A 114,837-nucleotide genomic window follows, 5' to 3' on the forward strand; every position below is an offset into this window, starting at 1 on the left:
CGCTTTTATGGTTATTCATGAACGCGCTTCCCACAGCGCGGGCATTACGCTATTGCAAATGCAAATAGTTATCAATAATATTATCAATAAAATTTGTCCTGAAACAAAAAAGACTGTTAAACATGAGGTTATAAGGGTGACGGCGTTAACAACGGGCAGTGAAGCGTGGTGGCAGTCGAAAAGCGGGCCTGACTTGAAACCTGAAAACGGTAAATTTCGCGTCACGTTCTGGTGGCGCGATCCGAACGGAACGCAGACGTCGTCACCGATTAAACACGTCTGGCTCAATATCACCGGCGTGACCGATCACCATCAAAATGCCCGCCCGCAGTCCCTCAAACGCATCCCGGATACCGACGTCTGGCAGTGGGAGGGAGAGTTCAGTCCCGCGTGGCGGGGGAGCTACTGTTTTATCCCTTCCGTGAATGAAAACGATTTTGCCGACGCGGTGTTTGAAGGCGAGAGTCCGGACCGTATGGCGCTGCGCGAAGGCTGGGGTAAACTGCTGCCGCATGCGGTTTCCGACCCGCTTAACCCGCAGAGCTGGCGCGGTGGCCGCGGTCATGCCGTTTCGGCGCTGGAAATGCCGGGCGCACCCGTTCAGCCAGGCTGGGATCGTCCTGATACGCCCCACCACGCGCCGGTCTGCATTGATTGGGAAAGCGCACGCCTGAAAAACCGCCGCCGAGTCTGGATTTTTACCACCGGGGAGGAAAACCCCGAGCGCCCGCTGGCGGTGCTGCTTGATGGCCAGTTCTGGGCCGAAAGCATGCCCGTCTGGCCCGCGCTGGCCGCGCTTACCCGTGAAGGCAAACTGCCCCCGGCGGTCTATGTCTTAATTGATGTGATTGATACCGCACACCGCAGCCGCGAGCTGCCCTGCAACCCCGATTTCTGGCTGGCGGTGCAGGAAGAACTTCTCCCACACATACAATGCATTGCCCCCTTCAGCGACCGCGCCGACCGTACCGTGGCGGCGGGTCAGAGCTTCGGCGGGCTTTCCTCCCTTTATGCGGGCCTCAACTGGCCGCAGCGCTTTGGCTGCGTGCTCAGTCAGTCCGGTTCCTACTGGTGGCCGCACCGCGGCGCACAGCAGGAGGGGCTACTCATCGGGCAGCTTAAAGCGGGTGAAAAAACCGCACGCGGACTGCGCATCGTCCTTGAGGCCGGGCGCAACGAACCGCTTATCTTCCGCGTAAATCAGGCGATTTACGCCGAATTGCACGAGCAGCAGGTTTACTGGCGTCAGGTTGACGGCGGACACGACGCGCTTTGCTGGCGCGGTGGGCTGACGCAGGGGCTGATGACCCTCTGGCAGCCGCTTATTCAATAACGGAGTCTGTATGGAATTCAGCAATCCTTTCGATAATCCGCAGGGACAGTTTGTCATTTTGCAAAACGACCAGGGGCAGTACAGCCTGTGGCCGCAGCAGTGCGAATTGCCCGCGGGCTGGCGCGTGGTATGCGAAGCGCAGTCTCAGGACGTGTGCCAGCAGTGGCTGGCGGAACACTGGCAGACGCTTGAGCCGTCGTATTTTGCGGGGGAAAACGCATGAGCCGTCTTCCGCTTGTCGCCGCCCAGCCGGGTATCTGGATGGCGGAGCAGTTGTCCGCGCTGCCAAATGCCTGGAGCGTGGCGCACTACACTGAGCTAAAGGGCGATATCGACGCGCCGTTGCTGGCAAAAGCCATTGCTGAAGGCATGATGCAGGCCGATACCCTGCGGATGCGTTTTGCCGAAGATAACGGTGAGGTGTGGCAGTGGGTGGATGAAACCGTCATGCTGCCGGAACCGTCCATCGTTCGCGTGGACTCTCATGATGCCGCCGTGGCGCTGATGGAAGCCGATCTCAACCAGAACCTGCGCGTCGACAGCGGTCAACCGCTGGCGTTTCATCTGCTGATTCAGGTGGGGGAAGAACGCTGGTACTGGTATCAGCGTTATCATCACTTAGTGGTAGATGGCTTCAGTTTCCCGGCGATTACCCGCCAGATTGCCGCCATTTATGCCGCATGGAAAAAGGGCGACCCCACGTCGCCATCTCCTTTTTCACCCTTCGCTGAGGTGGTGGAAGAGTATCAGCGCTATCGTGAAAGCGAGGCGTATGCACGCGACGGTGACTTCTGGGCAGCGCAGCGCAGACAGCTTCCTCCTCCGGTCTCTCTTTCTTCCGCGCCGCTGCCGGGGCGCGCCGCGACAACTGACATCCTGCGCCTGAAAATCGTCGCCGACAGCAGCGCGTTTAGCCAGCTTGCGCAGGCTGCAGGGCAGGCTCAGCGTACCGATCTGGCGCTTGCGCTGGTCGCGCTGTGGCTGGGCCGCCTGACCGGGCGTCTGGACTACGCCGCCGGGTTTATCTTTATGCGCCGCATGGGCTCCGTCGCGCTGACCGCAACTGGACCGGTGCTCAACGTCCTGCCGCTTGCGGTGAATATCGATCCGCAGGAGAGCCTGCCTGGGCTGGCGCTGCGTCTGGCGAGCCAGCTGAAAAAAATGCGCCGCCATCAGCGCTACGACGCGGAGCAAATTCTCCGCGACAGCGGTAAGGCGGCGGGTGATGAAGCCCTGTTTGGCCCGGTGCTGAACGTTAAGGTGTTCGATTATCAACTGGAACTCGACGGCGTAGAGGCCATCACCCACACGCTGGCGACCGGACCGGTGAACGATCTCGAGCTGGCCTTGTTCCCGGACGAGCAGGGCGGATTAAGTATTGAAATTCTCGCCAGCAAACAGCGTTACGATGAAACAACGCTGAAGGGCCACGTCGCGCGCCTGAACGCGATGCTGGTGCAGTTTGCCGCTAACCCGGACCTGCGATGTGGGGAAGTGGAAACCGTGTCAGAGCAAGAGTACGCGCAGCTTGCGCGCATCAATGACACCGGGCTGGCGCTACCCTCCACCACGCTCGCGGAGCTGGTGGCGGAACAGGCGAGCAGGACGCCGGACGCCCCCGCGCTGGCGGATGCGCACATCGAGCTGAACTACCGCCAGATGCGCGAGCAGGTGGTCGCGCTGGCAAACCTGCTGCGTGCGCGCGGCGTGAAGCCGGGCGACAGCGTGGCGGTGGCCCTCCCGCGTTCGGTATTCCTGACGCTGGCCCTGCACGGCATTGTGGAAGCCGGCGCCGCGTGGTTACCGCTGGACACCGGTTACCCGGACGACCGCCTGCGGATGATGCTGGAGGACGCAAAGCCGTCCCTGCTGATTACCACCGATGAGCAGCTTCCGCGCTTTAGCGAACTGCCCATAGCTTCGTTTAGTTACAACATGCTTTTGCCTGCTGCGGGTACTCAGCCTCTGCGCGCGGCGAAACCGGAGCAGACGGCGTACATCATTTTTACCTCGGGTTCAACCGGGCGTCCGAAAGGGGTGATGGTTGGGCATACCGCCATCGTTAACCGCCTGAAGTGGATGCAGAACCACTACCCGCTGACAGCGAATGACGTGGTGGCGCAGAAAACGCCGTGCAGCTTTGACGTCTCGGTCTGGGAGTTCTGGTGGCCGTTTATCGCCGGGGCGAAGCTGGTGATGGCCGAGCCGGACGCGCACCGGGACCCGCAGGCGATGCAGAGCTTCTTCGCCCGGTATGGCGTCACGACGACCCACTTTGTGCCGTCGATGCTGGCGGCGTTTGTCGCCTCGCTGACGCCGGAAAACGTCGACTGCTGCAGGACGCTTAAGCAGGTGTTCTGCAGCGGCGAAGCGCTGCCGACCGGGCTGTGCCGCGAGTGGCAACAGCTCACCCATGCGCCGCTGCACAACCTCTACGGCCCGACCGAAGCGGCGGTGGACGTGAGCTGGTATCCGGCGTTTGGCCCTGAGCTGGCGGCCGTTGAAGGCAATAGCGTGCCGATTGGTTTCCCGGTGTGGAACACGGGGCTGCGCATTCTGGATGCAATGATGCGCCCGGTGCCGTTCGGCGTGGCGGGGGATCTGTATCTCACCGGCATTCAGCTGGCGCAGGGATATCTGGGGCGTCCGGATCTCACCGCTAGCCGCTTTATCGCCGACCCGTTCGCGCCGGGCGAGCGGATGTATCGCACCGGTGACGTCGCCCGCTGGCTGGATAACGGGGCGGTAGAATATCTGGGCCGCAGCGATGATCAGCTAAAAATTCGCGGCCAGCGTATTGAGCTGGGCGAAATCGACCGGGCGATACTGTCGCTGCCGGACGTGGCGCAGGCCGTGGCGCATGCCTGCGTGTTCAACCAGGCGGCGGCAACGGGGGGCGATGCCCGCCAGCTGGTGGGATACGTTGTCTCCGAATCCGGTTTACCGCTGGATCGCGATGCGCTGCTGGAATCGCTGAAGGCGCAGCTTCCGCCGCATATGGTGCCGGTGGTGCTGCTGCAACTCAGCGCGCTGCCGCTCAGCGCGAACGGCAAACTCGACCGCAAGGCGCTGCCGCTGCCGGAGTTGACCAGCAAAACCACCGGACGCGCGCCGGAAACGGACACCGAAATCGGCGTGGCGCATGCGTTTGCCGCGCTGCTGGGTTGCGAGGTGAACGATATCGAAGCCGACTTCTTTGCCCTCGGCGGCCACTCGCTGCTGGCGATGCGGCTGGCGGCGCAGCTCAGCCGCACGTTCGCCCGCAAGGTCACGCCGGGGCAGATTATGGTCGCCTCGACGGTGAGCAAGCTCAGTGCGCTGCTGGACTTAAAAATGAACGACGAGCAGGCGCAGCGTCTGGGGCATGAAGCCGTTCTGCCGCTGCGTGAAAGCCATGGCCCGACGCTGTTCTGCTTCCATCCGGCGTCCGGTTTTGCCTGGCAGTTCAGCGTGCTGGCGCGCCACCTCAGCCCGCGCTGGTCTATCACCGGTATTCAGTCTCCCCGACCGGAAGGGCCGATGCAGCAGTGTGCGGATCTGGATGGGGTGATTGATCATCACCTGAATACGCTGCGTAAGCAGCAGCCGCAGGGGCCGTATTATTTGTTCGGTTATTCCCTCGGCGGCACGCTGGCGCAGGCTATTGCCGCTCGTTTGCGCGCGCAGGGTGAAGAGGTGGCGTTCCTTGGCCTGCTGGATACCTGGCCACCGGAAACCCAGAACTGGGCGGAGAAAGAGGCCAACGGCCTCGACCCGGCAGTGCTGGCGGAAATTGAGCGCGAGCGGCAGGCGTTTATCGCCGCGCAGCAGGGGCAGGGCAGCAGTGAGCTGTTTGGCGCCATCGAGGGCAACTACGCCGATGCGGTGCGCCTGCTCACCACGGCGCACAGCGCGCGGTTTGAAGGCAAAGCGACGCTGTTTGTCGCCGAGCGCACGCGCACGATGGATCCGCAGGTCGCCTGAGCGCCGTGGGTGGCGGAGCTTGAGGTGCATAGCCAGGATTGCGCCCACGTGGATATCATTTCGCCGCAGGCGTTTGAGAAGATTGGGCCGGTGTTGAGGGAAATGTTGGGATAGTGCAAATGCCCGGTGGCGCTGTTGTATGACCGGATACATAGGTGACAGATCAGACCGGGAACATAGGTAACACTTTTAGTCTATCCGGAGCACACTCTGGGTTTTTCGGTCGTAGTACGCAAGCGTTATCCCATTAAAGATGATGGCCTCAAGGCCATCATCTTGTTCTTCCAGCATGATGTACTCCCCAGTCAGTGCTTCACTCAGGAACACCGTACCCTTTTTTCCCATATAGAGGGTCCCCCTCGATTTCACCCTGTAGACTGTACCTCCTTCCGGATAAGCATATTCAGGAACACGGCCATCCCAGTGTCGGTTTGAGGGTTGCCATACCGTTCCGGGCGTTGCTCCCGCCAGTGCTTCATGCGGCCTTTCGTAGTTAAATTCTTTCCGGTAGTCACTGAACCACCGCTGTTGTTCTTCCATCGTCATGAAGGTGTTGCCCTGTTTCACCGCACTTTTCAGGGAGCGGTGCATTCGCTCATGGCGGCCATTTTCTTCCGGATGCCCCTTTCTGATACGCTCCGGCCTGATGCCCAGCTTGATTAGCCAGACGGCAAGACGACTTAATCCGGCTATTCCTGTTCCCGCGAAGGGCTGGCCGTTATCGGTTCTAAGCACTTCCGGCAGACCATATTCCAGGAACGCATCCGTCAGGCACTCTCTGACAAAGGGTTCACTCTCACGGTGTGTTCCCCGGCAGCTGAGCAGATACCGGCTGTGATTATCGGTCAGGGTGAAAGGATGGCAGTACTCTCTGCTGAGCAGCCTGAACTTGCCTTTAAAATCAGCGCTCCAGACCTGATTGTTCTCACTGATGATGGTCAGGGGCTGGCGATTGCCTGGTGTTCTGCGTTTTCGTTTTTTATCCGGAACCAGGCCTTCGCGCTTGAGGATATCGCCGATAGTGCTGGCGGCAGGTACGGTAAAATCGACGTGATGATTGAGCAACCACATCCGCAGTTTTTTTGGCCCCCAGTCAGGGTGTTTTTGACGCAGGGCAGTCAGGTGTCCGGCGATATCATCAGGAACCGTCCGGGAGTGGGAGCGTGGCGCACGCGACCGGTCCGAGAGAGATGACAGGTCAGAAGGGTCAAAACGCTGAAGCCATTTATAGCCGGTTTTACGGCTGATGCCAAAAAGACGGCAAAGCGCGGAGAAGGAGTCCGTACCTGCATGGCAGGCACGGATAAAATCAAGGCGTTGCATAGGTCGGGTCTCAGTCCAGGGCATAGCGAGTCTCCTCTTCTATGCCAGTTATAACTGTTACCCATGTATCCGGTCTAAAGTGTTACCCATGTTTCCGGTTCATACCCTGTGCTTACCGGGCCTACGGGAGCTGAATGTAGGCCGGGTAAGGCGTAGCCGCCACCCGGCAATTACCGCCGACCCAATGGCACCACCAGCGGCGTTCCCGCCACCGGATCGTCAATAATCATGCAGCGCATACCGTAGATCTGCGCGATCAGATCCGGCGTCACAATCTCCTTCGGCGCGCCCTGCGCCACAATCTCACCGTCGCGCAAGGCAATGAGATGCGTCGCGTAGCGGCACGCCTGGTTCAAATCATGGAGCACCGCCGCCAGCGTATACCCTTGGGTGCGGTTCAGCTCGCTCAGCAGCTCCAGCAGGTCAATTTGATGGCTGATATCCAGCCACGTTGTTGGCTCGTCCAGCAGCATGATGGAGGTTTCCTGCGCTAACACCATCGCAATCCACGCGCGCTGGCGCTGGCCCCCGGAAAGGGTATCGACGCTTTGTTGGGCGAGAGCGGTAATCCCCGTCGCCTGCATCGCGCGGTTTACCGCTTCATCGTCCTCTTTACGCCAGCGGGTAAATAGCGGCTGGTGCGGATAGCGCCCGCGCGAGACCAGTTCCTGCACCGTGATGTCCCCCGGCGTGGTGGCGTTTTGCGCCAGCAGCCCGATGCGCCTGGCCACCTCTTTGCTGGCGAAGCGCTGGATCTGCTCTCCGTCCAGAAACACGCTGCCCTCAACCGGGGTCATCAGGCGGCTCAGCGTGCGCAGCAAGGTTGATTTGCCGCAGCCGTTCGGGCCGATAATCGCCGTGAAGTGGCCCTCCGGAATAGCGACGGTTAAATCACGGGCAATGATTTTTTTGCCGTAGCCAAGGGTAAGGTTTTCGCCGCGCAAGCGGGTTGTTGTGTCTGTCATTTCTTGCGTGACTCCTGAACGAGCAAGACGATGAGGTAAATCCCGCCGAGGCTGACGGTTACCACGCCCACCGGCAGTTGATAAGGCATAAACAGCCGCTGGGCGCAGAGATCGGCGGCCAGCAGTAACAGCGATCCGCACAGCGCCGCCTGGGTTAATCCCCAGCGCGCGGTGCCGCTAAGACGCCGGGCGATGTGCGGGGCGACAAGCGCAATAAAGGATATCGGCCCGGCGATGGCGGTGGAGGCGGCGGTCAGTAATACGGCCACCAGCATCAGCATCAGGCGCGAGCGCTCAACGCTCACGCCCAGCGCGCAGGCGCTGTCGTCGCCCATCTCCAGCAGCCGCATGCGGCGCACCAGCAGCAGCGCGCCGATAAACATCAGCAAAATCAACGGCGCGGCGGGCCAGGTTTTGCCCCACGTCAGGCCGTTGAGTGAACCGGCATACCACAGCCCGGCGGAGATCGCGGTGTCCAGCGTGGCCTGCAGTAACAGCCAGGTGTTAAAGGCCATCAGCATGGCGCGCACGCCAATACCGATGATGATCAGGCGGAAGGTATCGATGCCGTTGCGCCAGGCAAGGAGCCAGATAACCAGCGACGTCAGAATACCGCCCGCCATCGCCGTAAAGGTGATGGCCGTCAGGTGCTGGCCGAACAGCACCATCGCCACCAGTACGCCACTCCAGGCTCCGGTATTCAGGCCCATTACGTCCGGGCTGCCGAGCGGGTTGCGCATCAGCGACTGGAAAATCGCGCCGCTGACCCCGAGCGCTGCGCCCACCAGAATCGCCATCGCCACCCGCGGCAGTCGCCATTCGGTGACCACCAGGGTGATATTGCGCGGGGCGCTGCCCGTGAGGGCGTGGAAGACCTGCACGAAATCGAGCGTGACCGCACCGCTTTGCAGGCTCCAGACCGCCAGCATAACCGTGGCGATAACCAGCAGAGATACGCTGGTTATTAAACGACGGGTCAGAACCCTCATGCGCCACCTCCGCGTCTGCGTCGTACCAGGACGATCAGCACCGGCGCGCCGATAAAGGCGCTGACCACCGAAACGCGCAGTTCGCCTGGCACCAGTAGACGGCCGAGCACATCGGCAAACAGCAGCAGGGCCGGGGTGGCAAGCAAGGTGACCGGCAATGACCAGCGGTGATCGGCCCCCACCAGCCAGCGCGCCATGTGCGGCATCATCAGGCCGATAAAGGCAATCGGGCCGACCACGGCGGTCGCGCAGCCACACAGGACGGTGATGGCGAGCAGGCCAACCAGCTGCGTACGCGCCACGCGGTTGCCGAGTGCGGTCGCGGTGTCGCTGCCAAGACTGAGGCTGTTGAGCGCCCGGCTTAACAACAGCGCCACGGCGGCGGCGATAATGACCGGGAGCGCCACCACTTTCAGCGTGTCGAGAGTACGGATATCCAGCGAGCCGGCCTGCCAGAAGCGCAACTGGTCGTAGACGTCCGGGTTGAGCAGGGCGATGCCGTTGGATAAGCCTTCCAGCACCGCTGCGAGCGCTACGCCAGCCAGCGTCAGGCGTACCGGGCTTAGCTGTCCACCGCCCTGGCTGCCGGTAAACGCGACCACCAGCGAGGCGGCCAGCGCGCCGCAAAAGGCCATCACCAGTTGCTCAGAAGGTGACGTCAATCCGAACAGCGCCGCGCCGAGCACGATGGCAAAGCTGGCGCCAGAGTTCACGCCGAGAATACCGGGGTCCGCCAGCGGGTTACGGGTGAGGGTTTGCATCAGGGCCCCGGCAAGACCGAGGGCACCACCGGCCAGCAGTCCGGCGAGGGTTCGGGGCAGACGAGCGTCGAGCACGATAACGCAGTCGGCGCTCTGGCAGCTTCCGGAGAGCGCATCGACAATAACGGATGCGGGCAGGGACTTCGCGCCAACCAGCAGACTGAGTGCAATCGCAAGGATCAACAGCAGCAATAATACGGGCACGGCAATGGCGCGCACCGCAGAAGAGGAAAACGACATAGCAACATCCATGATTTGATAATGATAGTGATTATCGTTATCTATCTTATTTGGCTATGTTAGCATGTGCGCCCATGGAATGGGTAGAAATAGACTCAAGGCTTTGTCATGAATCAAAAATCCTGGCTGCTCAACCTCAGCCTGCTCAAAACGCACCCGGCGTATCGCGCCGTTTTTATCGCGCGCTTTATCTCCATTTTGTCCCTCGGGCTGCTCGGCGTGGCGGTGCCGGTCCAGATCCAGGCCATGACGCACTCCAGCTGGCTGGTGGGGTTATCGGTTACGTTAACCGGCAGCGCAATGTTTATCGGCCTGATGGTCGGCGGCGTGCTGGCGGACCGCTACGAGCGTAAAAAACTGATCCTGCTGGCGCGCGGCACCTGTGGCGTGGGCTTTATCGGGCTGTGTATTAACGCTTTGCTGCCGGAGCCGTCGCTGATGGCAATTTACGCCCTGGGGCTGTGGGACGGTTTTTTTGCCTCGCTAGGCGTGACGGCGCTGCTGGCGGCGACGCCTGCGCTGGTGGGGCGTGAGAATCTGATGCAGGCGGGGGCGATCACCATGCTCACCGTGCGCCTCGGCTCGGTGATTTCGCCGATGGTGGGTGGCCTGCTGCTGGCCACCGGCAACGTGGCGTGGAACTACGGGCTGGCAGCGGCGGGAACCTTCATTACCACGTTGACGCTGCTGCGCCTGCCGTTGCTGCCACCTCCGCCGCAGCCGCGTGAGCATCCGCTGAAGTCCCTGATGGCGGCCATTCGTTTTCTGTTCAGCAACCCGCTGATTGGCGGCATTGCGCTGCTCGGTGGCCTGCTGACCATGGCGAGCGCGGTGCGCGTGATGTACCCGGCGCTGGCGGGCGAGTGGCAGATGAGCGCCTCGGAAATCGGTATTCTCTACGCCGCCATTCCGCTCGGCGCGGCGTGTGGCGCGTTGACCAGCGGTCATCTGGCGCAGAGCGCGCGTCCGGGGCTGATTATGCTGCTTGCTACGCTGGCCTCGTTTGTTGCCATTGGCTTCTTCAGCCTGATGCCGGTGTGGGCGCTCGGGGTGATGTGTCTGACGATCTTTGGCTGGCTGAGCGCCATCAGCTCGCTTTTACAGTACACCCTGATCCAGACCCAGACGCCGGAGGGGATGCTCGGGCGCATTAACGGTTTGTGGACCGCGCAGAACGTGACGGGGGATGCGATCGGTGCGGCGATCCTTGGCGGACTGGGAGCCGTCATGAGCCCGGTGGCCTCGGCGAGCAGCAGCGGGTTAGTGTTAGCCGTTGTTGGCGTGATTTTATTGGCGGCTTTGGTGGAGTTGCGTCGGTTCAGGCAGGAGAGTGCTCCGGTGTGATTTGCCGGGTGGCGGCTGCGCCTTACCCGGCCTACATTTTGCACCCGTAGGCCCGGTAAGCGAAGCGCCACCGGGCGCAGTTATTACCTGAAAATTGCCTCTAAACGCTGTAACACCAACATCGCGCTGTAATAATCCAGGCGGAACGTCTCCGTTCCCAGCGCCCAGACGCGCTTGTTCTGCACAGCTGGCAGATGCGCCAGCAGCGGGTTGGCGTAGATCGCATCCACGTCTTTCTGGTCGCCGGCAAAGACAAACAGCCCTTCGCCGTTTAGCCCCGTCGCCAGGTTTTCCCCGCCCAGCTGAATAATGTCGTGGCGTTTCCCCTGGCTTTTCGAGGTATGCAACCCGGCAGGCAGGTCCGCCAGCGTAAAGCCCAGCTGGTGCAGAAGCTTGCCCTGGGCCGATTCCGTGGTCCACAGGTTCGCCGTGTGTGCGGCGGCGGTATAGACGATGGCGTTTACTGGCTGCGGCGGCAGCGTCATCTGCTGCTTCACCTGGGCGAGCTGTTCATCAAATGCGGCAATGCGCTCGGCGGCCTGCTTTTCGTGTCCGGTCATCGTGCCCAGCTGCGTCAGCAGTTCCTGCCAGCTTTTGTCGTCGTAGTTGATGATAAGCGTGGGCGCGATGGCCGAGAGCTGATCGTACAGCGCCAGCGCCGAATCCCCGCCGGTGGCGCTGATCAAAATCAGATCCGGCATTTGGGCGGCCACCGCCTCTGCGCTGGGTTCACCAATATACAGCCGCGCAACCTTACGCTGTTTCGCAATGTCTCCCCACTGGCGCAGGAAACCCTGCGCATCCGCGACGCGGTTATTCGGCGTGGTCGCACCGCTGGCGATAACCGGCGCATCAATTGCCAGCAGGGAGCCGGTCAGGGTCACGCTGGTGGAGACAATGCGCGTCGGTTTGTGCTCAAGGGTATGAACGCCACGGCTGTCGGTGACCTGACGCGGCCAGTCGGCGGCAATCGATGAGGTAACGCCTAAAACAAATACGCCTGTTAAAAAAAGGGCATTACGGAAAAGGGCGGGAAGATTCACAGCTCGGCATCCTGTTTTTGTTGAAGATAATGCTTCTCATTTTCATGGTAGCAGGGAAGGGATGCAAGCGTTTGTCGCATAAGTTATTTGTCCGACGGTTGACAGCGGGGCGCTGTGGGATTAGGTTAGCCGACGAAAATATAAATGATAATCATTATTGCTTCTTTTATCGTTTGTGGAGGATGATATGGACACGTCCCTGGCTGAGGAAGTTCAGTACACCGCGACCACGCTGCCATCAGACAGCTTTTTCTTTATGTCGCCTTACCGCAGTTTTACCACCTCCGGCTGTTTTGCCCGCTTCAGTGAACCCGCCGTCGGCGGCGACGATCCGGCAGGTCACTTTCAGCAAAAATTAGCCCAGGCTTTCCGGAATGCGAAAGCCAGCGGCATTGCCCATCCGGTGATGGTGGGTGCCATTCCCTTTGATACCCGCAAGCCGTCGTCGCTGTTTATTCCGCAACGCTGGCAGACCTTTTCCCGTCCTGCGCGTCAGCAATCCGCACGTTATTTCTCCGATTCACAGGCGCTGAAGGTGCAGCAACGCACCGAGATCCCTGCGCAGCCCGTGTTTGAAGAGATGGTCGCGCGTGCAGCGTCGCTCACCGCCACCCCGCGGGTGAACAAGGTGGTGTTGTCGCGCCTGATTGATATCGCGGCTGACAAAAAGCTGGACAGCGGTGCCCTGATGGAGCGCCTTATCGCCCAGAATCCGGCCAGTTTTAACTTCCACGTACCGCTGGAGGACGGGGGCGTGCTGCTCGGCGCCAGCCCGGAACTGCTGCTGCGCAAAGAGGGCGCGCACTTTAGCTCGCTGCCGCTGGCAGGCTCCGCGCGTCGTCAGCCGGACGATGTACTGGATCGCGAGGCGGGTAATAAGCTGCTGGCGTCCGAAAAAGATCGCCACGAGCACGACCTGGTCACCCAGGCGATGAAAGCGATTCTGGAACCGCGCAGCCATCACCTGACCATGCCGTCTTCTCCGCAGCTCATTACCACGCCAACGCTGTGGCACCTGGCAACGCCGGTGGAGGGCGAGGCGCGTGAAAACGAGAACGCCCTGACGCTGGCCTGCCTGCTGCACCCGACCCCGGCCCTGAGCGGCTTCCCGCATCAGGCGGCGAAAGCGCTGATTGCCGAGCTGGAACCGTTTGATCGCGAGCTGTTCGGCGGCATCGTCGGCTGGTGCGACAGCGAAGGGAACGGCGAGTGGGTGGTGACCATCCGCTGCGCGCGGCTGCATAACAATACCGTTCGCCTGTTTGCCGGCGCGGGCATTGTGCCTGCCTCCTCTCCGGTGGGCGAATGGCGTGAAACCGGTGTGAAGCTTTCCACCATGCTCAACGTGTTTGGTTTGCACTAAGGAAGACTGATGACCATTCCCTTTACCCGCTGGCCGGAGGATTTTGCCCGTCGCTACCGAGAAAAAGGCTACTGGCAGGATCTGCCGCTGACCCACATCCTGACGGACCATGCGGACAGCGATGCCGTGGCGATTATCGACGGCGATCGGCGTATCACCTATCGTAACTTTAATCAGGCGGTGAACAACCTCGCGTCCGCACTTCAGGCGCAGGGGCTGCACCGTGGCGAGACCGCACTGGTACAGCTCGGCAACGTGGCTGAGTTCTACATGACCTTCTTTGCGCTGCTGCACATTGGCGTCGCGCCGGTCAACGCGCTCTTTAGCCATCAGCGCAGCGAACTGAACGCCTACGCCATGCAGATCAAACCCGCCGTGCTGATTGCCGATCGCGATCACGCGCTGTTCGCGGGCGATGATTTCCTCAACACCTTCGTGGATGCGCATCGGTCGGTACGCGTTGTGCTGCTGCGCGGCGATAAGGGCGAACACGCCCTGGACGCGGCGATTGCGCGTCCGGCGGACCATTTCATCCCGAACCCGACGCCCGCCGATGAAGTGGCCTTCTTTCAGCTTTCCGGGGGGAGCACCGGCACGCCGAAACTGATCCCGCGCACGCACAACGATTACGACTACAGCATCCGCCGCAGCAACGAGATTTGCGGCATTAACGCGAAGACCCGTTATCTGAACGCGCTGCCCGCGGCGCACAACTACGCCATGAGTTCGCCGGGATCGTTAGGCGTTTTCACGGCGGGTGGCTGCGTGGTGTTAGCGAGCGACCCGAGCGCCACGCTCTGCTTCCCGTTAATTGAGCAACATCAGATCAACGTCACCTCGCTGGTGCCACCGGCGGTCAGCCTGTGGTTGCAGGCGATTGCCGACGGCGCGGGGAACGCACAGCTTAAATCTCTCAAGCTCCTGCAGGTGGGCGGTGCGCGCCTTTCCGCCACGCTTGCCGCGCGCATTCCGGCGGAAATCGGCTGTCAGCTTCAGCAGGTGTTTGGCATGGCGGAAGGGCTGGTGAACTACACCGCGCTCGACGACGCCCCGGAACGCATCATCAATACTCAGGGCCGCCCGATGTGTCCGGACGACGAAGTGTGGGTGGCAGATGAACACGGCAATCCGCTGCCGCGCGGGGAAGTCGGGCGTCTGATGACGCGCGGACCGTACACCTTCCGCGGCTATTTTAACAGCCCGGAACACAACGCCAGCGCCTTCGATGCAGAAGGTTTTTACTGCTCCGGGGATCTGATCGCCATCGACGAGCAGGGCTATATCACCGTGCAGGGGCGCGAGAAAGATCAGATCAACCGCGGCGGAGAGAAGATCGCCGCGGAAGAGATCGAAAACCTGCTGCTGCGCCATGAGTCGGTGATCCACGCCGCGCTGGTGAGCATGGAGGACAGCCTGCTGGGCGAAAAGAGCTGCGCGTATCTGGTGGTGAAAAAGCCCCTGCGCGCGGTCGAGGTGCGCCGCTTCCTTCGCGAGGAGGGCGTTGCCGAGTTTAAACTGCCGGACCGCGTGGAGAGCGTGGATGCGCTCCCGCTGACGCCGGTCGGCAAAGTCGATAAGAAACAGTTGCGCCTGTGGCTGGCTGAACGGGCGCAGGGCTGAGGAACAGAGTATGGCCATTCCAAAATTAACCGCTTACGCGCTGCCGACCGCTGCAGAACTGCCAGCCAATAAAGTGAACTGGGCGTTCGAGCCAGAACGTGCCGCGCTGCTGATCCACGACATGCAGGAGTATTTCCTGAATTTCTGGGGCGAAAACAGCGCCATGATGCAGCAGGTGGTCGCGAATATCGCCAGACTTCGCGCGTACTGCAAAGCGCACAATATTCCGGTGTACTACACCGCGCAGCCAAAAGAGCAGAGCGATGAGGACCGCGCCCTGCTGAACGACATGTGGGGGCCGGGCCTGACCCGCTCGCCGGAGCAGCAGCGTATTGTGGCCGAACTGACGCCGGACGAAGCGGACACCGTGCTGGTGAAGTGGCGCTATAGCGCGTTCCATCGTTCGCCGCTGGAGCAGATGCTGAAAGAGACCGGCCGCAACCAGCTGCTGATTACCGGCGTGTACGCCCACATCGGCTGTATGACCACCGCGACCGATGCCTTTATGCGCGACATCAAGCCGTTCTTTATCGCCGACGCGCTGGCGGATTTCACCCGCGACGAGCATCTGATGTCCCTCAACTACGTTGCCGGGCGTTCAGGCCGCGTGGTGATGACCGACGAGCTGCTGCCGTCCATTCCGGCAACGAAAACCGCGCTGCGCGCGCTGATCCTGCCGCTGCTGGACGAGTCCGATGAGCCGATGGATGACGAAAACCTGATCGACTATGGTCTGGACTCTGTGCGCATGATGGCGCTGGCCGCCCGCTGGCGCAAAGTGCATGGCGATATCGACTTCGTGATGCTGGCCAAAAATCCTACCCTCGACGCCTGGTGGGCGCTGCTCTCCCGCGAGGTGAAGTGATGGCGGGATTTGATTTCAGCGGCAAAACCGTCTGGGTGACGGGCGCGGGGAAGGGGATAGGCTACGCGACGGCGCTGGCGTTTGTTGACGCGGGCGCGCAGGTGACCGGGTTCGATCTGGCCTTCCCGCAGGACGACTACCCCTTCGCGACTGAAACGCTGGACGTAGCAAATGCCGCGCAGGTGAGTGACGTGTGTGGCCGCGTGCTGGCTTCGCTTGAACGCCTGGACGTGCTGGTCAACGCGGCGGGTATTCTGCGTATGGGGGCGACGGACCAGCTCTCGCAGGAGGACTGGCAGCAGACCTTCGCGGTCAACGTTGGCGGTGCGTTCAACCTTTTCCAGCAGACGATGGGCCAGTTTCGCCGTCAGCAGGGCGGGGCGATCGTCACCGTCGCCTCTGACGCGGCACATACGCCGCGTATCGGGATGAGCGCCTACGGCGCCTCGAAAGCGGCACTGAAAAGCCTCGCCCTGACCGTCGGCCTGGAGCTGGCGGGCAGCGGCGTACGCTGTAACCTGGTGTCGCCGGGGTCAACGGACACCGATATGCAGCGTACCCTTTGGACAAACGACGATGCGGAGCAGCAGCGCATTCGCGGTTTTGGCGAGCAGTTCAAGCTTGGTATTCCGCTTGGCAAAATCGCCCGTCCGCAGGAGATTGCCAGTACCGTGCTGTTCCTTGCCTCCGATGCCGCCAGCATATCACTCTGCAGGATATCGTGGTGGACGGCGGCTCCACGCTGGGGGCGTAAATGATCTGGAAACGTCATTTATCCCTCGACGAGCTGAACGCGACCAGCATGAACACCCTGGTGGCGCATGTGGGCATCGTCTATACCCGCCTCGGCGACGACACGCTCGAGGCCGAGATGCCGGTGGATGCGCGTACCCATCAGCCGTTTGGCCTGCTGCACGGCGGCGCCTCTGCCGCGCTGGCGGAAACGCTGGGGTCGATGGCCGGATTTCTGATGACCCGTGACGGGCAAAGCGTCGTGGGCACCGAACTGAACGCCACCCACCACCGTGCCGTGGCGCAGGGAAAGGTGCGTGGGGTGTGCCAGCCGCTGCATCTGGGGAGAACAAACCAGAGCTGGGAAATCGTGGTTTTCGACGAGCAGGGACGACGATGCTGTACCTGCAGGTTGAGTACGATGGTGTTGGGGTAAGTCATTTAGCTGAAAGTGATCGGCTTAACACTGTGGTGTAAATCTCTGGTTTGACCACACATTATTGCGTTTCAGAGTTGTTAAATATTTGCCGTTGTTCTAGAAACAAAATGTAACATCTCACTGTTTCACAACAACGGATAACCACAATGAACAACTCAGGGAAATACCTTACATGGGCAGGGCTCTCCGTTGTGGGAGCTTTTGCCCTGGGCTATATCGCCCTCAACCGGGGGGAACAGATCAATGCGCTCTGGATCGTTGTCGCCTCCGTCTGCATTTATCTGATCGCGTATCGTTTTTATGGCCGCTATATCGCGAAAACCGTCCTGGGCGTTGATGCGACGCGTATGACGCCTGCCGTACGTCATAATGACGGTCTGGACTACGTCCCGACCGACAAAAAAGTGCTGTTCGGTCACCATTTTGCGGCGATTGCCGGGGCGGGTCCACTGGTGGGGCCGGTGCTGGCGGCGCAGATGGGCTACCTGCCCGGGATGATCTGGATCCTCGCGGGCGTGGTGCTGGCGGGCGCGGTGCAGGACTTCATGGTGCTGTTCGTTTCCACTCGCCGCGACGGCCGTTCACTGGGTGAACTGGTGAAAGAGGAGATGGGGGCAACCGCCGGGGTGATTGCCCTGGTGGCGACCTTTATGATCATGGTGATCATCCTCGCGGTGCTGGCGATGATTGTGGTGAAAGCGCTGACCCACAGTCCGTGGGGGACGTACACCGTCGCGTTCACCATACCGCTGGCGCTGTTTATGGGGATCTACATTCGCTACCTGCGCCCGGGCCGCATTGGTGAAGTGTCGGTGATTGGCCTGGTGTTCCTGGTGTTCGCCATTATTTCCGGCGGCTGGGTGGCGGAAAGCCCGACCTGGGCACCGTTCTTCGACTTTACCGGTATACAGCTGACCTGGATGCTGGTGGGGTATGGCTTTGTGGCTGCGGTACTGCCGGTATGGCTGCTGTTGGCCCCGCGTGACTACCTCTCTACGTTCCTGAAAATCGGTACCATCGTCGGGCTGGCGATCGGCATTCTGATTATGCGTCCGACCCTGACCATGCCTGCGCTGACTAAGTTCATCGACGGTACCGGCCCGGTCTGGACGGGCAACCTGTTCCCGTTTCTGTTTATCACCATCGCCTGCGGTGCGGTGTCTGGTTTCCACGCGCTGATTGCCTCCGGGACCACGCCGAAGATGCTGGCGAATGAAAATCAGGCCTGCCTGATTGGCTACGGCGGTATGCTGATGGAATCCTTCGTCGCCATTATGGCGCTGGTTTCCGCCTGTATTATCGACCCGGGCGTCTACTTCGCGATGAACAGCCCGATGGCGGTACTGGCCCCGGCCGGGACCGCTGACGTCGTGGCGTCTGCTGCGCAGGTGGTCAGCGGCTGGGGCTTTGCGATTACCCCTGAAACGTTGACGCATATCGCTAATGAGGTGGGCGAGCAGTCAATTATCTCCCGTGCGGGTGGTGCGCCAACGCTGGCGGTGGGTATGGCCTACATTCTCCACGGTGCGCTGGGTGGGCTTATGGACGTGTCGTTCTGGTATCACTTCGCCATTCTGTTCGAGGCGCTGTTTATCCTGACGGCGGTGGATGCCGGTACGCGTGCGGCGCGTTTTATGCTGCAGGATCTGCTGGGGGTGATCTCCCCGAACCTGAAGCGTACCGATTCGCTCCCGGCTAACCTGCTGGCGACGGCACTGTGCGTGCTGGCATGGGGCTACTTCCTGCATCAGGGCGTGGTGGATCCGCTCGGCGGCATTAACACGCTCTGGCCGCTGTTCGGTATCGCTAACCAGATGCTGGCAGGCATGGCGCTGATGCTCTGCGCAGTGGTGCTGTTCAAAATGAAGCGCCAGCGCTATGCGTGGGTGGCGCTGGTGCCGACCGCGTGGCTGCTGATCTGCACCCTGACGGCAGGCTGGCAGAAAGCCTTCAGCCCGGATAACAAAGTGGGCTTCCTGGCGATTGCCAACAAGTTCCAGGCGATGATCGACAGCGGCAAGATCCCGGCGCAGTACACCGAGTCTCAGCTGTCGCAGCTGGTGTTTAATAACCGTCTGGATGCCGGGCTGACCATCTTCTTTATGGTGGTGGTCGTGGTGCTGGCGTTGTATTCTCTTAAAACCGCGCTGGCAGCATTGAAAGTGGATAAGCCAACGGCGAAAGAGACACCGTATGAGCCAATGCCTGAAAACCTGGAAGAGATTGTCACCCAGGCGAAAGGGGCGCATTAACCAGTGTGCCGGGTGGCGCTAGCGCTTACCCGGCCTACATTTTCTGTGAGACCAGAACGATGTTCGACACCCTCTCCAAAGCAGGTAAGTACCTGGGCCAGGCCGCCAAAATGATGATTGGTGTGCCGGACTACGACAACTACGTTGAACATATGCGCGTCAACCACCCGGACCAGACGCCCATGACCTACGAAGCCTTTTTCCGCGACCGCCAGGACGCCCGCTACGGCGGCAAGGGCGGGGCGAAGTGCTGTTAACCCTCTTTTGGTAAATAGAGGCTGATCTGCTCCTGCTTGCAGCCGTAAATTGCCGCCAGCTCCTGACGTGAACCGTCGAGAGCGCTCGAAAAGGCCTCTGCCGGACGACAGAGGCTTGCAGAAAATATGCGATCAGGCGTTCAAACCGCCGTCCACGTCCAGACCGGTACCGGAGATCTGCCCGGCGGCCGGGCTGGCGAGGAAAGTGACTGCCGCCGCGATGTCTTCCGGCTGACCGTAATGGCCGACCGCAATCATCTGGCGCTGGGCTTCCGCCTGTTCCCCGTCCTCCGGGTTCATATCGCTGTTGGTCGGACCGGGATGCACCAGGTTGACGGTGATGCCGCGCGGGCCGAGATCGCGCGCCAGGCCGCGGGTAAGAGAGTTGAGAGCCGACTTGGTCATGGAGTAAACGGCAATACCGGGCATGGCCACGCGGTTTGCCAGGCAGCTGCCGATGTTAATGATGCGCCCGCCGTCAGACATGTGCACCAGCGCTTCCTGAATGGCGATCACCACGCCGCGGATGTTGACGTTGATCAGGGCGTCAATGTCAGCCAGCGTCATGGACTCCAGCGGGCCACCGCGCGCGATCCCGGCGTTGTTGACCAGAATGTCCAGCCCGCCGAGCGCGCGCGCCGCATGGGTGACGGCATCCTGAATCGCCTGCGCGCTGGCGCTGTCAGCCTGTACGGCTTCACCGTATCGGCCAAGCGCTTTTATCTCATCGGCGACCGCCTGGGCTTTATCGGCTGATTTTTCATACGTTATAACCACATCGGCACCGGCGCGGGCCAGCGACAGGGCTATCGCACGGCCCAACCCACGGCTGGCACCGGTAACCAGCGCTTTCTTACCTGTTAAATCGATCTGCATGATGACCTCGTTGCGAGAGAGTGGTGAGAATCATCATTAGGTATAGACGGTCGGCGCATTTAACGGGGGAATGTTTCCACCTTCTCAAACGCGGCGCGCAGAACGTAAGGGGTTAACTCAACGGGCAGATAATGAATCGACTCCACCGGACGCAGAGTGTGGGTAATAACCTTATCCAGCGCGTCGCGGTTATTAATATCAACGTCCAGTTCGCGTAGCCGGGTCGGCAGGTTAAAGCGTTGATAGGCCGCCACCAGCTGCGCCAGCACGTCGTCCTGGCCGAGCAGGGCGCTTTGCACCAGAATGCCGTAGGCCACCTTGGTGCCGTGCAGGTATTTTTCCGTCTGCGGCAGCACGGTTAACCCGTTATGTACGGCATGCGCCGCCGCCACGCGGGTGTAGCGCTCGCCCAGACCGCCGACCATTCCACCGCCGGCAACGATCGCATCCACTACGTCCCGGAACGCCTGCGATAACTCGCCACGCTGTTGGTCTGCCAGCGCTTCCTCGCTGCGTTCCAGCAGCACGTCGCGGATCGCCAGCGCGCTGTTGATGCCCAGCCGCACGGTCAGGGGCAGGTTTTCCGGCTCAGGTGCCAACACAACCGCTTCGTACCACTTCGCCAGCGTGTCGCCGATGCCCGCCAGCAGGTATTCCGCCGGGGCATTGAGAACGATCTGCGGCTCCACCAGCACCAGGAAGTTCGCGTCGTCGAAAATCTCAAACTGCAGCGCCTGGCCTTCATCGTTGTACCAGACGGAAAGCGGGGTCCACGCCGCGCAGGTCGCGGCGATGGTGGGGATGCCCACGAACGGTACACCTGAACGGCGCGCCACGGCTTTGACGGTATCCATCACCGCGCCGCCGCCGATGCCTATCACCACGCTGACGTCGCTGCCGGCTTCATTCACCAGGTGGCTGACGTCGCGCTCGCTGCAGTGGCCCTTAAACAGCAGGTGTTTTGCCCCCGGCGCGTCAAAGCTCGCTGGCAGGAAAGGGCGCGCGGCTTCGATGGCGCGCTCGCCGTAAATCCACACCGCGCGGGAAAGCTGCTCCGGCGTGAAGAAATCATTGAGATGCGCAAGGCTGCCTGGGTGGGAGAAGTAGTTCGCCGGGCCGGGCACGACGCGGATATCGGTATTGCTCATGGTGTTGTCCTTTTTTAGCACGCGCTAACCCGATGTTATGTCTGGACATCCGGATGGCTAATAATATTTCGCTTTATCTTATGCCTTTTCCGTCGTTGTCAGTCAACCGGCGCTGTGAAAAATTCGATAAATCAGAAGAGTAATGAAGGATTTACGCGGATGGTTTCCAGTCGCCTTGAGATGCGTGGTATCAGCCTGGCCTTTTCCGGCTTTCAGGCGCTGTCACGGGTGGACTTTACCCTGAGCGGCGGGTCGGTGCATGCGCTGACCGGCGCCAACGGCGCGGGGAAATCGACGCTGATGGCGGTGCTGTGCGGAACGCACGATCGCTATGAAGGCGAGATTTGCATTAACAACCAGTCGGTGACGATCCGCGAGCCGCTGGACGCCAAGCGGCTGGGCATTCACCTTGTGCAGCAGGAAGTGGACGTGGCGCTGATCCCGGGGCTGAGCATTGCCGAGAACATCATGCTCGACCAGCTTGCGCAGCCCGGGCACCGCTTCAGCTGGCGTGCGGTTCGTCACCAGGCGAGACAGGCGCTGGCGCAACTGGACGTGTCCATGGATGTTCGGCGATCGGTCGACAGCTGCACGCTTGCTGAAAAACAGCAGATTTTGCTGGCGCGGGCGCTGTCCCATCATTGCCGTTTTTTAATTCTGGATGAACCCACCGCACCGCTGGATGCACACGAAAGCGAGCGCCTGTTTGCGGTGGTGAGACGCCTGCAGCAGCAGGGCATCGGCGTAGTGTTTATCTCACACCGTATTCACGAGCTGAAAGCCATCTGCGACACCCTGACGGTGCTGCGTGACGGCAAGCTGATTGAGTCCGGCCCGATGGCCGATCTCAGCGGCGAAGCGATCGTTGAGAAGATGCTTGGCCACGTGCTGAGCGATATTTACCCGCCTGCTCGCCCCCCGCACAGCGACGAAACGTTGCTGCGCGTAGAGGGCCTGCACGATGACGCGCTGCTGAAAGATATCTCCCTTCACCTGCGCAAAGGCGAAATTCTGGGCATTGCCGGGCTGGCGGGCGCGGGCAAAACCGAACTTTGCAAGGCGCTGTTTGGCGCCACGAAAAGCCGGGTGGCACAAGGCGAATTGAATCATCAGCCCTGGAAACCGCACGACCCGGCCGACTCGGTGCTGCGCGGGCTGGCGCTGGTGCCGGAGGAGCGGCGCAAGGAGGGTATTTTTATCGACGAGCCCGTGAGCATGAACCTTGCCGTGTGCGCCGATAACAGCTTCTCGCGCTGGAGCCTGTTTGGTCATCGTCAGGCGTGGCGCTGGGCAGAAGAGGTGATTGACCGCGTCGGCGTGCGCGCGCGGGGGCCGGGGCAGGTGCTGCGCCGTTTGTCCGGCGGCAACCAGCAGAAGGTCGCCATCGGTAAATGGCTGCGTAATGATGCCAGCGTGCTGATTTTCGACGAGCCGACTAAGGGCGTGGACGTGAAAGCCAAAACCGATCTGTTCCAGCTGATTGACGGCCTGGCGCGCGAGGGCAAAGGGGTGATTTATGCCTCGGGTGAATTTGCCGAGCTGGTCGGGCTGTGCGACCGCATCTGCGTGCTGTGGGACGGACGTATCGTGGCGGAAATCGCCGGGGCCGAGGCCCGTGAAGAGACACTACTTTATTATTCAACCGGAGGATCGGCGTCGTGAGTAAGGCCCTTTCAGTGACTGCGGCGGCGTCAGGCCGTCAGCATATTTTCGATTTTCTCTACAAGTGGGGCATGTTGCTGACCGTCGTCGCGCTGGTGGCGGTGTTTGGCCTGGCCTCGGACAACTTCCTCGATCCGAACAACATCATCAACATATTGCGCGCGATCGCCATCGTGACGGTGATTGCCATTGGCGTATCGATTTCGCTGACCGTCGGCGGGTTCGATCTCTCCGTGGGATCCACCGCGTCGCTGGCAAACGCGCTGGTGATATCGCTTTTCGTCTGGCACGGCTTCGGCACTACCGAGTCGATTCTGATTACCCTTGCGCTCTGCACGCTGGTGGGGCTGTTCAACGCGTTTCTGATCGTCATCCTGCGTATTCCGGACATGCTCGCAACCCTCGCCAGCCTGTTTGTGATCCAGGGCGTGGCGATGACTTACAGCTATGGCGGGTCGATTACCGAAAACATGGTGCTGCCGAGCGGTGATATGGCGGAAGGGACCATTCCGGCGGCGTTCAGCCTGCTGGGGCAGGTGCCGACCATCGTCATCATCATGCTGGTGGTGACGGTTCTCGCGCAGCTGGGATTGTCCCTCACCACGCATGGCCGACGCATGTACGCCATCGGCGGCAACCCGGAAGCCGCGCGCCTCTCCGGTATTCGCACCACGCGCTACAAGGTGGCAGCTTACGTGATCGCCTCGCTGCTGGCGGGGCTGGGCGGGATTTTGCTGGCCTCGCGCATTGGCTCGTCGCAGGTGAATGCCGGGGGCGGTTATCTGATGGATGCGGTGGCCGCGGCGTGGATCGGCTTCTCGCTGGCGGGTTCCGGCAAGCCGAACGCGCTGGGGACGCTGGTTGGGGCAGTTATTCTCGGCGTGCTGTCGAACGGGCTGGTGATGCTCTCCGTGCCGTATTACGCCATGGACATTATAAAAGGGCTGGTGCTCGCGGTGGCGCTGGCGATGACCTACATACAAAAACGCTGATAACACAACAGGATAAAAAATGAAAAAAATTGCACGCTCATTGGTAGCACTTGGATTATTGACTGCGCTGCCAGGCTTCGCGGCCACGCCCGCACCGGTGCCGGCTGCCATTGCGAACCACGAGGGTCCGATCCGCATCGCGGTGATCCGCAACCTCGGCTCCGACGACAACACCACGCAGTTTGTGGCGGGGGCGATTCAGGAAGGGAAGAAACTCGGCTTTAAGGTCAGCACTTTTTTAAGCAACGGGGACGATGCCAAATTCCAGGACTTCGTGAACCAGGCAATCAGCCAGAAGTACGACGGGATTATCCTGTCTCAGGGGCGCGATCCGTACTCCACCGCGCTGGTGAAGAAGGCGGTGGATGCCGGGATTAAAGTCGCCGTGTTTGATACGGCGGTGAACGGCGAGATCCCGGGCGTGACCGTTACTCAGCAGGATGATGCTTCGCTGACGAACCTCTCCTTCGGCCAGCTGGCGAAAGATTTCAACGGAAAGGCCAATATTGTCAAGCTGTGGGTGGCGGGCTTCCCGCCGATGGAGCGTCGTCAGGCGGCGTACAAGGAACTGCAAAAACAGTATCCGGAGATCAAAGAGCTGGAATCCATTGGTGCGGTCTCCTCTGACGTGCAGGGGGATACCGCCAACAAGGTGGGCGCTATCCTGGCGAAATACCCGAAAGGAAAAATCGACGCTATCTGGGGCACCTGGGATGCCTTCAGCCAGGGCGCGTATAAGGCGCTGAAAGAGAACGGGCGCACCGAGATCAAACTCTACAGCATCGATATATCTAACCAGGATCTGCAGCTGATGCGCGAGCCGGGCAGCCCGTGGAAGGTAAGCGTGGCGGTGGATCCGAAGTTGATTGGCGCAACCAACGTGCGTTTGATCGCCAATAAGATTGCCGGAGAAGCGACCCCGGCAACCTATGACTTTAAAGCCGCTGCCATTCCGCAGGCGCTGCTGACCGCCCAGCCGGGTGGGGTGAACGTGGCGTCGCTTGGGAAAATCATTCCGGGCTGGGGCCAGACGGACGATTTTATCGCGCCGTGGTTTGCGACGCTGGAAGCTAAAAATAAATGAGTGTGCTCCCTACGCCCGAATACAGCCGCAATATGCGGCTGATTGGCCATAGCGACCAGGGCGGTCGCCCGGACGGCGTGCAGCTGATGGTGCATCGCGGTTTCGCGTATATCGGTCATATGGTGTCGCAGGGTTTTTCCATCGTCGATGTGCGCGACCCGGAAAAACCGAAAGCGGCAGGTTATGTTCCCGCGCCGCCCGGCACCTGGAACGTGCATTTGCAGGCGCATGACGATCTGTTGCTGGTGATCAACGCCCGGGATCTGTTTGCCGATGCCCGCTTTGCCGATGAGAAGGTTTACTACACCCGTCAGGTGGGGGAGACCGTCAGCGACGTGCGGGACAAAGGCTGGAGCGCCGGGCTGCGGGTGTTTGATATCTCTACCCCGGACAAGCCGCGTGAAATCGGCTTTCTTTCGCTGAACGGCATCGGGATCCACCGCATCTGGTACGTCGGCGGGCGCTGGGCGTACGTGTCGGCGCTGATTGACGGCTTTACCGATTATATCTTTCTGACCATCGATCTGGCCGACCCGCGCAAGCCTGAAGTGGCGGGGCGCTGGTGGCTGCCGGGGATGAACCAGGCCGAAGGGGAAAAGCCCAGTTGGCCCGAAGGGAAGCGCCACGCGCTGCACCACGCGATTATCGCCGGCGATACCGCCTATGGGAGCTGGCGCGACGGTGGTCTGACGCTGCTGGACGTGAAAGACCGCACTCAACCAAAGCTGATTAGCCATCGCAACTGGAGCCCGCCGTTTGGTGGCGGGACGCATACCGCGCTGCCGCTGCCGGACCGTTCCCTGCTGGTGGTGCTCGACGAAGCGGTGCTGGATAACCAGGAGGATGGGGAGAAGCTGATCTGGCTGTTTGATATCCGCGAGCCGTCGAACCCGGTGAGTATCTCGACTTTCCCGCAGCCGGATGAAACCGACTACGTGGCGAAAGGGGCGCACTTTGGGCCGCACAACCTGCACGAGAACCGGCCGGGGAGTTTTGTCAGCTCGACGCTGATTTTTGCCACTTACCAGAACGCGGGCGTACGCGCGTATGATATTTCCAACCCGTATCGCCCGGTGGAGACCGGTGCGCTGGTGCCAGCTGCGCCGGAAAGAATGATGGATACGCGGCCGAATCGCCCGCAGGTGATCCAGTCCTGCGACGTGTTTGTGGATGCTCAGGGGATTATCTACAGCACGGATTATAACGGTGGGTTGTCGGTGATTGAGTATTTAGGGTGAGTGCGGTTTGGTGCCCTCACCCGGACCCTCTCCCACGGGGAGAGGGAGAAAACCAGAAGCACTCAGCTGTACTGCCGCACGCGTGCCACCAGCTCTTCCGCGCTGTCGATGCGCTCGGCAATGACAATCAACGCCTTGCCGAGGGTAATCGCATGGCGCAGGCATTCGTGGCGCATGGCGTCATCCTGAATGGTGTCGATATCCGCGACGTGGGAAAGCCCGACGCTGCGGCGAATCAGTTCGGTGCCGCAGAAACCAATGGCGTCATGCCAGACCTTTTTCAGAAACGCGGAAGCATAGCCCGGCGCACTGAGCGCGGCGTCTCGCGTTTTTTCGTTTGCTAATGCCTGGAAGCGCTCCGCGAAGGTGTTCCACAGCGCCTGAATGTCGATCAGGCGCTGCTCGCGGGCGGCGGCGGCATCGCGAATACCCAGATGCCCCGGCAGGCCGCAGAAGTTGAGCAGCAGGTTGCCAATGGCAGTGCCGACGTCAAAGCCAATCGGGCCAACGTAGCCGAACTCGGCGTCAATGGCCTTCAGGCTGCCGTCCGCCACAAAAATGGAGCCGCTGTGAATATCCCCGTGCAGCAGCGCTTCAGCGTGTGAGAAAAAGCGATGCTTCAGGGAGGCCACGGCAATTTTCAACTGGGCATCGTCGCGCAGGGCGGCGACGTCATTTTCCAGCTCGACCGGGTAGTTGTTGCGTTCGTGGATCTGGTACGGATCGTTGAAGAACAGATCTTCGGTGATCTCACACATCTCCGGGTTGATGAATTTCGCTACCTGCGCTTTTTTCGCGTGCGGATGCAGGTAGAAATCGCTGGTGTGGAACAGCGTGTATGCGAGGTATTCACCCAGCTGACGCGCGGCCTGAGGATAGTGATTGTTTTTAATCAGCTCGCCGCGCCAGATGCGATGGCTGGAGAGATCCTCCATCACCATCACCGCCAGTTCCGGGTCAAAGTGGTGGATTTTCACGGTGTGCTGCGGGCTGTGCTGGTAATGCTCGACCAGGGTTTGCGCCTCCAGACGGGCGCGGTCCAGCGTCAGCGGCCAGGACTCGCCGACACAGCGCACGTAGGGCAGCGCCTGTTTGACGATGACGCGGCTTGTGCCCTGGGCATCGAAAATTTTGAAAACCAGATTGAGGTTGCCGTCGCCCACTTCCTGCGCCTCCACCAGCGAGGAAGGATCGTCGAGTCCACCAAACTGCCTGGCATACTCCACGGCGTCCTGAGGGGTAAAGGTACGGTATTGCGACATGGCCTGCTCCTCACGAGTTTGCTAATAAAGACATGTAGACGTCTATACATCTGGATTTCATCCTGACACAATGTGCTACAACAACGCAACAGGGAATTAACGACATGCAGACATTACAGACGACCAGCCTGCGGGTGGCGGATAATCAGCTCTTTATTCTCGACCAGCAGGCGCTTCCGCAGGAGAAACGCTGGCTTGAGGCCTCCACGGTAGAGACGCTGGTCGGGCATATCCATGCTCTGCGCGTGCGCGGTGCGCCGCTGATTGGTCTCTCTGCAAGCCTGCTGCTGGCATTGCTGGCGGAAAGCGGCAAAAGCCGTGATGAACTCGCCGTGGCGCTGGAAACCCTGCGCGCGTCCCGCCCGACGGCGGTGAACCTGATGAACAACCTTGACCGTATGAAGCTGGCGCTCTGGCAGGAAGATTTCGTTTCGGCGCTGGTGTCTGAAGCGCTGCGCCTGATTTCTGAAGACAGGCAGTTGTGTGACGCTATCGCCCGCGCGGGCAGCGCGCTGGTGACGCCCGGTAGCCGCCTGCTGACCCACTGCAACACCGGCGGGCTGGCAACGGCGGGCGTGGGCACGGCGCTGGGCGTGATTGCCCGCGCCTATCAGGAGGGAAATGTCAGCAACGTCTGGGTGGATGAAACCCGTCCGCTGCTGCAGGGCGGCAGGTTGACCGCGTGGGAGCTTGGCGAGCTGGGCGTGCCGTATCGGCTGATTACCGATTCCATGGCCGCCAGCCTGATGGCAAAAGGGGAAGTGGACGCCGTGTGGGTAGGGGCCGATCGAATTGCCGCTAACGGCGACGTGGCGAACAAAATCGGTACCTATTCCCTTGCGGTGCTGGCGAAATTCCACGGCATTCCGTTCTACGTGGCTGCCCCGCAAACAACCCTCGACCCGGAGTGCCCGAACGGAGATGCGATCCCGATTGAGCAGCGCGCCGCCAGTGAGGTGACGGGCGTTGCGGGAAGCTTTGGGGCGGTGCAGTGGGCGCCGGAAAACGCCCTGGTCTATAACCCGGCGTTTGACGTTACGCCAGCCTCGCTGATTAGCGGCTGGGTGCTGGATACGGGCGTAGTGACGCCGGAAGAGGTGGCAAACGGGAAATTCGCCTGAGTCCGGCTATCCTTTAAGGGGTTCCCTTTAGAGGACGATATCGTGACGCTTGATCCTGATACTGACTTAAAACTGGAGCGCGTGGTGGATGCACCGCGCGACCTGCTGTGGCTCTGCTGGACCACGCCCGAGCACATCAAAAACTTCTTCATTCCTGCTCCCCATAAAGTGACCGAATGCGACCTCGACCTGCGCGTGGGCGGTCGGTTCAATACCGTATTTGAGGTGGACGGACAGCGGATGGATAACCGGGGTGTGTTTCTTGAAATCGACCCGGGAAAAAAACTGGTCTTTACCGACGGTTATACGGAAGGCTGGAAACCGGCCGAGAAGCCGTTTATGACGGCGATTTTGCTGCTGGAGGAGGTGGGCGAGGGCAAAACCCGCTATACGGCAATTGCGCGCCACCCGACGAAGGAAATCCGCGAGCAGCATGAACAGATGGGCTTCCACGAAGGGTGGGGGATTGTGCTGGATCAACTGGTGGGGTATGTGAAAGGGCTTAACGCGTAGTGCGCGTTAAGCCCTCACCCCAACCCTCTCCCACAGGGAGAGGGAGAAAAGATTATGCCAGACGTGGATACGCATCCGCGATCGCATCACCGGTAAACTGCGCCACCCAGCCTTCCGGATTGTCGAAAATACGAATCGCCGTAAAGTTCGGCTCTGAGCCCATATCAAACCAGTGCGGCGTGCCGGCGGGAACGGAAATCAGATCGTTTTTCTCGCACAACACCTGATAGACCTCATCGCCAATGTGTAGGCAGAACAATCCCGCGCCTTCCACGAAGAAGCGCACTTCGTCTTCGCCGTGAGTATGTTCGCTCAGGAACTTTGCGCGCAGCGCGTCTTTTTGTGGGTTATCGGCCCGCAGGCTGATGACGTCCCAGCTCTGATAACCTTTCTCTGCCACCAGTTTGTCGATCGCATGCTGGTAAGCCTCAATCACCGCCTCCGGGGCGGGATCCTGACCTAAATCGCGGTCCGCGTCCCAGCGTTCAAAACGTACGCCTTTGGCGTTGAGCTGCCGGGCGATCTCGGCGGCGTCGGTGCTGTGCCACTTTGGTTGACTGGCGTCTTTATCAGAATAGACAGTTAATGCGCTCATGAAGGGATCTGCTCCGGGTTTATCTCGTCAAACTGGTGGACCTGATGGTGATGGCTTGCCCCGTCATCATCGCCGCGAATCAGCTGCAGGGTACGAAAGCCTGCCTGTTCAGCCGCGTCCAGCTCCTGATGAATATCTGACAGGAACAGGATCTGCGACGGCGCGATGCCCGTTTGGGCCGCAATGTTCTGGTAAGACGCCACCTCGCGCTTGGCGCCGATGTGGGTATCAAAATAGCCGCTGAACAGATGAGTAATATCACCTTCGTCGCTGTAGCCAAATAACAGTTTCTGTGCGGCGACCGATCCCGAGGAATAAACATAGAGATCAATCCCTTGCGCTTTCCATTTTTCCAGCGCAGGCAGGACGTCCGGGTAGAGGTGGCCGGTAAAGTCGCCATTCACGTAGCCATCGTGCCAGATGATCCCCTGCAGCGCTTTGAGCGCCGTGGATTTACGGTCTTCATCCATAAAGGCAAAGAGGGCGTCAATAAGCTCGCTGACGCTGGCGTGCGGGTTACCGATTTCATCGCGCAGATTGTCCAGAATGGATTTGACCGGCTCGGCGTACTGCTGCGCGGTGACGAACGCCGCCAGCCGCTCACGCGCGTAGGGGAACAAAACATCGTGGACAAAACGGATATCGCTGGTGGTCCCTTCAATATCCGTCACAATTGCGCGAATCATACTCTCTCCAGTTGTCGTAAACGCATTTCGCATTCAAAAAGAAATTCCAGTCCTTCCAGATGACGGCGGGCCTCGGCCACATCGCGTCCCCAGCAGGTTAAGCCATGACCGCGCAGAAGAAAACCATAATTAAGCGGGCGTTCCTGCGCGTAATGGGCGATTCGCGAGGCGAGGGCGTCGATATCCTGGTCATTATCAAACACCGGGATGGAGACGGTATCCAGATGGGTGGCCTGTCCGGTAAGCGATTTTTGCATCTCAAAGCCGCTGATGTTCAGCTCGGTTTCCCTGACCAGACGTGACAGCACCGTCGCGTTGACGGTGTGAACGTGCAGGACAGCGTTGGCCTCGGGGAACAGGCGATAAATGAGGGTGTGTAGTCCGGTCTCTGCCGACGGCTTGCGGCCTGACGGCGCACGGTTTGTGGCGATCTCAACCTGCAGAAAATCCGCCGTGGTCAGGCTGCCTTTGTCTTTACCGGATTCGCTCAACCAGCAGAGGTGTTCATCCTGTCGCACAGACATGTTGCCACCGGTGGCGGGTGCCCAGCCTTTGGCGCCAATCCAGCGGCAGGCGTCGACAAGTTGTGTGAGTTGCAGGTTGTCTGCCATTGCCTTTTACCTCTCGACCAGGAATATTGATATGGTATAGACGTCTAAGCGTCTTGATTGCCAAATGGTAACATCGTGTTATAGTGGCAGCAACATAAGTATTACATGCAGGCACCGCATAATGAGTAATAACGCATTGATTCCTCAGAGTAAACTCCCTAATCTCGGCACCACCATCTTTACGCAGATGAGCGCTCTGGCACAGCAGCACAACGCCATTAATCTCTCTCAGGGATTCCCGGATTTTGACGGACCGGCCTGGTTGCAGGAACGACTGGCGTACCACGTTGCGCAGGGAGCAAATCAGTATGCGCCGATGACGGGCGTGCAGGCGCTGCGGGAAGCCATTGCGGATAAAACGGCGGAATTGTATGGCCATAAACCGGATGCGAATAGCGACATTACGGTGACGGCAGGGGCGACCGAAGCGCTGTATGCGGCCATCACCGCCCTGGTGCGCACGGGCGATGAGGTCATCTGTTTTGACCCCAGTTACGACAGCTACGCGCCTGCGGTTGAACTCTCTGGCGGCGTGGTGAAACGCGTGGCGCTGCAGCCGCCGCATTTCCGCCCGGACTGGCGGGCGTTCGCTGCGCTGCTGAGCGATAAAACGCGGCTGGTGATCCTGAATACGCCCCATAACCCGTCTGCGAGCGTGTGGCAGAAAGCCGATTTTGCCGCGCTGTGGCAGGCCATTGCCGAACGTGAAATTTATGTCCTGAGCGACGAGGTGTATGAGCACATCTGTTTTACTAAAGAAGGGCACGCCAGCGTGCTGGCCCATCCGCAGCTTCGTGAACGTGCCGTGGCCGTGTCGTCATTTGGCAAAACGTACCATATGACCGGCTGGAAGGTGGGGTATTGCGTGGCACCTGCCGCCATCAGCGCTGAATTACGTAAGGTACACCAGTACCTGACGTTTGCGGTGAATACCCCGGCTCAGCTGGCGCTGGCGGACATGCTACGCGATGAACCACAGCATTATCGCGACCTGCCGGATTTTTACCGTGCACGCCGGGATCTGTTTGTGACCGCACTGGCTCAAAGTCGCCTGGAAATTTTGCCTTCCGAGGGGACGTACTTCCTGCTGGCTGACTACAGCGCCATTTCCGATCTGGATGATGTCAGTTTCTGCCAGTGGCTGACAAAAGAAGTCGGCGTGGCCGCTATTCCGTTGTCGGTGTTCTGCGCCGATCCTTTTCCGCATAAACTGATTCGTCTCTGCTTTGCGAAGCAGGAATCGACGCTACTGGCTGCGGCAGAGCGTTTGAACACGCTCTGATTATTTCACCGTCCAGGCTTCTGAGTAACGACGGTCTGCAAACAGTTCCAGCAGGCCGTTGATTTGTTTGAGACGCAGCACCTCGTCACCATCCATACCGAGCTCTTCGCTAATTCTTTCATTGCTCCAGCCAAGCTGCGCAAGTTCTCGAACGATTTCAGACATCGCGTTGATTTGATGCCGTCCGCGTGCGCGGTTGTGTCGGATGGTCGAGGCCATGCGGTCATATTTACCGAGTCGTTCCTGACGCAGGCACGTGACAGGCAGGTAACCCTTCAGCTTGCGCTTTAACGCAGCCCGACTTTTGCCAATCTCATGACGATGAAAACCATCCACAATTTCATAATGTTGTGGTTCGTTTTCTGTTACAACAATAGGCTGGGTGAATCCATCAAGTTCAAGCGACTTAATGAGCAACCGTTTTTCCGGTGGGGCCACATTATTGGGGTTGTAATCGTTAGCCGTGATAGCGTCCTGTTTGATCCACAATACGCAGTCGATGGGTTGATCGTAAAACGGGCTATATTTATGCAGTGCCTGGCGAAAGGCATTAATGGCGTTAATTTGGTCCTCTTCAGGAAGTGACTGAAGGTACGTTTCGATTTCGTTGATTATTCTTTGTCGCATAAAATGCCCCACTCCTTGCGTTTTGCCTTCACTCTGTCGCTGTAGCGCTGATAATGTTTGGGTTTGTTTGGGCTGAAAGACAGCGCTCTGCACCAGTAGTCGTTATTAAGTAAAACCTTACAAACGCGGCGCCATGAAGGGATGTCTTTGGCACCGATATCGCCCTCCTGGGTATCGGGAATATCCTCCATGCCCCTCTTCTGGTACCAGTGCAGATATATGGCGATTTTATTGCGGTAATGCTCGGCCGTATTCTGCGGCATGCTGTCGAGAAGCAGCAGGGCATATTCCCGCCAGCAAAGATGGTCCGGCTTGAGTATTTTGCGGTGACCGTAAAAATGGTTGTCGTGCCCGGCGTAAATTCCGCCGCTGCGCGCGCCGCTGACACGTGCGCACATGGTCGCCCAGCGTTCGGGCTCTACAACATGATAGAGCCATAAGCCCTGACGCTGTTCCGGGCCAAAAGGTTCGCAGATGCGCATATAGCGCGGTGGTACGCCGGCCTGATACATAAGGTCATAGAGTGTGTTATAGCTATTGCCGGTTTTTGCAAACCAGGTCCAGATATCCGCGGTTTTCCAGTCGTAGAGAGGATAGATATACCAGGCATGCCCACCCGGTGCGACGGTCGTCCAAGGTTTATCATCGGCAAAGCGTTGTTTACGCGCTGATGCGATAGCCAGAAAACGGTTGTATGACTCATCGGCGCGTATCCCGACCATGACGGCGGCCGGGCGGTTGAGAGAGAACCAGTCCGAGAAACTGCGCACAAAGGTCTCAAAAGACATTCCCCCCTGGTAAAAGGGGAAAAAGGCGGGATCTGTTATGGCATCGTCAGGCGGTTTCCGTACCCACTCGGTATTGGGTTCCCAGCATTGCCACTCTGGCTGGAATTGCGACAGGGAATTTTGCGTGGTGAGGGGAAGCGCTACCCACCAGAAACGATCGATGACATCGCTGTATAAGGCGCGCATATGTTCGACATGATTAATGGTGTAAGTAAATTGCGCTTCCCAGTCTATAAAGAGAACGTCTATTTTGCGTTTCATTTTACGAGCGCATAATGCCGTCAGATGTAACATGACGGTGGAATCTTTTCCCCCTGAAAAAGAGACACACACCCTGGATAAATTCTCCAAGGTCCATTTTATTCGCTCTTGCGTGGCATCGACTACGTTTTGATTCAATGGAAATTTGTAAAGTGACATATCAATCCATTACTGAGTGATACTGATCAGATGGAGCATGAATAATGGGGATGATACTCTTAGAAAGAAGATAATTATAGGTAAAAATTAATCATATAATTACGCTAAATACATTTCCCTTGTGAATATATAAAAAGGACTGACTGCTGAAAACAGTCAGTTATAATTATTGGGGTAAGTTTAAGTCATCAATAAAATTGGAGAAGGAAGCATTATTCAGTGCTGAGCGATTGTACATCATATAAACCGGGACTGTCGGGAAGGTAATGTCAGTCTCAATCTTACGGAGATTTAATGCCGGACCATACTGCTCATAGGCTGGCGTAGGGGCTAATCCAATCAGATCGGAATTGCCTATCATCGACAGCAGTGAGATAAACGAGTCGCTGCGGAACAGGATATTTCGTTCGGGAAGCAGTTGCTCAGTATGCTCCTGAAAATTCTTTACGCTCAACTCATCACTCAGGTAGGCCGTAAATTTTTCCTGAAGAATTTCGTCACGCGTCGCCTGTAAACCCAGGCGGGGGTGATCCTGACGGCAAACCAGCGTAAAAGACATCTGCTGGAACAAGCAGCAGGCCGTTGAACGGCTATTCAGCGGGACGAAAGAGAAGACAAGGTCCGCTTTTCGGTATGCCAGCAGGTCTTCTGCTGAGTCCGGGGCAAGGAAGACATCATGCAGCTCAACCTGATAGTTATACTTCTCGATCAGGATTTTCATCGGATCCAGCATGATTTTAGGCGTCATAAACTGCGGACCGTAAATGACAAAGCTCTTCTTCAACCCGTTGCTGTGCATCATATTGATGGTTTGCTCAAGCTGATTGAGGTTTTGTTCAAGGTGATGATGAAGGTTGACGCCAACCGTAGTGGGGGTGATGCCCTTACCTGAACGGATAAACAAGGGATCGTTGAGTTGTCCGCGCAGACGTTGCAGTGACTGACTCACTGCTGAGGGGGTAATATAGAGCGTCTCAGCCGCTTTACTGATACTCAAATGTTGATAGATACATTCAAAAATGACTAACAGGTTGAGATCAAATTTTTTAAGATCGTAGAGATTTGCCATGTGTCGTCCTGAGGATGCCGTGTTTGCATGGGTTATCATATCACTGATAACTATAGTTTGAAGTTAACCATTTACAATCCTTTCGGTTAACTCTCTTAATTTTAAATTAAACGCGCCTTAATATATCACGACGTCAGATTATTAAAATAGTACTTCAAAGATGATTAAGATAATTTTATCTCCCTAAGAGGCACCTTAATTGACAATTGTCATTTATATATTGAGTTATTTTTATAATAAAAATTAATTTATAACGCCCCGTCATTATGTTCGAAACTGCCTATCACAGCCATAGGCAGGAATGCCTCTCCCGTGGATTGCTCAAGCCTGGCACGGGTGGTGTAATTAAACGGCTGTTACCACCTTGATGTTAAGGGCGTAGAGCGCAACGCAACGCCAGCTTTAGCTGGCACTGAATGTACCTGCGGGGAATTCAGGTAAAAGGGCCGCCCGTAGAGGCGGCCTTTTTACTTTTGGCGTTTCCTTTAAAAGGTTCACCTTACTGTCTTGTTGATGTTGTTAGGTATGGCTGATTGATTTGATAAAGCAAACGCATTAGCTCCGATGAGCAAAGTTAGTTACCTTACATCTCAACGAAAACACGGAGGAAGTACAGATGTCTTTGATCAATACCAAAATTAAACCTTTCAAAAACCAGGCGTTCAAAAACGGTGAGTTCATTGAAGTCACTGAGAAAGATACCGAAGGTCGCTGGAGCGTGTTCTTCTTCTATCCGGCTGACTTTACCTTCGTTTGCCCGACCGAACTGGGTGACGTGGCTGACCACTATGAAGAACTGCAGAAGCTGGGCGTAGACGTTTACTCTGTCTCTACCGATACCCACTTCACCCACAAAGCGTGGCACAGTAGCTCTGAAACCATCGCGAAAATTAAATACGCGATGATCGGCGACCCGACTGGCGCCCTGACCCGTAACTTCGACAATATGCGTGAAGATGAAGGTCTGGCCGACCGCGCGACCTTCGTTGTTGACCCGCAGGGCATTATCCAGGCTATCGAAGTTACCGCTGAAGGTATCGGCCGTGATGCGTCTGACCTGCTGCGTAAAGTGAAAGCCGCTCAGTACGTGGCTTCCCACCCAGGCGAAGTGTGCCCGGCGAAATGGAAAGAAGGCGAAGCGACGCTGGCTCCATCTTTAGACCTGGTCGGCAAGATCTAAGTCTGCACAGCCTGGCGGCGCCGCGTTTGCACAGGCCTACAGTATCGTAGGCCGGGTAAACGAAGTGCCACCCGGCAATCCATGGGCGCGCCCGCGCCCATTTCATTAGCACCATGATGCAAGTTGCATTCAGGCCGCCCCTATAAGGCAGCTTGCATGATGACGTCTTAAGAGAGGGAAGAACAATGCTCGACGCGAATATGAAAACCCAGCTCAAGGCCTACCTTGAGAAACTGACCAAACCTGTTGAGCTGATTGCCACGCTGGATGACAGCGCGAAATCGGCAGAGATCAAGGAACTGCTGGCAGAGATCGCTGAACTGTCACCGAAAGTGACCTTCAAAGAAGACAATACGCTTGCTGTCCGTAAGCCTTCTTTCCTGATCGCCAACCCGGGTTCTGATCAGGGGCCGCGCTTTGCCGGCTCTCCGCTGGGGCATGAATTTACCTCACTGGTGCTGGCGCTGCTGTGGACCGGTGGGCATCCGTCTAAAGAAGCGCAGGCTCTGCTGGAGCAGATCCGCGACATCGACGGTGATTTCGAGTTTGAAACCTATTACTCACTCTCCTGTCACAACTGCCCGGACGTGGTGCAGGCGCTGAACCTGATGTCGGTGCTGAACCCGCGCATTAAACACACGGCGATTGACGGCGGTACGTTCCAGAATGAGATCACCGAGCGTAACGTAATGGGCGTGCCGGCGGTCTATCTGAATGGTCAGGAGTTTGGTCAGGGCCGCATGACGCTGACGGAAATTGTTGCCAAAGTGGATACTGGCGCAGAAAAACGCGCAGCAGAAGCGCTGAACAAACGTGATGCCTACGATGTGCTGATCGTCGGTTCCGGCCCGGCGGGCGCGGCAGCGGCGGTTTACTCCGCGCGTAAAGGGATCCGTACCGGTCTGATGGGTGAACGCTTTGGCGGCCAGGTACTGGATACCGTGGACATCGAAAACTACATTTCCGTGCCGAAAACCGAAGGCCAGAAACTGGCTGGCGCACTTAAAGCGCACGTCAGCGACTATGACGTGGATGTCATCGACAGCCAGAGCGCCAGCAAGCTGGTTCCTGCTGCGGTCGAAGGCGGTTTACACCAGATTGAAACGGCATCCGGCGCGGTGCTGAAAGCGCGTAGCATTATCATTGCCACCGGCGCGAAATGGCGCAACATGAACGTTCCAGGTGAAGATCAGTACCGCACCAAAGGTGTGACCTACTGCCCGCACTGTGACGGTCCGCTGTTTAAAGGTAAACGCGTAGCGGTGATCGGCGGCGGTAACTCCGGCGTGGAAGCGGCTATCGACCTGGCGGGGATTGTGGAACATGTGACCCTGCTGGAGTTCGCGCCAGAGATGAAGGCCGACCAGGTTCTGCAGGATAAAGTTCGCAGCCTGAAAAACGTCGACATCATCCTGAACGCGCAGACCACGGAAGTGAAGGGCGACGGCAGCAAAGTGACCGGCCTGGAATACCGTGACCGCATCAGCGGCGACGTGCACAGCGTTCAGCTTTCGGGGATTTTCGTGCAGATTGGTCTGCTGCCAAACACCACCTGGCTGGAAGGCGCGATTGAGCGCAACCGTATGGGCGAGATCATCATTGATGCGAAATGTGAAACCAGCGTAAAAGGCGTCTTCGCCGCAGGTGACTGTACGACCGTGCCGTACAAACAGATCATCATTGCCACGGGCGAAGGTGCGAAAGCGTCCCTGAGTTCGTTTGACTATCTGATTCGCACCAAAACCGCATAAAAAAAAGTAAGACGATACCTGCAGTAGCCACCTCATCATGGGGTGGCTTTTTTATTGGTTTTTTTTATTCTCAATTATTGTCGTGATTGAACGCTTCATGCGTTAACTACCTGCTTCGATCAAAGAAATTAATAAGCCTGCTGATAATATCTCGTCGTTTTCTGTTGATAAATATTTATATTTAACATGAATGATAAAGATATATTCACACCTTCAATATATGAGGCGTTAACACCCTTTGAAATAAATGGGTTGATGTTTCGTGATTTCTTCAACGCGGCGGATATGACCTCGCGATGCGCCTCGTTACGCTATTTTTTCCCTGAGAGTGAGTCCTGGCCGCAGGATGAGGCGTTAAACGTCGAGTATGACTTCAATGTGCTGTTTGTCGGCCCGGCGACGCTGCTGGCGCCACCTTATGCCTCGGTTTATCTGGACGACGAGCCTCTGCTAATGGGGGCGACAACGCTGAGCGTGCGCGAATTCCTGCAGAGCATTGGGCTGTCCGTTACCGCGGAAAATAGCGTCCCCGACGACCATATCAGCTATGAAATTGAACTGGCCGTAATGCTATTAGTGCATGCCAGACATTCACCGCAATATCATGAAGCACTTACCCGTTTTGTCCGCGCGCATCTCGAATTATGGCTCCCGGCATTTATCGCAAAAATAAAGGATTGTGCGAAAACAGCCGTAATTAAATGCCTCGCCGTGCTACTGACTAATTGGTTTGATGAATTAAAAACGAGAGTAATATTATGACTATTGATAAAGGGCAGCTTAACCGGCGCTCCTTTTTAAAAGGACTGATTGCGCTAGGTACCGTCGCCGCATTACCCGGCGGATTATTATCCTCCCGATGTGCCATGGCACAACCGCCCATTCCGTTTAACCCGAAAACCTACAAAATCTTCCGTAACGCCTGTCCGCGTAACTGCTATGACACCTGCAGCTTAAAAACGTGGGTGAAAGATGACGTGATTACCTTCGTCGAGGGGGCAAGCGAATCCACCTTTACCCACGGTGCGCCGTGCGTGAAAGGGCTGACCTACCCGCGCCGGGTCTACTCGCCGGACCGTATAAAATACCCGATGATTCAGGACGGACGCGGCAGCGGCAAATGGCGACGCATCTCCTGGGATGAGGCCATGCAGCGGATCGCCAGCAAGATGCTGGAGATCAAAAAGAAAGATGGCTCCCTGCTTGGCCTGGCGCTGACCAAATATTCCGGCAACCTGGGGGTGATGAGCTATGCCGTGGAGGGGATGATGTCCTCGCTCGGCTACACCACGCGTTTTGCCGGTACGCCGTGCTGGCCTGCGGGCATTGACGCACAGCACTACGACATGGGCGACATGTGGTGTAACGACCCGGAAGATCTAGTTAAAGCCAAATACATTATCCTCTGGGGGGCGAACCCGGCCTGGTGCTCCATGCACACCATGAAGTACATCTATCAGGCCCGCGAGAAAGGGGCGAAAGTGGTGGTTATCGATCCGCTGTTCTCGCAAACTGCCGCGAAAGCCGACCTCTATCTGCGCGTGCGTTCAGGTTCAGACGGTGCGCTGGCGCTGGGTATGGCGCGCCATCTGGTGGACACCGGCCGCGTGGACCAGGAGTTCGTCAATCATTTCGCGCACGGGTATCCGGAGTTTGAGCAGTACTTGCTCAACAACATCACGGTAGAGTGGGCATCGGAAATTTGTGGTCTGGCGCCGGATGTGATTCGCCAGCTTGCCGAGGAGTTCACGGCGGTTAAGCCTTCCACCGTCTGGATTGGTTACGGTATGCAGCGCCACGTGAACGGCGGCGCGAACGTGCGTGCGATTGATGCCTTTGTCGCCATGACCGGCAATATCGGCGTAGAAGGCGGTGGCGCTCGCTACGGCCATCTGCAGACCTGGGGCTATAACTACCACGCAATGACGCAGACACCCCCGGTGGGTTCTGTAGGGATGGAAGGGGCATCAGGCCCGGTGGGCGAGTTTGTCAGCGATAGCGGCGAAAAGCGCAAGTACTCTGACCGCGCGCTCAACCTGAACCAGACTGCGCAAAGCATTCTGGACGCCAACGATCCCCCTATCCGCATGCTGTGGGTGGCCTGTAAGAACCCGTTTGCCCAGGACTTCGACCGCAACAAGATGAAAAAAGCGTTCGACAAGCTGGAAATGATGGTGTGCGTGGATCAGTTCTTTAACGAGACGGTTCAGCACGCGGATATCGTTCTGCCTGTCACCACCACCTTCGAGCACTGGAGCGCCTCTTCGTCTTACTGGCACTACTGGCTGACGGTAAACGAACCTGCCATCAAGCCGATGTACGAATGCAAGAGCGACCTGGATATTGCCGTGTTGCTCTCCCGTACCATCAACAAAATGGAACCGGGCTCTTGCACCTTCCCACAGGATGTTGACCAGAAAAAATGGCTGGATCTGGAATTCAACGACGGGCTGGCGAAGCAGTTTGGCATCAGCTCCTGGGACGATCTGCTGAAGGGGCCGGTGAAGGCCAAAATGCCGAGCAGCGCAGCCTGGCACGATCGGAAGTTCAAAACGCCGTCAGGCAAGTATGAGTTTTTATCCGCGCGCTGCGAAGAGAACGGCCATAAAGCACTGCCGGAATATCTGCCAGCCGCAGAAGGTAAACTGCCGTTCCAGCTCTTTACGCCGCACCTGCAGTACGGCCTGCATTCGCAGTTCGTTAACCTTGACTGGATGCAGGTCTTCTGGCCGGAGCCCTTTGTCTATATCCACCCGGTTGCTGCGAAGAAAAAGGGGATCCGAGACCTGGCGACAGTGCGGGTATTCAACGAGATCGGCGAGGTTCAACTGCGTGCCAAAGTCACCACCAATGTACCGGAAGATTTCCTGGTCATGTACGAATCCTGGTTCAACAAGCTCAGCTATAACGTGCAGAACGTGGTGAAAGATACCCCGGCCGATATGGGTAAAATGGCCACCGGTGCACCGGGCGCGGCTATTCACGATCAGTTTGTCGATATTGTCCTCATTGCCAATGAAGGAGCGGACGCATGAGACGCGCATTTTTAGTGAACAGTGATAAATGTATTGGTTGCCGCGGATGCGCCATGGCCTGTAAGAGCTTCAACCAGCTCGAACCCGAACGTTTCTGGCGCTATGTCTACCCGCTGGATAAAGAAATTTACCCGCATGAGGAGCGTGCGTTCTTTTCGCTGGCCTGTAACCACTGTGAAAACCCCGCTTGTCTGGCGGCGTGCCCGGTGGAAGCCTACACCAAACGTGATGATGGCGTGGTGGTGCATAACCCTGAGCGCTGCATCGGCTGTAAAAACTGTATCCGCAATTGTCCGTATGGCGCTCCGCGCTTCAATGAGGAAACGCAGAAGGCCGAGAAGTGCAGCATGTGCTATGAGCGTCTGGATATCGGCTTGAATCCTGCCTGCGTTAACGCCTGTCCGGTTGGGGCGCTGACCCTGATCGATCTGGATGCCGATCCGCTGCCAAATAATGCCGTGCAGTATCCGCCGGGCTTCCCAAAAATGCCGCAGCTTAATCCGGGTACGCGCTTCATTCTGGCACGCCAGCCGAAACAGCCGGGGGACAAATAATGGAAAAGTACGAACTGCCGTTGGTGATTTTTACCGTGCTGAGCCAGATGTCCGTTGGGATGACGCTCCTGTTGAGCTGGCGCACGCTGCGTGGCGAAGTGCAGGGCAACCGTCTTCACTGGCTGATCACGGGGCTGATCCTGGGGGTTGCCTCCATCGCCGCGGTATTGCATCTGGCGCACCCGGAACACGCTTATAATGCGTTAATCAACCTGAAACATGCCTGGCTGAGCCGTGAGATTCTCGGCGCGACGCTGTATGGCGGCACAATTGGCCTGGCTTTTCTTACGAAAGGCAACAAAGGCGCAGCGCTGCTGGCGTCCCTGTTCGGGATACTGCTGGTGGTGCAGGGGATGACCTACGCCGCGCCGGCGATGCAGGCCATTGCCAACGGCATCACCATGATGCTGTTCTTTGCCACCGTCTGGGTGTTGGGCTGTGCAGCTACACCGCTGCTCGGGATGAAAGCGTCAGCTGTCGCACTGCGTCAGGGCATTATCGCCCTGATGGCGCTGCTGATTGCCGCACCGGTACTCTGGCTCAGCGGCGGCACCATCATGAAAATGACCGCTCACGCCTGGTTAAGCTCGCCGCTCTATCTGGGCTGCCTGCTGTGCTGCGTCGTGGGGTTCACGTTGTCGCTAAGGCGCCATCCGATGCAGAAAGCCGTATTTGTTATCCTGCTGGTGGGCGTGGTGCTCAGCCGCCTGACCTTCTTCGGTGATACCGTCAGTACCATCGTCAATATTGGTCATCTGTACTGATAAACAAAACCCCGCGCAAGCGGGGTTTTTTATGGGCAGTTAACGAACCACCATCACCGGAATGTGGGTATGGCGGATCACGCTGGAGGCGTTTGACCCTAGCAGGTGAGTGGTGATGGAAGGATTGCGTGAACCGATCACCACTACGTCTGCATTCAGCTCCGCGGCCAGTTCATTGACGGCATCGCGTACGCTACCGAACCGGACGTGGGTTTTGATGCGCGACGGGTCGATGCTGAAATGCCCGACCATGGTTTGCAGGCGCGTCTCGGCTTCGTGCTGTAAGTGCTCTTCGAAGCGACGCACATCGGCGGCAAAGCGGTGCAGACTCAGGCTGGCGGAGCCCGGCAAGACATGTAAAAGGTGAATAATACCGTCCTGCTGTGCGAGAAATTCCGCGTGACGCACTGCTTTGTCACTCAGTTCCATTTCAAAAACATCAACCGGCATAATGATTCTCTGATACATACCCGTTTCTCCTTGTTTATAAACGCTGAAATCATTCAACCACAAAATAGTTATGGATTCTGTAATCACTCCGTCAATTTTGATGACGATCGTGATGCCGCGAAAAAAATCATTGCGCAGCGTGCGGGGCAGAGCGGTGACGTGAGCGTTCACCAGTGGCGTTCAAGGTAAAGCACAGCCGAGACGATGATGGCCACAAAAAGTAAAAAAATGAATGTGATAACCACTATCTCACCCATGACCGTCCCCACGGCACCAAAACAGATTAAGCGTGTATTAAGGGGAATAAGGGTGATATAGGAAAATCAGGTGAATTTGCGGAAAGAGGATGCGGGTGCATCCTCTGTGCAAAGCGAGTGGGCGCTTGTTCAGAAGGGATTAACGCAGGTAATCGCCCGCAGCTTCTGGCTGGTAGAGCAGTTCCAGCACTTCCAGATGAGTGGAGGCCCCGCCCGGTAAATCCCAGTGGATGGTATCTCCTGTGCGCAGTCCCAGCAGTGCGGCGCCGACAGGGGCAAGAACCGAAAGCTGCGCGCTGCTGTCAGTCATCTGAGCCGGGTAAACCAGCGTGCGGGTCAGCTCTTCACCGGTGGTCAGGTTGCGGAATTTTACCCGGCTGTTCATGGTGACCACGTCATGCGGCATTGACTCAGGTGTGCACATCTGCGCGCGGTCGAGTTCCTCATTCAGGGCATCGGCCACCGGAAGTGAGGCGAATTCGGCTTTTTCCAGCAATCGGTCGATACGTTCTGCGTCGAGTTCATTGATGATAATGGTGGGTCTGGACATTTTTTACTCCATGTCGTTAATGCTGCGTCTAACGCAGAAACCAATCCAAAAGAAAACCCTCGCCGTCTGGCAGCGAGGGTTTAACTTACCCGATGATACTGGCTGAACGCTCAAGTTTGAAGTGATGAAGGTCACATTCATGTCCCATATGAATTTTCGCTGAAATTTATTCAGTCTTAATTCCAGGCGGATTGCGTTACGCTGAGTATCCTGAACCCGGGTGTTGCGCGAAGCATTATGCGTGTCTGCCCCATCAACGAGAGAGCACTATGTACTTCTATCAACCGTCTCAGGGGCACGGCCTGCCGCATGACCCGCTGAACGCCATTATTGGTCCCCGTCCGATTGGCTGGATCTCCTCTTGCGATCGGGCCGGTCAGTTGAATCTCGCGCCGTATAGCTTCTTTAACTGTTTTAACTATCGCCCGCCGATCATCGGCTTTTCCAGCAACGGCTGGAAAGACAGCGTGCGAAATATTCACGAGACAAAGGAGTTTGTCTGGAATCTGGCGACGCGCGATCTGGCACATGCCATGAATCAAACCTCGGCTACGCTTCCTCACGATCGGGATGAATTTACCTTTGCAGGATTAACCCCCGCCGCAAGCCAACTGGTGAGTGCTCCTCGTGTGGCGGAAAGCCCGGTCAATTTTGAGTGCCGCCTTTCTCAGTGCATTCAGCTTACCGGAGCCGATGGCACCCCGGTTGATACCTGGCTGGTGCTGGGTGAAGTGGTGGGGATCCATATAGCGGAAACGCTACTGGAAGAGGGGATATACCAGACGGCGAAAGCGCAGCCCATCCTGCGAGCGGGTGGGCCGACGGCGTACTATGGGATCAGTGATGAACACCGGTTCGATATGGTGCGCCCGGTGGTGGGTCAATAACCGGCTTTATCAATGACAAATTGTTTTCCGCAGTTACCAGGATGTGGCTGCGGGGCAAAGGACGTTGCGGAAAGCGGTTGGTTAATGGTGTCTGCTTTCAGCGAAATCTGCATCTCAGTGAGATAGGCCGGGTTGCCATTGCAGGTCAGCTTAAAGGCTTTGATGTTTTCTTTGCCCCAGCTTTTGGCAATGGCGTTGTCAAAATCACGACGACTGACGGCTTTACCGTAGTTAGCCGCGAGGAATTGACCGACGGCACTGTTTTTCATTTCCTGATTCATTCTCACCATGGTGCCGAAATAGGCATCGGGATCAAAACCAAAACAGACGCCATGCTTGGCGTATTCGTACCGTTCCAGGCAGGAGTTTCCGCCCGCGCCCGGCATCACCTCGTTAAGTTTTGCCGCACCGGAAAGCGACAGCCCGGTTTCGGCAGCAGCACATTTGCGGCTGGCCTTTGCTTCCGGCATATTCGGGATGGGACGCGTGGCACAACCAAATCGCATCCATCGACGTTCATCCACGCCTCGTGCCGCTATCGATTTCGGCAGACCAGGCCATAACCCGTGGACGGTCAGAAAATCGGCTTTATTTTCGCTCTCTTTTTGCAGACGACATTCATCCGGTTCATTGCGGTTACGCTCAACCATGCTTTGACAAAACCCGGTTTGCCAGGACAGCGCCAGTACATAGCGATCGAAATCGCCATATTGCGTAGCGTTGAGCGGTTCTGCCTGTGCGGAGAAGACACCGAGTGCAAGCGCAACTGCGCCAGACGAGATAACGATATCCTTCCTGAACATGTGATTTCCTGATTGGTTGTGCTCGATTAATTTTTGGGAGTTATTAAAGCACAAAAAGCGCCAGCAGGCGCTTTTTGGAAATCAGGAATTTTACTTAGGCAGCGCCGGGAACCAGCACTTCGGTAGCAATAATGACGATGATCAGGCCAACCAGCACCGGGACTGACGTGCGTTTGACGACCTCAAACGGAGAGATTTTTGCCATACCGGCAACCGCAACGACCACGCCTGAAACAGGAGAGATAGTGCGACCCAGGTTTGAGGCCTGAAGCATCGGAATAGACAGGTAAGCCGGGTTGATGCCAGAGGAGTGAGCCAGCTTAGGGATCATCTCAACGAAAGCGTAAAACGGCGCGTTACCAGAACCGGTGGTCATCGCCGCCAGCATGGTCAGAACGACCAGCACCAGCATCAGGATAATACTGGCTGAGCCGAACGACGTGGCGATGGAGATCAGGCTCTGGATAAAGCCAATCGTGCTCAGACCTTGGGCAAACACGCCTGCCGCAACCAACAGCATCACCACGCCCGCGAAGGCATCCGCCATTCCACGATACGCTACTTCCAGGCCGGAGAAGACTTTTTGCGTGTTGAAACCGCGCACGAATTCCAGCACGGCAGCCAGCAGCATACAGATGACCAGAATAGTAATAATGTGCAGCTGTGGACCCCATTTGCCGTCAAAAATCAGCACGCCGATAATCGGTGTGAACGGCAAAATGGCGTAGAACGCTGGAGCGGTGGTGGTGATTTCGCTGACATCCATCATCTCATGGCTGATGTTCTCTTTTTTATCGAGATAGCGCTGCCAGAAGAAATGCGCGACCCCCATTCCCACAATGGCGACAATCGAGATCGGCAGCGTGGTCTTAAAGGCGAAGTCGATCAGCGACATCTCGGCTGCTTTGGCGGCCAGCACAACGTCGCCAGAGGTTGGGGAAAGAATAATGGCGGCCGGTGATGCGCAAATGGCTGCCGCTGCACCGCGGCTGATGCCCACGTTCACCATCACCGGGAACAGCGTGGCCATTAACAGTACGCCAAGACCGGTGGCCGATGAAACGGCCAGCGACATCAGACAAGCGAGGAAATAGGCGGCAACCATTAACAGATACGGGGAGTTAATATACTGCAGGGGTTTCGAGGCAAGCTTAACCACCATGTCATTAGCGCCGATATGGGTCATGTAGGCGGCAAAACCGCACAGCATCATGATCATCATACCGAGATCGCCGCCACGGCTCATGAGCAGTATTTTAATATATTCAACAATATCCGTGGCAGTATAACCCGTGCTGGCTGCGCTGGCAGGTAATACCTGATGCCCCATTAATGCGCTGACAATCAGGAGAGTTAAGCCGCCAACAAATAAAACGCCCGTGGCTGAGTACCCTTTAATGATGTAGCGGGCTACACCGACAATGACGACGACCCCAATAAGGAGTTCCATAAACGTAAGCATGATTTCCCCTGTATCCTATGCCCTGAGGTAGAAAAAAATTAATAAAATAAGAAGGATGAAAATGTGCCGAATTAATGGCCTGTCCTTGCTGATTAAAATCAATAAATAGACGACTAAAGAACAGTATCACAGCGTTTTTGCCATGGCCCAGGTAATGGTGCCAACTTACTGATTTAGTGTACGATGGTGTTTTTGAGGTGCTCCCGTGGCTTCCATCTCCATCAGTTGTCCCTCCTGCTCAGCTACTGAAGGCGTGGTGCGTAACGGTAAAAGTACTGCCGGACATCAGCGCTATCTCTGCTCTCACTGCCGTAAAACATGGCAGCTACAGTTCACTTACACCGCCTCTCAGCCCGGTACACACCAGAAAATCATTGATATGGCCATGAATGGTGTTGGATGCCGGGCAACCGCCCGCATTATGGGCGTTGGCCTCAACACGATTTTACGTCACTTAAAAAACTCAGGCCGCAGTCGGTAACCTCGCGCATACAGCCGGGCAGTGATGTGATTGTCTGCGCTGAAATGGACGAACAGTGGGGCTACGTCGGTGCTAAATCACGTCAGCGCTGGCTGTTTTACGCGTATGACAGGATACGGAGGACGGTTGTGGCGCACGTCTTCGGTGAACGCACTCTGGCCACACTGGAGCGTCTTCTGAGCCTGCTGTCGGCCTTTGAGGTCGTGGTATGGATGACGGATGGCTGGCCGCTGTATGAATCCCGCCTGAAGGGAAAGCTGCACGTAATCAGCAAGCGTTACACTCAGCGAATTGAGCGGCATAACCTGAATCTGAGACAACATCTGGCAAGGCTGGGACGGAAGTCACTGTCGTTCTCAAAATCGGTGGAGCTGCATGACAAGGTCATCGGGCATTATCTGAACATAAAACACTATCAGTAAGTTGGAGTCATTACCCATGGCCCAGGCATTTATGTCATCAGGAAGTTGACCGCCAGAAACAGCGTAGCATGTCTCTTTAATGATAACAAAATGTTAAAATTATGTGTTTTCCGGCCTGTTAATCGGGATGGATGAAAATGTTATAGTCATACATATTGTGGGTTTATTTGGACCAGCCTGAACGCTGCCTTAAGAATATTCCCGAAAAGAGGCCTGATATTTAGGAGTAGTGCTGATGCCGTTAAGACGTGGTTCAACTATTGTGTGGTAAACTTTGCTTCGAATATTAAGAATGGTAATTGCATTGTGAGCTTACGTAATACTTTTTTCTCTCTTTTATTGTTTATTTTTGGTCAGTTAACGTTTTCATCTGTTGCACAGGCAGAAGACAACGCGACGAATAAAGGCTGGTTCTCTACTTTTACGGATAATGTTTCGCAGACCTGGTCAGCACCTGAACATTATGATCTCTATGTACCGGCAATAACGTGGCATGCGCGCTTTGCTTATGACAAAGAGAAAACAGATAAATACAACGAGCGCCCGTGGGGGGCTGGTTTTGGTCAGTCGCGCTGGGATGAGAAAGGAAACTGGCACGGCATCTATCTGATGGCCTTTAAAGACTCGTTTAATAAATGGGAACCGATTGGGGGTTACGGCTGGGAGAAAACGTGGCGCCCGCTGGCGGACGAGAATTTCCACGTCGGGTTAGGCTATACCGCAGGGGTGACGGCGCGTGATAACTGGAACTACATTCCGATCCCCGTGCTGCTGCCTTTGGCCTCGATTGGCTATGGCCCGGCAACGTTCCAGATGACCTACATCCCCGGGACGTACAACAACGGTAACGTTTACTTCGCCTGGATGCGTTTTCAGTTTTGACTGAAAAAAGGTTACCAGCTGGTGAAAAAACGCGCAGGCATTGATTCCTAAGCGATAAAAATCTGCCAGTGAAAATTAACGCGACTTTAGTCACTTTTTGTCAAAGATCCGCTGGACAAAAGGTCCCACAATTGTTGTACTGGTAACCGACACAGCATTTGTGTCGTTTTTTAATGTAAAGGTAATTTTGATGTCTAAGATTAAAGGTAACGTTAAGTGGTTTAATGAGTCCAAAGGATTCGGTTTCATTACTCCTGAAGATGGCAGCAAAGATGTGTTCGTACACTTCTCTGCAATCCAGTCTAATGGTTTCAAAACTCTGGCTGAAGGTCAGCGCGTAGAGTTCGAAATCACTAACGGTGCCAAAGGCCCTTCTGCTGCTAACGTAATCGCTCTGTAATTCAGACGCGTCAGCAAGAATTTCAAAACCCGCTCATTGAGCGGGTTTTTTTCGTTATGAATCAGCCAAGCAGGTACATTTTCAGGAAGCTGGCAACGATCAGTACGCTCAACAACACCATTCCTGCGCTCATCAGATTCTGTTTCATTCTGTCACCCTCGTTCAGTATGGCCTCCAGAGTGACAGAGAAAAATTAAGCCAACATTAACGCCCCCGACGGTTAATGCGTGCTTACTGAGGAAAATAGCCAAAATGCGATCCCCGTCATCGCGAAGGATCCAAGCATGTTGATCGCGATATTCACCAGCGCCCAGCCGATACGGCCTTCCTGAAAGAGAAAAACCGTTTCCGCAGAAAAGGTTGAGAAAGTCGTTAAACCGCCACAGAACCCGGTGGTAATCAGGACCTTCCACATGGGATCGATGTGCGTCATCCGGTTAAACCAGGCCAGCCCCATACCAATGATAAAAGCACCAATCAGGTTGGCAGCCAGTGTCCCCATGGGAATCGCTTGGTGCAGGGGGTTAAACCGCATACTCAGGAACCATCTCGCAACGCTCCCTGTGCCTCCACCAATAAAAACAGCCAAAAGGAGTTGTAACACGCTAAATACCTGCTATTTGATGTGTAAGAGTAGCGAGTTTAACGCTGTTTATGATGAGGGGACAAATATGTATGTGGCGGTAGGGCAGTTTGCAGTCACGCCTGACTGGCAGGTTAATGCACTACAATGCGTGAACCTGATGACACAGGCCCGGCAGAAGGGCGCGTCGCTGTTGGTTCTCCCGGAAGCGCTGCTGGCAAGGGATGATAATGACCCGGATCTGTCCGTGAAGTCCGCGCAGCCGCTTGATGGCGACTTTTTACAGCCGTTGCTCACCGAGAGCGTGGGTAACGCGATGACGACCATCTTAACAGTGCACGTTCCTTCAGCGCCGGGGCGCGCCGTAAATACGCTGGTGGCTATCCGTGATGGCGTGATTATCGCGCGCTATGCCAAGCTTCATCTTTATGATGCGTTCAGCATTCAGGAGTCACGGCGTGTTGACCCTGGAGACCGCGTTGCGCCGTTAATTGATATTGACGGGTTTAAGGTTGGGTTAATGACCTGCTACGACCTCCGTTTTCCTGAGCTGGCATTGCATCTGGCCCTGCAAGGGGCAGACGTACTGGTGTTGCCTGCTGCATGGGTTAAGGGACCGCTGAAAGAGCAGCATTGGGCAACGCTGCTTGCGGCGCGCGCGCTGGACACGACCTGCTATGTCGTTGCTTCCGGGGAGTGTGGCAATAAAAATATCGGGCAGAGCAGGGTGGTTGATCCACTGGGAGCCACGGTTGCCGCAGCAGCGGAAGCGCCGGTGCTGCTGATGACGGAGATATTTTTAGAAAGAATTGCGCTTGCGCGTCAGCAATTACCTGTTCTTCGTAACCGACGCTTTGCGCCACCGCAATTAATGTGATGTTTTTTTCAACAATGCTTGATTCACCTTGTTACAGATTGCTATTGTGTGCACGCGCCAAATGACCGTTAATACAGTCAGGTTTTGGCGCTGAATGCAGCCTGTTTTATGTAAAGAAGGTATCTATGGGTGAGATTAGTATTACCAAACTGCTGGTGGTTGCCGCACTGGTCGTCCTGCTGTTTGGTACCAAGAAGTTACGCACGCTGGGTGGTGACCTGGGGGCTGCCATCAAAGGCTTTAAGAAAGCGATGAACGACGATGATGCCGCCGCGAAGAAAAGCGCTGAGGACATCCCGGCAGAGAAGCTTTCTCACAAAGAGTAATAGCAATGCCTGAGGGCTTGCGAAAAAAACCGGCTCATCAGGCCGGTTTTTTTGCATTACTGTAAATGGATATTACAGCACTATTTGACTTCTTCGCCTTTTGCCTGCATATCAGCATGGTAAGAAGAGCGAACAAACGGACCGCATGCTGCGTGGGTAAAGCCCATCGCCAGCGCTTCGGCTTTCATCTCATCAAACTCATCCGGGCTAACGTAGCGCTGTACCGGCAGATGGTGACGGCTTGGCTGCAGATACTGGCCCAGCGTCAGCATGGTCACACCGTGGCGGCGCAGATCGCGCATCACTTCGATGATTTCGTCATTAGTTTCACCCAGACCGACCATCAGACCTGACTTGGTAGGGATATGCGGATGGGCTTCTTTAAAGCGCTCCAGCAGCTTCAGAGACCAGTTGTAATCCGCACCCGGTCGTACCTGACGATAAAGACGCGGCACGTTCTCCAGGTTGTGGTTAAACACATCTGGCGGCGTCGCGGTCAGGATGTCCAGCGCACGGTCCATACGGCCGCGGAAGTCAGGAACCAGCGTCTCGATTTTAATGTTCGGGCTTTTCTCGCGAATAGCAGTAATGCAGTCAGCGAAGTGCTGAGCTCCACCATCGCGCAGATCGTCACGGTCAACGGATGTGATGACCACATAACGCAGCGCCATGTCAGCGATGGTTTGCGCCAGTTTTTGCGGCTCGTTAGCATCGGGCGCGACCGGGCGGCCATGAGCAACGTCACAGAATGGGCAGCGGCGGGTACAGATGGCACCCAGAATCATAAACGTCGCGGTGCCGTGATTGAAACATTCAGCAAGGTTAGGGCAAGACGCTTCTTCACAGACGGAGTGAAGGCCATTCTTGCGCATCGCCGCTTTGATCCCCTGGATACGCGAAGAGTCAGCCGGAAGTTTGATTTTCATCCATTCCGGTTTTCTTAACAGCGCCTCGCGCTCGGTAGCCACGTTTTTAACCGGGATAAGGGCCATTTTATCGGCATCGCGGTATTTAACACCGCGTTCCATCACAATGGGTTTACTCATAGCGTGCGTGTTCCAGTTGCGAATATCGAAGGAAAGCGTTTCAATTCAAGGGAATGTTGTATTTATCAACTATTTTTGAACGAACGACAGGCAGTATATCATTGAAACGGCCATGAAAGCAGCCTGCCACGTCGCCAATTTGTAAAATAGTTGTTGTTTTGTGCCTTTCGCCCTGCTTGTGGCAGGGGCTTGTGCTGACACTCGCTGTCAGAAGGCCTGACGGATAATGCGGATGACGTTTTCCAGTACCGGATCGCGCAAACTGAGTTTGTTGTAATGCAGTGAAATCTCGATAGATTCCGCATTGAGCTGGCTGAGCGGAATACTCTCCAGCGACCAGCATTTCCGCAGCAGGTGATACAGGCGTGAAGGCATGATGCACAGCATATCGCTGCTGCCAATCAGGGAGGCGGTGGTAAACATATTGTAACTGCTGAAACTGATCTGACGTTCCGGGAAAATTTCATCAATGCGCTGGCGCAGACCATGGTTGGACTGCCCTTCGGTCATGAAAGACGAGTGGTCGTAATTGCGCAGGTTCTCAATGGTTAACGGCTCGCTGAGCGCGGGATGCTGCTGGCGGCAAACCAAAACCAGATTATCGGCATAAAGCACGTTTTGCCCCAGCGCTCTGGCGCTGAAGCTGCCGCTCTCAATAACCAGATCCGTCTGGAACTGGGCAAGCTGAACGTCAGGTTCGTTGAGTGGCACATTGCGCAGCAGAAGCTGGGGAGCATGCTCTTTCACGGCCTGGTAGATGGCGGGCATGACCAGCACGCCCACTGAAGGAGAGCAGCCGATGGTGATCGTTCTTTGTTTGTCATAGCTCCCGGTTAAATCCAGCGCACCCAGAATCGACTCCAGCCCCTGGCTGATGTATTCGTGGAGGTGGGTCGCATAGGCCGTCGGCGTGACGCCCTGGCCTTTACGGATAAATAACGGGTCAGGAAATATAGCGCGTAGCTTTTGAATCGACTGACTTATTGCCGATGGCGTGAGATTAAGAATTTTCGCAGCGTTAACGATACCCTTATGGACATATACTGCCTCAAAAATAGTCAGTAAATTGAGATCAATATTACGTAAAGTCCGAAAAATTTGTGGCTTGTCTTCGCCACCGGGTTCATTCAGTCGTTTGGCTGGTAAATTAGTAGACTCCACGCTTTCACTCCGTATACATTCACAACATGAATGATAGTTGAATTTATTTATTATGCTTGTAGAGATTCGTAAAGTGTTGGTTTTGTTTCACTTGTTTATCAAAAACAAACAGTTGTGTGATTATCACTCACGTTACTTAGCCTGTGTATGCCGTGCTGTCCGGAGGCTAAATAATATGTAACGGCAATATTCGGGCGCTTCGAAAATATAGAATCTGCGGATTATTGTAAAGCGTAAAAGCGGTAAATAAATAGTTGCCCGTCAAATTAACGGGCTCCCCTGTATGATATATTAAGCAGGGATATATTCATGCGGGGGATTGTTAAGTAGCGCTAACACATTCTTCAGAAGAACAGGGCGTATATTATCTGGCGTGGCGGTATCTACCCACTGGCGCATCTGCGTCATTTCCATACCGGCGTAGCCGCAGGGATTTATGCGCTGGAAAGGCGTCAGATCCATATTAATATTCAACGCCAGACCATGGAAGGAACAGCCTTTACGAATACGTAGCCCCAGCGAGCAGATCTTCATTTCGCCAACATAGACGCCTGGTGCATCAGCCCGCGGATGCGCGTCAATACCATATTCCGCCAGCGTGTTGACGACGGTTTGTTCCAGCAACGTCACCAGCTCACGCACGCCAAGCTTTCTGCGCTTCAGATTAAGCAGGACGTACATCACCTGCTGGCCCGGGCCGTGATAAGTCACTTGTCCACCCCGATCGCTCTGGATCACCGGGATATCGCCCGTCATTAATAAATGTTCCGCTTTACCGGCCTGACCCTGGGTAAATACCGGCAGGTGCTCAACCAGCCAAATTTCATCAGGGGTCGTGTCATCGCGTGAATCGGTGAAGTCATGCATAGCCTGGGAGACAGGCTCATAAGGTTGCAGCCCGAGATGACGGACCAGAATTTTATCCTGATACAAAACAGCGTCTCCGAAGACGAGGAACCAATGATGAGGGGGAGTATATCACAGCGGGGGAGAGGGGTTACCCGGTAAGCCGGGTAACCGCAAAGGGACTACAGCACCATACGCACAATTTCGATATTGCCGAGTTCTTCGTAGAGCGTCTCAACCTGTTCGATATGGGTCGCGGTGATAGTAATAGAAACCGAGTGGTAGTTGCCCTTGCTGCTTGGTTTTACTGACGGAGAGTAATCACCGGGCGCATGGCGCTGTACCACTTCAACCACCTGATCAACCAGCTCAGGTTTCGCCAGACCCATTACTTTGTAGGTAAATGGGGTAGGGAATTCAAGCAGTTCGTTAAGTTTGGTTTTCATGTCAGCTCCGGCGTAACGTCAAAAAGAATAACTCCCACGTCAGGTGGGAGTTATCAGGATACTTAGTATATGGGGATCAAAATCACACTTTCAAGTGTTCGATTTTTAGCCAAACCAGTGATGGAACATCAATTTAATGTAATCAATGATTTTGCCGAAGAAATTGCCTTCAGGAATTTCCTGCAGAACAACCAGCGGACGCTGATCGATAGTCTTGCCATCCAGCTGGAAGTTGATGGTACCCACGACCTGATTTTTCTGCAGCGGGGCATGCAGTTCGGTGCTGTTCAGGACGTAGCTGGCTTTCAGATCCTTCATACGACCGCGTGGAATGGTCAGGTACAGATCTTTATCCACGCCGAGGGAAGCACGGTCGTTGTCGCCGAACCACACTGGCTCAGACGCAAACTCTTTGCCTGCTTTCAGCGGATTCACGGTTTCGAAGAAACGGAAGCCCCAGGTCAGCAGTTTCTTGCTTTCGGTTTCACGACCTTTAAAGGTACGACCGCCCATCACGGCAGAGATCAGACGCATCTGGCCTTCAGTGGCAGAGGCCACCAGGTTGTAACCGGCTTTATCGGTATGACCTGTTTTGATACCGTCAACGTTCAGGCTGTTATCCCACAGCAGGCCGTTACGGTTGGTCTGACGAATACCGTTGAAGGTAAACTCTTTCTCTTTATAGATGGAGTATTCGTTCGGTACGTCGCGGATCAGGGCTTGACCAATCAGTGCCATATCACGTGCGGAGCTGTACTGACCGTCTGCATCCAGGCCGTGTACGGTCTGGAAATGGCTGTTTTTCAGACCCAGCGCGGTGACGTAGCTGTTCATCAGACCGACGAAGGCATCCTGGCTACCGGCGGCGAAATCAGCCATTGCTACGCAGGCATCGTTACCTGACTGCAGGTTAATACCCCGGATTAACTGGGAAACTGGAACCTGCATACCGGGCTTCAGGAACATCAGAGAAGAACCTTTGAACACAGGGTTCCCGGTTGCCCACGCATCGTTACCAATGGTGACCAGATCCGTTTCTTTGAATTTACCGGCTTTCATGGCCTGGCCGATAACATAGCTGGTCATCATTTTGGTCAGGCTGGCCGGGTCACGGCGGGCATCGGCGTTCTGTTCTGCCAGAACTTTGCCAGAGTTGTAATCGATCAGGATGTAGGATTCCGCGTCGATTTGCGGAACGCCAGGGATCATGGTCTTGATATTCAGGTCATCGGCATGAGCAGCAGAGAGTGCTGCTGCGCAAAGGGCCGTGGTCAGCGCCATGCGCTGCACAAAACGAGCAGAAAAAGTGGTCTTCATGGTCAGAACTACGACATCCGTGATGGAATTAAAAAAAGTGCCTTACTATAGCAAATGCTATTCAGGCAGGCATCCGACTTTAAGCATGAGTTTGTGAATGCGTTTTACACAAACTGACATTTCGGATACCGCCGATTAATTATTTTGCAACAGTGACGAAGGACTGCAGTTGTGCTTCGCTCTGCAAACGCTGTTGCAGAGACGCTGCCTGCGATTTACTGGCAAAAGGCCCCATCTGAATACGCCAGACCGCGCCGTTCTGCTCAACGCGTCCAGGTACGCCAAACTGCTGGCTTAGACGCTGTTGATACTGCTGGGCTCGGGCCTGATCGCTCACTGCCCCCACCTGAACGACAAAGCCGCCGCTGGCTGCTGCTGGCGCAGCGGCTGCCGCGCTTTGCGTGGTCGCTGGCGCTGTTACCGGCGCTGGCTGCGTCACCGGAGCCGCAACCGGGGCTGGCGTCGGCTCACTGCCTTCCAGCACGCCCGTCGCTAAGGTCGTCGGTGCGCCTAAAAAGCCGCTACTTTTTACCGGTGCGCCAGTGGAATCATCGCTTTGCAGCGTATCATTGCTGATTGGACGTATTTCTCCCGCCGGCTGAGAAGGCTCTGCCGGAGAAGAGACGCTGCCCATTCCGCCGTCAAGATTTGGGCGGTCTGGCAGAGCATAGGTCTGCTTCGCCACCGTCGTACAGGCGGTACCCGGCCCGGACAGCGAGCCATCCTGCGCCACGATAATCGGGTCAATGCGAACTTTGGTGTTGTTCGACGTGTTCAGGCGATCGGCAGACGCGCGGGACAGAGAAATCACCCGGTCATTACCATATGGACCACGGTCATTAATACGCACGACGATCATGCGACCATTAGCCAGGTTGGTGATACGCGCGTAGCTTGGAATCGGCAGCGTTGGGTGCGCGGCAGTGAGCTGCATGGGGTCAAATGTTTCACCGGATGCCGTGAGGTTACTGCCCGGTTCTGCATCATAAATGGCAGCAAAGCCCGCCTGGCTGAAGCGGGAAGGGTCCTGCACGATTTTGTAGCTTTTGCCGTCGCGCTCGTAATCCTGATTCGCGCTGGCATTCAGCGGTTCATAAACGGGATCGGCCCCACTGATTTCAACGATCGGACCATTACACACCGCAGGCTGCGGCGGCGCGACGGTTGCCTGTTGCTGACCATCATCACTTGTGCAGGCCGCAAGTAAACTTGCCGCGATGCAGATCCCCAGCCACTGCTTACGCATTCCGATCCCCTTATTTTTAAACGCTTTTTGACAACATTTTTCTGTGGGTATGGATCGACATCACGATCCCAAACCCGGCCATCAACACGATCAGTGCCGAGCCTCCGTAACTGACCAGCGGCAGCGGTACGCCTACTACCGGCAGAATACCACTCACCATACCAATATTTACGAAGACATAAACGAATAAAATCAGCATCAATCCGCCTGCCATGACGCGGCCGAAGGTGGTTTGCGCCCGGGCGGCAATCCACAATCCTCGCATGATCAGCAGCACGTAGAGCGCGAGCAAAATCAGGATACCAACCAGCCCCAGCTCTTCAGCCAGTACCGCAAAGATAAAGTCGGTGTGACGTTCCGGTAAAAATTCCAGCTGCGACTGGGTACCGTGCAGCCAGCCTTTACCGCGCAGGCCGCCGGAGCCAATCGCAATCTTGGACTGAATAATATGATAGCCCGCACCGAGCGGGTCAGTTTCCGGGTCGAGAAGCATCATAACGCGCTGGCGCTGGTAATCATGCATCAGGAAGAACCAGAGGATAGGGATAAACGCCGCAATCAGCACCACAGCGATACCAATCAGACGCCAGCTTAAGCCCGACAGGAAAAGGACAAACAGACCGGAGAGCGCGATAAGGATCGAGGTGCCGAGATCAGGCTGCGCAGCAACCAGCAGCGTCGGCAGGAAGATCAGCACCAGCGCGATCGCGGTGTTTTTCAGCGACGGCGGACAGACATCACGGTTGATAAAGCGCGCCACCATCAGGGGGACGGCAATTTTGGCAATCTCCGAGGGCTGGAAACGAACAACGCCCAGATCCAGCCAGCGCTGAGCCCCTTTTGAGATGGCGCCGAACGCGTCTACTGCCACCAGCAAAATAATACAGAAGATATAGAGATAGGGCGCCCAGCCTTCATAGACGCGCGGTGGGATCTGCGCCATCACCACCATGATGACCAGACCCATCGCGATCTGGCCGATTTTGCGTTCCATCATACCGATGTCCTGACCACTGGCGCTCCAGATAACCAGGGCGCTGTAAACCAGCAGAGCCAGCAGGATCAGCAGCATGGCTGGGTCGATGTGGATTTTATCCCACAACGATTTTTTGTTTGGATTATCCGTCATGATTATTGGTCCTCCGCCGCAGCGGCGGCCGGGTTTTCAGCCGGCAGTTCGGTGTTGTTATCACCCAGCATAATGTGGTCGAGGATTTGGCGCATGATGGTCCCTACCGCCGGGCCAGCGCCGCCGTTTTCCAGAATCATCGCCACCGCCACCTGCGGGTTATCGTAAGGGGCAAATGCTGTCATGAGCTTATGGTCACGCAGACGTTCAGCAATGCGGTGTGCGTTGTAGGTTTCGTTGGCTTTCAGGCCAAAGACCTGCGCTGTACCGGATTTTGCAGCCACTTTATACGGCGTTCCGGCGAAATATTTGTGCGCGGTACCGTTCGGACGGTTTGCTACGCCGTACATACCGTCTTTCGCGATTTCCCAGAAGCCGGAATGAATGTCACCCACGGGCGCTTCATGGGGCTGTACCCACGGCACCTTTTTGCCGTCTTCAACGGTGCTTTGCAGCAGATGCGGGACTTTGACCACGCCATCGTTAATGAGGATCATCATCGCTTTGTTCATCTGAATCGGCGTTGCGGTCCAGTAGCCCTGGCCGATACCCACCGGAATGGTATCACCCTGATACCACGGCTTCTTAAAGCGCTTCAGCTTCCACTCGCGCGTCGGCATGTTGCCGGATCGCTCCTCTGAAAGGTCGACGCCGGTGTAGTGCCCGTAGCCGAACTTGCTCATCCACTCTGACAGGCGGTCAATCCCCATGTCATAGGCGACCTGATAGAAGAAGGTATCCGCTGACTCTTCCAGAGATTTGGTCACGTTCAGATGGCCGTGGCCCCATTTTTTCCAGTCGCGATAGCGTTTTTCAGACCCGGGTAGCTGCCACCAGCCCGGGTCAAACAGGCTGGTATTACGGTTGATGACACCCGCACTCAGCGCCGAGACCGCCACATACGGTTTCACCGTAGATGCCGGCGGGTAAACGCCTTGCGTGGCGCGGTTTACCAGCGGCGTATTGGGATCATTCAGCAGGCCGGAATAGTCTTTACTGGAGATGCCGTCAACAAAGAGATTCGGGTCATAGCTAGGCATGGACACCATAGCCAGAATTCCCCCGGTACGCGGATCGGTGACCACGACGGCGGCGCGACTGCCCGCCAGCAGGGTTTCAATATACTGCTGCAGTTTGAGGTCGAGCGTCAGATAGACGTCATGCCCCGCCTGAGGCGGAACTTCTTTCAGCTGTCGAATGACGCGGCCACGGTTGTTAACCTCAACCTCTTCATAGCCGGTCTGTCCATGCAGGACATCTTCGTAGTAGCGTTCGATCCCGAGCTTGCCGATATCGTGCGTCGCGGCATAGTTCGCCAGCTTGCCGTCTTTATCAAGGCGGTCAACGTCTTTGTCGTTAATCTTGGAAACGTAGCCAATGACGTGCGTCAGCGCGGAGCCGTAAGGATAGTAGCGACGTTTGTAACCCTTCACTTCCACGCCGGGGAAGCGGTACTGGTTCACCGCAAAACGGGCCACCTGAACTTCCGTCAGATTGGTTTTCACCGGAATGGAGGTAAAGCGGTGGGAACGGGCGCGCTCTTTTTTGAAGGCTGCGATATCGTCATCGTTGAGATCGACAACGCTTCTTAGCGCCTCCAGCGTGTCCTGAACATTATCGACCTTTTCCGGCATCATCTCGATTTGATAGATGGTGCGGTTTAGCGCCAGAGGGGTGCCGTTACGGTCGTAGATAATGCCGCGGCTGGGCGCGATAGGCACCAGCTTGATGCGGTTTTCGTTTGAACGTGTCTGGTAATCGGTAAAGCGGACGATTTGCAGATTATAAAGGTTGGCGATCAGCACGCCGGTAAGCAGCAAAATCCCCGTAAAGGCGACCAGTGCCCTGCGCACAAACAGCGCGGACTCAGCCGTATAGTCGCGAAAAGAATTCTGTAGTTTCATCCGCTGCTTAATCTACCCTGGTCAGTCATTACTCGCGGTGATAGGGGTGGTTGGTAGTAATGCTCCACGCGCGATACAGACTTTCTGCCACCAGGACCCGAACGAGCGGGTGGGGCAGCGTCAGCGCGGAGAGAGACCAACTTTGTTCTGCTGCCGCTTTGCAGGCAGGGGACAACCCTTCAGGTCCGCCAATCAGCAGACTAACGTCACGGCCATCCTGCTTCCAGCGCTCCAGTTCGTGCGCCAGCTGCGGCGTATCCCAGGGTTTACCCGGGATATCGAGGGTGACGATGCGGTTCTTGCCAGCGGCAGCCAGCATCAGTTCGCCCTCTTTATCGAGAATACGTTTAATATCCGCGTTCTTACCGCGCTTCCCGGCAGGGATCTCCACCAGTTCGAACGGCATGTCTTTTGGAAAACGACGCAGATATTCAGTAAAACCGGTTTGTACCCAGTCCGGCATTTTGGTGCCGACGGCGACCAGCTGCAACTTCACGCATTAACCCCAGAGTTTTTCCAGCTCATACAGGCGACGGCTCTCTTCCTGCATGACATGGACAATCACATCGCCGAGGTCAACCACCACCCAGTCAGCGGTCGCTTCACCTTCAACGCCAAGCGGTAACAGTCCTGCTGCACGCGATTCCTGAACCACATGGTCGGCAATCGAAACAACATGACGCGTAGACGTCCCGGTGCAGATAATCATGCAGTCGGTGATACTGGATTTACCCTTAACGTCGATAGCGATGATGTCCTGACCTTTCAGGTCATCAATTTTGTCGATAACAAAATCCTGGAGTGCTTTACCCTGCAAGTTTTCCCCCTGGGTGAATAAGATGGTGCAACTATGAATTTGTAGCCAGACAGTATACCTGAACTGGCGCCCTTGTCGGGACAAATGTCACCGGCCGGGATTTTGAAGGCGGGTATCATCCCACCCTCTGCCAGAGATTGCATCGCCATTTTTGTAAAACAATTTCTGTAAAGCAATGACTGGCGGGAAAGTCTGGCAGCGGAGGATAACAGTATGGCTTAACCTGTCAAGGCAGGAGAATCAATAAGCCGCTTTTTATGACGCCTGACTAAACATCTGCGCTTTTCTGATACAACCCGTGCGTATGAATATACGCCAGCACCGGGGCAGGCAGCAGATCGTCACACGTTAAACCGTGTTGTAAACGCTCACGAATAAGGGTGGCGGAGATATCGAACCACGGGGTTTCCGCCAGATAAATCTTCCCGGCGGGCTGGTTGTGAAGATCCTCTACGTTATCGGTAAGATGGTCTTCAAGCCACTGCTGATACTGCTCTTCACGCATGGTCAGCGGATAGCCTGGGCGGCGGCAAACGAGCAGGTGGCTGTTCTCCAGAATGGTTTCATACTTGTGCCACCCAGGAAAGTTGAGCAGAGAATCCTGACCAATGATAAACGCCAGCGGCTGGTCAGGCCCTTGCTCGGCTCGCCACTCCTGCAGCGTTTGCGACGTCCACGAGGGGGTGTCGCGACGCAATTCCCGTTCATCAAGCCTGAAAAGCGGTTTATCCGCAATGGCAAGCGTTAGCATCTCTTTTCGCTGTTCGCTGGTTGCCTCAGGCTGAGGGCGGTGCGGCGGAACGTTATTGGGCATAATGGTGACGCGCTGCAGGCCGATCAAATTCGCCAGAATTTCCACCGGCTTAAGATGCCCGTAGTGTACCGGGTCAAAGGTGCCGCCATACAGGGCCTGTAAAGAGTGCATACTATCCATCAATAAATACGTCAGCCAGCGCCTTGTGGCAGAGCAGCAGGGAAAGGCTTTCCAGCTCCGCCCAGACCGACTGGCCGTAATCTTGTTTTAAGGTGAGCTCAGCGCGCATCAGAAGCTGCACAGCCTGACGAAGCTGTTCATGGCTCAGGCGGTTGATGGCCTCGGTGGTCATTGCGCGGCGATTTTGCCATACCCGGTGTTTATCAAACAGCGCGCGCAGCGGCGTATGGGCAGACTGTCGCTTGAGCGTAATCAGCAGCAACAGTTCACGCTGCAGCGTACGCAGCAGAATAACGGGCTCGCTGCCTTCCAGGCGCAGCTGCTGAAGGATATGCAGGGCGCGTTTACTTTTCGCGGCCAGCAATGCATCCACCCAGTGGAACGGCGTGAAGTGCGCGGCGTCATTAACGGCCTGCTCGACGCGGGGGAGTGTAAGTTTGCCATCCGGCCAGAGCAGGGAGAGTCTGTCCAGCGCCTGTGCCAGCGCCAGGAGGTTACCCTCATAGCAGTAGCAGAGCAGTTGATTTGCCGCATCATCCAGCTGAAGATTGTTCTGCTTTGCTCTTGCGGCCACCCATTTTGGCAGATGCGCCTGCTCAGGTGTCTGACAGGTAACCAGCACCGAGTGGGTCGCCAGTTGAGTGAACCACGCGGCATTTTCCTGCGCTTTGGTGAGCTTATTGCCGCGGACAATTAACAGCAGATCGCTGTGTAGCAGGCTAACCAGAGTGGCAAGCTGCTCATTGATGGCCGCGTTAGGGCCGTTTTCCGGCAGCAGGATCTGAATTGTCTGACGCGACGCGAAAAGGCTCATCGCCTGACAGAGTGAGAAGAGGGCGTCCCAGTCGGTATTGTTATCCACCTGGACGGTATGGTGTTCATCAAAGCCCTGAGCACCTGCAGTATGTCGCACGGCATCCAGGCTTTCCTGCAGCAGTAAGGGATCGTTTCCAAGCAGCAGATACGCCGCGCGCAGCCCTTCATTGAGCTGCGCGCGGAGTTGTTCAGGATACAGCCTGATCATCAGTTACCCATAGAGGTAGAAACCGGGGGCGTACTGGCATCCGGTTTTTCAATAATGTCAGAGCCTTCTTTTGTCGACGCGGCAATACCTGGCAGTTTACGGATCAGCTGTTCCGCTGCCTTGTCGTACATTTCGTTGATGATAATCTGCTGTTCGGCATCTTTCGCCAGCGCCGTTTGCGGGTTATCAAAGAACGAACGGTACACTTTTGTGCTGATCGGATAGATGTCTTTACCCGGGATCAGCACGGCTGCGTTAACAGTCATTACCATCTGATACTCTGCGGTACGGCCATCCTGGAAGATAGACGCTGTATCTTTGCTCAGGGTCGTCCCCAGAACGCGGAGAGACGGTACATCCTGGCGCAGCGTGTCTTTCTCAATGAGTTCGACACCGTTCAGGCGCAGCTGGTTACGAACTGCCCGGCTGAATGGGCCATTCGGATCTGATGAGTCGAAAATCATCGTTTTCATCTCAGCAGGCACTGCCGTGGTATTGCGCAGGTGCCAGCCACAGCCAGCGGTGACAAGCACCGCCAGTGATAAGAGTATTGTTGCCAGTTGTCGCACGTTTCCTCCCGCGCTTAGCCAACGACCAGATTGAGCAGTTTACCGGGTACGTAGATCACTTTACGTACGGTAATGCCCTCAAGATATTTCGCGACCAGAGGTTCCTGGCCTGCACGCTCGCGAACCTGTTCTTCGGTTGCGTCGACCGCCACGGTAATTTTACCGCGCACTTTGCCGTTGACCTGGACTACCACCAGCGTGGTGTTTTCCACCATTGCTGCTTCGTCCGCAACCGGCCACGGCGCGTTGTCGATATCGCCTTCGCCTTTCAGTTCCTGCCACAGAGTAAAGCTGACGTGTGGCGTGAACGGGTTCAGCATGCGAACGACGGCCAGCAGCGCTTCACGCATTAAGGCACGATCCTGCTCGCCATCCTGCGGGGCTTTCGCCAGCTTGTTCATCAGTTCCATAATAGCCGCAATTGCGGTATTGAAGGTCTGACGACGACCAATATCATCGGTGACTTTTGCAATTGTTTTATGAACATCACGACGCAGCGCCTGCTGATCTTCCGTCAGGGCAGCAGCGTTCAGCGCCGGAGCATCACCCTGTGCGGTATGTTCGTAAACCAGTTTCCAGACGCGTTTCAGGAAGCGGTTCGCGCCTTCAACACCGGATTCCTGCCACTCCAGCGTCATGTCAGCCGGAGAGGCAAACATCATGAACAGACGCACGGTATCTGCACCGTAACGCTCAACCATCACCTGCGGGTCGATACCGTTGTTTTTCGACTTGGACATCTTGCTCATGCCGGTATAAACCAGCTCATGACCTTCAGCGTCTGTCGCCTTCACGATACGGCCTTTCTCGTCGCGCTCTACGATCGCTTCCACCGGAGACACCCAGTTACGCTCGCCGTTCGCGCCAACGTAGTAGAAGGCATCAGCCAGCACCATGCCCTGACACAGCAGCTGTTTGGCTGGTTCGTCAGAATTCACCATGCCAGCATCGCGCATCAGCTTATGGAAGAAGCGGAAGTAGAGCAGGTGCATGATGGCGTGTTCGATGCCACCGATGTAGATGTCTACCGGCAGCCAGTAGTTGGCCGCGTCAGAATCCAGCATGCCTTCCTGATACTGAGGACAGGTGTAGCGTGCGTAATACCAGGAAGACTCCATAAAGGTGTCAAAGGTGTCGGTTTCACGCAGCGCAGGCTGGCCGTTAACGGTGGTTTTCGCCCACTCAGGATCGGCTTTGATCGGGCTGGTGATGCCGTCCATGACCACATCTTCCGGCAGGATCACCGGCAGTTGATCTTCTGGCGTCGGCATCACGGTGCCGTCTTCAAGGGTCACCATTGGAATTGGCGCGCCCCAGTAACGCTGACGGGAAACGCCCCAGTCGCGCAGACGGAAGTTGACTTTACGCTCACCTACGCCCAGCGAGGCCAGCTTGTCAGCGATGGCATTGAAGCCCTCTTCGAAGCTCAGTCCGCTAAATTCGCCGGAGTTGAACAGGGTGCCTTTTTCGGTCAATGCCTGCTCAGACAGGTCGGGTTCAGAACCGTCTGCGGCCAGGATCACCGGCTTAATGGTCAGGCCATATTTGGTGGCAAACTCGTAGTCGCGCTGATCGTGTCCCGGAACGGCCATCACCGCACCGGTGCCGTATTCCATCAGCACAAAGTTCGCCGCCCAGACAGGAATAGCTTCACCCGTCAGCGGGTGAATCGCTTTAAAGCCGGTATCAACGCCTTTTTTCTCCATCGTCGCCATGTCGGCTTCAGCCACTTTGGTGTTGCGGCATTCGTCGATGAAAGTTGCCAGTTCCGGATTGTTCTCTGCCGCTTTCTGCGCCAGCGGGTGACCTGCGGCCACGGCCAGATAGGTCGCCCCCATAAAGGTGTCCGGACGGGTAGTGTAGACGGTCAGCGTTTGGTCGTAGTTCTCAACGTTGAAGGTAATTTCCACACCTTCAGAACGGCCGATCCAGTTGCGCTGCATGGTCTTAACGGTGTCAGGCCAGTGATCCAGTTTATCCAGATCGTTCAGCAGTTCGTCAGCGTAAGCGGTGATTTTGATAAACCACTGCGGGATCTCTTTACGCTCAACTTTGGTGTCACAGCGCCAGCAGCAGCCGTCGATAACCTGCTCGTTCGCCAGAACGGTCTGGTCATTTGGGCACCAGTTAACCGCAGACGTCTTCTTGTACACCAGGCCTTTTTTGTACAGCTCAGTGAAGAATTTCTGCTCCCAGCGGTAATATTCCGGGGTGCAGGTCGCCAGCTCGCGGCTCCAGTCATAGCCGAAGCCCAGCATTTTGAGCTGGTTTTTCATGTACGCGATGTTGTCGTACGTCCATGGTGCCGGTGCCGTATTGTTTTTTACTGCTGCACCTTCTGCCGGCAGGCCGAACGCATCCCAGCCGATAGGCTGCAGCACGTTTTTGCCCAGCATACGCTGGTAACGGGCGATCACATCACCAATGGTGTAGTTACGCACGTGGCCCATGTGTAGTCGACCAGAAGGATAGGGAAGCATCGACAGGCAGTAATACTTCTCTTTGCTCTCGTCTTCGGTTACTTCAAAGGTGCGCTTCTCGTCCCAGTGTTGCTGGACTTTTGATTCTATCTCTTCCGGGCGGTATTGCTCTTGCATGGCAGCCAGTGGTCCTGTTTTTAATACAGCTACAAATGTAGCCAATGGATGTGGTAATTCAGATCCGCATAGCATAGCCCAAACGTCCGCGTCAAAACAGCCTTTCGCACAAAAGCACTTTGCAGGAATTTACCGGGTCTGTGCTTCACCTGACAAAGCGGCGGTGAAATAAGGTCTATTATTAGAGTTAGTTACTTACCCGGGAGGCAAAATGATGAACAAGGTTGCTCAATTTTACCGCGAGCTGGTGGCGACACTGACGGAGCGGCTGCGTAACGGCGAGCGTGATATTGATGCGCTGGTCGAACAGGCGCGTGCCCGCGTGACGCAAACGGGTGAGTTAACGCGAACCGAAGTGGAAGAGGTGACGCGTGCGGTACGTCGTGACCTGGAAGAGTTTGCGCGCAGCTATCAGGAGAGCCAGGAAGAGGTCTCGGACAGCGTGTTTATGCGGGTGATCAAAGAGAGCCTGTGGCAGGAGCTGGCGGATATCACCGATAAAACGCAGCTTGAGTGGCGCGAGGTGTTTCAGGATTTGAACCATCACGGTGTGTACCACAGCGGCGAAGTGGTAGGGTTGGGAAATCTGGTGTGTGAGAAATGTCATCACCACATCGCGGTGTATACGCCGGAGGTGCTGCCCTTGTGCCCGAAATGCGGTCACGACCAGTTCCAGCGCCGGCCGTTTGAGCCCTAGGTAAAAGCAAAACGGCAACCCTGTTGCCGTTTTTAGTGTTTGCTCCCTCTCCCCGTGGGAGAGGGTTGGGGTGAGGGCATCAGGCCGCACTATAGTAAGCCAGTCTCTCCGCCAGCAAATCTACAAACGCTTCCCGGTCGATATTCACCATCACCGCAGTATTCGGCTCGTTCCCCGTCAGCGAGTAGTAATCCACCACCGTCATTCCCTGGGTATATTTCCCCTGCGTTTCCACACCAACCCAGCGGTCAACCGTGGTAAACATCTCAGGTTTCAACAGCCAGGCAATCGTGCACGGGTCATGCAGCGGTGCGCCATGGAAGCCCCATTTCTCGGCTTTGTGGTACACCATAAAGAAGTCGAGCAGTTCTGCCACAGTCGTTGCCACCGGATTACCCACAGAGCGGAAGCGTTCAATATCGTCTGCCATAATTTGGGCCCGATGCGTCACATCCAGCCCCGCCATCACAATCGGCAGACCGGACTGGAAAACGATCTCTGCGGCTTCAGGGTCAACATAGATATTGAACTCCGCGGCTGGCGTCCAGTTTCCGAGCCCCATTGCGCCGCCCATGATGACGATCCGGGCGATTTTACCGTGCAGTTCTGGATGGCTGTTAAGCAGCAATGCCACGTTCGTCTGCGGACCTGTAGCCACCAGCGTCACGGGCTCTGCACTTTCGCGCAGCACCTTCGCCATCAACTCAACGGCGGTGCAGCCTTGTGGCGCGAAGCCCGGTTCCGGCAGTTCAGGGCCGTCCAGTCCACTTTCGCCATGAACGTTATCCGCAATGATCAGCTCGCGCATCAGCGGTTTCACGGCCCCGCCAGCGACAGGAATATCGGTGCGTTTGAGCAGGGTCAGCATGCGCAGCACGTTGCGCAAGGTTTTATCCGGCGTCTGATTTCCGGCGGATGAGGTAACCGCTTTTACGACCAGTTCAGGGGAGGCAAGAGCGAGGACGAGAGCAATGGCGTCATCATGACCCGGATCGCAATCGAGAATAATAGGCTGTGCCATAGCGTTTTCCATACGTAGCGTTATTTTGTGACAAGGTTAACGCTGCAATGTGACGCCGACGAGAACAAGAGCGCGAAAGCGTGAGGCAGTGCGCAATCCGCAGATTGCGCACTGAGAAGATTAATGCAGGATTTTGGCGAGGAAATCTTTCGCACGTTCGGATTTCGGGTTCGCGAAGAACTCTTCTTTCGGCGAGTCTTCCACGATCTTCCCTTCGTCCATAAAGATGACGCGGTTGGCCACTTTACGGGCGAAGCCCATTTCGTGCGTCACCACCATCATGGTCATCCCTTCGTGCGCCAGCTCGACCATAACGTCGAGCACTTCGTTAATCATCTCTGGATCGAGTGCCGATGTTGGCTCATCAAACAGCATTGCCACCGGATCCATACACAGCGCGCGGGCGATCGCGACACGCTGCTGCTGACCACCCGAAAGCTGCGCCGGGAACTTATCGGCATGTGCAGAAAGCCCAACGCGCTCCAGAAGCTTAAGGCCTTTCTCACGCGATGCTTTTTTATCGCGCTTAAGCACTTTCACCTGCGCCAGCGTCAGGTTCTCGATGATGGAGAGGTGAGGGAACAGCTCAAAGTGCTGGAACACCATACCAACGTGAGAGCGAAGCTGGGCAAGGTTGGTTTTTTTGTCGTTCACTTTGGTGCCGTTAACAACAATTTCGCCCTGCTGCACAGGTTCCAGACCATTAACGGTTTTGATCAGCGTGGACTTACCGGAACCGGACGGGCCGCACACTACCACCACGTCGCCTTTTTTCACTTCCGTGGAGCAGTCGGTCAGCACCTGAAAGTGCCCATACCATTTAGAAACATTTTTCAGGGAAATCATTATACCGTCCTTTTCTTCAGCCAGCTGACCAACAGCGACGCGCTTAAACTAATCACAAAATAGACCGCGCCCGCGAAGAGCACCATCTCGACCTGCGTACCATCACGTTCACCGATGGTTGACGCGGTACGGAAGAAGTCTGCCAGACTCAGGACATACACCAGCGAGGTATCCTGGAACAGCACAATGCCCTGGGTCAGCAGGAGCGGAACCATGGCGCGAAACGCCTGCGGCAGAATAATCAGCTGCATGGACTGCCAGTGCGTCATCCCCAGCGCCAGCGCGGCGCTGGATTGCCCGCGGGAGATGCTCTGAATGCCCGCGCGGATAATCTCTGAGTAGTAAGCGGCCTCAAACATCGAGAACGCCACCATCGCCGAGATCAGGCGGATATCGGTTTTTGGTGACAGCCCCAGGACGTTTTGCAGAAAGCCGGGAACAATCAGGTAAAACCACAGCAGCACCATCACCAGCGGGATGGAGCGGAAAACGTTAACGTAGGCGGTCGCAAACCAGGCGAGCGGCTTAAAGCTCGACAGGCGCATCACCGCCAGCAGGGTGCCCCAGACGATACCAATGATGATGGCAATAACGGTGATTTTTAAGGTAATCACCAGGCCATCCAGCAGGTAAGGTAAGGAAGGAACGATAGAACTCCAGTCAAATTCGTACATTATTTGCCCCCCAGATTGCCCGGCAGGCGTACTTTGCGTTCAACCAGGTTCATCACCAGCATGATGAAAGCGTTAATCAGAACATACGCGAGCGTGATCGCGGTGAAGGATTCCCACGCGTGAGCGGAGTAATCCAGCAGCTTGCCCGCCTGGGCCGCCATATCGACCAGGCCGATAGTGGAGGCGATGGCCGAGTTTTTCACCAGGTTCATCATCTCCGAGGTCATCGGTGGCACGATAACGCGGTAGGCATTAGGCAGCAGCACGTAGCGGTAGGTTTGCGGCAGGGTCAGACCCATCGCCAGACCCGCATTTTTTTGTCCGCGGGGTAATGACTGAATGGCGGCACGCACCTGCTCACAAACGCGCGCAGCGGTAAACAGCCCCAGACACATCATGGAGGAGACAAAGAACTGCACATTTGGATCCAGCTCCGACTTGAACCACATGCCAATATTTTCCGGCAGCAGTTCCGGGATAACCAGATACCAGGTAAAGAATTGCACGATGAGCGGAACGTTACGGAACAGTTCCACATAGAGAGTGCCCAGTGTTGAAAGAAAACGGTTAGGGACGGTGCGCAGAATACCGAACAGCGAACCGACAAGAAACGCGATAATCCACGCTGTTATCGATAGTGCCACGGTGACCTGGAAGCCGCTCCACAGCCAGCCAAGATAGGTGGTGTTGCCGAACGGGGCTTGTTGCAGGAATATGCCCCAGTTCCAGTCTATTGACATAATAAACTCCAGAAAAAAAAGGGTAACAGCGCTACCCTCGAAGATTGGTGAGAAGCTCATTTTTCGCGCTGAGTGGGGAACGACCACTCAACGTATAGTCTGTCCATGCTTCCCGACAATCGAGAGGGCAGGAGATCCCGCCCCTGTTGTTCTAATTAGTTAAGAGCCTTGTCATTTGGAGATTTGAACAGCGCTTTCATGTCATCAGACAGTTCAAAGTTCATGTTGAGATTTTTTGGTGGAATCGGGTTCTTGAACCATTTGTCGAACCATTTTTCCGCTTCGCCGGAAGTCTGTACCTGGGCGATAGTGTCATCGATCAGCTTCTTGAACTGCGGATCGTCTTTACGCAGCATGCAGCCGTAAGCTTCTTTTGACTGCGCGGTGCCGACGATGTCCCAGTTGTCTGGTTTCTTCGCTTTCGCACGCTCACCCGCCAGCAGGGCGTCATCCATCATAAACGCGACGGCACGGCCACTTTCCAGGGTACGGAAGGAGTCGCCATGGTCTTTCGCGCTGATGATGCGCATATCCATTTTCTTCTCGTCGTTCAGCTTGTGCAGCAGCACTTCTGAGGTGGTACCGGACGTTACGACGACCGCTTTGCCTTTCAGGTCAGCAAAATCTTTGATATCACCGCCTTTCTTCGTCAGCAGACGGGTGCCCACGACGAAGATGGTGTCAGAGAAAGCGGCCTGTTTCTGGCGCTCGAGGTTGTTGGTGGTAGAGCCACACTCAAAATCAAAGGTGCCGTTTTGCAGCAGTGGAATACGGTTCTGTGAAGTGATTGGGATCAGCTTCACCTGCAGGTCAGGTTTGTTCAGCTTTTTCTTCACAGCTTCAACGATGGCGTTGGAGTAATCCTGTGAATAGCCCACGACTTTTTGCGTGTTGTCGTAGTAAGAGAACGGGACGGAAGATTCACGGTGGCCGACCACGATGACGCCGTTTTTGGCAATCTTGTCGAGAGTACTGCCTGCTGCCGGAGCATCTTCAGCGTGAACCACGCCGGCAGACATTCCCATAACCAGCATTGCTGTGGCCAGTTTACGTAATTGCATACCCAACTCCTTTCTTATCAGCGCCAGTGACGCATTGATACCCATTGTGATGTTGTTATATCTCGCGCGATGCGAGTGCAGTGTTATGCAAGCTTGTTAACATTTAGTCTGGCTTAATGTAAAGATTTTGCTGCGTTATTGTTTATTTTTGCGAAGCGCGCCGCACCATTCAGAGGCAAATATCTCCCGTTGCACCGTTTCGGTGCTACCGATGATCTACGCTGGTGCGACAAGGTTGTACGTTAAGCCAAACTGCGTTTGCGTGAATAAACAAAGCAACAGGCGTGCCAGATTTGGCACCGGAAGGAAATTGTCGGGTGGCGGCTACGCCTTACCCGAGCTACGGGAGTCAAAATGTAGGCCGGGTAAGCGTTAGCGCCACCCGGCAACAGAAGGTAAGATTAGCGACGACGCTGACGCAGGCTCATCAGCACGGCACCGAAACCGAACAGCGCGGTCAGGATCCACAGCGGCCAGTTGCCGGTGCGGGCATACGGCGTCAGGCCGGTGGTTGGTGTGACTTTTGTGGTCAACACCTCACGGGTGAACTGCGGGATCATGGCCTGGATTTCACCCTGTGGACCAATCACGGCGGTGATGCCGTTGTTAGTGCTGCGCAGCAATGGGCGCGCCAGCTCCAGAGAACGCATACGCGCCATCTGGAAATGCTGCCACGGGCCGATAGATTTACCGAACCACGCATCGTTGGAGATAGTCAGCAGGTAGTCGGTATCCGGGCGGAAGTTATCGCGAACCTGCTCGCCGAGAATGATTTCGTAGCAGATGGCCGCCGTCAGGGCAAGGCCGTGCGCATGCAGCTGGGGCTGTACGTACGGGCCACGGCTGAAGGAGGACATCGGCAGATCAAAGAACGGGGCCAGCGGGCGCAGAATCGACTCCAGCGGAACAAATTCACCAAACGGCACCAGGTGGTTCTTGTTGTACCGATCCGTGGAGTTGTAGCTGTATTCGCTGTCTTTGCCGAGCGTAATGATGGTGTTGTAGGTGTCATAACGGTTCTGCTGATTCAGACGCGCATCGACAATCCCGGTAATCAGCGTGCTGCCGCGAGCCAGCAGCAAGTCGTTCATCATGTTCAGGAACGGCTGCTGATTGATCTCCAGATCGGGAATGGCGGATTCCGGCCAGATGATCAGCTGCGATTTACCCATCACCTCTTCGGTGGCGTTGGCGTAGATCTTTAGCGTGTTCAGCAGCTCTTTTTCATCCCACTTCATAGATTGCGGGATATTTCCCTGCACCATAGAAACCTGCATGGTGCGCTCGGGCTCAGGCGTGAACCACTGGATATACCGCAGCGGGAAGGGCAGGGCAAACAGCACCAGCGCCACGGCCAGCGGTTTCCAGCAACGCGTGACCAGCGCCAGGATCAGCAGGCCGCTCACCACCATCAGCAGGAAGTTGATTGCCTCAACGCCCATGACCGGGGCCAGGCCTTTCAGCGGGCCATCAATCTGGCTGTAGCCGAACTGCAGCCACGGGAAGCCGGTCAGTACCCAACCGCGCAGGAATTCGGTGATTTGCCAGACCACCGGCGCGGCAATGGCGACGCGCAGCCAGGTGGTTTTAGGCCACAGGCGGGAAAGGATCCCTGCGAACAGACCAGTATACAGTGAGAGATATGCCGCGAGCAGGACGACCAGGAAGACGTTAACCGGGCCCGGCATACCGCCAAACTGGGCGATGCTGACGTAGACCCAGTTAATGCCGGAGCCAAAGAGCCCCAGTCCCCAGAAGTAACCGATGGCGGCAGCCTGTACCGGACGCCGGTTTAGGGTCAGACCCTGGAGCCCCATCAGGGAGAGAATAGCCGCAGGCCAGATATCGTAAGGAGAAAAAGCCAGCGTACCGCTGGCTCCGAGTAACAGCGCCAGCAGCAAACGGACGCGCTGGCGTTCAAGTAATGGGGCAAATGCCATTTACATTAATCTTCCAGTTTTGGCACCGGTGAGTCGTCCGGCGTTCTGACATGAACCTGTATAATACGGCGGCTGTCGGCCATTGCCACTTTGAACTGGTAACCGTCGATGTCAACGGTTTCACCGCGCGCCGGAAGGTGGCCAAAGGCCTGCATCACCAGCCCGCCAATGGTATCGACCTCTTCATCACTGAAGTGAGTGCCGAAAGCGTCGTTGAAGTCCTCAATCGAGGCCAGCGCGCGCACGGTCCAGGTATGGCGGCTGAGCTGACGGAAGTCGATATCTTCCTCTTCGTCATACTCATCTTCGATTTCTCCCACGATCAGCTCAAGAATATCCTCGATCGTGACCAGTCCGGAAACGCCGCCAAATTCATCAATAACAATCGCCATGTGGTAACGCTGAGAGCGAAACTCTTTCAGCATCCGGTCCACACGTTTACTTTCCGGCACAACCACGGCCTGGCGTAACACTTTTTCCATGCTGAAGGCTTCGGCATCGCTGCGCATAAACGGCAGCAGATCTTTCGCCATCAAAATCCCTTCGATGTGATCTTTATCTTCGCTGATGACCGGGAAACGCGAGTGGGCGGATTCGATGATCACATCGAGGCACTCGTCCAGGGTCTGGTTACGTTTCAGGGTGATCATCTGCGAGCGGGGGATCATGATATCGCGAACACGCTGGTCAGCAATGTCCATCACCCCTTCGAGCATTTCGCGCGTATCTTCGTCGATAAGGTCGTTTTGCCCGGAATCACGAATCAGCTCCAGCAGTTCATCACGGTTCTTGGGTTCGCCGTGGAAAAGCTGGTTCAGAATGAGGGAGAAAAATCCCTTTTTAGTGTTTGTCGTGTCGCTACTGTGTGAATTGTCGTCGCTCATGGCGTTTGTTAAGGGTTCTCTTGTTAGTTCAACATTTACCGCCACGCGAATTCCCTGCGCGGCGGCATAGTCGTCAGTAAGTTAACTGACTATTCTTTCTCGGCAATGTACGGATCCTCATAGCCCAGAGCAAGCATTATCTCTGTCTCGAGGGACTCCATCTCTTCCGCTTCGTCATCTTCAATATGATCGTAGCCAAGCAGATGCAGGCTGCCATGCACCACCATATGCGCCCAGTGGGCTTCCAGCGGCTTTTGCTGCTCTTTGGCTTCCTGTTCAACCACCTGACGGCAGATGATCAGATCCCCAAGCAGCGGCATCTCGATACCCGGCGGGGCTTCGAACGGGAAAGAGAGCACGTTGGTTGGCTTATCTTTCCCACGGTAAGTCAGGTTAAGCTCATGGCTTTCTGCCTCATCCACCAGGCGAATCGTCACTTCTGATTCTTCCTGAAACTGGGGGATAACGGCATCCAGCCATTTCTGAAACTGTGCCTCATCTGGCATACCGGAATTGTCTTTACAGGCCAGCTGTAAATCGAGGATCACCTGACTCATTTCTGTTCTTGCTCCTGCGCGTCGCGCTTACGTTCTGCGGCCAGTTCGGCCCTGCGTTTTTGATCCGCCTCTTCCCAGGCTTCATAGGCGTTAACGATGCGCGCAACCACCGGATGGCGTACCACGTCTTCACTGTGGAAGAAGTTAAAGCTGATTTCATCGACTTCGGCCAGCACTTCAATGGCGTGGCGCAGGCCCGATTTGGTGCTGCGCGGCAGGTCGATCTGGGTAACGTCACCGGTAATGACCGCTTTCGAGTTAAAGCCAATACGCGTCAGGAACATCTTCATCTGTTCGATGGTGGTGTTCTGGCTTTCATCAAGAATGATGAACGCGTCGTTTAACGTGCGACCACGCATGTAGGCGAGTGGGGCCACTTCAATCACGTTACGCTCAATCAGCTTTTCGACCTTCTCAAAGCCGAGCATCTCGAACAGCGCATCGTATAAAGGACGCAGATACGGGTCGACCTTCTGACTCAGGTCGCCCGGCAGGAAGCCCAGTTTTTCACCCGCTTCCACCGCCGGACGGGTCAGCAGGATACGGCGGATTTCCTGACGTTCAAGCGCATCCACCGCCGCGGCAACGGCCAGATAGGTTTTACCCGTACCCGCCGGCCCCACGCCGAAGGTGATGTCGTGGTCGAGAATATTGGCGATGTACTGCGCCTGGTTTGGCGTACGCGGCTTAATGACGCCACGCTTGGTCTTGATGTTGATGGCCTTACCGTAGTCCGGCACACTTTCCGCGCTCTGCTCAAGCACGCGCGCCTCTTTAATGACGAGGTGAATTTGTTCCGGTTCGATATCCTGAATTTCGCCGCGCATCGGGGCGGTATCGACATACAGGCTGCGCAGGATATCTGCAGCCGCATTGACGCAGATAGGGCGTCCGGTAAGTTTGAAGTGATTATCGCGACGATTGATTTCGATACCCAGACGTCGCTCCAGTTGTTTGATGTTGTCATCAAACGGTCCGCACAGGCTCAGCAGGCGAGCGTTGTCTGCGGGCGTTAGGCTGATTTCACGCGTATCTATGTTCAAACTGTTCCTCTTTGATTGGTTAGCTGACCCGCTGCCACCTGGCGTAATAAAACGGTCATTACCGAAATTATTCACGCCATAGAATAAAGGCGCAAGCATTGCAGATGATATTGGGGACGATGAGAGGAAATACAAGGCCTGCCGAAGCGGCAGGCCCGAAGGATTAAGGCTGGTAAATCCCCACGCCAGAATCGTTTTCTTTGCGGGTACGCGAAATGACGGATTCCGGTGACTCGGCAATACGCAGGCCCATTTCGTCTTCAGTGCGGACCACTTTCGCACGCAGTGAGTTGGTGAGCACTTCGACAATCTCAACGTCCACAAATTTACCGATCATATCCGGGGTGCCTTCAAAATTCACCACGCGGTTGTTTTCTGTACGACCGGAGAGTTCCATAATGCTCTTGCGCGAGGTGCCTTCTACCAGTATGCGCTGGACGGTGCCGAGCATACGGCGGCTCCAGGCGTTGGCCTGCTGGTTGATGCGCTCCTGCAGAATATACAGACGCTGCTTTTTCTCTTCTTCCGGCACATCGTCAACCATATCGGCCGCAGGGGTTCCAGGACGCGCGGAGAAGATGAAGCTGTAGCTGACGTCAAAATTCACTTCACCAATGAGCTTCATGGTGCGCTCGAAGTCATCCGCGGTTTCACCAGGGAAGCCGACAATAAAGTCGGAGCTTATCTGGATATCCGGACGCGCTTCACGCAGCTTACGGATGGTGGATTTGTACTCCAGAACCGTATGCGGACGGCCCATCAGGTTCAGAACGCGGTCAGAGCCGCACTGAATCGGCAGATGCAGGAAGCTCACCAGCTCTGGCGTATCGCGATAGACATCAATGATGTCATCGGTGAATTCCATCGGATGGCTGGTGGTAAAGCGAATACGGTCGATACCGTCAATCGCGGCCACCAGGCGCAGCAGTTCAGCAAAGGTGCCGGTGGTGCCGTCGTAGTTCTCCCCACGCCAGGCGTTAACGTTCTGGCCCAGCAGGTTCACTTCGCGAACGCCCTGCGCGGCAAGCTGCGCGATTTCAAACAGAATATCGTCTGCCGGGCGGCTGACTTCTTCGCCACGGGTATAAGGCACCACACAGTAAGTGCAGTATTTGTTGCAGCCTTCCATGATGGAAACGAAAGCGGTCGGGCCATCTGCGCGCGGTTCTGGCAGACGGTCAAATTTCTCGATCTCCGGGAAGCTGACGTCAACGACCGGGCTACGATTACCGCGAACCTGGTTGATCATCTCCGGCAGGCGGTGCAGGGTCTGCGGGCCAAAGACGATATCCACATAGGGGGCTCTCTGGCGGATCAGCTTACCTTCCTGTGATGCGACGCAACCGCCCACGCCGATGATCAGGTCCGGATTTTTTCGTTTGAGAAGTTTCCAGCGGCCTAACACGTGGAAGACTTTTTCCTGCGCTTTTTCACGAATTGAACAGGTGTTCAGCAGCAACACGTCGGCTTCTTTCGGATTTTCAGTCAGCTGGTATCCGTGGGTGGTGTCCAGCAGATCGGCCATCTTGGATGAATCGTATTCGTTCATCTGACAGCCCCAGGTTTTTATATGGAGTTTTTTAGTCATCGACTTGCTCAGCTCAGGATTGCAAGCCGCGTATTGTAATGCTTTGGTGGGGTTGTGACCAGTATGAAGGTTATGTGTCTCAGGACCGCAAAAATCCGGTAAACTTAAGGGATTCTCCAATAAGGAAAAATGACCATGACACTCCAACACACCGAAGTTGCCGTTGTCGGCGGCGGTATGGTCGGCGGCGCACTGGCGCTGGGGCTGGCGCAGCAGGGATTTGAGGTAACGGTAATTGAACAGGCTGCACCGCCGGCATTCGATCCCGCCAGCAAGCCGGATGTGCGCATTTCTGCTATCAGCGCGGCGTCAGTCGATCTGCTGCGCGGTCTGGGCGTCTGGGAAACGGTGCAGGCGATGCGTGCGCAACCTTACAGCCGTCTTGAAACCTGGGAGTGGGAAAATGCCCACGTTGCGTTTGATGCTGCGGAGCTGAAGCTGCCGCGCCTGGGCTACATGGTGGAAAACAATGTGCTCCAGCTGGCGCTCTGGCAGGCCCTGGAGGCGCACCCGAAGGTGACGCTGCGTGTTCCTGCGTCACTTAAGGCACTTCATACTCACGAAAGCGGCTATTTACTGACGCTCGACAGCGGTGATGAGCTGGCTGTGAAGCTGGTCGTCGGGGCGGATGGTGCCAATTCTCAGGTCAGACAGATGGCAGGTATTGGGGTACATGCCTGGCAGTATGAGCAGTCTTGTATGCTGATTACCGTCCAGTGTGAGAATTCGCCGGGTGAGAGCACCTGGCAGCACTTTACGCCGAATGGCCCGCATGCCTTTTTACCGCTATTTGATCATTGGGCGTCACTGGTGTGGTACGACAAACCGGCGCGCATTCGCCAGCTACAAGGGCTTTCAATGGAACAACTGCAGCGCGAGATCCTGCTGCACTTCCCGAGTCGTCTGGGGCATATCACGCCAGTCGCCGCTGGCGCATTCCCGCTCACGCGACGTCACGCTTTGCAGTATGCCCGTGACGGGCTGGCGCTGGTGGGGGATGCGGCACACACCATACACCCGCTGGCCGGGCAGGGGGTAAATCTTGGGTATCGTGACGTTGACGCGTTACTGGACGTTTTAAGTCATGCGCGCGGGCATGCGGAAGCGTGGTCCAGCCATCAGGTACTGAAGCGTTACCAGACGCGACGTATGGCGGATAATTTTATTATGCAGTCGGGAATGGATCTGTTCTATGCCGGATTCAGCAATGACTTAGCGCCAGTACGTATTCTGCGTAACATTGGCCTCATGGCGGCGGAACGTGCCGGTGGGTTGAAACGTCAGGCCCTGAAATACGCTCTCGGACTTTAATCGCTGCTTCGACTATTCCCTCGCCCCTTTGGGGAGAGGGTTAGGGTGAGGGGGCATCAGGCCGCACAAACAACAAAAACAAAAAAGCCCGCAGAGCGGGCTTATTTGTTTTTAAGTGGCTGGGGTGCAGGGATTCGAACCCCGGAATGCTGGTATCAGAAACCAGAGCCTTACCGCTTGGCGACACCCCAATTGCGTTAAACAAACTGCTTAACGACTTTTTAAATTGGCTGGGGTACGAGGATTCGAACCTCGGAATGCCGGAATCAGAATCCGGTGCCTTACCGCTTGGCGATACCCCAACAATTTGTCTTGATTACCGAAAAATCGACAATCTTAATTTGGTGGCTACGACGGGATTCGAACCTGTGACCCCATCATTATGAGTGATGTGCTCTAACCAACTGAGCTACGTAGCCAGTACTGCAATCTTCGATGGCTGGGGTACCTGGATTCGAACCAGGGAATGCCGGTATCAAAAACCGGTGCCTTACCGCTTGGCGATACCCCAATACCGCGGAGAACCGCAAAATCGAAGAAATATGGCTGGGGTACCTGGATTCGAACCAGGGAATGCCGGTATCAAAAACCGGTGCCTTACCGCTTGGCGATACCCCATCCGTGCAACGCTTACCTGGGAATGGTGCGGGAGGCGAGACTTGAACTCGCACACCTTGCGGCGCCAGAACCTAAATCTGGTGCGTCTACCAATTTCGCCACTCCCGCAAAAAAGATGGTGGCTACGACGGGATTCGAACCTGTGACCCCATCATTATGAGTGATGTGCTCTAACCAACTGAGCTACGTAGCCATCTTTTTTCGCGTTACCTTATCGGCGTTGCGGGGCGCATTATGCGTATAGACCCTTGCAGCGTCAACACCTTTTTCAACGAAAATAGCCGGAATGTGACTGTTTGGTTAGGTTGCGAACAGCGTGACCGAATATTCGGCAATTATTGGTTATTAATCGTTTTTCGAGAGTGAAATGCAAGGCAAAAAAAAGGCCCCAGAGGGGCCTGATTAGAATCGTCGCGATTATTTGTAGGCAGACTGGTGAACGCCTACCGCACGGCCTGATGGATCGTTCATCGCTTTGAAAGATTCATCCCATTCAATCGCTTTGGCAGACGAGCAGGCGACGGATGGGCCACCCGGAACACACTCTGCCGCACTCGGCACCGGGAACAGCTCTTCAAAGATTTCGCGGTACAGGTACGCTTCTTTCGAGCCCGGCGTGTTGTACGGGAAGCGGAAGCTTGCCGTTTCCAGTTGCTGGTCGGAAATCTGTTTTGCTGCCACCTCTTTCAGGGTGTCGATCCAGCTGTAACCTACACCATCAGAGAACTGCTCTTTCTGACGCCACGCCACGCTCGCGGGCAGGTATGATTCAAAACATTCGCGCAGGATATGTTTTTCCATTTTACCGTTGCCGCACATTTTGTCCTGCGGGTTGATACGCATCGCCACGTCGAGGAATTTCTTATCCAGGAACGGGACACGCGCTTCTACTCCCCATGCCGACATTGCTTTGTTGGCACGTGCACAGTCAAACATATGCAGTGCCTGCAATTTACGCACGGTCTCTTCATGCAGCTCTTTGGCGTTTGGCGCTTTATGGAAGTACAGGTAGCCGCCAAACACTTCGTCAGAACCTTCACCGGACAGCACCATCTTGATGCCCATCGCTTTAATCTTACGTGACATCAGGTACATCGGCGTTGAGGCACGAATGGTAGTAACATCATAAGTTTCAATGTGATAGATCACATCGCGGATTGCATCCAGGCCTTCCTGCACGGTGAAGTGAATTTCATGGTGCACGGTGCCCAGATGGTTTGCCACTTCCTGCGCAGCTTTCAGGTCAGGTGCCCCTTCAAGACCCACGGCAAAGGAGTGCAGCTGCGGCCACCAGGCTTCGGAGCGCTCCTGATCTTCCACGCGGCGAGCGGCGAATTTCTTGGTGATCGCGGAGATCACGGAGGAGTCCAGACCGCCGGAGAGCAGCACGCCATAAGGTACGTCCGACATCAGGTGGCTTTTCACGGAATCTTCCAGCGCCTGACGCAGCTCGGCTTTATCCGTCACGTTGTCTTTAACCGCGTCATAATCGAACCAGTCGCGCTGGTAGTACGGACGGATCTCACCGTCTTTACTCCACAGATAGCTGCCTGCCGGGAACTCTTTAATGGTGCGGCAGACCGGTACCAGAGCTTTCATTTCAGAGGCAACATAGAAGTTGCCGTGTTCATCGTGGCCCATGTACAGCGGGATAATGCCGATATGGTCGCGGCCAATCAGATACGCGTCTTTTTCGCTATCGTACAGGGCGAAGGCAAACATACCCTGCAGGTCGTCCAGGAATTCCGGACCTTTCTCCTGATAGAGCGCCAGAATCACTTCACAGTCAGACCCGGTCTGGAAGGCGTAGCGATCGCCGTACTCGGCGCGCAGCGCCTGATGGTTATAGATTTCACCGTTAACAGCCAGCGCGTGCGTTTTTTTCTCGTTATACAGCGGCTGTGCACCGGCGTTGACGTCTACGATAGACAGACGTTCGTGAGCCAGAATCGCTTTATCACTGGCGTAAACGCCTGACCAGTCCGGGCCGCGATGGCGCATCAGGCGGGACAGTTCGAGTGCTTTTTTACGCAGTTCGCCCGCGTCAGTTTTAATATCCAGTACGCCAAAAATTGAACACATAACCTTCTCCGTTAACCCTGTTGCTTTGTAATGTTGCTTGCTTATGAAAATGCCGCAAAGGGCGAAGGGGCGCAAGAGATTTACGGGCGAAAACGGAAATAGTGCAATGGCGATTGCGGAATAGTGAAAAAAGAGTACGCCATGAACACTTTTATTGATGATTATGCAATAAAGTGCGCTTTTTGTTAGATATGGTTTTATTTGTAAGGGCTAAAAATGAAAAACCACGCCCTGAGCGTGGTTTGGTATCAGATAATGTCAATTTCATCGACGGAGGGGTAAATCCAGCTTGGTCGGAACGGCATCGAATCAATGTCATCAAGCTGCGAGACGCCGGACAGCACCAGAATGGTTTCCAGACCCGCCTGGAAGCCGGCCAGAATATCCGTACGCAGGTTATCGCCGACAATAACCGTTTCTTCTGAGTGGGCCTGCATTTTATTGAGCGCGGCGCGGATGATCCACGGGCTTGGTTTGCCGACATAGAATGGCTTGCGCCCGGAGATTTTTTCAATACCGGCACACAGCGCGCCACAGGCCGGATAAAAACCTCGACCGTGGGTATCCGGGTTGGTGGCAATGAAGCGCGCGCCGTTGGCAACGAAGAACGAGGCTTTATGCATCATCTCCCAGTTATAGGAGCGCGTTTCACCCACAATCACGAAGTCCGGATTGACATCGGTAATCGTAAAGCCCGCTTTATACAGCTCGTGGATCAGCGCGCCTTCGCCGACCACATACGCTTTTTTGCCTTCCTGACGTTTCAGAAAATCCGCCGTTGCCATCGCCGAGGTGTAAAACACACTGTCCGGGACATCGACGCCCGCCGTCGCAAAGCGGTTTGCCAGATCCTGACCGGTCTGAGAAGGGTAGTTCGTGAGAAGAACCAGAGGCATTCCTTTGTCGATGATGCGGTGAAGAAACTCCGCAGCACCTGGTACGGCAACGTTGTCGTGCATCAGCACGCCGTCGATATCACAAATTACATTCTTAATGGTCATGGACGTTCCGACATCAAAAAAAGAAGGCGTTACTATAAGGTCCGATCAACTTTCCAGCAAATGCTGCAGCAGAATACCGTTGAGCATAGCGCGTTTCACCAGCGCAAAAGCGCCAATTGCCGAGCGATGGTCAAGTTTTGAACGAACCACAGGAAGATTCTGGCGGAATGCTTTCAGCGCCTGGGTGTTAATACAGCCTTCAATCGCGGGGAGCAGCACCTTTTCTGCTTCAACAATTTCTCCGGCTATCACCACTTTCTGTGGGTTAAACAGGTTAATGGCGATGGCGATAGTTTTCCCCAGATGGCGCCCAACCTGCTCAATCACCTCACAGGCCAGCGCGTCGCCTTTATTGGCGGCTTTGCAGATGGTGCCTATCTTGCAATCAGCCAGCGTGACGCGACTCTGGTAACCTTGTTCAAGCAGATGGCGAACGCGCTGCTCAATGGCCGTGTTGGCGGCAATGGTTTCAAGGCAGCCGAAGTTACCGCAGTGGCAGCGTTCGCCCAGCGGCTCGACCTGAATGTGGCCGATCTCGCCGACGTTACCGTTGCGACCAATAAAAATCCGACCGTTAGAAATAATACCTGCGCCTGTCCCGCGGTGGACACGCACCAGAATAGAGTCTTCGCAGTCCTGACTCGCACCAAAGTAGTGCTCTGCCAGTGCCAGAGAACGAATATCGTGGCCGACAAAACAGGTCACTTTAAAGCGTTTTTCCAGCGCATCGACCAGCGCCCAGTTTTCCACCTGAATGTGCGGCATGTAGCGAATCACGCCGCTTTCCGGGTCGACCAGTCCGGGTAAAATCACTGAAATTGCAATGAGCTCGCGGATCTTACGCTGACAGCTCTCAATAAAGTGCGCGATGGTATTCAGCAGCGCGTGCTCCAGCGTCTCCTGGGTGCGCTCGGGAAGGGGATAGTGCTCTTCCGCAATTGCTTTGCTGCTCAGATCGTAGAGCGTGAGCGTGGTGTCATGACGGCCCAGCCGAACGCCAATCGCCTGAAAATTGCGGGTTTCGGTAATAATTGAGATAGCGCGGCGGCCCCCGGTAGAGGCCTGCTGATCGACTTCTTTGATCAAACCGCGCTCAATAAGCTGGCGGGTAATTTTTGTCACGCTGGCGGGAGCAAGCTGGCTTTGTTCGGCTATCTGAATTCGAGAGATTGGCCCGTGTTGGTCAATCAGGCGATATACCGCCGCACTGTTAAGTTGTTTAACGAGATCGACATTACCGATTTGAGCTTGTCCGCCTGGTGTCATACTTTTACTTACTCAGTGACGACCTCGTTACCATTAACGATGGTCTTAATAATTTTATAATCGTGTGTGAATGCCGTCAGGTTTGCAACCATACCCGGTGCAATTCCGCCAAGCTGTTTATCCACGCCGATTGCGCGAGCCGGATAAAGGGTAGCCATACGCAGGACTTCATCAAGCGCAATCCCACAGTGCTCAACCAGGTTACGCACCCCTTCAATCATGGTTAAAGAGGAACCGCTCAGCGTACCGTTTTCATCCACACACAGTCCATTGCGGTAGTATATTGTTTTACCGGCAAAAATGAACTGCTCAATATTTGCACCTGCTGGTGCAGTGGCATCGGTAACCAGGCAAAGCTTGTCACCTTTCAGGCGCTTGGCATTACGAATGTTGGTGTAATCCACGTGCATACCATCAGCAATAATGCCGCAGTAGACGTCTGGCTCGTCCAGAATCGCCCCGACCAGACCCGGTTCGCGACCGGTGATATAAGGCATGGCGTTGTAAAGGTGCGTGGCGAAGGTAATGCCCGCGCGGAAGCCCGCTTTGGCTTCTTTCAGCGTGGCGTTTGAGTGCCCTGCTGAAACCACAATCCCGGCGGCAGCCAGTTTGCTGATCACGTCAGTGCCGGTCATCTCTGGTGCCAGCGTCACTTTAGCGATCACATCGGCGTTCGCACACATGTAGTCGACCAGTTCAGCGTCAGGCTTGCGCACGTAATCCGGGTTATGGGTGCCTTTCTTCACGATATTCAGCCATGGCCCTTCCAGGTGCAGACCGAGCGCCTGATTAGGATGTTTGGCGAGGTATTCGCGCATCACGCGGATACCCTGTTTCATCAGGTCATCACTGCTGGTGATGAGCGTTGGCAGATAGCTGGTGCAGCCCGATTTCTCGTTGGCTTTCTGCATGATTTCCAGCGTTTCAACCGTCACCGCCTCGGCAGTGTCATTGAATTGCACACCGCCGCAGCCGTTCAGCTGTACGTCGATGAAACCGGGGGAGATTACTGCTCCATTGAGTGAGCGCTGTTCAATCCCTGGTGGCAGCTCTGCCAGCGGACAAACACGTTCAATCAGGCCATTGGCGATAACAATCGCATGGTCATCCAGAATTTCGTGGCCGGTATAAATCCGACCGTGGGTTAAAGCGTACATAACGACCCCCGGTTAAAAAAAGCGGCCGCCTCTTAGAGAAGAGGCGGTTAATCAATTACAGACCTTTGATGTTCTCGGCTTCTAACTCGTTGAAGTATTTCAGCGTTTTCACTTTCAGCTCCATCGTGGACGGTTCGTCGCAGACGATGACTGATTTTGGATGCAGCTGCAGGCAGCTGATGGTCCACATGTGGTTAACGTTGCCTTCAACGGCAGCCTGGAGTGCCTGCGCTTTCACGCCACCCAGCACCAGAATCATCACTTCTTCGGCATCCAGCAGGGTGCCTACGCCAACGGTCAGGGCGTATTTTGGAACCTGGTTCACATCACCGTCAAAGAAGCGGGAGTTTGCCACGCGGGTGTCATGGGTCAGCGTTTTAATACGCGTGCGGGAAGCCAGGGACGATGCCGGCTCGTTAAACGCGATATGACCATCGTTGCCCACGCCGCCCATAAACAGGTGGATTTTACCGTAAGAACGGATTTTTTCTTCGTACTGACGGCATTCTGCGTCAATATCAGGCGCATTTCCATTCAGCAGGTTAATATTTTCCGCTGGGATATCAACGTGATCAAAGAAATTCCGGTGCATAAAGCTATGGTAGCTTTCCGGGTGGTCTTTTGGCAGGCCGACATATTCATCCATATTGAAGGTCACAACATGTTTGAAGCTAACCTGGCCCGCTTTGTGCATTTCAACCAGGGCTTTATACGCCGTCAGCGGAGTACCGCCGGTTGGCAGGCCAAGAACGAAAGGACGATCGGCGGTAGGCTTGAAGGCATTAATGCGGTTAACGATATGGCGAGCGGCCCATTTACCGACTTGTTCAGCAGTTGCCAGGGGAATCAGTCTCATTGTTCACCTCAAGAGTTAAAGTAGAAGAGTGGGCGGATGGCTACCGGAACCTGATACTTAAGCGTAACCTGGAACCTTTCAGGCTGGATCAATCCGTCTTGATTTTTTGAATGATAAAATAAGTTTTCGCTGTTAGCCAGTGAAAGGGAGGGCTTAATACGATATTTGGTGACAAAAATCACAAAAAATGGGTATTTAATTTGCGATACGAATTAATTTTTCACACACTCACACTGCCAGTGAATTATCGACGGTACTTATCGTTAGCAACACAATAAAAACATAGTTAATGCGCGAGCCTGGAAAGGGTCTCGTAGGGGGAATAGGATGAATATTTTAGGTTTTTTCCAGCGCCTCGGTAGGGCTTTGCAGCTCCCTATCGCCGTGCTACCGGTTGCAGCGCTGCTGCTGCGATTCGGGCAACCCGATCTTCTCAACGTGCCGTTTATTGCCCAGGCTGGCGGCGCAATCTTTGACAACCTGGCGCTGATTTTCGCCATCGGCGTTGCTTCCAGCTGGTCTAAAGACAGTGCAGGGGCCGCAGCGCTGGCAGGGGCGGTTGGTTACTTCATCCTGACGAAAGCGATGGTAACGATTAACCCGGAAATCAACATGGGCGTACTGGCGGGTATCATTACCGGTCTGGTCGGCGGTGCGGTATATAACCGCTGGGCAAACATCAAGCTGCCAGACTTCCTCAGCTTCTTTGGTGGCAAACGCTTCGTGCCAATCGCGACCGGCTTCTTCTGTCTGGTTCTGGCCGCGATCTTTGGCTACGTTTGGCCGCCAGTGCAGCATGCTATCCATGCGGGCGGCGAGTGGATCGTCTCTGCGGGTGCGATGGGTGCGGGCATCTTCGGCTTCATTAACCGTCTGTTGATCCCAACCGGTCTGCATCAGGTTCTGAACACCATCGCCTGGTTCCAGATTGGTGAGTTTACCAATGCGGCGGGTACCGTTTTCCACGGCGACATTAACCGCTTCTACGCGGGTGATGGCACCGCGGGCATGTTTATGTCCGGCTTCTTCCCAATCATGATGTTTGGTCTGCCGGGCGCTGCGCTGGCCATGTACCTGGCTGCGCCGAAAGCGCGTCGTCCAATGGTCGGCGGTATGCTGCTGTCAGTCGCCATTACTGCATTCCTGACCGGTGTGACCGAGCCTCTGGAATTCCTGTTCATGTTCCTGGCTCCGCTGCTGTACCTGATGCACGCGGTGTTAACCGGTATCAGCCTGTTCGTGGCGACTCTGCTGGGCATCCATGCGGGCTTCTCCTTCTCTGCAGGCGCGATCGACTACGTGCTGATGTACAACCTGCCAGCGGCAAGCAAGAACGTCTGGATGCTGGTGGTGATGGGTGCGGCCTTCTTCGTTATCTACTTCGTTCTGTTCAGCGCGGTTATCCGTATGTTTAACCTCAAAACGCCGGGCCGCGAAGATACCACTGATGACGTCGTGACTAGTGAAGCCAACAGCAATACCGAAGAAGGTTTAACTCAGCTGGCAACCAGCTACATTGCCGCAGTCGGCGGTACCGACAACCTGAAAGCCATTGATGCCTGTATTACCCGTCTGCGTCTGACCGTGGGTGACTCCGCTCGCGTAAGCGATGCAATGTGTAAACGCCTTGGCGCATCTGGCGTCGTTAAACTGAACAAACAAACTATCCAGGTTATCGTGGGCGCCAAAGCGGAATCCATCGGTGACGAAATGAAGAAAGTGGTTGCGCGTGGCCCGGTCGCAGCGGCAGCAGCTGACAGCGCACCTGCGGCAACGGCGACTCCGGCCGCGAAGCCACAGGCCGTGCCTAACGCCGTGACGGTGGCGGCTTTGGTCTCTCCGGTAACGGGTGAGGTCGTTGACCTTGAACAAGTGCCTGACGAAGCGTTCGCCAGTAAAGCGGTAGGCGACGGCGTGGCGGTGAAACCAACGGACAAAACCGTCGTCTCTCCTGCTGCGGGTACTATCGTGAAGATTTTCAACACCAACCACGCGTTCTGCCTCGAAACCGAAAACGGCGCGGAGATTGTTGTCCACATGGGCATCGATACCGTTGCGCTGGAGGGTAAAGGCTTTACTCGTCTGGTGGAAGAGGGCGCTGAAGTGGTGGCCGGGCAGCCGGTTCTGGAGATGGATCTGGACTTCCTGAACGCCAATGCACGCTCCATGATCAGTCCGGTTGTTTGCAGCAACATCGACGACTTCAGTGGCCTGGTTATTCAGGCAAAAGGTCAGGTGGTTGCAGGTCAAACGCCACTGTATGAGATTAAAGGCAAGTAATCGCTCCTGAGTAGAGTCATGCCTTAAGCGGCGGGGGATATCCTCCGCCGCTTTTTTTTGCAGCAAATGCCCCCATTATTTTCATCTGATACGTATTTTCCGTAACTAAGGGTTGTCACTACGTCCGGCTTATAAGATCATATGCCGTTATACGTTGTTTACGCTTTGAGGAATCCACGATGAGTGAGGCTGAAGCCCGCCCGAGTAACTTTATTCGTCAGATCATCGATGAAGATCTGGCCAGTGGTAAGCACACCACGGTGCATACCCGCTTCCCGCCGGAGCCGAACGGCTACCTGCATATTGGTCATGCGAAATCCATCTGCCTGAACTTTGGCATTGCGCAAGACTATCAGGGGCAGTGCAACCTGCGTTTCGATGACACCAACCCAGTAAAAGAAGACATCGAATACGTTGAGTCCATCAAGAACGACGTGCAATGGCTGGGCTTCAACTGGTCTGGCGATATCTGCTACTCCTCTGACTATTTTGATCAGCTGTACGCTTACGCGGTTGAGCTGATCAACAAAGGTCTGGCGTACGTCGATGAACTGTCCGCGGATGAAATCCGTGAATACCGCGGTACGCTGACGCAGCCTGGCAAAAACAGTCCGTTCCGCGATCGCAGCGTGGAAGAGAACCTGGCGCTGTTTGAAAAAATGCGTGCGGGTGGTTTTGAAGAAGGCAAAGCCTGTCTGCGTGCCAAAATCGACATGGCTTCTCCGTTCATCGTGATGCGCGATCCGGTGCTGTACCGCATTAAGTTTGCTGAACACCACCAGACCGGTAACAAGTGGTGCATCTACCCGATGTACGACTTCACCCACTGCATCAGCGATGCGCTGGAAGGCATTACCCACTCGCTGTGTACGCTTGAGTTCCAGGACAACCGTCGCCTGTACGACTGGGTGCTGGATAACATCACCATCCCTGTGCATCCGCGTCAGTACGAGTTCTCTCGTCTGAATCTGGAATACACCGTGATGTCCAAGCGTAAGCTGAACCTGCTGGTGACTGACAAGCACGTTGAGGGCTGGGACGACCCGCGTATGCCGACCATTTCTGGTCTGCGTCGTCGTGGCTACACCGCTGCTTCTATTCGTGAGTTCTGCAAGCGCATCGGCGTGACCAAGCAGGATAACACCATTGAAATGGCGTCGCTGGAGTCCTGCATTCGTGAAGACCTCAACGAAAATGCCCCGCGCGCGATGGCGGTTATCGACCCGGTAAAACTGGTTATCGAAAACTATCCTCAGGGTGCGAGTGAGCTGGTTGCCATGCCTAACCATCCGAACAAACCGGAAATGGGAAGCCGTGACGTACCGTTCAGCGGTGAAATCTGGATCGACCGCGCTGACTTCCGTGAAGAAGCCAACAAGCAGTACAAGCGTCTGGTGCTGGGTAAAGAAGTCCGTCTGCGTAACGCCTACGTGATCAAAGCCGAGCGCGTAGAGAAAGATGCAGAAGGGAATATCACCACCATCTTCTGTTCATACGATGCCGAAACGCTGAGCAAAGATCCTGCCGATGGTCGCAAGGTGAAAGGCGTTATCCACTGGGTAAGCGCTTCTCACGCGCTGCCGGTAGAAATCCGTCTGTACGATCGTCTTTTCAGCGTGCCTAACCCGGGTGCGGCGGAAGACTTCCTGGCGACGATCAACCCGGAATCTCTGGTGATCAAACAGGGTTATGCTGAGCCATCGCTGAAAACAGCTGAAGCAGGTAAAGCGTTCCAGTTCGAGCGTGAAGGTTACTTCTGCCTGGACAGCCGTTACAGCACTGCGGAAAAACCGGTATTTAACCGTACCGTCGGTCTGCGTGACACCTGGACCAAGATCGGCGAATAATAACGCCGCTCTGGTCAATGAGAAACAAACGCCGCTTATTGCGGCGTTTTTTTTATTAATGATCATATCGTTAAAGTGGCGTTGTAAAAATGTCCGCCGTTATTTTTGGTCAATGTGGTGCTACTTATTTTTTTTAAAAAAGTTTGTCTGTTTTTGAAAATGGCAAATTTCGCAAAATACGCGATTTCTAATGTTCTAATACCCTGAAATACGCTGCTATACCCCCGCCAAATCACGCTTCCGGCCAAATGTTACAAAGCACTACCAATTATGTGCACTTCGTCATAATCCTGACTTTTGCCTGATGAAAAGCATTGATAATTCGCGTCGCGAAAAATAACCTAAAGACGGTAGTTAATTCGAGGGTATTTATAACTACCCCTGACCGCCTGGTCTTTTTTATTTTCGCCGTTTTAGGCGCTTTAATTCGTCAAAGAGGAATAATCTATGCGTACGTTCAGTGGCAAACGTAGTGCGCTGGCGCTGGCTATTGCCGGTGTGACAGCAATGTCTGGCCTGGTTGTTACACCTGAGGCGAAAGCTGCGGGTTTCATCGACGATTCTACCCTCACGGGCGGCATCTATTACTGGCAGCGTGAACGTGACCGTAAAGACGTCGCCGAAGACAAATATAAAACCAACCTTTCTCACTCCACATGGAACGCCAACCTGGACTTCCAGTCAGGCTATGCCGCAGATATGTTCGGCCTGGATATCGCTGCATTCACCGCGATTGAAATGGCGGAAAACGGCGACAGCGGCCACCCTAACGAAATTGCCTTCTCCTCCAGCAACAAAGCTTACGATGAAGACTGGTCCGGTGATAAGAGCGGTATCAGCCTGTACAAGGCCGCAGCGAAATTTAAATACGGCCCGGTCTGGGCGCGTGGAGGGTATATTCAGCCAACCGGCCAGACGCTGTTAGCACCACACTGGAGCTTCATGCCAGGTACCTATCAGGGTGCAGAAGCCGGGGCGAACTTTGACTATGGTGATGCGGGTGCGTTGAGCTTCTCCTATATGTGGACCAACGAGTATAAGGCTCCATGGCACATTGAAATGGACAAGTTCTACCAGAACGATAAGAAAACCAAAGTCGATTATCTCCACTCGCTGGGCGCGAAATACGACTTTAAAAACGATCTGGTACTGGAAGCCGCATTTGGTCAGGCGGAAGGCTATATCGATCAGTATTTTGCTAAAGCCAGCTACAAATTTGATATCGCAGGAAGTCCACTGAGCACCAGCTACCAGTTCTATGGTACGCGTGACAAGGTCAGCGATGGCGGCGTCAACGACATTTATGACGGCACCGCGTGGCTGCAGGCGCTGACTTTCGGCTATAAAGTGGGCCAGGTTGATTTACGCCTGGAAGGGACATGGGTGAAGGCGGAAGGGCAGCAGGGCTACTTCCTGCAACGTATGACGCCAACTTACGCGTCATCTAACGGTCGTCTGGATATCTGGTGGGATAACCGCTCAGACTTCAACGCCAATGGTGAAAAAGCGGTCTTCTTCGGCGCAATGTATGATCTGAAAAACTGGAACCTGCCGGGTTGGGCAGTGGGCGCTTCTTACGCTTACGCCTGGGACGCAAAACCTGGCGACATGGCCACACCGGATGCGTACTACGATCCAAACTATCGCCTGAAAGAGTCCTCCTACAGCCTGGATGCTATCTATACCCTGCAGGATGGGCGCGCGAAGGGCACGATGTTCAAACTGCACTTCACTCAGTATGACAACCACTCCGATATCCCGAGCTATGCGGGCGGTTACGGCAACATCTTCCAGGATGAACGTGACGTGAAATTCATGGTTATTGCCCCATTCACCATCTTCTGATGAACCTTCCGGCGGGTTAAGGCCCGCCGGACCGGAGACTGCATATGATGAAAAAAATCGTAATTGTCGCGATGCTTGCATCGGGGCTGGTGGCCTGCGCTCAGCCTCAGGCACCGAAGGAAGATTCCAGGCTGAAGGAGGCTTACAGCGCCTGTATTAATACCGCACAAGGCTCGCCGGAGAAAATTGAAGCCTGTCAGAGCGTACTGAATGTGCTGAAGAAAGAGAAGGCGCATGAGCAATTCGCGACGCAGGAGAATATTCGTGTGATGGATTATCAGGCCTGTATCCAGGCGCGTAAAACGGGTAACGATCAGGAAGTCGCGAAGCGTTGCGATAAGATCTGGAACGAGATACGCAATAACAATAATTAAGTTGCTTTACGCCCGGTGGCGCTGCGCTTACCGGGCCTACAAAGGCGTCATAGTCCGTAGGCCCAGGCGCAGCGCCACCGGGCTTTTTAAGGCAAAAAAAAGCCAGCCTTACGGCTGGCTCAGAGTATGAACGTGACTTATTTTGCGTCGTGCGCGTGTTCATTTTCGCGGCAATCACCTTCAGCGCAGTGACCATACAGGTACAGGCTGTGGTTGGTCAGGCGGATGCCATGACGAGCGGCGATTTCACGCTGACGCGATTCGATGGAATCATCGCTGAATTCAATGACCTTGCCGCAATCGAGGCAGATCAGGTGATCGTGGTGATGCTGCTGGGTCAGTTCGAATACAGATTTACCGCCTTCGAAATTATGACGGGTAACAATGCCCGCGTCATCAAACTGGTTCAGCACGCGATAAACGGTGGCCAGACCAATCTCTTCACCCATGTCGATAAGACGTTTATAGAGGTCTTCCGCACTGACATGGTGGTTGTCTGGACCCTGAAGCACTTCGAGGATTTTTAACCGAGGAAGCGTTACTTTCAGGCCAGCCTTCTTTAATGCGGTATTGTTGTCAGTCATGCGGAATCTGTCCTGTTGCTAAACGATTCACTTCTGAAAGAAGTGACAGAAAATGCACCTTGGATATTGCGTCTCATTATAGAACTGCCACGGCTAAATGAAAACTGCAAGTCTCAGGCAAAGTATGCTTATAAAAATGGGGTATCACCGACAAACTTGTGAAATGAAAACCACATTTTACCAGGGAAACATTGTACAGGTCTGAGCGAAAAAGTTAAAAGTTTGTAGCAATTAATTTAATCGGTTTTACCTGGAAAACGGGCGCAACCGCCGTTGCGCCGCGAAAATCAGGCGTTGAGAATATCGTCCAGGTGCAGTTCTTCACGGATCTGCTTAACCCACTTCTCTACGCGCTCAGCGGTCAGCTCAGGCTGACGGTCTTCGTCGATGGCCAGACCCACGAAGTGATCGTCATCGGCAAGACCTTTGGAGGCTTCAAAGTGGTAACCGGCAGTGGGCCAGTGACCGACAATAACGGCGCCGTTCGGCTCAATGATGTCGCGGATGGTGCCCAGTGCGTCGCAGAAGTACTCGGCATAGTCTTCCTGATCGCCACAGCCAAACAGGGCAACCAGCTTGCCGTTGAAGTCCACCTCTTCCAGCGTTGGGAAGAAATCATCCCAGTCGCACTGTGCTTCACCGTAGTACCAGGTTGGAATACCCAGCAGCAGAATGTCGTAGCCCTCGAGATCTTCTTTGCTGCTCTTGGCGATGTCATGCACATCAGCAACGTCTTTACCGAGCTGTTTCTGAATGTTTTTTGCGATATTTTCGGTATTGCCGGTATCACTGCCGAAGAAAATGCCGATGATTGCCATGAGTAAAATAACCTCTTGAAACTTAATGGTATGGTGGCGCAATTCGGCCACGGATAAGGGCAATAATAGCAGAACAGGCAACCCTGCGGAAACCGCTATCGCGCAGGACTGCACTCTGTGCTACATGAAAAGGGTAAAAAAGGGGTTTTTCAGACTTATGCCTGGCTGCGCAATGTCTCAAGCTGGGCGATCAGCATCTCTTCAATGAGCTCGCTGCGGCTGATATTACGCGCTTCCGCCAGCTCGTTAAGCGCATCGACTGCGTCAGCATTGAGCTTCAATTCGACACGCTTAAGCCCACGATTTTTATCGCGTTTAAGCTGGTTGCGTTTATTAATACGCAGCTGTTCGTCGCGCGAAAGCGGATTCGTTTTCGGTCGTCCCGGTCGACGCTCATTCGCGAACAGATCTAGTGTCGTACGGTCCGTTTGTTCTTTGGCCATGATTCAGAGACTTCGGGGGAAACAAGCCGCCCTGCTAATGCCCGGGCGATAAGCGCGCCATCATACATCAGCAAAAACGGCACGCCAACGACTGGAAGCCCGTCGTCTTCCAGTCGCTCTCTTTTTAATCAATTTGCCGTATCAGTGAGATAGCGACGAATGGCGCGCAGGACTGCATCAGGTTTTTCCGCATGTACCCAATGCCCGGCACCGGCAATTACATGGGCGCGCGCCTGCGGGAATTGTGCCAGCAGCGTGTCGCGGTAAGCATCAGTAACGTAAGGCGAGTTACCGCCACGAATGAAGAGGGTAGGATGCGGCCAGGCGGGGACGGCCTCCCAGCCCACGATGTTATTATACTGGTCCCACAGCACCGGGACGTTAAAACGCCATTGCCCCTCAACAAACGATTTCAGCAGGAATTGCACTACGCCTTCTTCATCAAGATGCTCACGCATCACGGCTGCTGCCTGCTGACGGGTGGAAACGCCGGCCTCCGTCACCGCATTAATTGCCGCGAAGATCTCATCGTGACGGCGAACGTCGTAATCCACTGGGGCGACATCAATCACCACCAGCCCGGAAATTCGCTCAGGTGCCAATGCTGTGAGCGCCATAACCGCTTTACCACCCATCGAATGCCCGATGAGGGTCACTTTCTGCAGGTTGTGGGCGTCGAGCGTATCCAGGAGATCCTGCGCCATTGCCGCGTAGGTCATCTCGTCTGCGCGCCCGGAAAGTCCGTGGTTGCGCATATCGACCTGTAAAATATCGTGATCGGTAACCAGATCGCGCGCCAGCACGCCCAGGTTATCCAGGCTGCCAAAAAGTCCATGAACCAGTACGATGGGAGAATTATTGTTCGGCGATTGTGCAGTTTGCGCTCGGGTATTCAATTTCATGGCAAAGTTCTTTTTTTACGTTTGTCAGGTTAGGGTATCATGTTGACCATTCTGCCGCCCGGCCGCAAGGTTCCAGTTTAATCTGACTTTTGCCGCCAACCTGGTTTGACGCTATCCGCTGTTGGGATTTGACCTTATAATCCCAATGACTTGTATTCAGATAAGATATCGCACTGGATTAAGATGAAAACAATCGAAGTTGATGACGAACTCTATCAGTATATTGCCAGCCAAACGCGGCATATCGGGGAGAGCGCGTCCGACATTTTACGGCGCATGCTTAAAATTTCCGCCGCTTCACAGCCTGCTACCCCAGTCACCAAAGATGTCGTGTCTCAGCCGAGCGTTGTTGCACAAGCAAAGCCTGCCGTGACGCCGGTAAAAGATAAAGTACGCGCGATGCGCGAGCTGCTGCTGTCCGACGAGTATGCGGAGCAGAAAAAGGCGGTTAACCGCTTTATGCTGGTGCTGTCTACACTTTACTCCCTGGATAACAAAGCGTTTGCTGAAGCGACCGAGTCGCTGCACGGTCGTACTCGCGTCTATTTCGCGGGTGACGAGCAAACGCTGCTGCAAAATGGCAACCAAACCAAACCTAAACATGTCCCTGGCACCCCATACTGGGTGATCACCAATACCAATACGGGCCGCAAGTGCAGCATGATTGAACACATCATGCAGTCCATGCAGTTCCCGGCGGAATTGATTGAAAAGGTTTGCGGTACAATTTAACCCTTGCATCAGAAGGACCCGGTAATGGCAAATCACAGCCGTGCAGGCCAACCTGCACAACAAAGCGATTTGATTAACGTCGCTCAGCTGACCGCGCAGTATTACGTGCTGAAACCGGTCGTGGGCAACGCAGAACACGCAGTGAAGTTTGGTACATCTGGTCACCGCGGTAGCGCGGCACGCCATAGCTTTAACGAACCGCACATTCTGGCCATTGCTCAGGCCATTGCGGAAGAGCGCGCTAAAAACGGCGTTACCGGTCCGTGCTACGTGGGGAAAGATACCCATGCGCTGTCTGAACCGGCGTTCATCTCTGTGCTGGAAGTGCTGGCGGCAAACGGCGTCGACGTGATTGTGCAGGAGAATAACGGCTTCACGCCAACGCCGGCGGTGTCTAACGCTATCCTGGTGCACAACAAAAAAGGTGGCGCGCTGGCTGACGGGATTGTTATCACTCCATCCCACAACCCGCCGGAAGACGGGGGCATTAAATACAACCCGCCTAACGGTGGCCCGGCAGATACTAACGTCACCAAAGTGGTAGAAGACCGCGCAAACGCGCTGTTGGCTGACGGTCTGAAAGGCGTGAAACGCATCTCTCTGGATGCGGCAATGGCGTCCGGTCACGTAAAAGAGCAGGATCTGGTTCAGCCGTTCGTGGAGGGACTGGCGGATATCGTCGACATGGCGGCGATTCAGAAAGCAGGCCTGAAGCTGGGCGTGGACCCGCTGGGCGGTTCCGGTATCGAGTACTGGAAACGTATTGCCGAGCATTACAAGCTGGATCTGACCATCGTGAACGATCACGTCGATCAGACCTTCCGCTTTATGCACCTGGATAAAGACGGCGCGATCCGTATGGACTGCTCCTCCGAGTGTGCGATGGCGGGCCTGCTGGCACTGCGCGACAAATTCGATCTGGCGTTTGCGAACGACCCGGATTATGACCGTCACGGTATCGTCACCCCTGCCGGGCTGATGAACCCGAACCACTATCTGGCTGTGGCGATCAACTACCTGTTCCAGCATCGTCCGCAGTGGGGCAAAGAGGTGGCTGTTGGTAAAACGCTGGTCTCTTCCGCGATGATCGACCGCGTGGTCGACGCGCTGGGCCGCAAGCTGGTGGAAGTGCCGGTGGGCTTCAAATGGTTTGTTGACGGTCTGCACGACGGCAGCTTCGGCTTCGGTGGTGAAGAGAGCGCCGGGGCATCCTTCCTGCGTTTCGACGGCACGCCATGGTCAACCGATAAAGACGGTATCATCATGTGCCTGCTGGCGGCGGAGATCACCGCGGTCACCGGTAAGAACCCGCAGGAACATTACAACGACCTGGCGGCACGTTTTGGTGCGCCAAGCTACAACCGTATTCAGGCGAGCGCGACCTCAGCCCAGAAAGCGGCGCTGTCTAAACTCTCTCCGGAGATGGTCAGTGCTAACACCCTGGCAGGTGATCCGATCACCGCGCGTCTGACGGCTGCACCGGGTAACGGCGCGTCTATCGGGGGGCTGAAAGTAATGACCGACAACGGCTGGTTCGCTGCACGTCCATCCGGTACGGAAGACGCGTATAAAATCTATTGCGAAAGCTTCCTCGGCGCTGAGCACCGTCAGCAGATTGAGAAAGAAGCCGTAGAGATTGTCAGCGAAGTGCTGAAGAACGCGTAAGTGCGTTATCGGTGCGGGCTGATGCCCTCACCCCGGCCCTCTCCCACGGGGAGAGGGAGAAAACAATAAAAACGGCAACCCTCGGGCTGCCGTTTTGTTTTTACCTAACTATGCTTATTCTTCAATTCAAACCGTGGTGACACCAGACCGTACAGCGTCCAGCCCATAAAGGTCACCATTGCCCCATAGAGCATCGCTTCCTGACCGGAAGAGTAGAGCGCATAGAAGCTGTAAATCGCCCCAATGAGCGCCACGATATTCGCTGCTCGTGCTTTACGCGGATCCACCTTCGCGACCTTCTGAATAATCACCAGCGCGGCCATCGACAGAATGTACGGAATGATGTTCGTCACCACCGCCAGGTTGACCAGCACGTTGAACTGGCTGTTCAGCGACGGGCTAATGGTCATCAGCGACAATCCACTCTGGAAAATCACGATGGCCAGCATGCCCTGCACCGGTGCGTCCGCTTTGGTGACGCGGGAGAAGATTTTGGGGAAATAACCTTCGTCAGCCGAGGATTTAAACACCTGCGCGATGGTGAACTGCCAGCCGAGAAGCGAACCGCAGCAGGACATCACCATCAGACCCATAATCACCTTCCCGACTTCCGGGGTGAACATCTGGGCGAAAGCCAGCCCGAACGGTGCCGTGGAGTTAGCCAGATCCATATTCGGCACAATCCCGGCAATCACGTTGGTTGAGACGATATAGATCACCGCCGCCCCCAGCGTTCCGCCAAGTACCGCAATTGGCACGTTCTTTTCCGGGTTCTCAACCACTTCCGCATTCGCGCAGGCCGATTCCAGTCCGAGGAAAGCCCACAGCGTCATGGCGATAGAAGAGCCCACGGCGGTAAAGAACGGCACATGATGCGGGTTCCAGGAGTTGGCGTAGAGCGTAGGACTAAACCAGAACCACCCGATGATGCATAAACCGACGACCGGGATAATCACGCCCCAGACGGTGATGCTGCTCAGTTGTCCGGTGATACGCGCGCCGCCGAAGTTCGCCACGGTGCAGATCCACAGCACCCCGATGGTCGCCAGCCCAATTTGTACCGGGGTGAGCGTGGCGCCAAACAGTTCCGTCCCGTAACCCACGGCGGAAATGGCAATCGCCACGTTGGCGATCAGCAGCGATACACCATAGGTGTAGTTGGCCATAAAGTTGCCGGACTTACCAAAAGCGTATTCCGCATAGCCGCCCATCCCGCCGGACTTGCGGCTGAACATCCCGCATTTGGCGAATGCCCACGCCAGCGCCATTGACCCCACCGCCGTCACCAGCCAGGAGATAATCGAAATGGTGCCCACTTCGGCAAGCTTGGTGGGCAGCATGATGATCCCGGACCCCATCATGTTGACCATGGTGAGGATGGTCAGCTGCACCACGCCCATCTTATTGGATTTACTCATAATGTCTCTCCTTTCAGCAGCGCGGGCTGAGCAGCGGGTTGTTTGATGACGTTACAGCGAACCTGTTTGCGACCCTCACACTCTTCAACGTATACGCCCTGCAGCTCAGGCGCGAAGCCTGGTAGCAGGTTGATACCGTCTTCCAGCGCGGCAAAGTAGCGCAGCACGGAGCCGCCCCAGACTTCGCCCGGGACAACGCACAGCACCCCAGGCGGATAAGGCAGGGCGCCTTCAGCGGCAATGCGGCCTTTCGCGTCGCGCAGGGAGACCAGTTCGACTTCACCCCGCAGATACGCATAGTTCGCCTCCTGCGGGTTCATCATCACGCGCGGGAAGTGAGACTTGCGGAACATCTCTTTTTGCAGTTGCTTCACGTTATGGCGGGCATAGAGATCGTGCATTTCCTGGCAAATCTGGCGCAGCGTGTAATCCGCGTAACGTTCCGGATGTTGTTTGTAGAGAGAAGGCAGGACCTCTTTCAGCGGAACATCGCTCTCGAGCAGTTTTTCGAAGCGCACCAGCTGCGCCACCAGCTGCTGCAGTTTGCCCATATCTTCCGCAGGGGTGAGCAGGAACAGGATCGAGTTGAGATCGCATTTCTCCGGCACGATGCCGTTTTCACGCAGGAAGTTGGCGAGGATGGTGGCGGGCACGCCGAAATCCTCATACTCGCCGGTGCGGGCGTTAATACCTGGCGTGGTCAGCAGGAGCTTGCACGGGTCGATAAAGTACTGGTGCTCGGCATAGCCCTCAAAAGCGTGCCAGTTTTCACCCGGTACGAAGTGGAAGAAGCGCAGATCGGTGGCAATTTCCGCTGTGTCGAAGCTTTCCCACGGACGGCCATCCACCGTCTCCGGCACAAACGGACGAAGGTACTGGCAGTTCTCCAGGATCAGTTTGCGCGCTTCAATACCGTTAACCACGCAGTCCATCCACATGTTGCGACCGCTCTGACCTTCATGCATACGGGCGTTAATATCCAGCGCAGCAAACAGAGGGTAGAACGGGCTGGTTGAGGCGTGCATCATAAAAGCATTATTCAGCCGCTTGTGGGGTACATAGCGCTGCTGGCCTTTGATATGGCTGTCCTTTTTGTGGATCTGCGAGGTCTGCGAGAAGCCTGCCTGCTGTTTATGTACCGACTGGGTGACCAGAATTCCCGGGTCGTTTTCGTTCAGCTCCAGCAGCAGCGGCGAGCAATCTGCCATCATCGGGATAAACTGCTCGTAACCTACCCAGGCCGAGTCGAACAGGATGTAATCACACAGATGCCCAATCTTATCCACCACCTGACGGGCGTTATAGATGGTGCCATCGTAGGTACCCAGCTGGATCACCGCCAGACGGAACGGGCGTGCATCGCGTGCACGACCTGGCGCCACCTCGGCTACCAACTCGCGCAGGTAGCTTTCCTCAAAGCAGTGCGCGTCAATACCACCAATAAAGCCGTACGGGTTGCGCGCGGTTTCCAGATAGACCGGTGTCGCGCCAGCCTGAAGAAGAGCGCCGTGATGGTTCGATTTGTGGTTATTACGGTCAAACAGCACCAGGTCGCCAGGGGTGAGCAGGGCGTTAAGGACCACTTTGTTGGATGAGGAGGTCCCATTCAGCACAAAGTAGGTCTTATCGGCATTAAAGACCTTTGCGGCATGTTGCTGCGCAATGCACGGCGCGCCTTCGTGGATCAGCAGATCGCCCATTGCCACGTCGGCGTTACACAGGTCGGAACGGAAAAGCGTTTCACCAAAGAAATCGACAAACTGATTGCCCGCAGGATGACGGCGGAAGAATTGCCCCCCCTGATGCCCCGGGCAGTCAAATGCGCTGTTACCCTGTTTCACGTAGTCTACAAGGGCACGGAAAAACGGCGGTCGCAGCTGGGTTTCGTACTTCTGGGCCGCCGCTTCCAGCTGGCGGCCATAAAAATCGTTGCTGGTGTCTGAATGCTCAAATACGCCGTGAATGCGCGATAAATAATCTGCCGGAATGATCTCTTCTTTATGCGTTGCGACAAAGACGGGAATGCCAAATCCGGTGGCTTCTATTTCTTCCAGTATGCCGCTGGAAATATCGCTAACGGCCAAAACAATGGCCGCGACGTCGATATAATCAGAAGCGCGGACATCCACAAGCTCACGCTGGGTGGTAAAGCAGTCCGGACATGCACGGCTGGCCGCGATTTTTAAACTTTTCATCTTTCTCTCTTTATTTTAGGTAATAAGCGTCCTTCGATTTCTTGTCAGAAAGAAATCGATAATTTTCCGGAAAAAAAGCAAGGTGTGGCCGCTGATTAAAATCAGTAAATTGCTTTTTGATGATTGAAATTCAGTCCGCCCGGTTGCAGATGAGTCTGAATTAAGTGGAATGAGCGCACGACTTCACAGGCAATGGCCTGTAAAATAAGGTATTTCAGGATAACCTGTAAGCGAGTGCGCCAGAAGTCGAAGGACTACCGGGCATTAAAGAGGTGAAAGTCAAAGCAGTTTCGGTGGGCAAACATCATGATATGTGTTGTCCGCCTTATATGGGGCATTAAGCGATTGTTGTTTTCCATGTTTCATTTTCCTTTCAGTAATTGAAAGCATGGTCATTTTATCCAGGAAAAAGGGATTAACTGTGAATCAGATCACCCTTAACCGATCATTTCAGAAATAATTAGTCGTTTTTGATGAATAACGCAGATCAAAATGCTGATTTGTTGTTGAAGTGTTAATGATTGGTTTTGTTAATGTTTTAAACGAGAAAAAATAATCCATGGAATAATGTATTGATTATTTTTTTAATATTGATCGGGAGGGTTTTTGATTATTTAGAAAATAATATGAATAGTTATTCAAAGCATAAATCGATAACCGATACCGGTTTCAGTTAATAAATGGCGAGGGCGAGCGGGATCGACTTCCAGTTTCTGACGAAGGTGACCCATATATATGCGCAAATAGTGACTATGTTCCACCGCGTTGGGTCCCCACACCTGACTCAACAGCTGGCGCTGTGTGAGAACCTTGCCGTGGTTATTAAGCAGCACGGCGAGCAGGCGGAATTCGATGGGGGTAAGATGGATTTCCTCTTCACCGCGCACAATGCGCCGTGCGGCGAGGTCAACCCGAATATCACCAAACGTGTAGGTTGTGTCGGCAGGCGTGGTGGCGCTATGACGACGCAGCGCCACACGCAGGCGAGCCTGCAATTCGCCAATGCCAAAGGGTTTAATCAGATAGTCATCGGCGCCGGCATCCAGCGCGGCGATTTTATCCGTCTCTTCAGTACGGGCAGAGAGCACGAGAATCGGCATCTGGCTCCACTGACGAACCTCACGAATAAAATCGATGCCGTCGCCATCCGGCAGCCCAAGATCGAGGATCACCAGGTCCGGCTTGCGGGTGGCGGCTTCAATTAAACCCCGTTGAAGCGTACCCGCATCGTGAACGCGCAGACCGTCTCCTTCCAGCGCAGCGCGCAGAAAACGGCTAATGGCGATCTCATCTTCGACAATCAGAACGTTAATCACAAATCCTCGGGTAATTCATTCAGTTCTGGCGGGGTTTCCAGAGGAAGTGTAACACAAAAACGCGCGCCGCCTTCCGGACGATTCTCTGCGGAAATGGTTCCGCCATGGACGTCAACGATCGCCTGACAAATCGCCAGCCCGAGCCCAACGCCCGGAATGGCCGACTCCTTGTTCCCGCGCGCGAATTTTTCGAAAATAGCCAGCTCCTGCCCGGCAGGAATGCCCGGTCCGGTATCCCAGACGTCAAGGTGAAGCGTGCCATCCTCTACCATCGCATCCACGCCAATCCGGGCACTTGAGCCGGCATATTTACCGGCATTTTCCAGCAGATTGATCAGCACCCGTTCAAACAAGGGGCCATCGACGTGAATTAAGGTCAGGGGTTCAGGCATGTTCAGCGCGATATGCCGCCCACCGAGGCCGGGCTCCAGCATTTTCAGCGCGCTGCCTACCACTTCTTCCAGCGTGAGCCACTCTTTTTTGAGGTTAAATCCGCCCGACTGAATGCGCGCCATATCGAGCAGGTTATTCACCAGACGGGTGGTATTCAGCACGTGCTGGCGGATTTCGCTGGCCTGAAGGGCGTGTTTAGACCCTTCCGCGGCCAGGTCCAGCGTCAGGATTTCTGACTGACCAAACAGAACGGTCAGCGGGGTCCGCAGGTCGTGCGACAGCGCCGCCAGCAGCGAGTTACGAATGCTTTCACGCTCGCTGGCCAGTCGGGCCTGTTCTTCACTGGCGGTAAGCGCCAGCCGTTCCAGCGCGCTGGCAACCAGCAGCGTAAAAGTCTCCAGCAGCCGCTGCTGCTCGGGGATCATCAGCTGACGCAAGTTTGAGGGCTCAACAATCACCAGCCCCTGATTTTTATCGGCGCTGCGTAGCGGCAGAATTTGATAGGGCACGCCGGGCAGGGTGTCGGTCCCTGCGCCCGCAGGTAACCCTTTATCAAAGCTCCAGCGCGCGATGGCTTCGTCCCAGGGCGTCATGCCGGAGGCCGAGGTTAGCGGGCGCAGCTTACCGTGTTCGTCCGGGAGTAAAATCAGGTTGCTGGCATGAAACGTCGAGCGAATAAACTGCTCGCTGGTCTGCACAATATCCAGCGGGGTCCGACCCACCGCCAGCGATTTCGACATTTCATACAGATGCCGCGTGCGCTGTTCGCGGTAGCGGGCGATGCGCGCCTGGTAGCGCACGCCCGCCGTCAGATTGCCGATCACCAGCCCGACGGTGAGCATCACGGCAAAGGTCAGGATGTACTGTACGTCCGACACAGCGAGCGTCCCGCGAGGGGCAATAAAGAACAGATCAAAGCTGATGACGTTAATCACCGTTGCCAGCACCGACGGCCAGCGTCCGTAAAAGAGCGCCACCACCACCACGCCAAGGAGGTAGATCATCACCAGGTTGGCCGCGTCGAAGGCAATCAGCCATTTGCTGGCAATGATCGTGATCAGGGCGCAGAGCACGACGGCCACCAGGCAGCCGCGAAGCTGAATGCGCCATTTATCACTGAAAGTACGGCTGTCCGGGGCGCGGCTGGGAAGGGGGGTGGGTTTATCATCCAGCGCCACGATCACCAGGTCCAGATCCGGCCCGCGGCGGGCCAGTTTGTCGGCAAAGGATTCACGGCTAAACCAGCGACGATGCTGGCGACGGCCAATGACGATTTTCCCCAGGTTATGCTCCCGGGCGTAGCGCAGAATGGCTTTATCTTCCTGAGGATCGGAAAGGGTCGCGGTTTCGGCACCCAGCTCCTGCGCCAGGCGCAGCGAACTCAGAATCGCGCGGCGCTGGTTTTCGGGCAGGGCATGAAGCTGCGGCGTTTCGACATACACCGCATGCCAGACGCTGCCAAATTTGGCGGCCAGACGCGCGGCGGTGCGGACAAGTTTTTCGTTACCGCTGCCGTGCCCCACGCACAGCAGGATGGCATCCCGCGTATGCCAGACGCGTTCCTGGCCCTGCAAATCGCGCCAGGCACGCATCTGATCGTCAACGCGATCGGCAGTACGGCGCAGAGCCAGTTCGCGCAGGGCAATCAGGTTGCCTTTGCGGAAGAAATGTTCGATGGCACGCTCGGCCTGTCCGGCAATATAGACTTTGCCTTCGTGCAGGCGCTGGCGCAAATCATCCGGCGGCAGGTCGACCAGCACCACTTCGTCAGCGGAATCGAAGAAAGGGTCGGGCACCGTCTCGCGCACCTGAATGCCGGTCACGCCGCTGACCACATCGTTCAGGCTTTCCAGATGCTGCACGTTAACCGTCGTGAAAACATCAATGCCAGCTTCAAGTAATTCTTCCACATCCTGCCAGCGCTTGGGGTGACGCGAGCCTGGCGCATTGCTGTGCGCCAGTTCGTCCATCAGGATAAGCGCTGGACGGCGGGCGAGGGCGGCATCAATATCAAACTCAGTGACTAAACGACCCCGATGGCTGATGCGGCGGGGCGGCTGGGTGGCAAGCCCCTTCAGCAGCGATGCCGTCTCTTTACGTCCGTGGGTTTCAACCACGCCGATCAGTATATCGAGCCCCTGCGCCCGAAGCCGCTGGGCTTCCGTCAGCATGGCGAAGGTTTTCCCGACACCCGCGCAGGCGCCAAAGAAAATTTTCAGTTTGCCGCGATGGGCTTCAGCCGTCTGTTCAAGCAGCCTGTCCGGATCCGGGCGCATGGGCTCGTCGGTCATTTAGTTTTTCCTTAGCGCGTCCAGCGCCAGATTCAGCTCAACAATATTCACTACCGGCATGCCGATATAGCTGACCAGCGGCTTTTGTGTGTGTTCTGCCATCAGTTTGCTCACCTGTTCAACACTCAATTGACGGGCGGCGGCAACGCGCGGGATCTGCCACGCCACCGCTGCCGGCGTCAGGCTATAGTCCAGCCCGCTGGCTGAGGCGGTGACCAGCTCCACGGGAACCTCGCGGCTGGCCTGTGGGTTGGCGGCGCGCAGGGCGGCCACACGCTCGGCGACGGCTTTGTCCAGCGCCGGGTTGCTGCCCGCCAGGTTACTGCCGCCGGATGCCATCGGATTATACGGGCTTTCGGCAGTGGCGGAAGGGCGTCCCTGGAAGTAGCGAGCGTCCGTAAAGCTCTGGCCAATCAGGCGCGAACCGCGGTTTTCACCGTTTTGCATAATCAGCGAGCCGTTAGCCTGATCCTTAAACCACCACTGGCCCAGGGCGGTGGTGACCAGCGGGTAGAGCCCCCCGGTAATCAGCGACAGCAGAATAAACAGAAGTATAGCGGGGCGTAACATCGTCATTTGATTCACCTTTTAAACCAGCCCGAACAGGGTCAACAGCAGATCGATAGCCTTGATACCGATGAAGGGCACCACCAGCCCACCCAGGCCGTAAATCCACAGGTTGCGGCGCAGCATGGCGGCCGCCGTGAGCGGCTTGTAGCTCACGCCTTTCAGCGCCAGCGGGATCAGGAAGACAATAATCAGGGCGTTAAAGATTACCGCGCTCAGAATGGCCGATGCCGGGGAGTGCAGGTGCATTACGTTCAGGGCGTTTAATTGCGGATAGGTCGCAGCAAACGCGGCCGGAATGATGGCGAAATATTTCGCCACATCGTTAGCGATGCTGAACGTGGTCAGCGAGCCGCGCGTCATCAGCATCTGCTTACCAATGTGCACGACTTCAATCAGCTTGGTCGGGTTAGAGTCGAGATCGACCATGTTGCCCGCCTCTTTTGCCGCCTGGGTACCGGAGTTCATTGCCACCGCCACGTCGGCCTGCGCCAGGGCAGGGGCATCGTTGGTCCCGTCACCGGTCATCGCGACCAGACGCCCTTCCGCCTGATACTGACGAATCAAGGCCAGTTTGGCTTCCGGTGTAGCTTCGGAAAGAAAATCATCCACTCCCGCTTCGGCAGCAATCGCCGCGGCGGTCAGGCGGTTATCCCCGGTGATCATCACCGTTTTGATCCCCATTTTACGCAGCTGGGCAAAGCGTTCTTTGATGCCGCCTTTGACGATATCCTTCAGGGCAATCACCCCCAGCACATTTGCGCCTTCAGCCACCACCAGCGGCGTTGCCCCCTGACGGGCCACGCTTTCCACCAGGCTATCCACTTCGGGTGGGAAGTGACCGTTATTAGCCTCAATGTGGCGACGAATGGCGTCAACCGAGCCTTTACGGATCATCCGGTCCTGAATATTAATGCCGCTCATCCGGGTCTGTGCCGTGAAGGGCACGAAAGTGGCATGCAGGCTCTGAACGTCGCGCTGGCGCAGGTTAAAGCGCTGTTTGGCAAGAATCACAATGCTGCGACCTTCCGGAGTTTCGTCGGCAAGCGATGAGAGCTGTGCGGCATCTGCCAGCGTTTTTTCATCCACGCCAGGTGCGGGTAAGAAGTCTGATGCCTGACGGTTACCGAGGGTGATGGTCCCGGTTTTATCAAGCAGCAGAACGTCTACATCGCCCGCCGCTTCAACGGCACGTCCGCTGGTGGCAATAACGTTGGCACCGAGCATACGGCTCATACCGGCCACGCCGATGGCCGACAGCAGGCCGCCGATAGTGGTGGGGATCAGGCAGACCAGCAGCGCCACCAGCACCGTGACGGTGACCGCCGTACCGCCATAAGTGGAGAACGGCCACAGGGTCGCGGTTGCCAGCAGGAAGACGAGGGTCAACGCGACCAGCAGGATGGTCAGGGCAATCTCGTTGGGGGTTTTACGACGCTGGGCGCCTTCCACCATGGCGATCATCCGGTCAAGGAAGGTTTCACCTGGGTTAACGCTACACTGGATCACCAGCCAGTCGGAGAGTATGCGCGTCCCCCCCGTTACGGAGGCGAAATCGCCGCCGGATTCACGGATAACCGGGGCGGATTCCCCGGTGATGGCGCTTTCGTCCACCGACGCGCCACCTTCAATCACTTCCCCGTCGCACGGGATAATATCGCCAGCTTCGACCAGCACCACATCGCCTTTGCGCAGTTCATCCGCCGGAACGTGGTCCATCTGCGCACCGTATTTTGGTTCACGTAACTTGCGTGCGAAGGCGGTCTTTTTTACCCCTTTCAGGCTGTTGGCCTGGGCTTTACTCCGGCCTTCCGCCAGCGCTTCCGCAAAGTTGGCAAACAGCACGGTAAACCACAGCCACAGGCTAATGGCGCCGGTAAACATCGCATTTCCCGGCATGTGGCCCGTTCCCATGGCAATCGCCAGTGCGGTGGTCAGGACGCTTCCCGCCCAGACAATAAACATCACCGGGTTGTGCCACTGCACGCGCGGGCTCAGTTTTTTCACCGCATCCATGAGCGCCTGACGAACTAATGACGGTTCGAACAGGGCCAGTTGTTTACGACTCATGACAAATTCTCCGCAAAATCAGCGTAAAGAGAGGTATTCCGCGACCGGGCCTAACGCGAGGGCGGGGATAAAGGTCAGGGCACCAACCAGTAACACGGTGCCTGTGAGCAGGCCGATAAACAGCGCGCCGTGGGTCGGTAATGTTCCGGTGGTGGTCGGTTGAATTTTTTTATTCACCAGCGATCCGGCAATCGCCATGACCGGCACAATGATCCCGAAACGACCCACGAACATGCAGAACGCCAGCAGACAGTTCCAGAACGGTGAGTTGGCACTTAAGCCTGCAAAGGCACTGCCGTTGTTGTTGGCGGCAGAGGAGACGGCATACAGCACTTCGCTAAAGCCGTGAATACCCGGGTTAAAGATGCCGCTGCGTCCGGCCTCGGTCATCAGCGCTAGTGCGGAGCCGAGCAGTACGAGGGCAGGGGTTACCAGAATCGCCAGCGCGGTTAATTTCATCTCGCGAACGTCGATTTTTTTACCGAGGTATTCCGGGGTACGACCAATCATCAGACCGGCAATAAACACCGCCAGCATCACGAACAACAGCATGCCGTAAAGACCTGAACCCACGCCGCCAAATACCACCTCGCCAATCTGCATCAGCCACATTGGGATCATTCCGCCCAGTGCGGTGAAGGAGTCATGCATGGCATTCACCGCCCCGCACGAGGCCGCCGTGGTGACCACCGCATAGAGGCTGCTGGCGAGAATGCCAAAGCGGCTCTCTTTACCTTCCATATTGATATTGCTGTTAGCCCCAAGCTGCATGAAATGGCTATTGCCGTTCCATTCAGCCCACATCACCAGCGCAACGCAGACCACGAAGATTAACGACATGGTCCAGAGCAGGGTGCGCCCCTGCCGGCGATCGTTGACGACATCACCAAAGGCAAAGCAGAGTGCGGTGGGGATCAGGAAAATCGCCAGCATCTGCACAAAATTGGTCAGGGCAGTCGGGTTTTCAAACGGATGCGATGAGTTGGCGTTGAAGAAGCCGCCGCCGTTGGTGCCGAGCATCTTGATGGCTTCCTGCGACGCCACGGGCCCCATCGGCAGGAGCTGTTTTGCCCCTTCCAGTGAGGTATAAGGGGTGTATGGCAGCAGGTTTTGCAGGCTACCTTGCTGAATAAAGAACAGCGCGATCAGCAGCGCAATTGGCAGCAATATCCACAGCGTGATGCGCGTCAGATCCACCCACGCGTTACCCAGGGTACTGATTTTCTGACGAGCAAACGCGCGCGTCAGCGCGAAGATCACAGCGATACCGCTGGCAGCCGAGAGGAAGTTCTGGACGGTTAATCCCGCCATCTGGCTGAAATAGCTCAGCGTGGTTTCACCCGCATAGGACTGCCAGTTGGTGTTGGTGACAAAGCTGACTGCCGTATTCAGCGCAAGATGCCAGGACAGACCCGGTAATTGTTGCGGATTCAGCGGCAGACTCCCCTGCAGCATCAGCAGGGTAAAAAGTGCAATCAGCCCAACAATATTCAGCAGCAGAATGGCAAAAAGATATTCACGCCAGCTCATCTCGCGATCGTCTATTCCCAGTACACGCCAGATCCCTTTTTCAACGCTTCCCGTACCAGGCAGGGGGACGTTGTTGATAAGCCTTGCCAGCCCCATTCCCAGTGGCCTTGCCAGAACGAACAACGCCAGTAAGAAGCTGGCAATAAGCAAAAACGCCTGAGCAGCCATCAGAATGCCTCCGCATTAATCAGGGCATAAACCAGATAACCCAATAACAGGAACACCAGCACGATGCCGGCAATAAGACCTGCACTCACAATCCACCTCCGGGTGACTTTTGTTGTTGGGTTAACGGTAGGATTTATGGCGCAAAGATTTCGCAAAAATGAGGAGAGAGGGTGTAAAAAAAGTATAAAAATGGCAAAGCCCACAATTTAACTATTGGTAAGTAAATTGTTAACTTTTTTGTAACTAAATTACGGCGCGAGTGTAAATATTCACTAAATGAATGAAAATAAGTGGTCGGATGAGTAGTAAAATTACACGCAAAGCGATATTATTTTATCCAGGTCACAGATTTTGAATTTTCCGGATGACGTTTCCGGCCAACTATAGGGGAGAAAATATGGATCTTTATAAAGAGTTTCCGGCTCATATCGTGTTCATGCGTCGCACTTTCGCCGTAGTGGCGGGCGTGCTGGCCCTGCCGGTGATGCTGTTCTGGAAAGATCGCGCTCGTTTTTACAGCTATCTGCACCGCGTCTGGGCGAAAACCAGCGAGAAGCCGGTGTGGATGGATCAGGCCGAGAAAGCGACCTGCGACTTCTACTAAAAAAAGAAAGACTACACATAGCAATAAAAAAACCGCCAATAGCAATGGGTAATGCCAGTCAGTTACTTAACTGACTGGCATTACCACCCCCCCGGGCGGCCTTTTTTATTTCATCCCGTCTACACTTCATGGCAAAGTACAGTAAAAGCTCGCCACTTTTTCCTTTGGTGGCGTGCCCTTACGGACATAATGGATATTTGCCTGGAGTTTTATGCCCACCCATCTGGTTTGGTTTCGCGCAGATCTGCGCGTACATGACAACATCGCTCTCGCGGCAGCCTGTCGTTCTGAGGATGCCAGCGTGCTGGCACTGTTCATCGCCACGCCCGAACAGTGGCAGCAGCATGATATGGCACCGCGCCAGGCAGCTTACCTCAAATCACATCTGAACGTTCTGCAACACTCGCTTGCTGAAAAAGGTATTCCGCTAATCTACAAAGAGGTCAGTGATTTTGCCGCGCAGCTTCAGATGCTGCAGGCGATCTGTCAGCAAAACGGCGTCACACACCTTTTTTATAACTATCAGTACGAGCTGAACGAACAGCGGCGGGATCGCCAGCTGGAAAACATGCTGGACGGGGTAGTTTGTGAAGGATTTGATGACAGCGTCATGCTGGCGCCGGGCAGCGTCATGACCGGCAGTCACGAAATGTACAAAGTGTTTACGCCGTTTAAAAATGCGTTTGTTAAACGCCTGAAAGAGGCGCTGCCTGAGTGCGTGGCCGCGCCCGCTGTTCGGGGCGATGCCATAACCGATCTGCCTGAATTAACGTTTAACTATCCCCAACAGTCGTTCGACGATCTTCTGTTCCCTGCCAGTGAGAAATCGGCGATTGCGAAGCTGCGCCAGTTTTGCAAGCAGGGCGCGGGAGAGTACGACGCGCGCAGGGATTTCCCGGCGGTTGAAGGGACAAGCCGATTATCGGCCTGCTTGGCATTGGGCGTGCTCTCTCCTCGCCAGTGTCTGCATCGTCTCCTGGCCGAGCAGCCGCAGGCGCTGGACGGCGGGACGGGGTCGGTGTGGCTGAACGAACTGATCTGGCGTGAGTTCTATCGCCATCTGATGACTTATCATCCCGATCTCTGCAAGCATCGCCCGTTCATTCCCTGGACCGATAACGTAAAATGGCAGCACGACGAGGCGCGTTTACTGGCCTGGAAAAAGGGGGAAACGGGCTATCCGATTGTTGATGCCGCGATGCGCCAGTTGAATGAAACCGGGTGGATGCACAACCGTCTGCGAATGATTACCGCCAGCTTCCTGGTGAAAGATCTGCTTATCGACTGGCGTGTCGGGGAGCGTTATTTTATTTCTCAGCTGATCGATGGCGATCTGGCAGCGAATAATGGCGGATGGCAGTGGGCGGCCTCTACCGGTACCGATGCGGCTCCCTATTTCCGGATTTTCAATCCGACCACTCAGGGACAAAAATTTGATGCTAACGGCGACTTTATTCGTCGCTGGTTGCCCGCGCTCAGGCATGTTCCTGCGAAAGCGATCCACGACCCGTGGGTATGGGCGGATAAACAGGGCGTAAAGCTCGATTATCCCCGCCCGATTGTTGACCATAAACAGGCGCGCGTCGCCACGCTGGCGGCCTATGAAGCCGCCCGTAAAGCTTAAGAGAGTGATGATGAAAAACAGCGAACTGGAAAGCCTGATTAACGAAAAACTCAATACCGCCGCCTTCAGCGATTACGGTCCGAATGGGCTGCAGGTGGAAGGCCGTGAGACAGTGCAAAAAATCATCACCGGTGTGACGGCAAGCCAGGCATTGCTGGATGAAGCGGTGCGTCAGGAGGCCGATGCGATCATTGTTCACCACGGTTATTTCTGGAAAAACGAATCACCGATTATTCGCGGTATGAAGCGCAACCGCCTGAAAACGTTGTTGGCCAATGACATCAACCTGTACGGCTACCACCTGCCGCTGGATGCACACCCGGAACTGGGGAATAACGTCCAGCTGGCGCAGCTGTTGGGGATCACTGTGATGGGCGAAATCGAGCCACTGGTCCCGTGGGGAGAGCTGTCGATGCCGGTTCCGGGTCTGGAGCTGGCCTCGTGGATCGAAGCACGTCTCGGGCGTCGTCCGCTGTGGTGTGGCGACACGGGGCCGGATACCGTTAAGCGCGTTGCCTGGTGTACCGGCGGCGGTCAGGGCTTTATCGACAGCGCCGCGCGTTTTGGTGTTGATGCGTTTATTACCGGTGAAGTCTCTGAGCAGACGGTTCACTCAGCCCGTGAACAGGGGCTGCATTTTTACGCGGCAGGCCACCATGCTACCGAGCGTGGCGGTATCCGCGCCCTCAGCGAATGGCTGACGGAAAATACCTATCTGGATGTGACCTTTATTGATATCCCTAATCCCGCCTGATGAGAGGTGCCCGAGTGCAGAGAGCGCGTTGTTATCTTCTGGGTGAAAGCGCAGTTGTACTGGAACTTGAACCGCCGGTCACGCTTGCCACGCAAAAGCGTATCTGGCGGCTGACACAGCGTCTGGTTGACATCCCGGAAGTGGTAGAAACCATTCCTGGCATGAATAACATTACCGTCGTGCTGCGCAACCCGCAGACAAAGGCGCTGGATGCTATTGAACGTCTTCAGCGCTGGTGGGAAGAGAGCGAAGCGCTGGAGCCGGAATCGAGAATGATTGAAATCCCGGTCGTCTATGGCGGCACGGGTGGGCCGGATCTTGGCGTGGTGGCGGATCACTGCGGATTAACGGAGAAGCAGGTAGTTGAGCTGCACAGTTCGGTGGATTACGTGGTCTGGTTTCTCGGGTTTCAACCCGGCTTTCCGTATCTTGGCGGATTATCCCCCAGCTGCATACGCCGCGCCGGGCCGAGCCACGCCTGAGCGTTCCCGCGGGAACGGTGGCGATTGGCGGCGAACAAACCGGAATTTATCCGCTCACCTCACCGGGCGGCTGGCAGCTTATTGGGCACACCGCCATGCCATTATTTGAACCGGGGCAGGAGGCACCCATTCTCCTTCGTCCTGGCGATACCCTTCGCTTTATCCCGCTGAAGGAGGGGGTATGTTAACGTTACTTCGCGCAGGGCTTTATACCTCGGTACAGGATGCCGGCCGCTTTGGCCTGCGCCAGTCTGGCGTGAGCTACTGCGGTGCGCTTGATCGTCCTTCGCTGGAGATTGCCAACCTGCTGGTGGGTAACGCAGGCAGCACGGCGGCGTTAGAAATTACGCTGGGTCAGTGCGTGATTGAGTTCGGTCAGGAAACCTGGTTTGCGTTAACCGGCGCAGGTTGTGACGCCACGCTGGACGGCAAAGCGGTGTGGACCGGCTGGCGTTTGCGGGCGAAAGCCGGGCAACGTCTGACGCTGAAACGGCCTTTGCATGGCGTGCGCAGTTACCTTGCGGTAGCGGGGGGCATTGACGTGCCGGAGGTGCTGGGATCAGCCAGTACCGATCAGAAAGCGGGCATAGGCGGGCATGAGGGACGTTCGCTGCGCGATGGCGATCGTCTGGCGATTAAGCCGTCAACACGCGATTTCTCGACGACGCAGGGCGTAAAACAGTTGCTGTGGGGGAACGTGATCCGCGCCTTACCGGGGCCGGAATATCAGGAGTTCGATGACGCTTCTAAAGAGTCTTTCTGGCGTTCGCCGTGGAAGATTAGCCCGCAGAGTAACCGCATGGGCTACCGCCTGCAGGGGCAGCCGCTGACCCGCACAACCGACCGGGAGTTGCTCTCCCACGGCTTATTGCCTGGCGTCATTCAGGTTCCGGGCAATGGTCAACCCATTGTGCTGATGAACGATGCGCAGACGACGGGCGGCTATCCGCGCATTGCCTGCATTATTGACGCGGATCGCTACCATCTGGCGCAAATTCCCCTCGGTCAGCCGATCCATTTCGTGCAATGTTCGCTGGAGGAAGCGCTGAAAGCGCGACAGGATCAGCAGCGTTATCTCGAACAGCTGGCGTGGAGGCTTGATGGTAAAGATTGATTTAAATGCCGATCTGGGGGAGGGGAGCCGCGCCGACGCAGAGCTGATGACGCTGGTCTCTTCGGTTAACATCGCCTGCGGCTTTCACGCGGGTGATGCGCAAACCATGCTGGAGAGCGTGCGCAATGCCATTAAAAACGGCGTGGCGATAGGCGCTCACCCGAGCTTTCCCGACCGGGAGAACTTTGGCCGTACGGCGATGGACCTGCCGCCGGAGACCGTCTACGCTCAGATGCTTTACCAGATTGGTGCGCTGGAGGCGATAGTGCGCGCTGAGAAGGGCGTACTGCGCCACGTGAAGCCGCACGGCATGCTTTACAATCAGGCGGCGAAAGATCCTGCTCTGGCGGACGCCATTGCCCGCGCGGTGCGGGATTGTGACTCTCAGCTGATTCTGGTGGGCCTGGCGGGCAGCGAGTTGATCCGCGCCGGGCAGCGCCTGGGGTTAACCATCCGCCAGGAAGTGTTTGCCGACCGGGGATATCAGCCTGATGGCAGCCTGGTGCCGCGAACGCAGGCCGGGGCGCTCATTACCGACGAAGGTAAAGCGCTCGCGCAGACGCTGGAGATGGTGCGCGCCGGGCGTGTCATTGCTGTGGATGGTACATCGGCAAACGTTCAGGCCGATACGGTATGCTTACATGGCGACGGCGAGCATGCGCTCCAGTTTGCGCTACGCCTGCGGGCAGCGTTCTCTGATGAGGGTATTCTTGTCAGCGCAGAATAATCATTTAAGGACACTAACATACCAGAAGGTCCGGAGATCCGCCGCGCGGCGGATAGCCTGGAAGTGGCGATAAAGGGCAAACCGCTGACGGATGTCTGGTTTGCCTTTTCGCAACTCAAACCGTTTGAATCACAGCTGCTGGGGCAGACGGTGACCCATATTGAAACGCGCGGGAAAGCCTTACTCACGCACTTTTCCCATAATCTGACGTTATATAGCCATAACCAGCTTTACGGCGTCTGGCGCGTGGTTAACGCGGATGAACAGCCGCAAACCACCCGTGTGCTGCGGGTCAGGCTGCAAACGGCGGATAAAGCCATCCTGCTTTACAGCGCGTCGGATATCGAAATGTTAACGCCTGAGCAGTTGCTCGTTCATCCGTTCTTGCTGCGCGTTGGGCCGGATGTGCTGGATATGCGCCTGACGGCGGGCGATGTGAAAGCCCGTTTGCTGTCACCCAAATTTCGCAATCGGCAGTTTTCCGGTCTTTTTCTCGACCAGGCCTTTCTGGCCGGGCTCGGCAACTACCTGCGGGTGGAAATCCTTTGGGAAGCCGGGCTGGCGCCGCAGCATAAAGCCTCGCAGCTCA

At 55.8% G+C, this 114,837-nt stretch carries 104 protein-coding genes, 7 tRNA genes and 4 pseudogenes (1 of these 115 cut by a window edge); 45 read left to right on the forward strand and 70 right to left on the reverse strand.

Going from position 1 to position 114,837, the window contains the following annotated elements:
* Positions 1 to 136 precede the first annotated feature (136 nt).
* The 3 genes and pseudogenes from fes to entF all read left to right on the forward strand — a co-directional run bounded on the left by fes (position 137) and on the right by entF (position 5,410).
* Positions 137 to 1,333, forward strand: a complete 1,197-nt coding sequence (fes, locus tag BFV64_RS05690; RefSeq protein ID WP_063861202.1) for an enterochelin esterase — start codon at positions 137 to 139, stop codon at positions 1,331 to 1,333.
* Between the two features lie 10 nt (positions 1,334 to 1,343).
* Positions 1,344 to 1,556 (forward strand): MbtH family protein, encoded by a 213-nt coding sequence (locus tag BFV64_RS05695; RefSeq protein ID WP_047344421.1) that lies wholly within the window; start codon positions 1,344 to 1,346, stop codon positions 1,554 to 1,556.
* Positions 1,553 to 5,410 (forward strand): annotated as a pseudogene (gene entF / locus BFV64_RS05700) (enterobactin non-ribosomal peptide synthetase EntF). The gene BFV64_RS05695 and the pseudogene entF overlap by 4 nt, the downstream one beginning before the upstream one ends.
* Positions 5,411 to 5,485: 75 nt before the next feature.
* On the opposite strand, the gene BFV64_RS05705 reads toward entF, so the two are convergent.
* The 4 genes from BFV64_RS05705 to fepD all read right to left on the reverse strand — a co-directional run bounded on the left by BFV64_RS05705 (position 5,486) and on the right by fepD (position 9,574).
* On the reverse strand, positions 5,486 to 6,643 hold the full coding sequence (locus BFV64_RS05705) for a DDE-type integrase/transposase/recombinase (RefSeq protein ID WP_045282386.1): 1,158 nt from the start codon (positions 6,641 to 6,643) through the stop codon (positions 5,486 to 5,488).
* 146 nt (positions 6,644 to 6,789) lie between these two features.
* Positions 6,790 to 7,584 carry an iron-enterobactin ABC transporter ATP-binding protein gene (fepC, locus tag BFV64_RS05710; protein ID WP_023336889.1) on the reverse strand — a complete coding sequence of 265 codons (795 nt, stop codon included), beginning with the start codon at positions 7,582 to 7,584 and terminating at the stop codon, positions 6,790 to 6,792.
* A complete protein-coding gene (fepG, locus tag BFV64_RS05715) occupies positions 7,581 to 8,573 on the reverse strand; it encodes an iron-enterobactin ABC transporter permease (protein ID WP_069601808.1) in 993 nt (330 codons plus the stop codon). Before fepG ends, fepC begins: the two co-directional genes overlap by 4 nt.
* Positions 8,570 to 9,574 carry a Fe(3+)-siderophore ABC transporter permease gene (gene fepD, locus BFV64_RS05720; RefSeq protein ID WP_014882947.1) on the reverse strand — a complete coding sequence of 335 codons (1,005 nt, stop codon included), beginning with the start codon at positions 9,572 to 9,574 and terminating at the stop codon, positions 8,570 to 8,572. Before fepD ends, fepG begins: the two co-directional genes overlap by 4 nt.
* Before the next feature lie 108 nt (positions 9,575 to 9,682).
* On the opposite strand from fepD, the gene entS reads away from it, so the two are divergent.
* Positions 9,683 to 10,918, forward strand: a complete 1,236-nt coding sequence (gene entS, locus BFV64_RS05725) for an enterobactin transporter EntS (protein WP_069601809.1) — start codon at positions 9,683 to 9,685, stop codon at positions 10,916 to 10,918.
* An 83-nt stretch (positions 10,919 to 11,001) separates the two neighbouring features.
* Here the strand turns inward: entS and fepB are convergent, their stop codons facing one another.
* Positions 11,002 to 11,961, reverse strand: coding sequence for a Fe2+-enterobactin ABC transporter substrate-binding protein (gene fepB, locus BFV64_RS05730; RefSeq protein WP_014882949.1), 960 nt, complete (start codon positions 11,959 to 11,961; stop codon positions 11,002 to 11,004).
* Positions 11,962 to 12,148: 187 nt separating this feature from the next.
* On the opposite strand from fepB, the gene entC reads away from it, so the two are divergent.
* The 7 genes and pseudogenes from entC (at position 12,149) to BFV64_RS05765 (ending at position 19,489) form a co-directional block, all read left to right on the forward strand.
* Positions 12,149 to 13,324: an isochorismate synthase EntC gene (gene entC, locus BFV64_RS05735; RefSeq protein WP_069601810.1), complete on the forward strand. Its 1,176-nt coding sequence runs from the start codon at positions 12,149 to 12,151 to the stop codon at positions 13,322 to 13,324.
* A gap of 9 nt (positions 13,325 to 13,333) precedes the next feature.
* Positions 13,334 to 14,944 carry a (2,3-dihydroxybenzoyl)adenylate synthase EntE gene (gene entE / locus BFV64_RS05740; protein ID WP_069601811.1) on the forward strand — a complete coding sequence of 537 codons (1,611 nt, stop codon included), beginning with the start codon at positions 13,334 to 13,336 and terminating at the stop codon, positions 14,942 to 14,944.
* 10 nt (positions 14,945 to 14,954) lie between these two features.
* The gene (locus BFV64_RS05745) at positions 14,955 to 15,809 is read left to right on the forward strand and encodes an isochorismatase (protein ID WP_048997039.1); all 855 of its coding nucleotides are present in this window, start codon (positions 14,955 to 14,957) and stop codon (positions 15,807 to 15,809) included.
* Positions 15,809 to 16,563, forward strand: a pseudogene (entA, locus tag BFV64_RS05750) (2,3-dihydro-2,3-dihydroxybenzoate dehydrogenase EntA). Before BFV64_RS05745 ends, entA begins: the two are co-directional and overlap by 1 nt.
* Entirely contained in the window at positions 16,564 to 16,977 is a 414-nt protein-coding gene (gene entH / locus BFV64_RS05755) for a proofreading thioesterase EntH (RefSeq protein WP_014882954.1), read from the forward strand.
* A gap of 149 nt (positions 16,978 to 17,126) precedes the next feature.
* The gene (cstA, locus tag BFV64_RS05760; protein ID WP_045281624.1) at positions 17,127 to 19,232 is read left to right on the forward strand and encodes a pyruvate/proton symporter CstA; all 2,106 of its coding nucleotides are present in this window, start codon (positions 17,127 to 17,129) and stop codon (positions 19,230 to 19,232) included.
* A 59-nt stretch (positions 19,233 to 19,291) separates the two neighbouring features.
* Complete coding sequence (locus BFV64_RS05765) at positions 19,292 to 19,489, forward strand: YbdD/YjiX family protein (RefSeq protein WP_014169079.1); 198 nt, start codon at positions 19,292 to 19,294, stop codon at positions 19,487 to 19,489.
* Here the strand turns inward: BFV64_RS05765 and BFV64_RS25250 are convergent.
* The 3 genes and pseudogenes from BFV64_RS25250 to BFV64_RS05775 form a co-directional block, all read right to left on the reverse strand.
* Positions 19,486 to 19,560, reverse strand: a pseudogene (locus BFV64_RS25250) (helix-turn-helix domain-containing protein); the annotation flags it as partial. The gene BFV64_RS05765 and the pseudogene BFV64_RS25250 sit on opposite strands and share 4 nt — an antisense overlap.
* 61 nt (positions 19,561 to 19,621) lie before the next feature.
* Positions 19,622 to 20,365, reverse strand: coding sequence for an SDR family NAD(P)-dependent oxidoreductase (locus tag BFV64_RS05770; protein WP_014882958.1), 744 nt, complete (start codon positions 20,363 to 20,365; stop codon positions 19,622 to 19,624).
* Positions 20,366 to 20,424: 59 nt separating this feature from the next.
* On the reverse strand, positions 20,425 to 21,513 hold the full coding sequence (locus BFV64_RS05775) for an oxidoreductase (RefSeq protein ID WP_045281623.1): 1,089 nt from the start codon (positions 21,511 to 21,513) through the stop codon (positions 20,425 to 20,427).
* Positions 21,514 to 21,672: 159 nt separating this feature from the next.
* Here BFV64_RS05775 and BFV64_RS05780 point away from each other — a divergent pair, with 159 nt between their 5' ends.
* From BFV64_RS05780 to BFV64_RS05795, 4 genes are read left to right on the forward strand one after another with little or no spacing between them, the layout of a single operon-like run.
* Positions 21,673 to 23,175 carry a sugar ABC transporter ATP-binding protein gene (locus BFV64_RS05780; RefSeq protein ID WP_032637214.1) on the forward strand — a complete coding sequence of 501 codons (1,503 nt, stop codon included), beginning with the start codon at positions 21,673 to 21,675 and terminating at the stop codon, positions 23,173 to 23,175.
* Entirely contained in the window at positions 23,172 to 24,167 is a 996-nt protein-coding gene (locus tag BFV64_RS05785; RefSeq protein ID WP_023332366.1) for an ABC transporter permease, read from the forward strand. The genes BFV64_RS05780 and BFV64_RS05785 overlap by 4 nt, the downstream gene beginning before the upstream one ends.
* Positions 24,168 to 24,186: 19 nt before the next feature.
* Positions 24,187 to 25,251 (forward strand): sugar ABC transporter substrate-binding protein, encoded by a 1,065-nt coding sequence (locus BFV64_RS05790; RefSeq protein ID WP_023336903.1) that lies wholly within the window; start codon positions 24,187 to 24,189, stop codon positions 25,249 to 25,251.
* Entirely contained in the window at positions 25,248 to 26,489 is a 1,242-nt protein-coding gene (locus BFV64_RS05795; protein ID WP_014882963.1) for an LVIVD repeat-containing protein, read from the forward strand. Before BFV64_RS05790 ends, BFV64_RS05795 begins: the two co-directional genes overlap by 4 nt.
* Before the next feature lie 62 nt (positions 26,490 to 26,551).
* Here BFV64_RS05795 and mtnK read toward each other — a convergent pair whose 3' ends face one another.
* Entirely contained in the window at positions 26,552 to 27,751 is a 1,200-nt protein-coding gene (mtnK, locus tag BFV64_RS05800) for an S-methyl-5-thioribose kinase (protein WP_014882964.1), read from the reverse strand.
* A 104-nt stretch (positions 27,752 to 27,855) separates the two neighbouring features.
* Between mtnK and mtnA the strand changes: the two genes are divergently transcribed.
* Both mtnA and BFV64_RS05810 read left to right on the forward strand, forming a co-directional pair.
* On the forward strand, positions 27,856 to 28,872 hold the full coding sequence (gene mtnA, locus BFV64_RS05805; protein WP_050863294.1) for an S-methyl-5-thioribose-1-phosphate isomerase: 1,017 nt from the start codon (positions 27,856 to 27,858) through the stop codon (positions 28,870 to 28,872).
* A 42-nt stretch (positions 28,873 to 28,914) separates the two neighbouring features.
* A complete protein-coding gene (locus BFV64_RS05810) occupies positions 28,915 to 29,385 on the forward strand; it encodes an SRPBCC family protein (protein ID WP_014882966.1) in 471 nt (156 codons plus the stop codon).
* A gap of 52 nt (positions 29,386 to 29,437) precedes the next feature.
* Here the strand turns inward: BFV64_RS05810 and BFV64_RS05815 are convergent, their stop codons facing one another.
* From BFV64_RS05815 to BFV64_RS05825, 3 genes are read right to left on the reverse strand one after another with little or no spacing between them, the layout of a single operon-like run.
* Positions 29,438 to 29,980: a 1,2-dihydroxy-3-keto-5-methylthiopentene dioxygenase gene (locus BFV64_RS05815; protein ID WP_014882967.1), complete on the reverse strand. Its 543-nt coding sequence runs from the start codon at positions 29,978 to 29,980 to the stop codon at positions 29,438 to 29,440.
* Positions 29,977 to 30,666: an acireductone synthase gene (mtnC, locus tag BFV64_RS05820; protein ID WP_014882968.1), complete on the reverse strand. Its 690-nt coding sequence runs from the start codon at positions 30,664 to 30,666 to the stop codon at positions 29,977 to 29,979. The genes BFV64_RS05815 and mtnC overlap by 4 nt, the downstream gene beginning before the upstream one ends.
* Positions 30,663 to 31,277 (reverse strand): methylthioribulose 1-phosphate dehydratase, encoded by a 615-nt coding sequence (locus BFV64_RS05825; RefSeq protein ID WP_014882969.1) that lies wholly within the window; start codon positions 31,275 to 31,277, stop codon positions 30,663 to 30,665. The genes mtnC and BFV64_RS05825 overlap by 4 nt, the downstream gene beginning before the upstream one ends.
* A 121-nt stretch (positions 31,278 to 31,398) precedes the next feature.
* Here BFV64_RS05825 and BFV64_RS05830 point away from each other — a divergent pair, with 121 nt between their 5' ends.
* A complete protein-coding gene (locus BFV64_RS05830; protein WP_069601812.1) occupies positions 31,399 to 32,559 on the forward strand; it encodes a pyridoxal phosphate-dependent aminotransferase in 1,161 nt (386 codons plus the stop codon).
* Here the strand turns inward: BFV64_RS05830 and BFV64_RS05835 are convergent, their stop codons facing one another.
* The 3 genes from BFV64_RS05835 to citR all read right to left on the reverse strand — a co-directional run bounded on the left by BFV64_RS05835 (position 32,560) and on the right by citR (position 35,463).
* Positions 32,560 to 33,186, reverse strand: a complete 627-nt coding sequence (locus tag BFV64_RS05835; RefSeq protein ID WP_069601813.1) for an IbrB-like domain-containing protein — start codon at positions 33,184 to 33,186, stop codon at positions 32,560 to 32,562.
* Positions 33,171 to 34,394, reverse strand: a complete 1,224-nt coding sequence (locus BFV64_RS05840) for a phosphoadenosine phosphosulfate reductase (RefSeq protein WP_069601814.1) — start codon at positions 34,392 to 34,394, stop codon at positions 33,171 to 33,173. The genes BFV64_RS05835 and BFV64_RS05840 overlap by 16 nt, the downstream gene beginning before the upstream one ends.
* A 166-nt stretch (positions 34,395 to 34,560) precedes the next feature.
* Complete coding sequence (gene citR, locus BFV64_RS05845; protein WP_069601815.1) at positions 34,561 to 35,463, reverse strand: DNA-binding transcriptional repressor CitR; 903 nt, start codon at positions 35,461 to 35,463, stop codon at positions 34,561 to 34,563.
* A 616-nt stretch (positions 35,464 to 36,079) separates the two neighbouring features.
* Here citR and ahpC point away from each other — a divergent pair.
* The 6 genes from ahpC (at position 36,080) to BFV64_RS05875 (ending at position 42,747) form a co-directional block, all read left to right on the forward strand.
* Positions 36,080 to 36,643: an alkyl hydroperoxide reductase subunit C gene (ahpC, locus tag BFV64_RS05850; protein WP_014882974.1), complete on the forward strand. Its 564-nt coding sequence runs from the start codon at positions 36,080 to 36,082 to the stop codon at positions 36,641 to 36,643.
* Positions 36,644 to 36,828: 185 nt separating this feature from the next.
* Entirely contained in the window at positions 36,829 to 38,394 is a 1,566-nt protein-coding gene (gene ahpF, locus BFV64_RS05855) for an alkyl hydroperoxide reductase subunit F (RefSeq protein ID WP_014882975.1), read from the forward strand.
* Between the two features lie 186 nt (positions 38,395 to 38,580).
* Positions 38,581 to 39,156 (forward strand): TorD/DmsD family molecular chaperone, encoded by a 576-nt coding sequence (locus BFV64_RS05860; RefSeq protein ID WP_045281617.1) that lies wholly within the window; start codon positions 38,581 to 38,583, stop codon positions 39,154 to 39,156.
* Positions 39,153 to 41,429: a molybdopterin-dependent oxidoreductase gene (locus tag BFV64_RS05865; RefSeq protein WP_069601816.1), complete on the forward strand. Its 2,277-nt coding sequence runs from the start codon at positions 39,153 to 39,155 to the stop codon at positions 41,427 to 41,429. The genes BFV64_RS05860 and BFV64_RS05865 overlap by 4 nt, the downstream gene beginning before the upstream one ends.
* A complete protein-coding gene (locus tag BFV64_RS05870; protein WP_014882978.1) occupies positions 41,426 to 41,983 on the forward strand; it encodes a 4Fe-4S dicluster domain-containing protein in 558 nt (185 codons plus the stop codon). Before BFV64_RS05865 ends, BFV64_RS05870 begins: the two co-directional genes overlap by 4 nt.
* Positions 41,983 to 42,747: a dimethyl sulfoxide reductase anchor subunit family protein gene (locus BFV64_RS05875; protein ID WP_069601817.1), complete on the forward strand. Its 765-nt coding sequence runs from the start codon at positions 41,983 to 41,985 to the stop codon at positions 42,745 to 42,747. The genes BFV64_RS05870 and BFV64_RS05875 overlap by 1 nt, the downstream gene beginning before the upstream one ends.
* Positions 42,748 to 42,786: 39 nt before the next feature.
* On the opposite strand, the gene uspG is transcribed toward BFV64_RS05875, so the two are convergent.
* The 3 genes from uspG to rnk all read right to left on the reverse strand — a co-directional run bounded on the left by uspG (position 42,787) and on the right by rnk (position 44,004).
* Positions 42,787 to 43,215, reverse strand: coding sequence for a universal stress protein UspG (gene uspG / locus BFV64_RS05880; protein WP_014882980.1), 429 nt, complete (start codon positions 43,213 to 43,215; stop codon positions 42,787 to 42,789).
* Between the two features lie 149 nt (positions 43,216 to 43,364).
* Entirely contained in the window at positions 43,365 to 43,454 is a 90-nt protein-coding gene (yldA, locus tag BFV64_RS26100; RefSeq protein ID WP_350028918.1) for a small membrane protein YldA, read from the reverse strand.
* Between the two features lie 139 nt (positions 43,455 to 43,593).
* Positions 43,594 to 44,004 (reverse strand): nucleoside diphosphate kinase regulator, encoded by a 411-nt coding sequence (gene rnk, locus BFV64_RS05885; RefSeq protein WP_014882981.1) that lies wholly within the window; start codon positions 44,002 to 44,004, stop codon positions 43,594 to 43,596.
* Positions 44,005 to 44,273: 269 nt separating this feature from the next.
* Between rnk and BFV64_RS05890 the strand changes: the two genes are divergently transcribed.
* A complete protein-coding gene (locus BFV64_RS05890) occupies positions 44,274 to 44,891 on the forward strand; it encodes a flavin reductase family protein (protein WP_023336911.1) in 618 nt (205 codons plus the stop codon).
* On the opposite strand, the gene rna is transcribed toward BFV64_RS05890, so the two are convergent.
* Positions 44,885 to 45,694 carry a ribonuclease I gene (gene rna / locus BFV64_RS05895; protein WP_069601818.1) on the reverse strand — a complete coding sequence of 270 codons (810 nt, stop codon included), beginning with the start codon at positions 45,692 to 45,694 and terminating at the stop codon, positions 44,885 to 44,887. The genes BFV64_RS05890 and rna overlap by 7 nt on opposite strands.
* Before the next feature lie 94 nt (positions 45,695 to 45,788).
* Positions 45,789 to 47,156 carry an anaerobic C4-dicarboxylate transporter DcuC gene (gene dcuC / locus BFV64_RS05900; RefSeq protein WP_069601819.1) on the reverse strand — a complete coding sequence of 456 codons (1,368 nt, stop codon included), beginning with the start codon at positions 47,154 to 47,156 and terminating at the stop codon, positions 45,789 to 45,791.
* Between the two features lie 205 nt (positions 47,157 to 47,361).
* Here dcuC and BFV64_RS05905 point away from each other — a divergent pair.
* From BFV64_RS05905 to cspE, 3 genes are all read left to right on the forward strand, one after another.
* Positions 47,362 to 48,059 (forward strand): IS1 family transposase gene (locus BFV64_RS05905; RefSeq protein WP_223216367.1). Its coding sequence is split into 2 segments (ribosomal slippage): positions 47,362 to 47,611 and positions 47,611 to 48,059, totalling 699 coding nucleotides; the frame shifts between segments, so codons are not numbered across the junction.
* A 306-nt stretch (positions 48,060 to 48,365) separates the two neighbouring features.
* A complete protein-coding gene (pagP, locus tag BFV64_RS05910; protein WP_014882985.1) occupies positions 48,366 to 48,941 on the forward strand; it encodes a lipid IV(A) palmitoyltransferase PagP in 576 nt (191 codons plus the stop codon).
* Positions 48,942 to 49,131: 190 nt separating this feature from the next.
* The gene (gene cspE / locus BFV64_RS05915; RefSeq protein WP_002439184.1) at positions 49,132 to 49,341 is read left to right on the forward strand and encodes a transcription antiterminator/RNA stability regulator CspE; all 210 of its coding nucleotides are present in this window, start codon (positions 49,132 to 49,134) and stop codon (positions 49,339 to 49,341) included.
* A gap of 220 nt (positions 49,342 to 49,561) precedes the next feature.
* On the opposite strand, the gene crcB is transcribed toward cspE, so the two are convergent.
* Entirely contained in the window at positions 49,562 to 49,945 is a 384-nt protein-coding gene (gene crcB / locus BFV64_RS05920; RefSeq protein ID WP_014882986.1) for a fluoride efflux transporter CrcB, read from the reverse strand.
* A 67-nt stretch (positions 49,946 to 50,012) separates the two neighbouring features.
* Here crcB and BFV64_RS05925 point away from each other — a divergent pair, with 67 nt between their 5' ends.
* Positions 50,013 to 50,801 carry a deaminated glutathione amidase gene (locus tag BFV64_RS05925; RefSeq protein WP_059372104.1) on the forward strand — a complete coding sequence of 263 codons (789 nt, stop codon included), beginning with the start codon at positions 50,013 to 50,015 and terminating at the stop codon, positions 50,799 to 50,801.
* Between the two features lie 125 nt (positions 50,802 to 50,926).
* Positions 50,927 to 51,127 (forward strand): twin-arginine translocase subunit TatE, encoded by a 201-nt coding sequence (gene tatE, locus BFV64_RS05930; protein ID WP_014882988.1) that lies wholly within the window; start codon positions 50,927 to 50,929, stop codon positions 51,125 to 51,127.
* 80 nt (positions 51,128 to 51,207) lie between these two features.
* Here the strand turns inward: tatE and lipA are convergent, their stop codons facing one another.
* The 14 genes from lipA to leuS form a co-directional block, all read right to left on the reverse strand.
* On the reverse strand, positions 51,208 to 52,173 hold the full coding sequence (lipA, locus tag BFV64_RS05935; RefSeq protein WP_008501032.1) for a lipoyl synthase: 966 nt from the start codon (positions 52,171 to 52,173) through the stop codon (positions 51,208 to 51,210).
* Positions 52,174 to 52,380: 207 nt separating this feature from the next.
* Positions 52,381 to 53,334, reverse strand: a complete 954-nt coding sequence (locus tag BFV64_RS05940) for a YbeF family transcriptional regulator (RefSeq protein ID WP_014882989.1) — start codon at positions 53,332 to 53,334, stop codon at positions 52,381 to 52,383.
* Positions 53,335 to 53,625: 291 nt separating this feature from the next.
* Positions 53,626 to 54,267: a lipoyl(octanoyl) transferase LipB gene (gene lipB / locus BFV64_RS05945; protein WP_014882990.1), complete on the reverse strand. Its 642-nt coding sequence runs from the start codon at positions 54,265 to 54,267 to the stop codon at positions 53,626 to 53,628.
* 95 nt (positions 54,268 to 54,362) lie between these two features.
* On the reverse strand, positions 54,363 to 54,626 hold the full coding sequence (ybeD, locus tag BFV64_RS05950; protein ID WP_003858718.1) for a DUF493 family protein YbeD: 264 nt from the start codon (positions 54,624 to 54,626) through the stop codon (positions 54,363 to 54,365).
* Between the two features lie 105 nt (positions 54,627 to 54,731).
* Entirely contained in the window at positions 54,732 to 55,943 is a 1,212-nt protein-coding gene (gene dacA, locus BFV64_RS05955) for a D-alanyl-D-alanine carboxypeptidase DacA (protein ID WP_014882991.1), read from the reverse strand.
* A gap of 139 nt (positions 55,944 to 56,082) precedes the next feature.
* Positions 56,083 to 57,189 carry an endolytic peptidoglycan transglycosylase RlpA gene (gene rlpA, locus BFV64_RS05960; protein WP_045134266.1) on the reverse strand — a complete coding sequence of 369 codons (1,107 nt, stop codon included), beginning with the start codon at positions 57,187 to 57,189 and terminating at the stop codon, positions 56,083 to 56,085.
* Positions 57,190 to 57,205: 16 nt separating this feature from the next.
* On the reverse strand, positions 57,206 to 58,318 hold the full coding sequence (gene mrdB, locus BFV64_RS05965) for a peptidoglycan glycosyltransferase MrdB (protein ID WP_014882993.1): 1,113 nt from the start codon (positions 58,316 to 58,318) through the stop codon (positions 57,206 to 57,208).
* Between the two features lie 2 nt (positions 58,319 to 58,320).
* A complete protein-coding gene (mrdA, locus tag BFV64_RS05970) occupies positions 58,321 to 60,222 on the reverse strand; it encodes a peptidoglycan DD-transpeptidase MrdA (protein ID WP_014882994.1) in 1,902 nt (633 codons plus the stop codon).
* Between the two features lie 28 nt (positions 60,223 to 60,250).
* A complete protein-coding gene (rlmH, locus tag BFV64_RS05975; RefSeq protein ID WP_003858701.1) occupies positions 60,251 to 60,718 on the reverse strand; it encodes a 23S rRNA (pseudouridine(1915)-N(3))-methyltransferase RlmH in 468 nt (155 codons plus the stop codon).
* 3 nt (positions 60,719 to 60,721) lie between these two features.
* The gene (gene rsfS, locus BFV64_RS05980; protein WP_003858696.1) at positions 60,722 to 61,039 is read right to left on the reverse strand and encodes a ribosome silencing factor; all 318 of its coding nucleotides are present in this window, start codon (positions 61,037 to 61,039) and stop codon (positions 60,722 to 60,724) included.
* Between the two features lie 268 nt (positions 61,040 to 61,307).
* Entirely contained in the window at positions 61,308 to 61,973 is a 666-nt protein-coding gene (gene nadD / locus BFV64_RS05985) for a nicotinate-nucleotide adenylyltransferase (protein WP_032645220.1), read from the reverse strand.
* Entirely contained in the window at positions 61,966 to 62,997 is a 1,032-nt protein-coding gene (holA, locus tag BFV64_RS05990; protein ID WP_047027573.1) for a DNA polymerase III subunit delta, read from the reverse strand. The genes nadD and holA overlap by 8 nt, the downstream gene beginning before the upstream one ends.
* Positions 62,997 to 63,566, reverse strand: a complete 570-nt coding sequence (gene lptE, locus BFV64_RS05995; protein ID WP_014882997.1) for an LPS assembly lipoprotein LptE — start codon at positions 63,564 to 63,566, stop codon at positions 62,997 to 62,999. The genes holA and lptE overlap by 1 nt, the downstream gene beginning before the upstream one ends.
* A gap of 14 nt (positions 63,567 to 63,580) precedes the next feature.
* Positions 63,581 to 66,163 (reverse strand): leucine--tRNA ligase, encoded by a 2,583-nt coding sequence (gene leuS / locus BFV64_RS06000; RefSeq protein ID WP_069601820.1) that lies wholly within the window; start codon positions 66,161 to 66,163, stop codon positions 63,581 to 63,583.
* 214 nt (positions 66,164 to 66,377) lie between these two features.
* On the opposite strand from leuS, the gene BFV64_RS06005 reads away from it, so the two are divergent.
* Positions 66,378 to 66,860 (forward strand): zinc ribbon-containing protein, encoded by a 483-nt coding sequence (locus BFV64_RS06005; protein WP_014882999.1) that lies wholly within the window; start codon positions 66,378 to 66,380, stop codon positions 66,858 to 66,860.
* A 79-nt stretch (positions 66,861 to 66,939) separates the two neighbouring features.
* On the opposite strand, the gene rihA is transcribed toward BFV64_RS06005, so the two are convergent.
* The 10 genes from rihA to miaB all read right to left on the reverse strand — a co-directional run bounded on the left by rihA (position 66,940) and on the right by miaB (position 77,214).
* A complete protein-coding gene (rihA, locus tag BFV64_RS06010) occupies positions 66,940 to 67,881 on the reverse strand; it encodes a pyrimidine-specific ribonucleoside hydrolase RihA (protein WP_045134265.1) in 942 nt (313 codons plus the stop codon).
* Between the two features lie 120 nt (positions 67,882 to 68,001).
* On the reverse strand, positions 68,002 to 68,727 hold the full coding sequence (locus BFV64_RS06015; RefSeq protein WP_014883001.1) for an amino acid ABC transporter ATP-binding protein: 726 nt from the start codon (positions 68,725 to 68,727) through the stop codon (positions 68,002 to 68,004).
* Entirely contained in the window at positions 68,727 to 69,401 is a 675-nt protein-coding gene (gene gltK / locus BFV64_RS06020) for a glutamate/aspartate ABC transporter permease GltK (protein ID WP_032637193.1), read from the reverse strand. Before gltK ends, BFV64_RS06015 begins: the two co-directional genes overlap by 1 nt.
* Positions 69,401 to 70,141, reverse strand: a complete 741-nt coding sequence (gene gltJ, locus BFV64_RS06025; RefSeq protein WP_014883003.1) for a glutamate/aspartate ABC transporter permease GltJ — start codon at positions 70,139 to 70,141, stop codon at positions 69,401 to 69,403. Before gltJ ends, gltK begins: the two co-directional genes overlap by 1 nt.
* Before the next feature lie 155 nt (positions 70,142 to 70,296).
* A complete protein-coding gene (locus tag BFV64_RS06030; protein ID WP_014883004.1) occupies positions 70,297 to 71,202 on the reverse strand; it encodes an amino acid ABC transporter substrate-binding protein in 906 nt (301 codons plus the stop codon).
* Positions 71,203 to 71,603: 401 nt separating this feature from the next.
* Entirely contained in the window at positions 71,604 to 73,142 is a 1,539-nt protein-coding gene (gene lnt, locus BFV64_RS06035) for an apolipoprotein N-acyltransferase (RefSeq protein ID WP_014883005.1), read from the reverse strand.
* Between the two features lie 5 nt (positions 73,143 to 73,147).
* On the reverse strand, positions 73,148 to 74,026 hold the full coding sequence (gene corC, locus BFV64_RS06040) for a CNNM family magnesium/cobalt transport protein CorC (protein ID WP_014883006.1): 879 nt from the start codon (positions 74,024 to 74,026) through the stop codon (positions 73,148 to 73,150).
* A gap of 89 nt (positions 74,027 to 74,115) precedes the next feature.
* Positions 74,116 to 74,583, reverse strand: a complete 468-nt coding sequence (gene ybeY, locus BFV64_RS06045) for an rRNA maturation RNase YbeY (RefSeq protein WP_069601821.1) — start codon at positions 74,581 to 74,583, stop codon at positions 74,116 to 74,118.
* Positions 74,580 to 75,626, reverse strand: coding sequence for a PhoH family protein (locus BFV64_RS06050; RefSeq protein ID WP_069601822.1), 1,047 nt, complete (start codon positions 75,624 to 75,626; stop codon positions 74,580 to 74,582). Before BFV64_RS06050 ends, ybeY begins: the two co-directional genes overlap by 4 nt.
* Before the next feature lie 163 nt (positions 75,627 to 75,789).
* Entirely contained in the window at positions 75,790 to 77,214 is a 1,425-nt protein-coding gene (miaB, locus tag BFV64_RS06055; protein WP_014883008.1) for a tRNA (N6-isopentenyl adenosine(37)-C2)-methylthiotransferase MiaB, read from the reverse strand.
* A 135-nt stretch (positions 77,215 to 77,349) separates the two neighbouring features.
* On the opposite strand from miaB, the gene ubiF reads away from it, so the two are divergent.
* Positions 77,350 to 78,525, forward strand: coding sequence for a 3-demethoxyubiquinol 3-hydroxylase (ubiF, locus tag BFV64_RS06060; protein ID WP_045281607.1), 1,176 nt, complete (start codon positions 77,350 to 77,352; stop codon positions 78,523 to 78,525).
* A 116-nt stretch (positions 78,526 to 78,641) separates the two neighbouring features.
* Here the strand turns inward: ubiF and BFV64_RS06065 are convergent.
* The 12 genes from BFV64_RS06065 to nagB form a co-directional block, all read right to left on the reverse strand.
* Positions 78,642 to 78,716: transfer RNA gene (locus BFV64_RS06065), tRNA-Gln, on the reverse strand.
* Positions 78,717 to 78,752: 36 nt separating this feature from the next.
* Positions 78,753 to 78,827, reverse strand: a tRNA-Gln gene (locus BFV64_RS06070).
* Between the two features lie 40 nt (positions 78,828 to 78,867).
* Positions 78,868 to 78,944 (reverse strand) — tRNA-Met (locus BFV64_RS06075).
* 17 nt (positions 78,945 to 78,961) lie between these two features.
* Positions 78,962 to 79,036, reverse strand: a tRNA-Gln gene (locus BFV64_RS06080).
* A gap of 32 nt (positions 79,037 to 79,068) precedes the next feature.
* Positions 79,069 to 79,143 (reverse strand) — tRNA-Gln (locus BFV64_RS06085).
* Positions 79,144 to 79,166: 23 nt separating this feature from the next.
* Positions 79,167 to 79,251 (reverse strand) — tRNA-Leu (locus tag BFV64_RS06090).
* 8 nt (positions 79,252 to 79,259) lie between these two features.
* Positions 79,260 to 79,336 (reverse strand) — tRNA-Met (locus BFV64_RS06095).
* Positions 79,337 to 79,560: 224 nt separating this feature from the next.
* Positions 79,561 to 81,225: an asparagine synthase B gene (asnB, locus tag BFV64_RS06100; protein WP_014883010.1), complete on the reverse strand. Its 1,665-nt coding sequence runs from the start codon at positions 81,223 to 81,225 to the stop codon at positions 79,561 to 79,563.
* A 248-nt stretch (positions 81,226 to 81,473) separates the two neighbouring features.
* A complete protein-coding gene (gene nagD / locus BFV64_RS06105) occupies positions 81,474 to 82,226 on the reverse strand; it encodes a ribonucleotide monophosphatase NagD (protein ID WP_008501057.1) in 753 nt (250 codons plus the stop codon).
* 45 nt (positions 82,227 to 82,271) lie between these two features.
* Entirely contained in the window at positions 82,272 to 83,492 is a 1,221-nt protein-coding gene (nagC, locus tag BFV64_RS06110) for a DNA-binding transcriptional regulator NagC (protein ID WP_014883011.1), read from the reverse strand.
* A gap of 8 nt (positions 83,493 to 83,500) precedes the next feature.
* A complete protein-coding gene (nagA, locus tag BFV64_RS06115) occupies positions 83,501 to 84,649 on the reverse strand; it encodes an N-acetylglucosamine-6-phosphate deacetylase (RefSeq protein WP_032637190.1) in 1,149 nt (382 codons plus the stop codon).
* Positions 84,650 to 84,704: 55 nt separating this feature from the next.
* Positions 84,705 to 85,505 (reverse strand): glucosamine-6-phosphate deaminase, encoded by an 801-nt coding sequence (nagB, locus tag BFV64_RS06120; protein WP_008501061.1) that lies wholly within the window; start codon positions 85,503 to 85,505, stop codon positions 84,705 to 84,707.
* 327 nt (positions 85,506 to 85,832) lie between these two features.
* On the opposite strand from nagB, the gene nagE reads away from it, so the two are divergent.
* The 4 genes from nagE to chiQ all read left to right on the forward strand — a co-directional run bounded on the left by nagE (position 85,833) and on the right by chiQ (position 91,851).
* A complete protein-coding gene (gene nagE, locus BFV64_RS06125; protein WP_045134261.1) occupies positions 85,833 to 87,785 on the forward strand; it encodes a PTS N-acetyl glucosamine transporter subunit IIABC in 1,953 nt (650 codons plus the stop codon).
* 179 nt (positions 87,786 to 87,964) lie between these two features.
* Positions 87,965 to 89,632: a glutamine--tRNA ligase gene (gene glnS, locus BFV64_RS06130; RefSeq protein ID WP_023332403.1), complete on the forward strand. Its 1,668-nt coding sequence runs from the start codon at positions 87,965 to 87,967 to the stop codon at positions 89,630 to 89,632.
* Positions 89,633 to 90,079: 447 nt separating this feature from the next.
* Positions 90,080 to 91,477 (forward strand): chitoporin ChiP, encoded by a 1,398-nt coding sequence (gene chiP, locus BFV64_RS06135; protein ID WP_047344393.1) that lies wholly within the window; start codon positions 90,080 to 90,082, stop codon positions 91,475 to 91,477.
* Positions 91,478 to 91,524: 47 nt separating this feature from the next.
* Entirely contained in the window at positions 91,525 to 91,851 is a 327-nt protein-coding gene (gene chiQ, locus BFV64_RS06140) for a ChiQ/YbfN family lipoprotein (protein WP_014883016.1), read from the forward strand.
* Between the two features lie 137 nt (positions 91,852 to 91,988).
* Here the strand turns inward: chiQ and fur are convergent, their stop codons facing one another.
* From fur to ybfF, 4 genes are all read right to left on the reverse strand, one after another.
* Positions 91,989 to 92,435 (reverse strand): ferric iron uptake transcriptional regulator, encoded by a 447-nt coding sequence (gene fur / locus BFV64_RS06145; RefSeq protein WP_003858655.1) that lies wholly within the window; start codon positions 92,433 to 92,435, stop codon positions 91,989 to 91,991.
* A gap of 287 nt (positions 92,436 to 92,722) precedes the next feature.
* Positions 92,723 to 93,253, reverse strand: a complete 531-nt coding sequence (gene fldA, locus BFV64_RS06150; protein ID WP_008501067.1) for a flavodoxin FldA — start codon at positions 93,251 to 93,253, stop codon at positions 92,723 to 92,725.
* 155 nt (positions 93,254 to 93,408) lie between these two features.
* Positions 93,409 to 93,696 (reverse strand): LexA regulated protein, encoded by a 288-nt coding sequence (gene ybfE / locus BFV64_RS06155; protein ID WP_014883017.1) that lies wholly within the window; start codon positions 93,694 to 93,696, stop codon positions 93,409 to 93,411.
* A gap of 128 nt (positions 93,697 to 93,824) precedes the next feature.
* The gene (ybfF, locus tag BFV64_RS06160) at positions 93,825 to 94,598 is read right to left on the reverse strand and encodes an esterase (RefSeq protein ID WP_032637188.1); all 774 of its coding nucleotides are present in this window, start codon (positions 94,596 to 94,598) and stop codon (positions 93,825 to 93,827) included.
* 183 nt (positions 94,599 to 94,781) lie between these two features.
* Between ybfF and seqA the strand changes: the two genes are divergently transcribed.
* A complete protein-coding gene (gene seqA / locus BFV64_RS06165; protein WP_014883019.1) occupies positions 94,782 to 95,330 on the forward strand; it encodes a replication initiation negative regulator SeqA in 549 nt (182 codons plus the stop codon).
* Positions 95,331 to 95,354: 24 nt separating this feature from the next.
* Positions 95,355 to 96,995: a phosphoglucomutase (alpha-D-glucose-1,6-bisphosphate-dependent) gene (gene pgm / locus BFV64_RS06170; protein ID WP_014883020.1), complete on the forward strand. Its 1,641-nt coding sequence runs from the start codon at positions 95,355 to 95,357 to the stop codon at positions 96,993 to 96,995.
* Between the two features lie 104 nt (positions 96,996 to 97,099).
* Here the strand turns inward: pgm and potE are convergent, their stop codons facing one another.
* From potE to kdpF, 9 genes are all read right to left on the reverse strand, one after another.
* Entirely contained in the window at positions 97,100 to 98,413 is a 1,314-nt protein-coding gene (potE, locus tag BFV64_RS06175; protein WP_022647448.1) for a putrescine-ornithine antiporter, read from the reverse strand.
* Positions 98,410 to 100,608: an ornithine decarboxylase SpeF gene (speF, locus tag BFV64_RS06180; RefSeq protein ID WP_069601823.1), complete on the reverse strand. Its 2,199-nt coding sequence runs from the start codon at positions 100,606 to 100,608 to the stop codon at positions 98,410 to 98,412. Before speF ends, potE begins: the two co-directional genes overlap by 4 nt.
* A gap of 254 nt (positions 100,609 to 100,862) precedes the next feature.
* A complete protein-coding gene (gene speFL / locus BFV64_RS24910; protein ID WP_003858645.1) occupies positions 100,863 to 100,967 on the reverse strand; it encodes a leader peptide SpeFL in 105 nt (34 codons plus the stop codon).
* A gap of 279 nt (positions 100,968 to 101,246) precedes the next feature.
* Positions 101,247 to 101,924, reverse strand: a complete 678-nt coding sequence (gene kdpE / locus BFV64_RS06185; RefSeq protein ID WP_023336920.1) for a two-component system response regulator KdpE — start codon at positions 101,922 to 101,924, stop codon at positions 101,247 to 101,249.
* Complete coding sequence (gene kdpD / locus BFV64_RS06190) at positions 101,921 to 104,608, reverse strand: two-component system sensor histidine kinase KdpD (protein ID WP_069601824.1); 2,688 nt, start codon at positions 104,606 to 104,608, stop codon at positions 101,921 to 101,923. The genes kdpE and kdpD overlap by 4 nt, the downstream gene beginning before the upstream one ends.
* Complete coding sequence (gene kdpC / locus BFV64_RS06195) at positions 104,609 to 105,184, reverse strand: potassium-transporting ATPase subunit KdpC (RefSeq protein ID WP_045134259.1); 576 nt, start codon at positions 105,182 to 105,184, stop codon at positions 104,609 to 104,611.
* Between the two features lie 12 nt (positions 105,185 to 105,196).
* Complete coding sequence (kdpB, locus tag BFV64_RS06200; protein WP_045134258.1) at positions 105,197 to 107,245, reverse strand: potassium-transporting ATPase subunit KdpB; 2,049 nt, start codon at positions 107,243 to 107,245, stop codon at positions 105,197 to 105,199.
* 18 nt (positions 107,246 to 107,263) lie between these two features.
* Entirely contained in the window at positions 107,264 to 108,943 is a 1,680-nt protein-coding gene (kdpA, locus tag BFV64_RS06205) for a potassium-transporting ATPase subunit KdpA (protein WP_045281602.1), read from the reverse strand.
* Positions 108,943 to 109,032, reverse strand: coding sequence for a K(+)-transporting ATPase subunit F (kdpF, locus tag BFV64_RS06210; protein ID WP_014069365.1), 90 nt, complete (start codon positions 109,030 to 109,032; stop codon positions 108,943 to 108,945). Before kdpF ends, kdpA begins: the two co-directional genes overlap by 1 nt.
* 308 nt (positions 109,033 to 109,340) lie before the next feature.
* Here kdpF and BFV64_RS06215 point away from each other — a divergent pair, with 308 nt between their 5' ends.
* The 7 genes and pseudogenes from BFV64_RS06215 to nei form a co-directional block, all read left to right on the forward strand.
* Positions 109,341 to 109,547: a YbfA family protein gene (locus tag BFV64_RS06215; RefSeq protein WP_028019445.1), complete on the forward strand. Its 207-nt coding sequence runs from the start codon at positions 109,341 to 109,343 to the stop codon at positions 109,545 to 109,547.
* A gap of 211 nt (positions 109,548 to 109,758) precedes the next feature.
* A complete protein-coding gene (gene phrB, locus BFV64_RS06220; RefSeq protein ID WP_069601825.1) occupies positions 109,759 to 111,171 on the forward strand; it encodes a deoxyribodipyrimidine photo-lyase in 1,413 nt (470 codons plus the stop codon).
* 10 nt (positions 111,172 to 111,181) lie between these two features.
* Complete coding sequence (locus tag BFV64_RS06225) at positions 111,182 to 111,925, forward strand: type 2 GTP cyclohydrolase I (protein ID WP_069602469.1); 744 nt, start codon at positions 111,182 to 111,184, stop codon at positions 111,923 to 111,925.
* A 14-nt stretch (positions 111,926 to 111,939) separates the two neighbouring features.
* Positions 111,940 to 112,595: pseudogene (gene pxpB / locus BFV64_RS06230) on the forward strand (5-oxoprolinase subunit PxpB).
* Positions 112,589 to 113,521, forward strand: a complete 933-nt coding sequence (pxpC, locus tag BFV64_RS06235; RefSeq protein ID WP_023336927.1) for a 5-oxoprolinase subunit PxpC — start codon at positions 112,589 to 112,591, stop codon at positions 113,519 to 113,521. The pseudogene pxpB and the gene pxpC overlap by 7 nt, the downstream one beginning before the upstream one ends.
* Positions 113,508 to 114,248, forward strand: a complete 741-nt coding sequence (gene pxpA / locus BFV64_RS06240; RefSeq protein WP_069601826.1) for a 5-oxoprolinase subunit PxpA — start codon at positions 113,508 to 113,510, stop codon at positions 114,246 to 114,248. Before pxpC ends, pxpA begins: the two co-directional genes overlap by 14 nt.
* An 18-nt stretch (positions 114,249 to 114,266) precedes the next feature.
* A protein-coding gene (nei, locus tag BFV64_RS06245; RefSeq protein ID WP_047027564.1) for an endonuclease VIII crosses the window boundary here: on the forward strand, positions 114,267 to 114,837 show its 5' portion. It continues 221 nt past the right edge of the window; the window shows 571 of its 792 coding nt (coding positions 1-571); the start codon lies at positions 114,267 to 114,269; the stop codon falls past the right edge of the window.

Source organism: Enterobacter kobei (genome assembly GCF_001729765.1).
GTDB classification, from domain to species: Bacteria; Pseudomonadota; Gammaproteobacteria; order Enterobacterales; family Enterobacteriaceae; genus Enterobacter; species Enterobacter kobei.

Excerpts from the sequence above, each read along its gene's own strand:
- entH (WP_014882954.1), top strand. The coding sequence starts at position 16,564 with ATGATCTGGAAACGTCATTTATCCCTCGACGAGCTGAACGCGACCAGC.
- nagE (WP_045134261.1), top strand. The coding sequence starts at position 85,833 with ATGAATATTTTAGGTTTTTTCCAGCGCCTCGGTAGGGCTTTGCAGCTC.
- BFV64_RS05695 (WP_047344421.1), top strand. The coding sequence starts at position 1,344 with ATGGAATTCAGCAATCCTTTCGATAATCCGCAGGGACAGTTTGTCATT.
- BFV64_RS05870 (WP_014882978.1), top strand. The coding sequence starts at position 41,426 with ATGAGACGCGCATTTTTAGTGAACAGTGATAAATGTATTGGTTGCCGC.
- uspG (WP_014882980.1), bottom strand. The coding sequence starts at position 43,215 with ATGTATCAGAGAATCATTATGCCGGTTGATGTTTTTGAAATGGAACTG.
- BFV64_RS06225 (WP_069602469.1), top strand. The coding sequence starts at position 111,182 with ATGAAAAACAGCGAACTGGAAAGCCTGATTAACGAAAAACTCAATACC.
- entC (WP_069601810.1), top strand. The coding sequence starts at position 12,149 with ATGGACACGTCCCTGGCTGAGGAAGTTCAGTACACCGCGACCACGCTG.
- mrdA (WP_014882994.1), bottom strand. The coding sequence starts at position 60,222 with ATGAAACTACAGAATTCTTTTCGCGACTATACGGCTGAGTCCGCGCTG.
- entS (WP_069601809.1), top strand. The coding sequence starts at position 9,683 with ATGAATCAAAAATCCTGGCTGCTCAACCTCAGCCTGCTCAAAACGCAC.
- BFV64_RS05780 (WP_032637214.1), top strand. The coding sequence starts at position 21,673 with ATGGTTTCCAGTCGCCTTGAGATGCGTGGTATCAGCCTGGCCTTTTCC.
- BFV64_RS05860 (WP_045281617.1), top strand. The coding sequence starts at position 38,581 with ATGAATGATAAAGATATATTCACACCTTCAATATATGAGGCGTTAACA.
- phrB (WP_069601825.1), top strand. The coding sequence starts at position 109,759 with ATGCCCACCCATCTGGTTTGGTTTCGCGCAGATCTGCGCGTACATGAC.
- holA (WP_047027573.1), bottom strand. The coding sequence starts at position 62,997 with ATGATCAGGCTGTATCCTGAACAACTCCGCGCGCAGCTCAATGAAGGG.
- BFV64_RS06215 (WP_028019445.1), top strand. The coding sequence starts at position 109,341 with ATGGATCTTTATAAAGAGTTTCCGGCTCATATCGTGTTCATGCGTCGC.
- tatE (WP_014882988.1), top strand. The coding sequence starts at position 50,927 with ATGGGTGAGATTAGTATTACCAAACTGCTGGTGGTTGCCGCACTGGTC.
- ybeD (WP_003858718.1), bottom strand. The coding sequence starts at position 54,626 with ATGAAAACCAAACTTAACGAACTGCTTGAATTCCCTACCCCATTTACC.
- entE (WP_069601811.1), top strand. The coding sequence starts at position 13,334 with ATGACCATTCCCTTTACCCGCTGGCCGGAGGATTTTGCCCGTCGCTAC.
- dacA (WP_014882991.1), bottom strand. The coding sequence starts at position 55,943 with ATGAAGACCACTTTTTCTGCTCGTTTTGTGCAGCGCATGGCGCTGACC.
- nadD (WP_032645220.1), bottom strand. The coding sequence starts at position 61,973 with ATGGATAGTATGCACTCTTTACAGGCCCTGTATGGCGGCACCTTTGAC.
- ahpF (WP_014882975.1), top strand. The coding sequence starts at position 36,829 with ATGCTCGACGCGAATATGAAAACCCAGCTCAAGGCCTACCTTGAGAAA.
- BFV64_RS05770 (WP_014882958.1), bottom strand. The coding sequence starts at position 20,365 with ATGCAGATCGATTTAACAGGTAAGAAAGCGCTGGTTACCGGTGCCAGC.
- BFV64_RS05890 (WP_023336911.1), top strand. The coding sequence starts at position 44,274 with ATGTACTTCTATCAACCGTCTCAGGGGCACGGCCTGCCGCATGACCCG.
- cstA (WP_045281624.1), top strand. The coding sequence starts at position 17,127 with ATGAACAACTCAGGGAAATACCTTACATGGGCAGGGCTCTCCGTTGTG.
- nagD (WP_008501057.1), bottom strand. The coding sequence starts at position 82,226 with ATGACCATTAAGAATGTAATTTGTGATATCGACGGCGTGCTGATGCAC.
- BFV64_RS05795 (WP_014882963.1), top strand. The coding sequence starts at position 25,248 with ATGAGTGTGCTCCCTACGCCCGAATACAGCCGCAATATGCGGCTGATT.
- mtnC (WP_014882968.1), bottom strand. The coding sequence starts at position 30,666 with ATGATTCGCGCAATTGTGACGGATATTGAAGGGACCACCAGCGATATC.
- BFV64_RS06030 (WP_014883004.1), bottom strand. The coding sequence starts at position 71,202 with ATGCAATTACGTAAACTGGCCACAGCAATGCTGGTTATGGGAATGTCT.
- mrdB (WP_014882993.1), bottom strand. The coding sequence starts at position 58,318 with ATGACGGATAATCCAAACAAAAAATCGTTGTGGGATAAAATCCACATC.
- BFV64_RS05775 (WP_045281623.1), bottom strand. The coding sequence starts at position 21,513 with ATGAGCAATACCGATATCCGCGTCGTGCCCGGCCCGGCGAACTACTTC.
- BFV64_RS05705 (WP_045282386.1), bottom strand. The coding sequence starts at position 6,643 with ATGCCCTGGACTGAGACCCGACCTATGCAACGCCTTGATTTTATCCGT.
- miaB (WP_014883008.1), bottom strand. The coding sequence starts at position 77,214 with ATGACTAAAAAACTCCATATAAAAACCTGGGGCTGTCAGATGAACGAA.
- gltK (WP_032637193.1), bottom strand. The coding sequence starts at position 69,401 with ATGTACGAATTTGACTGGAGTTCTATCGTTCCTTCCTTACCTTACCTG.
- ubiF (WP_045281607.1), top strand. The coding sequence starts at position 77,350 with ATGACACTCCAACACACCGAAGTTGCCGTTGTCGGCGGCGGTATGGTC.
- BFV64_RS05790 (WP_023336903.1), top strand. The coding sequence starts at position 24,187 with ATGAAAAAAATTGCACGCTCATTGGTAGCACTTGGATTATTGACTGCG.
- lnt (WP_014883005.1), bottom strand. The coding sequence starts at position 73,142 with ATGGCATTTGCCCCATTACTTGAACGCCAGCGCGTCCGTTTGCTGCTG.
- nagA (WP_032637190.1), bottom strand. The coding sequence starts at position 84,649 with ATGTACGCTTTAACCCACGGTCGGATTTATACCGGCCACGAAATTCTG.
- pxpA (WP_069601826.1), top strand. The coding sequence starts at position 113,508 with ATGGTAAAGATTGATTTAAATGCCGATCTGGGGGAGGGGAGCCGCGCC.
- fepG (WP_069601808.1), bottom strand. The coding sequence starts at position 8,573 with ATGAGGGTTCTGACCCGTCGTTTAATAACCAGCGTATCTCTGCTGGTT.
- corC (WP_014883006.1), bottom strand. The coding sequence starts at position 74,026 with ATGAGCGACGACAATTCACACAGTAGCGACACGACAAACACTAAAAAG.
- cspE (WP_002439184.1), top strand. The coding sequence starts at position 49,132 with ATGTCTAAGATTAAAGGTAACGTTAAGTGGTTTAATGAGTCCAAAGGA.
- kdpC (WP_045134259.1), bottom strand. The coding sequence starts at position 105,184 with ATGACGATGTTACGCCCCGCTATACTTCTGTTTATTCTGCTGTCGCTG.
- BFV64_RS05765 (WP_014169079.1), top strand. The coding sequence starts at position 19,292 with ATGTTCGACACCCTCTCCAAAGCAGGTAAGTACCTGGGCCAGGCCGCC.
- leuS (WP_069601820.1), bottom strand. The coding sequence starts at position 66,163 with ATGCAAGAGCAATACCGCCCGGAAGAGATAGAATCAAAAGTCCAGCAA.
- glnS (WP_023332403.1), top strand. The coding sequence starts at position 87,965 with ATGAGTGAGGCTGAAGCCCGCCCGAGTAACTTTATTCGTCAGATCATC.
- ybfF (WP_032637188.1), bottom strand. The coding sequence starts at position 94,598 with ATGAAATTGAATACCCGAGCGCAAACTGCACAATCGCCGAACAATAAT.
- BFV64_RS05875 (WP_069601817.1), top strand. The coding sequence starts at position 41,983 with ATGGAAAAGTACGAACTGCCGTTGGTGATTTTTACCGTGCTGAGCCAG.
- BFV64_RS05835 (WP_069601813.1), bottom strand. The coding sequence starts at position 33,186 with ATGCGACAAAGAATAATCAACGAAATCGAAACGTACCTTCAGTCACTT.
- asnB (WP_014883010.1), bottom strand. The coding sequence starts at position 81,225 with ATGTGTTCAATTTTTGGCGTACTGGATATTAAAACTGACGCGGGCGAA.
- BFV64_RS05830 (WP_069601812.1), top strand. The coding sequence starts at position 31,399 with ATGAGTAATAACGCATTGATTCCTCAGAGTAAACTCCCTAATCTCGGC.
- speFL (WP_003858645.1), bottom strand. The coding sequence starts at position 100,967 with ATGGAAAACAACAATCGCTTAATGCCCCATATAAGGCGGACAACACAT.
- BFV64_RS05925 (WP_059372104.1), top strand. The coding sequence starts at position 50,013 with ATGTATGTGGCGGTAGGGCAGTTTGCAGTCACGCCTGACTGGCAGGTT.
- rihA (WP_045134265.1), bottom strand. The coding sequence starts at position 67,881 with ATGGCACAGCCTATTATTCTCGATTGCGATCCGGGTCATGATGACGCC.
- rnk (WP_014882981.1), bottom strand. The coding sequence starts at position 44,004 with ATGTCCAGACCCACCATTATCATCAATGAACTCGACGCAGAACGTATC.
- mtnA (WP_050863294.1), top strand. The coding sequence starts at position 27,856 with ATGCAGACATTACAGACGACCAGCCTGCGGGTGGCGGATAATCAGCTC.
- BFV64_RS05865 (WP_069601816.1), top strand. The coding sequence starts at position 39,153 with ATGACTATTGATAAAGGGCAGCTTAACCGGCGCTCCTTTTTAAAAGGA.
- BFV64_RS06005 (WP_014882999.1), top strand. The coding sequence starts at position 66,378 with ATGAACAAGGTTGCTCAATTTTACCGCGAGCTGGTGGCGACACTGACG.
- BFV64_RS05815 (WP_014882967.1), bottom strand. The coding sequence starts at position 29,980 with ATGAGCGCATTAACTGTCTATTCTGATAAAGACGCCAGTCAACCAAAG.
- nagB (WP_008501061.1), bottom strand. The coding sequence starts at position 85,505 with ATGAGACTGATTCCCCTGGCAACTGCTGAACAAGTCGGTAAATGGGCC.
- BFV64_RS05825 (WP_014882969.1), bottom strand. The coding sequence starts at position 31,277 with ATGGCAGACAACCTGCAACTCACACAACTTGTCGACGCCTGCCGCTGG.
- fepD (WP_014882947.1), bottom strand. The coding sequence starts at position 9,574 with ATGTCGTTTTCCTCTTCTGCGGTGCGCGCCATTGCCGTGCCCGTATTA.
- rlpA (WP_045134266.1), bottom strand. The coding sequence starts at position 57,189 with ATGCGTAAGCAGTGGCTGGGGATCTGCATCGCGGCAAGTTTACTTGCG.
- speF (WP_069601823.1), bottom strand. The coding sequence starts at position 100,608 with ATGAAAAGTTTAAAAATCGCGGCCAGCCGTGCATGTCCGGACTGCTTT.
- rna (WP_069601818.1), bottom strand. The coding sequence starts at position 45,694 with ATGTTCAGGAAGGATATCGTTATCTCGTCTGGCGCAGTTGCGCTTGCA.
- citR (WP_069601815.1), bottom strand. The coding sequence starts at position 35,463 with ATGGCAAATCTCTACGATCTTAAAAAATTTGATCTCAACCTGTTAGTC.
- kdpD (WP_069601824.1), bottom strand. The coding sequence starts at position 104,608 with ATGACCGACGAGCCCATGCGCCCGGATCCGGACAGGCTGCTTGAACAG.
- dcuC (WP_069601819.1), bottom strand. The coding sequence starts at position 47,156 with ATGCTTACGTTTATGGAACTCCTTATTGGGGTCGTCGTCATTGTCGGT.
- fepC (WP_023336889.1), bottom strand. The coding sequence starts at position 7,584 with ATGACAGACACAACAACCCGCTTGCGCGGCGAAAACCTTACCCTTGGC.
- mtnK (WP_014882964.1), bottom strand. The coding sequence starts at position 27,751 with ATGTCGCAATACCGTACCTTTACCCCTCAGGACGCCGTGGAGTATGCC.
- ahpC (WP_014882974.1), top strand. The coding sequence starts at position 36,080 with ATGTCTTTGATCAATACCAAAATTAAACCTTTCAAAAACCAGGCGTTC.
- kdpB (WP_045134258.1), bottom strand. The coding sequence starts at position 107,245 with ATGAGTCGTAAACAACTGGCCCTGTTCGAACCGTCATTAGTTCGTCAG.
- potE (WP_022647448.1), bottom strand. The coding sequence starts at position 98,413 with ATGAGTAAATCCAATAAGATGGGCGTGGTGCAGCTGACCATCCTCACC.
- BFV64_RS06015 (WP_014883001.1), bottom strand. The coding sequence starts at position 68,727 with ATGATTTCCCTGAAAAATGTTTCTAAATGGTATGGGCACTTTCAGGTG.
- ybfE (WP_014883017.1), bottom strand. The coding sequence starts at position 93,696 with ATGGCCAAAGAACAAACGGACCGTACGACACTAGATCTGTTCGCGAAT.
- kdpA (WP_045281602.1), bottom strand. The coding sequence starts at position 108,943 with ATGGCTGCTCAGGCGTTTTTGCTTATTGCCAGCTTCTTACTGGCGTTG.
- chiQ (WP_014883016.1), top strand. The coding sequence starts at position 91,525 with ATGAAAAAAATCGTAATTGTCGCGATGCTTGCATCGGGGCTGGTGGCC.
- fldA (WP_008501067.1), bottom strand. The coding sequence starts at position 93,253 with ATGGCAATCATCGGCATTTTCTTCGGCAGTGATACCGGCAATACCGAA.
- nagC (WP_014883011.1), bottom strand. The coding sequence starts at position 83,492 with ATGACACCAGGCGGACAAGCTCAAATCGGTAATGTCGATCTCGTTAAA.
- gltJ (WP_014883003.1), bottom strand. The coding sequence starts at position 70,141 with ATGTCAATAGACTGGAACTGGGGCATATTCCTGCAACAAGCCCCGTTC.
- chiP (WP_047344393.1), top strand. The coding sequence starts at position 90,080 with ATGCGTACGTTCAGTGGCAAACGTAGTGCGCTGGCGCTGGCTATTGCC.
- lipA (WP_008501032.1), bottom strand. The coding sequence starts at position 52,173 with ATGAGTAAACCCATTGTGATGGAACGCGGTGTTAAATACCGCGATGCC.
- pgm (WP_014883020.1), top strand. The coding sequence starts at position 95,355 with ATGGCAAATCACAGCCGTGCAGGCCAACCTGCACAACAAAGCGATTTG.
- BFV64_RS05840 (WP_069601814.1), bottom strand. The coding sequence starts at position 34,394 with ATGTCACTTTACAAATTTCCATTGAATCAAAACGTAGTCGATGCCACG.
- BFV64_RS05745 (WP_048997039.1), top strand. The coding sequence starts at position 14,955 with ATGGCCATTCCAAAATTAACCGCTTACGCGCTGCCGACCGCTGCAGAA.
- seqA (WP_014883019.1), top strand. The coding sequence starts at position 94,782 with ATGAAAACAATCGAAGTTGATGACGAACTCTATCAGTATATTGCCAGC.
- yldA (WP_350028918.1), bottom strand. The coding sequence starts at position 43,454 with ATGGGTGAGATAGTGGTTATCACATTCATTTTTTTACTTTTTGTGGCC.
- ybeY (WP_069601821.1), bottom strand. The coding sequence starts at position 74,583 with ATGAGTCAGGTGATCCTCGATTTACAGCTGGCCTGTAAAGACAATTCC.
- pxpC (WP_023336927.1), top strand. The coding sequence starts at position 112,589 with ATGTTAACGTTACTTCGCGCAGGGCTTTATACCTCGGTACAGGATGCC.
- fur (WP_003858655.1), bottom strand. The coding sequence starts at position 92,435 with ATGACTGACAACAATACCGCATTAAAGAAGGCTGGCCTGAAAGTAACG.